An 83895-nucleotide genomic window follows, 5' to 3' on the forward strand; every position below is an offset into this window, starting at 1 on the left:
CCAGCGTTCAATCTGAGCCAGGATCAAACTCTTCAGTTCAATTCCTGTCGTCAGTTTTCACTAACGTCTCTTTACTTTTTTTATCTAGTCACAAGCACTCAAGTTATTTCAAAGTGCCCACACAGTTTGTCTTCTATCTTATTAATGAACGTTTGCCCCGAGGCGTGCTGCGTATTCTACTGATTTTGACATCCATGTCAAACACTTTTTGCAATTTTTTTAAAAAAATTGCAAAAAGCTTATTGTAAATGTAACTTGGCGATTCGGCGTTTACCTACTTGTATTACATAACTTTGTCCAGAAACCAGTACCAGTGCGGGGTCTTCTGCTTTTTCACCATTTATTTTAACCGCCCCCTGCTTCACCATACGCATGGATTCGGAAGTGCTTTGGGTTAAATTCATTTGCTTTAATAATTGCGCTAAGGAAAGTGAATCATCATTTATTATGGTGAACTCTTCTAAATCGTCAGGAATAACTCCTTTTTGGAATCGTTCAATAAATTCTTTATGCGCTTGTTCGGCTTGCGCCTGGTCATGGAAACGAATAATGATTTCCTTAGCAAAGTCTATTTTAATGTCGCGAGGATTTGCTCCCTGAGTAACCGAATCTTTTAATCCCTGAATTTCTTTTCCGGTTTTAAAACTTAATAGATCAATATAGCGCCACATTAATTCATCAGATATAGACATAATTTTGCCAAACATATCTGAAGCCGGTTCATTAATGCCTATATAATTATCTAAAGACTTGGACATTTTCTTCACGCCGTCCAATCCTTCTATTAATGGCATCATCATAACAACCTGTGGTTCAAGGCCGTAATGCTTCTGTAATTCACGTCCCATTAATAGATTGAATTTTTGATCCGTCCCACCAAATTCAACATCTGCTTTAAGAGCAACTGAATCATAACCTTGTAACAAAGGATATAAGAATTCATGAATGGCTATAGGCTGACCTGAATTATACCTCTTATTGAAGTCATCACGCTCTAACATACGAGCTACAGTGTGCGTCGCCGCTAAGCGAATTAAATCCACGGCAGTAAATTGCCCTAACCACTGTGAGTTAAATGCAACCGTTGTTTTTTGTGGGTCGAGAATTTTGAACACTTGCTCTTGATAGGTCTTTGCATTTTCAATAACGGCTTCCTGACTCAAAGGAATACGCGTTACATTCTTTCCTGTTGGGTCACCAATCATCGCGGTAAAATCACCTATCAAAAAAATGACCTCGTGCCCATACTGTTGGAACTGTCTTAATTTATTAAGTAATACAGTATGTCCCAAATGCAAATCGGGTGCCGTAGGATCAAACCCCGCCTTTATTTTTAAAGGGGTTCCCTTTTGAAGCTTTTTTTCGAGTTCTTGCTGTGGAAGTACCTCTTCACAACCTCGCATTAATTCGGAACAAACTGAATCTTCAACTATCATGACATCAAAACCTTTATAAATGATTGACCTATCTTCTCACACCGAGTATCTTAGCCCGGTTGGCAATTTCCTGCCATACCCAAGAGGTGATTTAAAATAATTTGTCACCCGTTTTTGAACAAAATGCACACAATGCATTCTTGCGGATGACAACATGTAGGCAAACAATGGATAAAAAACCTTATATTCGAACACGACATTCTGGTATTCAATCCAAATTATTAATGGGTTCTGCATTAATTGTTGCCCTTTCTCTTCCTTATTTGCTTGTGAAAAGCTGTTCCCAGCATGAACACAATAGCCAAGCACATCAATCTATTTCATTACCGAAGCAAGAAAAGAAACAAGTAACAGAACAAAAAAAATCTGTACCACTTGTAGATCTCGCTAAAGTAACAGAGCAGGCAATTAAAAAAGAAGTTGAACAAATTAAGAAAGTAGAACCAGAGGTTAAAACTAGTCAAGCTAGTGTTCCCCATAAACCTGAAAAAACGGATAAAACAGAAAAGTCGGTAAAAAAAACAGTCGTAGCCAAAGCAGTAAAAACAATCAAAGTAACTAAAGACAATGAATGGCAAACCGTTAGACCCCGCTCCGGTGACTCAATGGCCACCATATTCCATCGTCTTGGATTAACTGCGCAAAATTTACATTTGGTTGTTCATAAAAACCCCCATGCGAAAGTATTGACGGCAATTAAACCAAGTCAAGAATTACAATTTTTGATTAATAAGAAGAAATTGGAAAAATTGGTAATTCCTATAAATGATGTCCAGACTCTAACGATCTATAGAGATGGAGCCGTTTATAAGACCAAGATCGACTCTAAAAAAGTAACGAACCAAGATCGCTATGTTACTGGAGTAGTGAAAGGATCATTATATACAACGGCACAACACTTAGGCATCCCCAGCAAATTAATTAACCAAATGACTTCGATTTTAAGTAAACAAGTTGATTTTGCACATTCTGTACGTTCAGGAGATCGCTTTTCAATTGTTTATGAAGCGCAGTATGTGAAAGATAAAATGGTAGGAATAGGTGATATTGTTGCGGCTAGCTATACCAGTAATGGTAAAACAGCCCAAGCAGTACGTCATATCAGTGCGAGTGGCTCACGTGATTATTATACGCCTCAAGGTGAAAGTTTTAAAAAGGCATTCTCACGTTACCCGCTGCGATTCAGCCATATTAGCTCAACATTTAGTAACTCAAGATATCACCCTATCTTGCGTTATCGTCGTGCTCATAAGGGTATTGATTTAGCTGCACCGATTGGCACTCCGATTATGGCAACGGGAGATGGGGTTATTAAAACTATTGGCCGTCATAATGGTTATGGGAACATGATTGAAATTACCCATGACAAGAAGTTCAGCACAATCTATGGTCATATGCTTAAATTCCAAAAAGGCTTGTCTAAAGGAAGTAGGATTAAGCGAGGCCAGATAATTGGCTATGTAGGACAAACAGGTCTTGCTACAGGTCCTCATTGCCATTTCGAGCTGCATGTACATGGGCAGGCAAGAAATCCTTCATCGACTTATTTGCCCACTTCGTCTCCAGTTCCTCCACGTGAAATGGCAGCGTTTAAAGCAAGAACTCGTTCTTTGTTTAGCCGCCTTCAGGCCTTAGAGAAGACTGGGCTTGCTAATAACAAGAGCGATAAAAAGAAAAAGAAGATTGGGTAGTGCCTCAGTGTGTAGCCCGTATTGCGACCAAGTCTAATACAAGCTACACACTAACGTCTTATTTTACAACTAATACTTTCGAATTATGTAGGCTTGACCACAGTAATTTGGCCCTCTCTATATCAAGCAGTATTTAGGCTAATTGGGTGGGTGGTAAGGAAATTTGGCAATGACTTGTGGGTCAGGCCCGGAACCTAATGGCGCAGCCTTAAGCAGCGCCATTAGGCCAGGAACCCAACCTACAAAACAGATTATCCAAATAAGTAACGACAAATCACTACTGAAGCAATAATACCAGCTAAGTCGGCCAATAAGCCTGCGGGGATTGCATGCCGTGTTCTGCGAATGCCTACGGAACCAAAGTACACAGCAATCACATAAAAGGTTGTTTCTGTGCTTCCCATCATGGTAGCTGCTGTTTTGGCGATCAATGAATTTCCGCCGTATTGATGAATCAATTCCGCCATAATTCCGGTGGATGCGCTACCAGAAAAAGGACGAATAAGTGCTAAAGGCAAAACCTCTGACGGCATGCCAATCAATTCCATAAGCGGAGCAAGCAGCCTTCCCAATAAGGTAAAAAAACCAGATGCCCGCAACATGCCAATCGCAACGATCATCGCAATCAAATAGGGCAAGATATTTAAAACCGTATCGAATCCCTGCTTGGCACCAACAATAAAGGCATCAAACACATTAACCTTCTTTATCGCCGCATAAAGAGGAATACCCACCACAAACAGCAAAAGCATCCAGTTGGACAGTTGATTGGCTATTCCACTCATAAGCTATCCGCCTTCTCAACACTAAAAACCGCTAATTTAGCAAGTTGTCTTACCGCGATAATTGCTACTACAGTGGAAATAATCGTTGCGACTAAGGAACTGAAAACTACACTGGTTGGATTCGTACTGCCATTAGCGGCGAGATACGCAATGGCGGTTGCCGGAATTAACTGCACGCTGGATGTATTAATCGCGAGAAAAGTACACATGGAATTACTGGCAACACGGGCATGTTGATTCAAGGTTTGCAATTCTTTCATTGCTTGCAATCCAAATGGCGTTGCCGCATTGGCAAGACCCAACATATTTGCCGAAATGTTCAAAGCAATGGCACCCATTGCCGGATGATCAATAGGCACATCCGGAAATAATCGTCGTAAAACAGGTCGCAAGACCTTACCCAATATTTTGATCAAACCAGACTCAGTGGCTATAGACATAATACCTAGCCACAAACACATAATTCCAGCCAAGCCTAGAGCAATTTCAAAACCCAGTTTGGCAGAATCAGTGACAGCACGAACAACCTCATCAATACGCCCTTCAATGACACCAACTACAATTGAAATCAGTATCATTCCTAACCAAATTATATTTAGCATTCTTGCCTCCAGGCTCTGGAACAAGTTAACATGTACTCCACATCCAGCTCAAAATATAAGACACTTCTGATGAAATACACTTCTGCTCCCTTACGCAAACTCGCTTTGCTCATTGGTTTTCTTGCTTGCACAAACAGTCATGCTTTTGATTCCAACGCTACTGAAAAACAAGCAAATTCGTCAATAGAAGCACTATACCATAAGCTAAACCTCATGCCGAACATTTCTATGACCGCGCGCATTGATTGGATAAGCAAGTACTTTCTTGGAGTGCCTTATGTGCTTGGCTCATTAGGAGAAGGTCCCAAGGCTCGTTACGATCAATTTCCTCAATATCGTGTTGATGCTTTTGATTGTGATACTTATGTAAATACAATAGTTGCTTTGGCATTAGCAAATTCGCTGCCTTCATTCAAACAATGCATGCAAAAAATGCGCTATAGCAATGGCAAAGTATCTTATATTCAACGAACTCACTTTACAGGTTTGGATTGGAATCAATATCATCAGCAGGAAGGGATCTTCAAAGACATTACTCAATCGTTCAAAAACAAAGACAATGAGTCCGTAGCCCAGATGGCTAATACAACCATTGAAAAACCCAATTGGTATGCCTACAAAACGATTGAAACCATTCGCTTACAAAATGCCAATAAAGCAGAACAAGAAAAACGCTTAGAAGAATTAAAAGCGAAAGGAGCCAAACTGGAAGTAACTTCGGAAAATGTACCTTACCTGCCTTTGACTGCATTATTTCCTGAACAAAATAAGCCTGATTTACAGTTATTCGGGCAAATTCCTAACGGTGCGATTATTGAAATTGTGCGGCCTAATTGGAATGTAAAGGATAAAATTGGCACCTCACTGAATATCTCACACCTCGGCTTTGCTATTTGGAAAGACAAGGTAGTATATTTTAGAGAGGCTTCATCAGAATATGGCAAAGTAGTCGATGTACCCTTAATTAATTATCTGAGAGATGCACTTAAGAGTCCAACGATTAAGGGAATTAATATCCAGGTAATAGTACCAACGCAGCCTCACTGCCATAATTAATTATGTAGCCGTATTAGCGCAGCGTAACACGAGGATTTGTAGCATAGCCATCCGTATTACGACTTCGTCTAATACAGACTACATATTGTAAAATGCAGGTTTCAAAGCGTCCCTAGTTTAGGTAGACTATATCCCAATTACTGAACATGCTATTTAGGAATCTGCAATGAATTATGGATTAATAGAAAAACCAATGCTATCTGCCAGTGACTGTCTTGTACTTAGCATCTTTTCTGATGAAAAACCATCAGGATTTGCTCAGGATTTGGACAAGGAACATGATGGCTTAATTAGTAAACTTTCTCAAAGAGCTTCTGAAGCAGGCGACCTTATTTGGCACACAAGTGCTCATGGCCATTCATTGTTACTGGTTCAGTGTGGAAAGAAAGAGAAATTTACGTCTAAACTGCTGAAAAAAAGACTAACGGAAATTACTGATGCAGTAATTAAACACCGTTTCAAATCAGTTACCCTTTACCTGCCGCAATTACCAAAACACTCTGCTGATTGGCAGCTGGAACAAATGATTATGCAAATAGATAATCATCGTTTTCAACAGCTCGAATTTAAAAAGAAACATGCCAAGCCTCATCATTTAGCACAGGTTAATTTTTATTTGCCGGAAGCGAACCCCAAAGCACTAGAAACAGGGCAGGCCATCGCTAAAGGAATTGAGTTTACGCGTCATCTCGCTAATCTACCCGCAAATATTTGTACCCCAACTTATTTGGGAGAGCAGGCTATTCAATTAGCTAAAGAGTTCCCTACCCACCTAAGCTGCACCGTGCTAGGACCTGACGAAATGCGTCAGCTAGGAATGGAAACTTTATTAGCAGTATCCCAAGGCTCATCTCAACCACCACGTTTAATCGATCTTCAATATAAAGGTGCTGCTGACGATGCCGCGCCGATTGTGCTGGTTGGTAAAGGCATTACCTTTGATTCAGGTGGCCTATCTATTAAACCTGCCAATGCTATGGATGAAATGAAGTATGATATGTGTGGTGCCGCGAGCGTATTAGGTACGATCAAAGCCTGCGCCCTACTCCAATTGCCAATCAATGTCGTGGGTTTAATTGCAAGCTCTGAAAATATGCTGAGTGGTTCTGCAGTAAAACCAGGTGACATTGTTACCAGTATGTCTGGCCAAACTGTGGAAATTCTTAATACGGATGCTGAAGGTCGTTTAGTATTGGCAGATGCTTTAACTTATGCAGAACGCTTTAATCCTGAATTTGTGCTTGATATTGCGACCTTGACCGGTGGCATTATTGTTGCTTTAGGTACAGTTGCTACTGGCTTAATGACCCAAGATGATAAGCTAGCTCAACTTATTGAAGATGCAGCTCTAGAAAGTAATGACCGTGTCTGGCGCATGCCTTTGGATGAAGATTATCAAGATGCGCTGGATAGTGCGTTGGCAGACATGATTAATGCTGGCTTTGACCGTACGGCCAGTAGTATTACCGCAGCCTGTTTCTTATCGCGATTTACGGAAAAATATCGATGGGCTCATTTAGACATTGCAGGGACTGCATGGACTTCCGGAAAAAAACGTAATGCAACTGGAAGACCCGTTCCTTTATTAACTCAATTAATTCGCCATGCCGCCAATTCGCGTTGATTTTTATTTATTGGAAAGCGATCAAGACCACGCTCGGTGGCTGATCGCTTGTCGTCTTTTAGAAAAGGCTTACCATCGAGGTCATAGGGTTTATGTTTTTTGTAACAATCAACATGATGCCGAATTGATTGATGAGTTGTTGTGGACCTTTAAAGAGGACAGTTTTATTCCTCATAACCTCCAAGGTGAAGGGCCAGAGCCACCACCACCAATACACATTGGTTATGGCCCGGAACCACGAGGGTTTAATGATATTTTATTAAATTTGAGTGATCAAATTCCGGCTTTTTATCCTAAATTCAAACGCGTTATGGAGTTGGTTAGTAACCGGGAAGTAGAAAAAGAACAGAGTCGAGTTCATTATCGTGAGTATCGGGCTAAGGGTTGTGAGTTGCATACGCATCCGATCAAGTAATCCGAGTAGGCTGGGCTTTTCAGTCCAGCCTACATTAAACGAGCCTGTCGAGGGAGCAACCAGTATCTACGCCTAATAATTTTATACTACGCATCCCATAAAACATTACACTCACCTCGGATAGATGCCTGAAGTAAATTGATTAAGGGAATTGCGCGTTTCTCCAAGCCAATTAACATCTCGTCATCGTCATCTTCTTTATCTGAGGATTGAGAGCCACTCTTCGTCAAACCATGCTGCAAATGCTCCAAAGCTTGGGGCAGATCTTCAAATTTAATTGCTCCGGGCACGGTGCCACTGTGTCCCATTAATGACAATAATTGCTTCGCTACATCACCAAAATAAGTAATGTCTTCATATGCATCTGAATGAAAGATCACTAACATAGCAAAACTCCTTTTTAACGGCAGTTATTAATTGCCATAAGCCCGTAACAAATATTCAGCCACAGCGCGTAATCCCATCGCCTCTCCGCCTTCAGGCTTACCTGGTTTAGAGCCTAAATTCCACGCCATAATATCAAAATGAACCCAGGGCGTGTTATTAGAGATAAAACGCTGTAAAAATAACCCTGCTGTAATCGCCCCCGCATAAGGGCTATCACTCGCATTAGCGATGTCTGCAATGCTCGAACGCAAAATGTCTTCATACGCGGCAAATAGAGGTAAACGCCAAACTGGATCAGCTGTTTTTTGTGCAGTCTCCTGAAGGGCTGCCGCCAACTGCTCATTATTAGTAAACATGGCTGAAATTTCTGTACCTACAGAAACACGAGCAGCTCCAGTCAAAGTAGCGAAATCAATGATTAAATCAGGTTGCTCTTCACAGGCTTTAACTAAAGCATCGGCGAGAATTAAACGCCCCTCTGCATCCGTATTATGGATCTCTACGGTTAAACCATTGCGCATCGTCAATACATCGCCCGGTCTAAATGCATCAGGACCAATCGCATTTTCGACCGCAGGAACTAATAAATGCAGGCGAATAGGTAAGTCGCGCTCCATAATCCATTGAGCTAAGCCAATAGCATGAGCAGCGCCCCCCATATCCTTTTTCATCAACCGCATGCCAGAAGCTGATTTGATGTCTAAACCACCACTGTCAAAGCAAACGCCCTTGCCGACTAAAGTTATTTTAGGATGCTTTTCATTACCCCAAACTAAAGACAATAGCCTTGGCGCAGACGCAGATGCTGCAGCGCGGCCTACTGCGTGAATAGCAGGAAAATTCTCTTGTAATAAATCATCGCCAATCCATTGCGTAAATCGTGCCCCATAAGTATCAGCTAAGCCTTGTACCACCGTTGCTAATTCTTGAGGCCCTAAATCGCTGGTTGGTTTATTAATTAAATCACGTACTAAAAAATGAGCCTGCGCTAAGGCATTTATATTAGTGAGATCTTCAGCTGGAACCATTAAACGTCGTGGCGATACAGAGCTTTTTTTATATCCTTCATAGCGATACTGTGCAAGCGCCCAATAAAGCATGGCTTCTTGAGTTACGTCACCTTGAACCTGATAGGTATTCGCAGGCAATTGCAGCGCTGCATTTGCCAAAGCCAACTCTGGGCTACCAAGCCCCGTGCCTATGAAAACTCGATCGACTAAACCATCAGCATTATTGATTAAACAATAGTCCCCTATCTTTCCTTTAAATTCTCTTAACGCAAATGAATTACGCTCCACTGGTGCAAAGGAATCAATGTCTTCTTCCCATTGAGCTTGGGATATTAAATAAAGGGGTATTGCTCGCTCAGAACGAGTCTCATAAAATAACTCTGCATGCATTTTTTATTCCTTCATTTGGCCACGAAAATGATTAGGTCTAAGTCCAGTCAAACCTAAAACGAACAAATAAATCACCACCACAGCCAGGACATGGGCTCCTAATAAGCCTAGACGAGCTACTGGCTCGAGATTTAACCAATAATCAAGGGTTCCACCCATTAGAATTAAATAAATGCTAATCGCCGCATTAGCACATATTAATTGTATACTATATTTCAACCAACCTGGTGATGGTAGATATACTTTGCGCTTAATTAATAAAAAGAGAAGGGCACCACAGTTCACATAGCCAGCCAAGGCTGAAGCTAAAGTTAATCCGGCATGAGCAAAATGCCAAACGAATAAAGCACATAATATGGTGTTAACAACCATTGCCAAGGCCCCTACTTTCACCGGGGTACTAATATCCTGACGTGCGTAAAAACCTGAAGCCAATACTTTAATCATCATAAATGCCGGCACCCCTGATGCTAATGTAATTAGACTTTTTTGCGTTTGGAGCACATCATTCGCGATAAACTTTCCATAAGCAAAACAACTCACAATCAAAGGCATTGAAAATAAGCACAGGCCTAATCCGGCAGGTATACCAATAAGCAAAATGGAACGTAACCCCCAGTCTAATGCCTGTGAATAATGAGTAATACTTTGTTCTGCATGGCGTCTGGAAAGATGTGGCAAAATTACAGTCGCGATAGCCACGCCAAATACGCCCAAGGGAAAGTCAGTTAAGCGATCGGTATAATAAAGCCAGGATACGCTACCCACTTTTAGGAATGAGGCAAAAACACTATCTACCATTAAATTCAACTGGGCGATTGAAACACCAAATAATGCAGGGACCATTAATTTAAGTACGCGATTAACTCCTGGATCATTACGAACTAAACGCGGTCGAACCAAGAGGTTTCGTCGATATAAAAAAGGCAATTGAAATAATAATTGGAGAATACCCGCAATCAATACTCCCCAAGCTAAGCCAACTACGGGTTGGGGTAAGTAGGGGCACAAATAAAACGCCGCTAAAATCATGCTAATGTTGAGTAGCACCGGGGTAATTGCGGGTATCGCAAAATACCCATAGGTATTAAGTACCGCTCCAGACATTGCCGTAAGGGAAATTAACATTAAGAAAGGAAAGGTAATGCGTAACATTTCCGTAGTTAATTGCGCACGACCACCATCATGACTAAAACCAGGGGCAAATAAGAAGACAATAATTGGCGCGGCAATCATACCTATAATAGTAACTGCCGTAAGGATTGAACTCAGGTAGCCCGCAATCCGCGCAATAAAAACTCGCACATCATCAGGTGAGCGTGTTTTTTGATATTCGGCCAGCACGGGAACAAAGGCTTGCGCAAAAGCCCCTTCCGCAAAAAGGCGGCGCATAAAATTAGGAATACGAAAGGCTACAAAGAAAGCATCCATTCCCGCCTGGGCGCCAAAAAAATTAGCCAAGACCATATCACGAGCAAATCCCATCATGCGTGAAATGAAGGTCATTAATGAGACTAATGTAGTTGAACGCAACAAACTTTGGCGTTTAGGAATCATAATATCAGTTTTCGTAGCAGACATATTTCTATCAAGATATAAAATGAATCCCTTATGATATACCTAAATGACGAAACATCCATAATTTTAATGCTAAGCGTTGACATATATATACAGAATTCTATTGACAAAGTCTAGTCCATTGGGCAAGATCAGCATCTTTTGTACCATCTGAATGAGTGGAGATTTTTAAGTGGCAAATATTAAATCAGCGATCAAACGTGCTCGCCAAAACGTGAAACTGCGTAAACACAATGCCAGTGCACGTTCTATGTTTCGTACTTACATCAAAAATGTGCTAAAAGCGGTTGAAGCAGGTAACAGTGAAGAAGCTACTGCAGCTTATGCGAAAGCGCAACCAATTATTGATAAAGCTGCATGCAAAGGCTTGATTCATAAGAATAAAGCTGCTCGTATTAAAAGCCGCTTGGTTGCCCGCGTTAAGGCAATGGCTGCTTAATTCGCTGCTTGTTATAGCAACGCCCCCAAACGTAGTCTGTGTTTAAGTTAAGACTTAATACGGGCTATGTTTTTCTTTTTCTATTTTCCCTATTCATCCCAGTGTACTCTGTTCGTCAATTATAAGCACGACAAAATGGTCTCAATTTATAGCTCAGATATTCAATAAATCAAAATTGAGAGCAGAATCCCAAGCATCACCTTTTTTGTCGTTTTGTGTCCGACCGTTATGCAGGATATATAACTATTTGTTCAAAATTTTAAAGTAATGTGCTAATTTGGCCCTGCAACATAATCTGAGAAGGAATGAATCGGCTGGAGTATTCTGAACCAACGGGAAAGGTGAGACTCCTGCAATATAATTGAAACTTCAAGACGTAGCGAAACTGATAAAGCCCCGTAATAAACTTCTTTGCCGTTTATTACGGGGTTCAGTTCTATATTCGAACCAAGACCACCGGCAAAAGATCAGACAAGATTGATAATCTACACTCATGCTTACGCTCTAATGCACAAGAACTTTTTATAAGATTATCGAGCACGGTCATCCCGGCCCCTAAGCAATTTACCTGAATAAGGCACACAAGCACCTGGCATGCATAATGCGCATTTCTTTTGGAGCTACCTCGTTGTAAATTCCTTAGGATGACGTGTTCCAATTCGAATCAATGTAATGCTGGAGAAGCTTGCTCTTCAGAAACCTCCTCCTCATCATCAAGCAGATTCTCATCCTCAAAATCAGGATCGCAATAATTACGGCCAATAATTTTGCAGAGTGTTTTCTGATCATCTAAAGATAAATAGGAAACTAAGGCTTCAAGCAGGTTTTCATCAGAAAATGTCTCGTCTGTTTCATTTTCGTTCGCAGGAAAAAATGCGGGTTCAGGAGGTAATCTATCGTTGATTTTCATGCCATGCACTAAAGCCATATACAATGAATTAAACAGATTTTCTGCCTGTTCTATTTGTTTTAACAAATGGTACTGCTCTTTATTTTTAGGTAAATTAGCCAATGAATAAAAGAACCCTGCCATACCCGTGATTTTTGGTGTTTTTATTTCGGGATTGATAAAAGAAAACTCCTGATAAAAAGCGACAATTCGTTTCAACAACTCCGTTCGATAAACCTCAAGATCTTCAGGCATTGCTGCTTGGCGTATCATCCACTCTAACTTTTGTAAAGTTCCCGCAACCTGTTTGGCCTTATAACAATACGCTTCATCAACCGCCAAAAGCTTATCTATAGTGCTGCCAGGCAAAGGTTTAATTTTTTGTGGTGGTACCGTCCAAATTAATTTAACTCCTTCTTTCGTCCCATCACGATAAGATACTTTTTTTCCCGAAGATCGCGTATGAGTATCCAACTCGCCTTCGCTATGCAGGATAATATTTTCCATGCCCCTGCTCACCCATCGAGGAAAAGTTGATTTATGATAAGGTGCTAAAACCTCAGGAGAAAGTACCGTTTCTAATATCGATAATGCTTCGGTTTTACAGGTATGAGAACCTTTTAAAGTCGGGCCTGTCCATCCTATAGAAAGTTTAAAATCAAAAGGATGAAGCCTTGGGGCACGCTGTTCAATTTTAGCTTTTCGCAGTTCGATTTCATAAACATCTTTTGAGTGTTTCTCCCCTGGATAACATCTCATTTTTCCAGTTGGAGGAGCCGTCAAGCCGTTCTCACCTAATGAATCTCGCACGGCAGATTCCTGCTCTTTAACTTGGGCCTTGCATTTTTCTTGTAATTTTTTAAAGTCTTCTTCGGTAAGCTCATAGGAATCACCATGCAAACCATGTCCCATATCCATAAACCGAACTTCTTCATGCCTTAACCAACCATGGTTACCCCACAGATCAACATCTAACCCTATGTTTCTTTTTAGCTGAGTAAGCCAATCATCAGAGCCGCCAGTACCAGGAACTCCATAATATCCCCAAGTATCGACCACTTCTACTTGCTTCCTTGTCTCATTATATTTGGATAAAATAAAAGCCCCGTGCCAGGCCGGATTACCTTCCACGGTATGATCAAAAATACAAAAAGTCACCAAATATGTCATGTTGTTCTCCACGTCCTGTTAATAATAAGCATCCAATACTCGAAGATATTCTTAGTGCATTAACTGTGCATACCTTAAGCTATTCTGATTAAAACTTATCAAAGATTCAAGTGGCTGGTCGGTGGGTAAGATAAGAAAATTAGTAACTCTAGGGCTTTAAATTAGGCTGGGCTATTACGTTATGGATTATTGTAGGTTGAACCATGGCTCAACCTACACCGTGTTTTTTGATTAACTAAAAGAGTTAGCTGTTTTAGCCTGGTTTACCTGCTCGTACGCGCGGCGTGCAGGTTCAAAATCAGGATATTTGGTCACGATGTGCTGTAAAATCATACGTGATAAGAGCTCATCACCTCGATTCCACTCATTTAGTGCATCAAAATACATCCTGTTTGCAGCCTCTCCAGCAACAATTGGTGCACGATCCAAGGTTACCGGCTCAACGAAACTGACGCGGGCCTGGCTTTTCGCTTCCATGCGCTGTAACACTTTGCGCGCTTGTATGCTGCCATTGTCACTAGCTTGTTGCAACAAGAGTTTTCCTTTGGATGGAGATAACTCGCCTGCAGTGCCCTCTAGGTAATAAGTACCCAGTTGATATTGAGCATAGGCATTTTGTCGTGCTGCTAATTTTTGGTAGAAACCAGCGGCCACTTTTGGATCTTTTTCGACACCTAATCCATAATGGTACATTCTGGCTAAAGCCAACATAGCCTTTTCATTACCCTTAGTTGCTGCTGCCTGATAATACTTAAGCGCTTCAGCAAAATCTATTTTCGAGGTAATTCCAGTTTCTGAAAGCAGACCCAATTCATAAAGTGCATTCGCATTTCCTAAATCAGCCGCTTTCTTATACCAAGCTAGAGCTTGTTGTTCATCGCGAGACTGACCAAGCCCCTTGAAGTATATGCTACCTAATTGATTCATTGCGTCATGCACTTTGTCATTTGCCGCTTTAACAAATAAGTCTTTAGCTTTTGCATAATCCACTGGAGTACCTTTACCATACAGGTACATCAGGCCTAAGTTATAAATACCTAGGGCATTACCTTTAGCTGCTGCCTTTTCATATGCTTTGAGCGCTTGTGGGTAATTATCGTCCACAGTCTCATTAATAAAACCTAAGGCAACATAAGCTTCCGGTAAACTAGCAGCAGCTTTTTGGAACCAATCTTTTGCCGCACTGTAATCTGGCTCACCACTGTTACCCAATTGATAGAATTGGCCTAATAAGTATTCAGCCAGTGGCTCACCCTGCTCTGCGGCAGCGGTATACCAGCGTTGCGCACCAGCCATATCAGGAGCGACACTCAAACCATTTTCATCCATATAGGCTAGTTTTAACTGTGCGTCTTTATCTCCTTTCTGAGCCAAACCTTCATAAATCGCTCTGGCTTCTTTCATTTTGTCTGCATCGGTATTTGCCGCCAGATAATAGTCAGCCAGAACAATACCTGCATGACTATTGCCTAATTCATAGGAGTGAATCAGATCTGGTAAGAAATCCCGTTTTGCTTGTTGCAACAGTACTGCCATATTAAAGTCAGCATAAGAGAACTTATATTTTACTGCCTGCTGCAATTGCACCATGCCTTGTTCATTATTCGGCTCAACACCTTTACCTTCAGCAGTATAGGTACCCAAAATAAACTGGCTTACCGCATTTTGCCCTGCTTGTTGGTACCAGTGCATTGCTTGTGCAGGATCTGCACTAACCCCTATGCCACGATCATAAAGCAGTCCCAAGAGTAATGCTGCTTTTTCATTTCCAGCTTCAGCCTGTTCTTTGGCAACCGCAAAGGCTTTAGCCTGTCTTTTAGCGTTACTATCCATGGCATTATAAAATGCGAGCGGCAATAAGGCATTGGAAATACCGCGATCCGCAGCACCTTGATATAATTGACGAATTAACGCAATTTTTTCCTTTTTCGCATCCACACTTAAATCACTATCATGCTGACGTGCCAAGCGGTCAGCTAAATCGTATTCAGCCAGCCCATAATTATTTGCTGCGGCCAAATACAACATCGAATTAGCTTGCTCAGGATCCGCTTTGATGTACTCGGTTCCCTCAGGTCCAGTTATCCCTTTTTCCAGAATTCTAGACAGTACGTATTGAGAGTTTTTATTTCCTTTAAATGCTGCGTCAGTTAAATCGTCTAAAGCAAGCTGATAATCTTCTTTACTCTTCGCACGCTGTAAATACAGCATACCGAGATTATACTCAGCCCCTAAATGTTGTTGCTGTACCGCATTTTGGTAGAACGCGACTGCTGCAGAATCATTTTGCGCCACCCCTATTCCATATTGGAACATTTGTCCTATTTCAAATTGCGTTTGTGCATCACCTAATATTGCTCGGTTATATAATTGATAAAATTCCGACATCATATTAACTTGCTTTTGCCAGCCCTCCGTCCACATATCCATAATGCTTGGCTCTTGTGCAAGCTCCGCATACTGCGCATCAAGATAAGGCGCAGGCAAATCAGGATGAGCAACAATAAGGCTGTTTGCGCGCTCTACCTCAGCTACTTGATTATTTAACGGATAAACTGGATACATCCATTGGTTGGATTGGGCGCTAGCCTCACGGCTTAAAAGCGCATCATAATAACTAGTAATAGGCACATCATTAGGTTGCACCAACTCAAACTGTGGTTTAAAGATCAGATTTCGAGATATGGTCTTTAATTTAGGTGATTGATTATATGCATAATCTCCTAGAACCGCAGGATTACTCCAAGCACTTAAAATACCATTCATTTGATAAGCCGTTTTTGCCAATTGATCGGTGCTACCATTACTTAACCACAGTGCCGCAGCAGCTAGAGCCTTCCCTTGATTATTTGCTTTGTCATCTTGGTTTGCCTGATCTTGCCATTGCTTTGCCATATCCAAATCAGCATCAATCCCCGTGCCTTTTTTATAAAACTCGGCAAGTTGCCGTTTTGCTTCAGTCGAATTATTTTGTGCAGCCTTCAATGTCCATAGAAATGCTGTTTTAGGATCATGTACTGGGCTCTTTTCATCAAAATAAACTTCGGCCAACTCAAGATAAGCTTCATTATTTTGGTATTTTCCTACATTTTCAAACCATTTTAGTGCTTGCTCTTTTTGATTTTGAGCCAATGCAGCTTCGCCTAATTTAACCATCGCAGGAGCAAAACCTTGGGCGGCGGCCTTGTTTAATAATTCGGTTCCCTTTTCAACATCTTTATCAACCAACTTGCCAGAAAGATACAGACTGCCTAATTTAGTAAGTGCCTGAGAATTGCCATTGGCTACCGCTTTATTTAACCAAATAAGACCTAGCTTATTGTTAGATGAGTTGCGGCTGTTAATAAAATTTTCAGCCAAGGTATATTGAGCAACAGAATTACCATTTTTTGCCGCATCGATATAAAAACGAGTTGCCGTATCGTAATTTTTCTTCACACCAACGCCATAGAGATAAGCTGCAGCCACAAACATTTGCGCATCCACATTCCCTGCCGCAGCAGCTTGCTTAAACCAGGTTACCGCCTGCTCTGGATCCTTATCGTGCAATAAAGTATATTTCGCAACGAGCATGATTGCAGGTAAATAACCTTTACGTGCAGATTGTGTAAAATAACGCATTGCTAACGGGGTATTTTTTAATTGACCATATCCATACAGATAAATGCGTCCTAAATAATAATCAGCAACCGCATTTTTTCCGGTTTGACTTAATAAGGGCTCGATCGCCTTATTATAATTTCCTAAGCGATAAGCGCTGAAATCATTGGCAACAACCTGTTGGCTGGCGGTTGCTGCGAGCAAACATACCCAAGGCACTAGCGATTTCATGAAGATTCTCCCTCTATACATGGCAATTCAATCGTAACTCACTGGCAAATCCCGTTGCTGAATTGATATTTATACCCCTGGTATAATGCCATAATGTACTACATCATTAACGGCCCCATTTCTTGAGTTACCATCGGAAACCCAGAAGTTGCCTTTATTATTTAAACCAAATTTTACGTGTACATATTCACAAATTTTAACCGTATCTGCACAATCAACTATTTTCCCATAGGATTTTTTGCCATCCCCTAAGGTACAGACAAATCGAACTAAAGGCTCGCCTGTAGCCAATGCAGCCCACTGATTAGGACCAATCGTATGATTGAAACGAGTAGAATATTCACTGTCTTCATCACGCATTTGATACAAACTTACGGTCTGAGGCAATTTGTTATAAAAGAAGTATAAGGATTGCAACGCCCCTTCTTTTCCAGGGAAAAGAGACAACACTTTAAGACGTTGTTCATGACCTACTGGAGTACATCCTATAGGAAATCGAGCCTCGTCTTTTGCTGCCTTTTGTTGGGCTGCTAGTGGATCAGTTTTTTTAGCTTTCGCGGCCTCAAGTTCAGTCGATAAGAGTCCAACAAAAAGCATTAAAGAAATTGAAGTGAATTTTTTTAGAGTATTCATCATATTTTCTCACTGTCATTTATTGGACGCACAATCACAACCGTACCCATGAAATTATTACGTTCACTGGATAACTCGACGAAATCATGATTCAACCATTTAGCATCTTCAACAAACATGCGCACGCAACCATGACTCGCTCTCACGCCGGGAAGATCATCGGAACCATGCAGTGCAAAACCTTTATGGAAGTACATGCAATAAGGCATTTTGGCTCCCCCTTTACCAATGGGGAATACATCTGAGCTACATTTTTCATTTTCTTTACTGAAGACTCGGAAAATCCCGGTTAAAGTACGGCAAGAACGATTAGAATCAGAGCATTTATCTCTTCCAGAAGAGATAGGTCCCCATTTCACCAGATTTCCCTGAGCATCATAAGCACCCCATGCGAGTTTATCTTGATCAACGATAATCTCTTTTTGGTTTTCGCCAGGTATTTTCAGAGGAAATGGTGCAACATCAAACATATTCAGGTGGGCCAAATTTTTAGGTACCGCAATAACCTTACCTGCCCATAGCGGGTTATAAGTTCGATTGATGCGCTGTACGACATCACGCTGTTGTGGATCTGGAAAGAGATTTTCCCAATTTTGCCCTGAGACTATGGTGATGCAATTATATTGTGGGTAGCCACATAATCCTGTACCGTAAAACCCTGCGTTTGCTACGGCACCCATAAGCATCATCAATGCAGTTAACATTATTTTTTTCATATGCCGCCCCCTTCTCACTAACTTTTTATTATTCTATGCAAGATTTATGCTTAAATTCTAAGTTACTTTAATTATTCTTATCCTAGAAAAAATGCTTTAGCGATCCCCGGCTAAAAGCTTAACTGCATTTTTTAGGATTACGAGCATACAAAATAAGTTTAGTACCAATATTGTTATTTTTACCAGTAATTTAGCGTGAGTTTTATAGAAAAAAAATGTTGGTTCTGGTGTGGTGCGTTGTTGGGGATGGGAGTAACGAATTGACTGGTTTTTTAACAACCTAAATGCTCAAATAACAATCTTGATTCGGGGGGAGGATACTTAATTAATCGTATCGCCGGGTTGTATACCGAATTGCCGCAGTCAAGCCGCTGTAATTCGGTATCGTTGTAACTTGGGTGTCCCTCCATTATCGCAAATACATCTTTTGTTGCAGGAATTCCTCGTAATAAACATGAATATCGTCATAGAGCTCATTTAAATTTTCAACCTCATAACGCTCCGAACGTGCTTTTCTACGTAAGCGGTCGTATCTGCTAATAAAGTCATCAAAGTCCAATTTATCATACCCATCTTCGTCAAACTCATGAGCCATTTTCACTTGAGCAATTAACTCTTCCAATTTCACCAGAGCGTCCTCAAACTCATCTTTACTTCCATAAACGGTGGACTCTGGGGATTGGCGTGATTTAAAGAGCAGATAAAGAAGAATTAGCCCAATAGGAAGTAAGGTGACTAAACCGATCAGATAAATGGAATCCTGCGAACTCGTCTGTGAACCATTAACTGCAGAACATTCAGGCTGATCTGGAGGACAAATAGCCGAAGTCATATTCGAAGCAGCCATACGCTCCTGATAGAAAGGGACGTTAGTATTGGTAGTCGATAGAATCTCATCTACGATCGGCGAAGCACAGTCCACCAAAGGGGATACTGGCACCTCCGGTAAAATACGCAACTGCTCAGGCTTTTGCGGTGGAATTAATCCTTTAGCTTCATACTGCACCGTAATCCACTCATGCATTGAACCCATCAGGCGATTTAATTCTTGTGCCTGATCTGCAATCGCAACAAAATTGGTTTCTTGAATTGGGGGTTTATTTAAATGCTCCAGAATCTGAGCCACATTTTTTTTCAAACCCTGTCTGGTATTTGCAAGCTCAGATGCGGTAGACGGATATTGAGCCAATATATCCTGATTCTTAATAAAAGTATCCAATTTCTCTTGATCTGAAGTAAACCATCGCTGAAAAAAAGATAACTTTTGTTCATCCTGAATTGCCTTATGATAAGCATGCGTATTTTCAAACAATAAATCGTCCATTGTTTGTGCGGAGAAATCGACAAAATGAGCAAGCTGTTTCAGCAATAGTGTTAACTGCTCTTTAAATTGATAAACCGTATAAACCTCTCCAGCCTGTCCCAAAAGTCCTACGGTTTGTTCAATGATTTTTTGAAATCGAGCCAGCTCATTTAAATCAATCACCGCTTGAGCATAAAGCTGCAACACCTCATCATCCATATTGATTAGGTTAAAATTGGCACAGTTACGCAATTCGTCAGCTGACAAATGCAACGCCGATGTTGGTACTGCTAGCTCTTGCGTTTCCTTTTGAGCGCACTCTTTAGCTGCTAAGGTTGGATAAGCTTTTAAATCATCCAGCTGCCCACTAATCAAATCTCGTGGGTGTGGATTAATTGCATTAGGATTAAACGCAAAATGCGCTCCTCGATTACGTTCAGTATAAAGTTGCTGCGTTGCTTTAGCTAACTCAACTAAGCGATCTTTTAATAATTGAGTTTCCGCGAGATGCGTTAAATGAGGTTTGACTTCATTATTAATTGCCGTACGTAAATTTGCTAAAAATAGCCTATCGGAGCCAACTAAGGGTGATGTATTTGTTTCAATCGCAAGAATATAATGATGCAGATGCTCTAATTGCTCCTTGGTTTGCCCAATATTGGGATTCAAGCTAACACCCTTCAGAATATTATTTATATCCAGCATGATAAAATTCATGGGCTGATTTAAATGTTCTGCCCGCAAGTTTTTATTGCGTAACCTTAAATAATCCCCTGTTCGTTGCATCAATTCATATAATTGGGGCCATTGCAAACGCTGAGCGTCTACAGGCTTAACTAAAAAATCCCCCATTTTCAGCACCTGACGTGTTTTGTATGCCCTTGAGAAAAACCAGGAATTATCATAAACATTGATCAGCGCGTGTTCCTCATCATTGGAAAACCAAGATCCTGAATTGATAAGATAATCTGCATGAATTCCCGAATTGGCGCGGACATTTAATACCCATGTCCTTAAGCCGAGTTCTTCATCAGTATAACAAGCCTCGGAATACAACCAAAACCGAGAGCTCTTTGGCATTGCTTGGTATGATGTGTACTGTTTTTTCTCTCTACCCATGATGCTCACTCCTTGAGACATGTCCTTGAAAAATACACACAAAACAAATAGATTAATTTTAAACCAATCTAATTTGATAACATTCTTTTCCTGAAGATGCAACACACAATCGTCAGCCCATTTTTGACATTCACTAAAACAGCTACAATTTAGGCTATACTGATGGTAAAATGACGCACATGGACCCCTACCCAAGGACGAACTTCTTATTATTAATTGGAATTTATAATGCGGAGAAATTCTTTAATCTTGGCTCTTTTTTTAATCATCATATCAATCATTACCTATGCAACAGCACCCAAGACAGCCTGTACACCTGACGAACGCAGGATTGCCATTACCTTGGATGATTTACCCCTTGAGCATGCTCAATTTGAAAAAATCACGCACGCATTAACAAAACATAAAGCCCCAGCCATTGGCTTTGTGATTACTAAAAATCTCAATGAGGACAACCGAAAGGACCTCCATGCATTTTTAGATATGGGCTTTGATTTGGGGAGCCATAGTCATTCCCACTTTAACTTACGAAAAGTATCCGCTGCATCATATATTGCCGATGTGGATCAGGCTGATAAAATTCTTAACCCTCTCATGACAGGAACCAAATATTATCGTTACCCTTATCTTTCCGAAAGCAGTTTCGCTAAGAAGCAAATGGTCCTCCATTATTTAAAGAAAAACCATTATCGTGTGGCCCCGATAACTATTGATAGCCGCGATTTTATATTCAATGTGAAATTTACTAACAAGGTTCGCTCAAATCCAGAATTATTCAATAAGCTACGCCAACAGTATTTAGACTTTGTCTGGCAACGAACGGTTTTGGCGGAATACAATCAACGATGCAATTCAACGAAGCAAATTTTACTGCTGCATGCGAACCGTTTGAATAGTTATTTTTTGGATGATTTATTACAAATGTATGAACAACATGGGTATCGGTTTATTAGTTTAGACGAGGCCTTAAAAGACACATCGTCCTGATAAGTAAGCATTTACCTATGCGTATTACAAGAACTATAGATGTCGCGGACAAGCCGCGACACGTTGAAGTTTATTTCACCGCATAACGTAATCAAGGCTGCAGTTTTTTTATTGGTTAAGCCCTTACTTAAGTTGCAGCTCCCCTCCATGAGTTAATGTGCGTGTGTTTCGGGGATTATGAAAGAATGAGCGTATCGATCCCCACCAAGATGGAGACTGTCTTTGCGGCTCCGCTGTTTGCTCCTCCTCATCAAGCTCAACAATATTGGGAGATTCCGGATAAATCCTATCCTGTACTGCCTGAAAACTGGAAAATACACTCTTTAAGATAATCGGTAAGAGCATTAACATCGTAAACATGGTGATCTGATTCGTTGACTCACCAAATGCTAAATAATTGCTTAATGATTCAACTATGGCCACCATCATGGCCAGTCCCATAAAATTACTAATCAGCCCAGAGGCACTAATATTTTGGTTATCCATAGGCAGACCGACGCTTTGCATGATTTCATAATAAGCAATCCATAACCAGCTTAAATCAAAACCCACACTAAACCAATGTTGCTGATACATTTCTTTTACTGACCCAGGCCCCAAGACATTACGCATCAATTCAAAATTAATCTTCCAGCTTTTAAGCGTCAACGCCAACATCCCCTTCTCCTGGGAATTAGCGGTTTCTGCAAAAAGCTGGATAAAAATGCTGCGCGGATCAGCGATATCAAATAATTCATAAAACGATTTATCGGAACTTAAAAGCCGACGTAATTGCACATCAGTGAGATCGGCGAAGGAGCCAACTCCTGAAGCCAATGAATTATCTTCTGCACAATGAGCAATTACCGTATGCGCCTCTTTCATCATTAAGACATCATTACTACCATCCCCATTAGCCACGATAAAAAATTGATAACCCTTCAGAAAACGGGCCAAAATACCTTTTCCTTCCGTACTCATTTCCGCAAAAATAATTACTGGACGTGCTGATTTATCACGGCCCAATAATTTCTGGAACGCTGCCAACACGGCGGAATTAATACCAGAAAAAATGACGGTACTCTCTGCGGGGATATGCTCTTCATCCAATAGAATGTTATCGCGCTCCAAATACTCTGCACGTAGGATACTAATTTTTTTTGCATACTCAGGGCATAAGACGTTAGCAATATTTTCTGCAGCTTTGATCGTGTCTCCCGTAGCAACAAATACTGGCACCTGAATACTGCGGCAGGAGCTAATAAATTGTTCCGCACCTTTTTTAATAGGATTATCAATAATAAATGTTCCATGATGTTGCATGCTTTTCAGCAACTGTGGATTATCCATAAGAAAGAATTCAATGTCTTTTTTATTATCCTGATCAAAATACTCTTGCAGCTGTTTAAATTGTTTTTCATTAAGTTCAGCCCGCGCAATACACCAATCACGTGATAAAACACCGGTACGTGTGTTCATGTTGTAATAATCACGAAACAACGGGGTATTATTAAAAGCAGTAGCCTTTGGAATGCCACAAAAAACTAAATGGTAACATGACCCCTCACGTACCAAAGTTAAGCGTCCGCCAAAATTTCGATATAAACCTAAGTGGAAGGTTTCGATTTCTTTTTCGTACTCATTTAGGGAAATATGTTTTCTAAAATGATTATTTCCGAGCACAGCAACCTGTAAATTGGACTTTTGATTACACAATGAATGAAGTAATTGCAATATGGCATCTTCCTCAGGCTCCATCTCTTTCGGATTATTGGTATAAGCCTGACAAAACAGCTCGAACACCTCTGATAATTCCGTACCACCAGGTAACAGGCCGGGATCGTTCTCTTTTACTAAATGCTGTATTTGAGCAGACATTAAAGTAGTCCACAGCCCCAACACATTCATACCATTGGTAGTTAAGGTCCCAGTTTTATCAGAAATAATAGCCACGCCTTTTGGAAAGCGATCGAGGGTATAACCACTGAGTGCATGGCATAAGTCGACTATGCGTAGCGCATCAATGGCTTCTAAAGGTCTATCCCCTAGATTTTTATTTAGCCGTTTCAGTAATTGCCCATTAACCATTTCCCGTAGAAATTGCTCGGAAAAAGGAATCATGGCCTGAAAAACATTGAACGTGTATTTTGACATTTCTGCAGGCAACAAGCGTAGATCATGTTGCGTACAAACCGCCAATGCGGCCGATGCCATAAGGGAATGGTACACACTCTTGCGTTTACGATCGCCGATAATCTGATTAATTACCGCTACTTTATGGATGTCATTATTGGACAAAAATTCATCTGCAGGCTTAATTTCAATAAAAAAATTCTTTGCCCCACACAAATTTAATTTATCCCCAACCATAACCCCTGGTTGTTTGCCATCACGCACCAAACGCAAGCTCACTGTTTTATGAGGACTATGCCAGGCTGTTTTGGAACGATGCTCTATCCAGATATCCTCACCATTTTGCGCTTTCAAGTTCACACTAAACTTTTGTTGCTCAAGCTCCTCAAGAAATTGTCCTTTCTCACCTTGCTTTAAGGCAACCAGCTCTCCTGAAATTTTAACCGATGCTAAATCAACCGCCTCATTACAAAAAACCAAATCCCCTGTGCGTAATAAGTATCCTAGCACCGTAACCAAATGCCCCCCCTGGGGAGTAAATTTTAAAACCTGATATTCCTTATGATTGTATTCATAATCATCTTGAATCATCGCCTGTTGGGCTAAAGACTCTCTAATTGTTGCCGGCGTTAAATCAGCAATCAACGCAGGAACATTGCGAAATTGTCGCAATGTTCCCTCTCCCTGACGGATGTTTTCCGCAATAAGACCAAGTTGAAATAAACGTGGTATTGGCATCAATTCCCTAGCCATAATATGACCAAGTTGGAAATAAAAATTACCTACTGGAGTTAAACCACTTGGAATAGTCGCCGTATCAGAACGTTGCGCTCCGCGATTATGTTGCCACTTGAGTAATTGCTTCTGCGCTTTTTGGGTAAGAAAAGAAGCGCCTGCAGGCACGAATAAAGTACTGGCAGCAATACTAGCAATTAAGGAATAATCCTCAGTAAATTGTTCGCCAGTCAATCGTTGGGTGCCAGTGAATACGGAATAATACATGTAAACAATGCCAACAACTTCACTGGCCACTGCGGCAGAAAATGCAGCTGTTGATTCAAAGTGTTTGTCCGTAATGCGGTTTAAGCCACTGCCGCTTAAAATAGCTGCGCCCAGAATAAATTTATACACAAAATCATAGTCTTCACTGTCCGTTTGATATTGGCTCATGCCTCGGGTCAGTAATTCACCAAGAACTAAAGCAATCCCTGAACTGACAACGGGCCATGCGTAGCGCTTGAAATTGCGCCAATCTAAAGAATCCGCCGAAAAAGCAAGGCTAATTGCTTTATAAAGCTCTTGTGTTTGAGAAAAAAGAAAATGACCAATATTTTCAATCGTGCTGGTAATATAATAGGTGCGGTCAGGCTCTTCATTTTGTATAAGCCCCACAGATAATGCTCTACTGGGTTGCTTTATCTGTTTTTGCTTGCGCTGTTTATTATTGTGTTTTTCGAACATTTTATACATCCATTTATATCAGTTTCTATAACGTAATAGTTCTCAAAAACACGTCGTCCTGAGGCGTTTAGGGGAAGGTTCTCCTGAATCGGACAGAGTACTAATCCAGAAGATCAATACTTTATTCAAGAGTTCCTTCACTTCGTTCAGGATGACGCCCCTCACGTAAGCTATTACTCCAACACAATCGACAATCCGAGTGCCTCATCATCATGATGAAAATAAATTATGATTTTTGGCTATTATTGTGTCAATAGCTATTTGCTAAAATTCCGTTGTATGGAAGCACCTATACTAGGCAAATTGATGTTCGATAAAGTGAAACCGGTGACTACTTAACCGCTTCGATAAAAATAGGTCTGGTCTCGTAATAGAGCTTACCTCCATATTTACGCTGACAAATATGTTCAAATGCATCCAACATATCAGCAATCAGCTCTCCCTGCTGTGCTTCAGGTATTTTTTTTATGGCTGGCAAAATCAATATCAAATTCTTCATGTAATTAATATTAGGAAAAGCAATTCGATAAGTTTTTAAATCCATTTTGACTTGGCGAAAAGGGGTACGGTTCAATGCATTCAACACACGATAGAAATAATTAGCATACGGCAGCAACCTTTGAATATTGTCATTTGCCACATCAATGTGTTGGCCCCTATTAGCCAGCTCATACCAAATTTGTAAGATACTACTTTCAGAAAATGAGGAAAAGGTCGCATAAAATCGCCCTTCTATTTTTAAGGCTTGATAAATATTGGCAAAGGCAACTTCGATTTTAGTCCACTGCAAACACCAAAAAGACAAGACAAAATCAAACATATACGATTGTTGATAGGTCTCAATACGTTGAACTGCAAAGGAAAGATTTTGGCTTGCCCAATAGTCTTTGGCATGAGCAATCATTTCTGCAGAATTATCAATAGCCAGAATTTGACTATTCTTATAGGTTTTAGCTAAAAAATTAGAGTATTGGCCATCGCCACAGCCAACATCTAAAATATCTCCAAATGGATGCACGCTAAAGGTACTGCGAAATTTTTCATTAATTTGCGTCTGAAAATAATTTCCGAGGACGTATTGCTCAGGATCCCATATCACTCCGTTATTCCAAATCCAGTAAAACTTCACTTACTATACCGTAAACTATTAATAATTCGAATCTTTTTAGAAAATTAACTTTAATGACAGCCTTGATGTAAGTCATCCCCTAGACAGAATGAGTGAGTTATTTTGTTCTTCGCTACTCATCAAAATAAAGCCCTCATCTTCATCTGGCTCACATACCAACGATTTGGACAAATCAACATTCTGCGCTGATATTAGCGGAGCAGGTTCTATCGAGTTTTCGGTACCCAACTCTAATTCAGATTCTGCCCCAGACCCAGTATTTTTAGAAACAGCCAACCCTCGTAACGCACTATGTACCGTAGTAAAATTCATACCCACAATCGTTGATGCCGTTTCTTGGAATGCACTTAAACTCTTATAAGCAGTTGAATTCGTTACCATGGGAACAAAAATACCATAGGATTTAAAACCATCTAAAGTGTGCACTACTAATCGATGAATTTCTTTACTTAGATCCTCATCATTTAGGTGATTGTCCTCTAATTCACGCAAAGCATCTCTTAAATTAATCAACTTTTGAGTAATAATCGCACGATGACAGACATTTCCATTGCCAGCTTTATGCTGATTACGCTCAATGGCTAAATTAAGCCACTGAATCACGTTGACTTGAAAATCATCAGGACTCCCTATATTGTTATTAATCTCCGCTGCCAATGCAGCGCCCTCTCTTTTAAGAGCATAATTTTTAGGTAAAATAAAACGCCGCACTCTTTGTAAAAATCCAGGCCCTTTATTACTCTGTGTTGGTTCTTGCTCTAATTTTGGTGTTAAATCAACTTCTTGGTTTTGCAAAGTAGTCAATTGGCCTTTTATGTTATGTAAGTCACCTAATTGAACAGCAATCTTGTCCAAATTATCTTGATCTGTAGGTGTTTCCGCTTGCAGGGCTTTTTCTTTTCTTTTTAATTTATTTATAGTCACATTAATAACTGTCTCAACGTTCTGCGCCTGCTGTTTAACGACTTCAAAGGGAGCAGGAATGTCTCTTAATGCCTGTAACTCATTTAACAGTATTACTGAGGCCTTAATTTCATATAACCCTTTTATATCCTTTAAGCCATTCTCTTCAATAGTTTTTTCCCAAGTAGACACTTTAAGTAGGTTCGGTTGGGAACTGAAACGTATTTCATAAAGAGGAATAATTTGCTTTCCTGAAGGCACACAGAATTCAGTGGAGCGAAACTGAGAAATTGGATCAATATCTTTAGATAAAGCCATGTACGAATCAAAGGGGGCTTGTGGTCGCGTGTGATCTTGCAAACCTCCTTTTTTCAGCACAATTTCAGGATTACCAACAAAAACTTTGCAAACTAAAACAACTCGGTCTGCAGGCAGGCTAGTCCCTTTTTTTACACAAGAGCACATACCACTTTGCTTACATTCGCTACAGGTAGAAAAAGTCGCCGCTTTAGATAATTCCGAAGTGAAATAAACACCTTTGCCCAATGGTCCATAACCATTACCCTGCACATATTTGCAACGTCCTTCATCAAAACCATTTTGCATAATCAGCGGGGAAACATCCGCATTAGTGCCATGATAAAGTAACATTTCTCCTGGTTCTAATTGAATATCACCAGTCTGTATGGTCTTCAGTTCTTTGGCAAGAACTGAAGAAATCGGGTCAACCGTTTTTTTTAATTCATTATAATGTTCTTCTAGCGCCGGATTAGATAATTTCTTAACCTCGGTGACTTGCGTATAATGAGTATCACCGCCAAAGGTAGGAACATCGCCCTTAATTTCTTTCCATAGTTGGGCAAAGAAGGCTCCCCATCCTTTTGCATAAGCAGCTCCAAGGCGAGAAGGTTCAAAACGCATAGATACTTTTTGTCTGTCAATGGCCTGCTGACGAAATTGGCTATCAAAATCCTTCACGAACTCGTGTTCAAGAAACTCAGTATGATTCATTTCAATAGGTAAGCCTTGCTTGATGCTTTTTTCTTTTAATACCTCAATCAACTCTCTTTGTGCATCCATAGGTTTTACACCTAATAAGCATGCTTTTTTAATTGAATTTTCTACAATGCATTTCTTTATTTGCTCCAATTGCACGATGTTGATTGGCTTATTTGTTAAATCCAATACGCCAGTCAATGACACCTGTCTTAACAACTCCGCAAAATCGCCCTGTGGGCCTTCATAAATAATTCGATGAGGATCGAGCTTTACCCCACGCAATTGCTCCATTGACATACTAACATCACGCGCGTGTTGCACTTTTAACTGGGGGTTGTTTTCTTTATCCTGTTGTGAAAATGTTTCAAATTTAACGCGCGTACCGGTCATTTGACACAGCTGCGTCGCATGAACCAAAAAATTCGTGGTCGCACGCTTCACGTCAATTTTTTTAGGATCTAAAAAATCTCCTAACTCGTCGTCGATTTGCTCACGAACAGGTTCTGTAGGAGGGCCAACCTTGCAGCGCACCAAATCGGTATGGTGACTTAAATCAATTACCCCTTTTAATAAATGAGCCAAGGTTAATTGATGTTCTCCGGGTAACTTATCAACTAAATCTGGGTGGTTTTCTAATTTAGGAGCATGAGTTCCTATAGCAAACTTCAAGAAATTAACTAAATCTGGATCAAACCCCATTTCTATAGCCACAACCGTAAATAATTCGGCTGAGCGTTTGGCATTGGACGGATCATCTTTGCCTGATTTTTCATTGGTTCGACCACTACGACATAAGTAAATGGCGAGTTCCAGACAAGCTTTTAATTCATCATTATTATTAATTTCTGTAGCAAGGGGAGCATATTCTTCATTGCCATAGTTTTGAATCAAATCCAGATAATTTTGTGCATAAAGACGTTGTCTTACGGCGTGAGTAGTATCGTGATTACGATGGTGTACGGTGAAATTATCATGGGTAATATCAACATAGCCACGAAATAATACGGGCACATCAAGATAGGGTTTGTTGATGTAATTATCAGCTAAAATTTGCCATATTTTGCTTTTATCCCCTTCCCCAGCTAGCCAAAAGTGCTTAAAGTCATGTAACGGCTCAAGATCAACCTCCATCAATCTCCCTAAAGTAGCGGATTTTATTGGCAAAACAACAGGTGGATTCTTTTTAGCTACCATAACAGCACGTCACTAAGTAAACTTCCATGTATTAATCATAACAAACTAAGATTAAGTAAAGATTAATACTCAAAGAAGTCCCTCATTTCTTTCGGGATGACACCAGATTCGATATAACTTATGGATTTGCATCACTCAGGATGAAAATGCTGAAAAATACGCAGAGCCAAATGCTCACTGATCCCTGGAACTTTGGCAATTTCCTCTAAGGGAGCCTTAACCAATTCACGAAGCCCACCAAAACGGTGTAATAAGGCTTGCCGACGCTTAGCTCCCACTCCATCAATATCTTCTAAGGAAGATTCCAAACCTAGTTTTTGTCTTTTTTTACGATGCGCGGTAATAGCAAACCGATGTGCTTCATCACGAATATGTTGCAACAAATGCAAGGCCTTCGATTCATCGGGTAAAATTAGTTCGCGCTCCTCATGAACCAAAATCAATTTTTCCCAGCCCGCCTTGCGTGAAGGACCTTTGGCTACGCCTAATAACAGCACGTCCGAAATATTTAATGACTCAAGCACTCGCCGTGCCACCTCAACTTGTCCCTTACCCCCATCAATAATCAGCAAATCCGGCAAGGATTGCGCCTCCAGCAAACGTTTAAAACGACGAGTGATGGCTTGCTCCATCGCTGCATAATCATCTCCAGGTGTAATGCCTTCAATATTAAAACGTCGGTATTCACGTGTATTAGGACCTTCATAATCAAAAACGACACATGAGGCAACTGTCGATTCCCCTTGAGTATGGCTAATATCAAAACATTCCATTCGAGCAATAGGTTTTTTAAGTTTTAAGAACGCCTCTAGTTCATTAAATCGCGACCTCATCGTTGAATGCTTGGTCAGGTATTCAGCAAGAGAAACACGCAAATTATTCACCGCAAAATCCATCCAACGCGATTTAGAACCGCGAGGGTTTATTTGTATCTTACAGGCTTTACCGCGTTTTTGAGTCAATGCCTCTTGTAAGGGCTGATGATCCGATAAAGGATGATTGGTAATAATTAATGGCGGGATGCGCTCCGGTGTATCAAGATAATAAAAGCCAATAAAGGCATCAAAGGTCTGCTGCCATAACTCATCCATATTCAACTCTTCTTCTAAACCTTTAGTAGGCATAGAGGGGAAGAAACTTTGACTGGCTAATACCTGCCCTTCCCTAATGGTAACGCATTGAATGCAAGAAAACCCTGGATTGACCTCAATCGCAATAGCATCGGCATCGCCACTAAGTTGCATCACGCCCTGCTGCTCTTGTACCAAGCGCAAGTTTTTAATCTGATCGCGAAGCACCGCAGCTTCCTCAAAGCGTAACTTCTCTACTGCCATTTCCATACGGGCCGCCAATTCATCAAGAATTATTTGGCTTTTTCCTTGTAAAAAGCGGATCGCATCTTGAATCAAACGCTGATAATCTTCTGGGCTAATATAATCAACACAAGGCGCGGTACAGCGCTTGATTTGATATTGTAAACAAGGACGAGAGCGGGCATTAAAAAAACTGTCCCGGCAATTACGAATTTTAAATACCTTCTGGATGGTTAGGATTGTTTCTTTAACGGCGTTAACACTTGGATAAGGGCCGAAAAAATTCCCCGTTAACGGTTTTTTTTTCGAGCGATAAATTTCGATGCGTGGAAAATCAGGATGATCAGAAATATGAATATAAGGATAGGTTTTATCATCACGCAACAGCACATTGTATTTTGGCCGCAGCGCTTTAATCAGGTTACTTTCCAACAATAAAGCTTCAGTCTCACTGCGCGTAACCGATATCTCAATGGATGCAATTTGGCTGACTAAAGAGCGAGTTTTAGCTCCAGTATTTTGTTTATTAAAATAACTGCTAACTCTTTTTTTAAGATTCGATGCTTTTCCAACATACAATATCGTTCCTGCCTCATCCAGCATTCGATAAATACCTGGATCGCTGGGCAATTTCGTAAGAAACTGCGCCAGCTCTTGAGCGCGATGGTGCATGTTAATCTTCTGATGCTATATCAGTTGGGTTTTCGATAATTCCGTGTTTTAACGCCAGGTAGGTCAACTCAACATCATTTTTAATGCCCAGCTTTTCAAAAGTACGATAACGATAACCATTAATTGTTTTGGTGCTCAGGAATAGTCGATCACTAATTTCCTGCACCGTCATCCCGCTGGTGATCATCAACATCACCTGCATTTCTCGTTCTGACAACATATTAAAAGGCGAACCTTGTACTTCTTCTAAGCTGTTAATCGCCACTTTCTGGGCAATCTCAGCACTCAAATACTTTTCACCTTTAGCTACTTTACGTATTGCTGCAGCCATTTCTTCGGCTCCAGACTCTTTAGTGAGGTAGCCCATGGCTCCTAACTGTAAAACACGAGTGGGCAATACATCAGAACACATCGCAGTAACGGCAATTACTTTCACATGAGGATTCGATTTTTTTAAACGGCGAGTTACTTCCCAGCCATCAATGCCAGGCATTTTCATATCGAGAAGCACGACATCAGGAGCATGTTGTTTAACCAATGCTAAAGCCTGCTCACCGCTTTCAGCGTCAGCAACAACATCTACATCCGACAAATCTTCAAGTAATCGTCGAATTCCCATTCTAACCAATGCATGGTCATCAACAATTAGTACTTTAATCAAATAATGCTCCTTGACGTACGCAGCCAACGGACAACGCATGTCTGCCGATGTTATCAAGACTATACCGGCATTACAATACGCTTAACCCATAGATAAGTAAAATCGTTTGGCGGCGAAAGAAAAAAAAAACATCTACTTAAGGATTGTTCAACCTAACACGCCCTAATATGAATGTTTGGATTACCTGGATCCACCTCAAATAATGGAGGAAATTCACCTAATTCACGTGTACGCTCTAGCAGCTTGCCAATATCTGATAAAACAAAATCATACAAAACCTGATAGTTATCAATAACAAAATAGATTGGCTGCAGTCTATCGATGCGATAAGGCGTACGAAACGCAACTATAGGGTCAAAATAAACACGCAATGGAATATCACTTTCAACACTGTATACGGTTTCGCTAATAGAAGAAAGAATTCCACCACCATAAGCTCTTAAACCTTTAGAATTTTTTATTAAGCCAAACTCTACAGTATACCAAAACATGCGTTGTAATAATGGCCAATCTTCTTCTGGAAAACTTAAGACCTTACACGCATAGTCATGTACAAAATCAGCATAGATGCTGTCCGTTAGCATGGGACAATGCCCAAAAATCTCATGGAAAATATCCGGCTCTTGTACATAATTTAACTCTTCTTCGGTGCGAATAAATGTTGCAGCAGGAAAATGTTTATTTGCCAAGAGTTCAAAAAACTCTCGTGCTGAAATCAACGCAGCAACAGGCGCAACTTGCCATCCCGTTTTTGCTTTAAGTTTCGCGCTCAAATCAGGCAATTGAGGGATGCTTTGTGAAGTAATACCTAAGGTTTGCAACCCGGTAATAAACGCCTCACATGCCCTGTTGGGAATTAATTTTATTTGACGCTCAAATAGAATATTCCAAACTTTATTTTCCTCAGCCGAATAATTAACATATCCCTGAGCATCGGGAACATGTGCAACATAACGGCTTGTAAACTCCATACTTTCTCCTTACTCATATAGGCAACGCCATCCAGTGATGACGTAATTCATCTAACTATTATTATGTACTACGAAACTACTTTGTGCTGCTCGCTATTAGCAATCGAGTTCTAGCTTAAACTTGCAGATTCATAACCATCTCATTTATTAGGCAATCTGCGCACAAAAGTCAACAACTATTACAGATTTTTCAAATTATACGCTACACTCGGGAAATGAATTAGCATTCAAGGAGCACTTACATGACCATAGCCATCTTGGCAACGGGCGATGAAATCGTTCATGGGGATACATTAAATACGAACGGCCATCATTTAGCCCATGCCCTGAGCACCGAAGGTTTATCCTTAGGTTTTCAACTTTCTTGCAGTGATAAAGAAAAAGATATTATTACCTGTTTACAGTTTTTAGCCGCAAATCACGACATTATCATTATTATTGGTGGACTTGGGCCAACTACTGATGATCTCACCCGTTTTGCTTTAGCAAAGTTTACCGGGGTAGAGTTGATAGAACATAGCGAAGCGCTAGAGCATATTAAAGAGCGCCTGAAACATATCAAAATACCTTTAAATCAAGGAAATCTTCAACAATGTCTCTTTCCTGCTGATGCCAAACTCCTACCCAACCCTAATGGTAGTGCCGTAGGTTGTTATTATCGCTGGAACGATAAAATATTTATTCTGCTCCCGGGTCCTCCTCGTGAGTGTTTACCAATGTTTAATGACTATGCATTCCCTCTGTTGCAAGAAACATCGCACAGTCAAAAACAAATCCTGAAATGGAAAGTTTTTGGCTTAGCTGAAAGTGAAATTTCCCAAACATTAGAAGACGCATTAGCCGAAATTGATTGCCAAACCGGCTATCGCTGGGAGTCGCCGTATATTGAACTCAAAGTGCGTTGCCGGCCAAACCTGGTTGAACAGATTAAATCCATTGTCGATCCAATTGTGGCGCCCCATATAATCAGTGCCGTGGATAAAAAAGCATCTGATGCTTTACGAGAACTCATTAGCTCACGCAATGAGCCAGTCACTATTATTGATGAAGCCACTGGTGGTTTATTGCAAAATATTTTAAGTAGGCCTGGTTTGCACCATTTAGTAAATTTTAATGGATTACAAAAAACAAAACCATATTTCCACATTACCGGCTTGGAAGATTATTGGCACAAGAAGCCGATAACCGGTACGACGCAGTTAACGATTCACTATCATGATGGGAAAAATGAAGGGACAGAAACGTATACTATTCCCTACCGCACCCCCTCAGTCCGAGAGCATGCGGCAGAATGGTCAAGCTTCAGGATTGTTCAGCTCGTCAATCAATTGCATCAATGAGTAACATAATTGCTGGGTTCCTTGACCGCTGATCGCGGAAATAGTGAATACCTTATCCTTCCAGTCCAGGCCATCAATAATGGCCTGGATGCGCTCATTACGACTCTCGTCATCAGGTAACATATCAATTTTGTTGAGAACGAGCCAACGTGGTTTTTGCACTAAATCAGGATTGTATTCAGCCAATTCATTGATAATTGCTTTCGCAGAAACAACTGGATCACTCTCATCTAAAGGAGCTACATCGATTACATGCAACAGCACACAAGTACGAGACAAATGTTTCAAGAAACGATGCCCTAAGCCTGCTCCAGTAGAAGCACCTTCAATAAGTCCCGGAATATCAGCCATAACAAAGCTTTTATGCGAAGAAACGCTGACCACCCCTAAACCTGGGTGCAATGTGGTAAAAGGATAATCCGCAACTTTCGCCTTAGAACTGGAAACAGCACGAATCAAGGTTGATTTTCCTGCATTAGGTAAACCAAGCAAGCCAACATCTGCTAAAACCCGTAATTCGAGACGTAAATGCCTGGACTCCCCAGGACTTCCCGGACTAGTTTGACGTGGAGCACGATTCACACTGCTTTTATAGCGAGTATTTCCCAAACCATGGAATCCACCTTGAGCAATAAGTACGGGCACCCCTACTTTGTTAATATCACCAAGTAATTCACCACTATCAACATCATAAATCAGCGTACCCACGGGAACTTTAAGAATTAAATCGTCCCCCTTTTTCCCCGAACAGTTTCCGCCCATACCTGGTTGACCGTTTCCAGCCTTATAGTGACGCATATAACGAAAATCAATAAGCGTATTGAGATCGCTACAGGCTTCAAAATAAACGCTACCACCATCGCCGCCATCACCACCATCTGGGCCACCGCGAGGAATGAATTTTTCGCGTCTGAAGCTTAAGCAGCCATTTCCACCATTACCGGCATCAACCTTAACAAGTGCTTCATCAACGAATTTCATGACATACCTCAAAAATAAAAGAAAACTCTAGTTGTCAGGGACAGGGAACATAGTGTGAGCAAGTGGAGGAGGACAGACATAAAACCTGTTCCTAAACTTGTAGCCCGTATTAGACGAAGTCAGAATACGGGATGTTTGGCACATATTCCCGTATTAGATTGTACAAATACGGGCTACGTTTTCTGAATCTTAATACGCAGTAGCCCGGTTGCAAGCAACCAGGCCACGAGTAAAGACAATCGGTGGAACTTAAACGTTCCTAGTTTGCAGCTTCTTGTTCAGCAACAATAGTTACATACTTACGATTTTTTTCGCCTTTAATTACGAATTTAACCAAGCCTTCAACTAAGGCAAATAAAGTATGATCACGACCAACGCCAACACCTGGACCTGCATGGAAACGAGTACCACGTTGTCTTACAAGAATTTCACCTGCATTAACAAACTGGCCACCATAACGCTTCACACCAAGGAACTTAGGATTCGAGTCGCGGCCGTTACGAGTACTACCACCTGCTTTTTTATGAGCCATTGCTATCCCCTCTTACTTGCTAATCGCAGTAATTTTAACTTGCGAATAATATTGTCTGTGCCCCATTTGTTTCATATGGTGCTTACGACGACGGAACTTGATGATTTTGATTTTCTTGTGACGGCCATGATCAAGCACTTCTGCTTTTACAGTTGCTTTAGCAACAAATGGCGTACCGCAAATAATTTTGTCACCATCAGCTAACATTAAAACTTCTTCGAATTTAATTTCGTTGCCAACATCTTCAGGCAGCAATTCGATCTTAAGTACATCGCCTTCCTTCACGGTGTATTGCTTACCGCCAGTTTTGATTACCGCATACATAATTTTTCTCCAATTCGCCTGATTGGCTATCACAAATTCAATAAAGTCGCATATTCTATGAAATTATGCCAACGACTTCAAGTGCAATTTCTATTTATGTTCATTTTAAAATATTGTATACTTTGCCACCCTTTCCAGATTTTTAGCAAAGTCTTTAAGGTCCGCAATTATTTTGCAACCTTCAATATTTTGGCCGAGAGTTGAAAAATGTCAATATATTCTTGGATCTGGTATTTAATCTGGTCGCGGATTAAATAAGGGCCATTTAATTTTTGGAGCATATAATAATGTCAAATATTCTATTACAAGCAGAAACAAGAACGGATATGGGGAAAGGTGCGAGCCGCCGCCTACGTCGTCTTGAAAATAAAGTACCCGCAGTAATTTACGGCGGAGACAAAAAACCAATGTCTATTCTTTTCCCACACAACAAAGTAATCAAAGTATTAGAAGCAGAAAGTACTTATTCTAGTGTTTTCGATATTACTGTTGATGGAACAGTTGAACACGTGATTTTAAAAGCATTACAACGCCATCCATACAAGCCTGTAATCATGCATATGGACTTACAACGTGTATCTAAGAAAGACATTCTGGTTAAATTAGTACCTCTCCATTTTATCAACGAGCAAAAAGCTCCTGGTATCAAGGCTGGCGGTATGATTAACCACACAATGACTCAAGTTGAAATTCGTTGCCAAGCTAAAGATCTTCCAGAGTTCATCGAAGTTGATATGTCTAAAGTAGCCCTTGATGATGTTGTTCATTTATCGCATCTGAAATTACCAAAAGGCGTTAACTTGACTGTTGATGTTACCGATGGTAGCCATGACGCTCCTGTTGTGAGCATTCATATGGCTCGTGCAAGCTCAACTGAAGAAGAAACAGAGGTTCCAGCATCTGCTGTACCTACTGTTGATTCAGAAGAGAAAGGTGAAGAGTAATTTTTCTCCGCAATCAGAGTCAGGCATGCCTGACTCTGATTTACCTAAACCCCAAACATCCTAATCCTACCTACTCATCATGGCGATAAAACTTATCATTGGTTTACGTAATCCAGGTTCAGCTTATGAGCATACGCGTCATAATGCCGGTGGATGGCTTACAACAGCCCTAGCGCAACGACATAGCGCTACATTCAAAATAGAGAAAAAAATGCAGGCAGAACTGGCTGAGCTCGAAGTGGATAATCATTCAAGCAAATTGGTTTTACCTCTAACATTCATGAATCATAGTGGTCAACCAACACGATTAATCAGCCAATTTTACCGCATTCAACCTGAAGAAATACTGGTAGTTCATGATGAATTGGACTTACCTGCAGGACGAATTAAATTAAAAACCGGTGGTGGACATGGTGGACACAACGGCTTAAGAGATATTATTGCCCAAATCGGCAGCCCAAATTTCCATCGTTTACGTATTGGTATAGGCCACCCAGGGCATAAAGACTTAGTGCACCAATATGTGCTCAATAAACCGTCCGTACAGGACAGACAACATATTTATGATGCAATCGATAGAGGGGTCGCTACGATACCCTTACTTTTATCTGGTGATATTTCCAGAGCAATGAATCAATTAAACGCTTAACAGAGGTACTATTCATGGGATTTAAATGTGGAATCGTAGGCTTGCCTAACGTTGGTAAATCAACTCTTTTTAATGCCCTGACCAAGGCAGGTATTGAAGCAGCGAATTACCCCTTTTGTACCATTGAACCGAATGTGGGTATTGTGACCGTTCCCGATCCCCGACTTGATGCCTTAAGTGAGATTGTTAAGCCACAGCAAATACAGCCAACAACCATGCAATTCGTTGACATTGCGGGCATTGTAAAAGGAGCCTCCAAAGGCGAAGGCTTAGGCAATCAGTTTTTAGCCAATATTCGTGAAACCGATGCAATTGCTCATGTGGTACGTTGCTTTGAAAATACCGATGTAATTCACGTGGAAGGTCGTGTTGATCCTTTAAGCGATATTGACGTAATTAACACCGAATTAGCATTAGCCGATATGGAAGCTGTTGAAAAAGCCATGCTTAAGGCAGGTAAAAACAGTCGTAGCGGTAATAAAGAAGCGATTGCGGAGGTAAAGGCTTTAGAGAAAATTAAAGCCCATTTAGATGAAGGTCATCCCGTACGCACTCTGGAATTAACTGCTGATGAAGAGTTAATTGCTCGTCGTTTATTCTTACTGACTGCCAAACCCGTTCTTTATATTGCCAATGTGAATGATGATGGTTATGAAAATAATCCTCTATTGGAGAAGGTTCAAGAGCTTGCCGCACGCGAAAAAGCCTGTGTTGTTGCCTTATGTGCTGCTACTGAATCCGAGTTAGTTGAGCTCGATGACGAAGATCGTAAAGAATTTATGGAAAGTCTGGGCTTAAGTGAACCAGGTCTGCATAAAGTGATTCGTGCAGGTTATGATCTTTTAGGATTACAAACTTATTTTACTGCAGGAGTTAAAGAAGTAAGAGCATGGACAATTCATAAAGGTGCAACAGCCCCACAAGCAGCCGGTGTAATTCATACCGATTTTGAGAAAGGATTTATTCGCGCGGAAGTAATTGCTTATAATGATTTTATTAGCTTTCGCGGTGAACAAGGGGCTAAAGAAGCAGGCAAACTACGCCTGGAAGGTAAAGGATATATTGTCAATGATGGCGATGTAATGCATTTCCTGTTTAATGTGTAGCCCTGCTCACATTTTTGATGAATATAGGCTGGGCTACTGCAAGGCCCAGCATTAGGATTAACACGGACTATATTTGCTGGTCTTTACAGCCCAGCCTATGTTTTCCCTACAATTTTCCCTTAAGTTATCATCATTACATGAACGGATACCTTGACAATTACCCGGTACAACTTTAGCATTTGCTGATTGAATGGTTGAGGAAAAACAATGACGATTGAGAGTATACGCGAAACAGTAATTGATGATTTTAACGCGGTCAATGCTTTAATTGTTAATAAAATTGAATCTCAGATAGGTTTAATTGATGATATGTCCCACCATGTTATTGAAAGTGGTGGTAAGCGGCTGCGTCCTCTCTTAGTGCTATTAGCCAGCAATGCGTGTGGTTATCAAGGCCAGAATCATATTGCTTTAGCAGCTATGGTTGAATTCTTTCATACAGCCACCTTATTGCATGATGATGTTGTCGATGAATCTACGCTAAGAAGAGGGCGTGAAACCGCAAATAATATTTGGGGAAGTAAGGCAAGCATCTTAGTGGGTGATTATTTGTTTACCCAATCAATCCAATTAATGGTGGACTCAGGCAACCCTGCCATTCTGAAACTTTTTGCCAACACGGCCTTGGATATTAGCTGTGGTGAAGTGAAACAATTATCAAATCGTCATAACCCAGCCCTGACTTTTGATGAATATTTCGATGTTATTCGCGCAAAAACAGCCTTATTATTTGCAGCTTCATCTTGTATTGGCCCGATGCTAAGTGGTGCATCCCAAGAAGTCCAAGATAGTATTTATGCTTATGGATTACATTTGGGCAATGCGTTCCAACTGATTGATGACGCACTGGACTATTGCTCCGATGCCAAAACCATTGGTAAAAACATTGGTGATGATTTGGCGGATGGTAAAGCGACCCTGCCTTTAATTCATGCCCTACAACATGGTTCAGAGTTGCAAAAACAACAAATTATCGACAGTTTAAAAAAGGGAAGTCTGGAGTTTTTACCCGAAATTCTGGTTGCGTTAGAAGAAACCAAAGCCATTGAATATACCAAAAAGATTGCAGCACAAGAAATTGACACGGCCCTATCTCATTTAATGGTTTTACCCGAATCAAAATATAGAGATGCACTAGCTAAGCTAGCTAATTTCGCCCTACAAAGAAGTTATTAAAAAACCCGGTTGCTTGGCAACCAGGCACCACAGATTTTTGTGCCCTTAACCACACGATGCCGCATCACGTGAGATTGAGGGCATCGATCATGATGAAGTACTTCCTGCGTATAGCAGTCTTTTGCGTTTTCTAATGAGGCAATCAATACAATCGGAGGCATCTGCACTAATACGATGATATTTACCCACCCCTATTTTAGTAAAACTAAAGTGGCCAAAACTATCTCTTGGCTCAATAATATTTCGCGTAATATTATTAAATGAAGCATGCTGCGATGTGGTGAAATACAATTGATCCATATTAGTCAGCATATCTTTATGAGTGACAATCTCCTTATTACTTAATAAGGATTCAATCAGAAGGTTTCTTAAAAGTGCTCCATTGCTAAAATGCTGTTGTTTTATCTCCTCTAGCGAACTCCCACAGATACTGCTAATGAAAGCCCCTATGCGCATATCAACATGCCGATTAAAGTCATCTTGAGAATTTTTCTGCATCTTAGGCTCACACATTAATGTTATTGTGCATTAATTTTGAATGAAACTACTTTAACAAGGATGTAGAAAAGAAGGAATATCATTTAATAATTAAAAATACGTGGGCCTAATTCATCCTCATAGCCAAAGTCATGTAAATCTTTTAGGCGATAAGTAAATAGAATCCCATCAAGATGATCACACTCATGTTGAATAATCCGCGCGTGAAAGCCGTCAGCAATCCCAGTAATAAAATTACCTGCAGAATCATACCCACTGTATTCAATTTTCTTATAGCGTGACACCAAACCTCGCAAACAAGGAAGACTTAAACACCCCTCCCAACCATCAACCATTTCATCAGAAATAGCCTTATAAGAAGGATTAATCAAAACAGTGAAAGGAACAGGTTTTGCATTCGGATAACGTTTACTCTTCTCAAAGCCCAGCATGATGATTCTTTTATTACAACCAAGTTGTGGCGCAGTAATTCCTACCCCCCCCTTCTCCTCCATGGTATCGCGCATATTTTGCAGCAAACTTGCAATTTCCGGATGAGTATTGATTGGATCAAAATCAACAAGAGGTGTAGAGCGAACTCCTAATTGTTTGCTACCCATTTTTACAATCGCTTGCGTTGACATGACTGGTTCCTGGGTTGGTTGATGAATTAACCATTCTGAGCTTACATAAAAAGAAAAGCTTTTTTTAATTATAGAATTGAATTGTAGAAAAAAAGAAAAGTTTATTAATAATAGAGCAATAATTTGGATTTTTTAAAGCATGGTATTTGGGTTCAGTAACGTAAATACTGACCTTAAAAGCAAGCAAAATTTTCATTAAAAGGTTGCTTGCTTTTAAGGTCAGTATCTAAGTGCTGCATCACAATCACATAGAAAATTCTATGTCAGGCGAATACATTCCATACCACCTAAATAAGGCCGTAAAGCCATTGGGATATGAATGTTACCCTCTTTGTCCTGATAGTTTTCCATCACGGCAACTAAGGTTCGGCCTACGGCAAGACCAGAACCATTTAAAGTATGGACCGGTTCTATATCTCGCTCTTCGTTGCGTCTGTATCGAGCTTTCATCCGACGCGCCTGGAATGCTTCCATATTCGAACAAGAAGAGATTTCACGGTAGGTATTCTGACTTGGCAACCATACTTCTATGTCATAGGTTTTTGCAGCACTAGGACCCATATCACCGGAACACAAAGTAATTACCCGATAAGGTAATTCCAGACGTTGTAAAATTGTTTCTGCGTGACTAACCAGTTTTTCCAACGCAAGATAAGACTCTTCCGGTTTTGTCACCCAAACTAATTCTACTTTTTCGAATTGATGCTGACGAATCATCCCTTTGGTGTCTTTACCATATGAACCCGCTTCGCTACGAAAACAAGGGGTATGACATGCGTACTGCATCGGCAACATATCTTCGGTAAGTAAGGTATCACGAACTGTATTGGTTACAGGAATTTCTGCTGTTGGGATTAAGTAATAACCTTGATCACCGGCTAACTTAAATAAATCCTCTTCAAACTTTGGTAATTGTCCTGTACCTAATAAACTGTCTGCATTGACAATATAAGGAACATAAATTTCCTGATAGCCATGATACTGTGTATGCACATCCAACATAAATTGAATCAACGCACGGTGTAATCGGGCTAATTGATTGCGCATGACCACAAAACGACTGCCGGTTAATTTAGCAGCCATTGCAAAATCCATTTGTCCTAACGCCTCACCAAGCTCATCGTGCGATTTCACAGAGAAATCAAAGCTAGGAGCGGTTCCCCAGCGTCTCACTTCCACATTATCGTTCTCATCGGCACCGACAGGTACTGATTCGTGAGGGATATTCGGTAAATGCAAAGCAATTGCTTCGATTTGTTGTAATAACTCATCGAGTTCTTGCTTTTTCCGCTCTAACTCCGCGCCAATGCGGTTAACCTCTTCGCGCATGGGTTCAATATCTTCACCACGAGATTTGGCGATACCAATCGCTTTGGAGCGAGTATTTCGCTCATTTTGCAGGGCTTGAGTTGCGACTTGAAGTTCTTTACGTTTTTCATCCAAAGTCGTAAAGGAATTGATATCAAATTGAAAACCACGCTTTAACAACTGGGAAGCAACGAATTGGGGGTCATCTCGTAATAATTGAATGTCTAACATAGGCTATCACTCTAACTTATCGGTTTGTTAAAAGTCAGCCGCTACCCTAACGCGCCGCAAACAAGCCGCGGCACGTAAGTAATTATGAAGGCTGAGCTTTTACATGTGTTTGTATCAAATCCGGCTTGATATATCCGCCCACTCATCAACGAGCAGGTAATCTTTAGCTTATCGTACAACACCACGTGTTGATCGATTTAATAAATCGATCATAGGAATCACTTCTGGGCATTCGCTCTGCATTAACTCCAGCTCTGCAATCGATTGTTGTACTGTGAGTCCTTTACGGAAAATTACTTTATAAGCACGGCGTAGTGAGTTAATTGCCAGAGAAGAAAATCCACGTCGACGTAAACCTACCGTGTTAATACCATATACCGATGAGGTGTATCCAGCAACCATAATATAAGGAAGTACATCTTTAGTCACATAAGTAGCTCGGGCAATAAAAGCATAAGCACCTACGTGGCAGAACTGATGTACCGCGGCATAACCACCAATAATGGCATAATCATCAACCGTTACGTGCCCTGATAATGCACCATAACTAATAAGAATAATGTTATTGCCTAACATGCAATCATGGCCAACATGGGTATAAGCCATTAAGAAATTATCATTACCAATACGAGTCACCCCGCCACCTTTGATGGTACCTCGGTTGATCATACAATATTCGCGAATGATATTATTATCACCTATTTCCAGGCGTGTCGATTCACCTTTGTAAGTGACATCTTGTGGTTCATCGCCTAGAGAGGCGAATTGGAAAATTTTATTATTTTTACCAATGGTCGTTGGACCTTTAAGCACTGCATAAGGACCTATCCAGGTATTCTCACCGATTTCGACATCTGCACCAATTACTGCGCCAGCGCCTACTGTTACACCTTTCGCTAGTTTAGCAGATGGGTGAATTATTGCTCTTTCATCTATCACTTTTGAATTTCCTTTGCTGCACTTAATAAATCCGCAGAACAGGCCAGTTTATCGCCTACATAAGCTTCGCCATGCATGCGCCAAAACGCTTTTTTCCTTCCTAAGAATTTTACTTCCAAGCGCAATTGATCTCCCGGAGTCACTACATGTTTAAATTTTGCATTATCAATGCCTGCAAAAAAATGTAATACATTATCCGCATGATCATGGGATACTGCGGCCAAAATTCCGCTCGCTTGCGCTAACGCCTCGAGCATTAACACGCCAGGCATTACTGGATTTTCTGGAAAATGTCCCGTAAAAAAGTTCTCATTAATCGTAACATTTTTTATCGCGGTCAAATAATCAAAAACTTTGTAATCTAATACCCTATCAACCAACATCATTGGGTAACGGTGAGGCAACAAATTAAAAATTTGTTTGATATCCAATATAGATTCGCTCATTCTTATTTTCCTGTTTTAGTATCAGGTTTGAGTATGACTGAACGGTACGTTCAATTACACCTTTTGGACTTCTTAAAAAGAGCAGTCATTATCCTGATTTAATCTGTCCAAAGCAATTATTAATATTAGAGTTGGTTTATATTTCTACTATTCTGAGCCAAATGACAGGCAATTATGTGCTCAATTTCTTTTCAAGAACACCCAATCTATTTATATAATCATCCAAGCGTCGAAATCGCGCCGCATTACGGCGCCAACGCTTATGTTCATGGACTAGAGTCCCTGAAGAATAAATACCCGGCTTAGCAATGGATTTGCTTACTGTAGACATACCGGTAATCACCACATCTGCCGCCAAATGCACATAAGCAGCAATACTGCAGGCTCCACCAATAATACAATCAGCTTCGATTTGTGCATAAGCCCCTATGGCAGCGCATCCAGCAATCACGGTATTTTTACCAATCAGCACATCATGAGCAATCTGTACTAAGTTATCAACACAAACTCCCTCGGCTAAATACGTATCCCCTAAGGTGCCGCGATCAATTACCGTATTCGCCCCCAGATGAACTTTATCCGCAAGAATAACGCCCCCGACAACAGGGTCTTGCAACCAGGAGCCATGTTGTTTTACATAATTAAAGGGCGATGCACCCACTATTGTTCCAGAGTTAATAACTACATGCGCACCAATTTGAGTCCCTGTATGCAGCACCGTATTATTGGCAATCTGGCTGTTTTTACCAATACACACATCCGCGTCAATCACGCTATGGGCACCGATAACAACACCCTCAGCAAGTTGTGCACCTGCCCCAATAACGCTGTAGGCACCTACGGTAACATCATATCCCAATTGAGCGCTTGGATGTATTTGTGCACTTGTCACAATTTCTGCAGTTCGCGATGATTGTTGAGACAAATACTGCGTAGCTTTGATCATCGCTTGTAAGGGGTTAGGTACAATAATTACATTCCCGGAATACGCTTGACGATGCTCGGCCTTAAGTAATACGGCACCTGCTGCCGTATTACTTAAGGCTTGAGCAAAGATAGGATTATCATAATAGGCCAGATCCTGAGTGCTTGCTCGGGTCAGTGAAGCCAACGAAAAAATGGCGTGATTGGCATCACCATGCCACACGCCATCTAAACGCTCAGCTAATTGTGCTAAAGTTAGCAACTTTATCGCGCCATTAATTAATTGCTTTAACAACTTTCTCAGTTACATCAAGAGTGTCAGCACTGAAAGGTGCTGCATCTTTTTGCACGATTAGGTCATATTTTCCGTCTTTAGCAACTTTAGAAATTGCTGCACGAACTTTGGCATATAGACCTTCCATTGCTTCGTTGTTTGCAGTGCTTAATTCTTGTTGATATTGTTGACCATCACGCTCAAATTGTTGTTGCGCTGTAATAATTTTCTTTTCCAGATCTTTCTTCTGAGTAGCGCTCATTACTGTGTTATCACGCTTAAATTTTTCCATATCAGCTTTCAAGGTAGCTTCCATAGCAACTAACTTGTCACGACGTGGTTTAAATTCTTTTTCCAATTTTTGTTGGACATCTTTCATTTGACTGGAAGTTTGCATGATTTTCTGTAAATCAACAACACCAATCTTTGCTGCGTCAGCGAATGCACTAGCACAGAATACGCTCAAAACAAAGGCTAAAACGCCACCAAACCGCTTCATAAGCTCTCTCCTAAATTAAAGACCAAGATGCTAGCACAATTCGAAATGGGTTGCGATATGTACCCAAGATGAGATTGAAAATATTTTTATATGATACATAGGCTGGGATGTTAAGCCCAGCCTATGTCTGTATGGGATTAGAATCCAGAAGACAACGCAAACTGGAACAACTGTTGTTGGTCGAAACGTTGAGGATTCAATGCTTTCGCCACGCTAAATGCTAATGGACCAAATGGAGAACGCCATTCTACAGACACACCCGCTGAATAACGTATTGGACCTGCGTCATAACCACTAAATATAGATGCAGTATTGTATGCAAATACGTTACCCGCATCGGCAAAGATAGTGGTTCTGACGTTATCACGGCTTAAAGGATAAGGTAAAATAAGACCGGCACTCGCGCTTGCTAAGAAGTTACCCCCCATGGAATTATGTATGTTATCCAATGGGCCTAAGGAGAAACTGTCATAACCACGAACCTGTCCTGGTTGTGCTGTACCCCCTGCATAATAGTTTTCGAAGAAGGGTAAGCCTCTGTTATTAAACATGTTTCCATAACCTGCAAACCCTTGCAGGGAGAAAATCCATCCACGCAGGATTGGCTGGTAAAGGTGTGCTTGATAAGAACCCTTATAATAAGACAACGAATTCGAACTAGCCGGTAGCGCCACTACAGCAGTAAGCTGTTGGTTCATACCACGAGTTGGGTATGGGAACTGATCATAGCTGTTTCTCGCCCAACCGGAAGATAAACGAATCTCTTGGAAATGGCGACCATAGGCGGTTACGAAGTTTTGAATAGGAATAACATAACCTACGCTTTTAATATCCACATCCTGATAACCATAACCTAATTGGAAACTACTTGCTTCACCTAATGGGAAGTTATAGTTCACATCACCACCAAAGCGGTTAGAGCTGTAGGTACTAACGTTTAAGTTTCTCGGATCGATTCGTGCAAAATAAAGATTTACGCCTCGCCCAATTCCTGTATCAGTGAAAAACGGGTTGTAGTAGCTAACATTGTAATCTTGCCCCCATTTACTGGAAGTGAATGCCGCTCCCATTGAACGACCGGTACCCATAAAATTATGCTGATTAATTGACGCATTAACTTGGTAACCGTTCGTGCCATAACCAATCGAAGCACTTGCTTCTGCCGATGGCGCTTCTTCCACCTGTACGTCCATGTCGACTTGGTTATTCGCTCCAGGAACTGGTGTTGTTTTCACATCCACATTTTTCAAATAGCCTAATAAACGTAATTGTCGTTCAGATTCTTTAATATTATGTAAAGACAGCAGTCCACCCTCATCTTGGCGAATCACGCTACGTAATACGTAATCACTGGTTTTTGTATTGCCATGGAACTTAATTCGGCGCACATAAACGTGACGCCCTGGCTCAACTACGAAAGTAATAAATACTGTTTTATCTTTTTCATCTAATTGCGGTTCCGCATTAATCGCAGGGAAACCATAGCCCACATCTCCCAGTGCCAAACCAATTGCAGAAATCGATTCAGTTACCTTCTTACGTGAAAATACAGTACCCTTACGGACTTGAACCAATGAATCGATTTTTTCTTTGGGCACTACAGTCTTTCCAACTACCTTATAGCCAGAGAAACGGTATTGAGGGCCTTCATCAACATGAATGTTAATGAATACATCTTTTCTATCTGGAGATAATAAAACTTGAGAGGAAACAATATTAAATTTCAAATACCCTCGATCCAAATAATAGGAGCGTAATGCCTCTAATGAAGCATCCATATTTGCCTTCGAATATTGATCTTTTTTCGTAAAATACGTAAATAAATTCGATGTAGATAATGACAACTCAGGTAATAATTCACTGTCTTTAAAATCATGGTTGCCGATAATTTTAATTTTCTTAATTCGCGATACACGCCCTTCTGAAACAGAAATATTAATCCCTACACGATTATCCGTCAGTGGCGTTACACGGGTTTCAATACGGGAATTATATTTTCCTCTGGAGGTATAGGCTTTCTTTAATTCTTTTTCTAAGCGCTCTAAAGTCGAGGATTGAAACACACGGCCTTTCACTAATCCCATTTCCTTAAGGAATTCTTTCATCTTTTCGGCAGGGATTTCTTTATTTCCAGTAATATTGATAGCCCCGATCGTTGCGCGTTCAACCACATTAACAACGAGGATATTTCCTTGACGTTCCAGGGATACAGATTGAAAAAAACCAGTGTCGTAAAGAGCGCGAATAATTTCACCGGTTGAACTGGAGTTAACTTCTTCACCCACTTGCACGGGAATATAGTTTAATACTGTTCCAGTAGAAACCCGTTGCAAACCAGTAACCGTAATACTGCGAACAACAAAACCTTCATCTGCCATTGTTTGTGTAGACCAAGCCAAAAGCGCTGAACAACAAACCCCTACTAAAAACTTACTACTGATCTTTTTCATTATTATTTTACGTCCAGTTTTACCTCGCTCGCTTCTAAATGCTCTTTTAGCAAATACTAAAATGGCAATTTATGGCGACACGAAGTACGCATGTGATTCTGGATATAAAAAATATCCAGATACATTAAATTTTGAAGCACTTTTTATAGGAAGTAGAAACTACTGTCAAGCTTCTATTTGCCACTAACCTGTCAATCTTGATAAATCATTCGTTAAGGCGATAAACATCAATGCAGCCAACAATAACAAGCCTACATAAGCCCCCGCTGATTTTAAACCATCGGATACGGGCTTACCTCGGATAACCTCGAGGACATAATACAGCAAATGCCCGCCATCAAGCATAGGAATAGGTAATAAATTTAAAGCGCCTAAACTAATACTGACTAAAGCTAGAAAAAATAGATAGGCAGCTAAACCACCTCGTCCTGAATCTCCAGCCCCTTGAGCAATACCAACCGGGCCACTGATGCTATTTAAGCCTAATTTACCCGTAACTAAACGTCCCATTAAAATAAACGTGGTGCCAGTTAATTGAACTGTTTGTTTTAAGGCCTTATTTACTGCTGCAAGCGGTTGTTCTCGTTCCATACGTAACCAACGCTCTGGCCATTTAACCTTTTGAGAGCGTACTCCTAAAAAGCCTTCAAGCGTTCCTTTATTATCATGACTACCAACCTGTACGCTAAGGTTTTGTATCACGCCTTTTCGATTAATTTTTAAAGCTATTTGTTCATCAGGGCGAGCCTGTACGTACTCAACCAAAAATAACCAATCACTAAACGCCTTACCATCCACAGTCAAAACCTTATCTCCTGTTTTCAATCCAGATTTATCTGCAGGAGAGTCTGGAACCACTTCACCAACAATCGGAGGAATCGATGGAATAAATGGCTCTATTCCTAAACTTTTTAGCGGATCAGGCTTTTTATCATCCAGTACCCAATTGGCTAAGGGTAAGGAGATTTGGCTCTGTTGCCCGTTATCTAAAGATTTGACGACCAGATGCACCGTTTCATTAGAGCCTACCATAGGCATCATGGCATATTGAAAATCCCGCCAACTGTTTATCTTTGTATTATTTAAGGAAATGATTTCCTCTTTTGCCTTAAGCCCTGCCTCTGCAGCAATACTGCCAGGACGAACCCCATCAATCATTGGCGCCAGAGAGGGCATGCCAATAACTAAAACCAACCACAAGGCAAAAAAAGCAAAAATGAAGTTAAACATCGGTCCGGCCAGCACAATAGCAATACGTTTCCAAACCGATTGGTTATTAAAGGCGAGATGGCGCTCGCTTTCTGGCACCTCGCCTTCAGATTCATCAAGCATTTTGACATAGCCACCAAAAGGAAAAAGAGACCAGGCATACTCAGTCCCCTTTTTGTCAGTCCAGCTTGCTAAAATCTTGCCAAAACCAAAAGAAAAGCGCAGTACCTTTACTCCACACCACCGCGCGACTTGAAAATGACCATATTCATGGATAGTAACCAATAATAATAGAGCCAATAAAAAATACAGCAACGTTAAAAGCATAGCGCTACCCCACAGTTAATCCAAAGTAAAAGACAGGTAGAGCAGCAATTAAGCTATCCAGGCGATCTAAAATACCACCGTGACCAGGAATCAGCGTTCCTGTATCCTTTAAATGACAGCGCCGCTTCAAAATACTGATAAACAAATCGCCAAAAATTGAAATAATTACCGTGCAAAAAGCTAAAAACAACCAGTATCCCATAGCAACGGGATGAAAATACATACTGCCAACCCCTGCTATAATCATAGACAAAATTAAGCCACCTAGCACACCCTCCCAGGATTTTCCTGGACTGACTTGAGGAATCAGCTTATTTTTACCCATCAATTTACCACTCAAGTAAGCGCCAATATCAGAAGCCCAAATCAGGAACAGCAAATAAACAAGCAACGCCTTTCCGTTTGGCAAATGATATAAATGAACCAAGCTTTGAATAAACAAGGGTAAAAGCACGAGACAGGCGCCAGCAACCACTGCAGGATATCCCCAGTATTCTTGTGACTTTGGAAAAGTAACAATCGCAGCAATATTAAAAGCCCAGAGAATTAACCCCAAGCCAAGCCAATAAGAAAATAAATAGCCACATGCCCATAATGCTAATAACATTAAAGCAAGAAAGCCCATTTGCATGCCTAAATTCTGTAAGGGAATTAACTGAAAAGCTTCTCTTCCTGAAGCTAAAAAAATCAAGATGGCAATACTTGCCAATAGCCAAGGCGGACCATAAAAAATAATAAATAAAACCAAGGGCACTAAAATTAAGGAGGTAATTAATCGTTGTAGAAACATAAGACTGCCCTCTATAAGTAGTTTAATGCACGCTCTAAGTTCATAGCCATTAACTTAACGACCGTGAGCTGCAAGCCGCGTGCATTAGTTCAATTAGAAATTTGCCCGAAACGCCTTTTTCTTTTGCTAAAAGAAGCTAAGGCTTTTTCGAACTCTTCCTCACCAAAATCTGGCCAATGTACGTCTGTAAAATAAAGCTCTGTATACGCAAGCTGCCAAAGAAAGAAATTGCTGATGCGTAATTCACCACTAGTACGAATAAACAAGTCCGGATCCGGCAAATTAGCCGTATCCAAATAACTGGAAAAACGTGCTTCATCAAGCTCCTCAAGCGTTATTTGCCCTTGGGCAACTGCTTGTACCGCTTTTTTCGCAGCAGTAACTAAATCCCATTTACCGCCGTAATTAACGACAAGATTCAGCGTCAATTGCGCATTATCCGCAGTAACGGACTCCGCCTCGCGCATTTGTTGTTGCAGTGCAGGAGACAATAAACTGCGATCTCCGGTAAAACACATCCGCACGCCATTCTGATTTAATTCGCTAAGTTCTCGGCGTAAAGATTCGATGAATAACTCCATTAAAAAAGAAACTTCTTCCGTTGGGCGCGCCCAATTTTCAGAACTAAATGCAAATAAACTTAAACAAGCAACTTTTTTTTCCATGCATGTGCGAATCATTTTTCGTACGGATTCAACTCCCGCCTGATGACCTTCAATGCGTGGCAAACCTTGATTTTCAGCCCAACGTCCATTCCCATCCATCACGATGGCAATGTGTTGAGGAATTTTTTGTTCCAAAACGACTCTTCCAACCTTAAAAAATGTGCATAGTCTAACCTTTTTAACGTCAAACTTTAAGAGTTATTCAACAATGTGTTGCGATAAATCAAGCAAATTTAACCAAAACCAGTACCCCAACTTCAGATTGTGACCGTACAAAAGATAATAGTATAATCGGCTTCTATTTAACGTATGGAGCGTTGCATGCAAAAGAAAGCTCCCCTACTGCTGATGATTTTGGATGGCTGGGGTTACAATAAGAATAATAAATACAATGCTATTGCTCAAGCCAATACCCCACAATGGGATGAATGGTGGCAAACACGCCCTCATATACTTTTAAATGCTTCGGGCTTGCCTGTAGGCTTGCCTGATGAACAAATGGGCAACTCAGAAGTCGGACATATGCACATTGGCGCAGGCCGTGTGATTCAACAAGATTTTACCCGTATTAATCAAAGCATTGCACTGGGTGAATTTGCTAAAAATACAGTATTTCTTAATATGCTCCATGAATTAAAACAAACTGGTAAGTCGCTCCATATTATGGGTTTATTCTCTCCGGGCGGTGTTCACAGTCATGAACAGCATTTATTTGCTTTACTTGCACTCTGCGCCGAGCACAATTTTCATTCTGTTTGTCTGCATCTGTTTCTGGATGGACGGGACACCCCCCCCCCAAAGCGCACTGCAAAGTATTGAACGCTTAAATACCGAACTAAAAAAATACCCGGTTGCCCGCATTTGCTCCATTAGTGGCCGCTATTACGCTATGGACCGCGATAATCGTTGGGAACGTATTGCCCCTGTCTATGACTTATTAACCCTGGGTCAAAGCCAGCATCAATTCGCAGATACAGAAACGGCCATTAACGCTTATTATCAACAAAAGCTCTCAGATGAATTTATCCCTCCAACCCAAATTGGTACAGGAACAATTATTAAGGATGGGGATGCTATTTTATTTTTTAATTTCCGTGCAGACCGAGCAAGGCAATTAACGACTGCATTTATCGATAGCACATTTACGCAATTTAACCGCCAGCGCTGTCCTCGTTTATCTCATTTTGTCAGCATGACACAATATGATAAGAATTTAGCAACTACATCCGCATTTCCGCCAATCCCTTTAAATAATACCTTAGGGGAAGTGATTGCTGCCCATGGTCTCCGGCAATTACGTATTGCGGAAACGGAAAAATATGCTCATGTCACCTTTTTCTTTAATGGAGGCAAAGAACAAGTCTTTAACAATGAAGAACGCATCTTAATTCCTTCGCCTAAAGTGGCTACCTATAACTTACAACCGGAAATGAGCGCGCCACAATTAACTGACCGCTTGGTAGAGACAATTAATAACCAAGCCTATGATGTTATTATTTGTAACTATGCGAATGCCGATATGGTGGGACATTCTGGTGATTTCGCGGCAACAATTCGTGCGATTGAATGTTTGGATCAGTGCATGCACCGAGTCTGGAAGGCACTGGAACCACAAGGCGGGCAACTACTCATTACCGCTGATCATGGTAATGCGGAAGAAATGTTTGACGAGTCCACACACCAAGCCCATACTGCTCATACCAGTGACCCAGTCCCCTTGGTTTATGTTGGCGATCATTGGCACTTTACCCATACTGAAGGAAGTTTAACAGATATAGCTCCAACAATTCTGGCGCTATTGGGAATTACGCCCCCTGCAGAAATATCCGGCCATCAATTGTTAGAAAAAGACTCATGATTAAATGTACAAAAAAATTAAGGAATAACGGGATATGCATGTCTTTAGGCATGCTACTTTGTTTGGGCTTGCATGCAGCCCCCCCAAGCCTCCAACAAACCCAGAACCAACTCAAACAAATCGATGTGCAAATTAATAATTTGCAGCAAACATTAACTAGCGCCCATGATAAACGTGGTGTGTTGAACCGTGAGTTATCCATCACGGCAAAACAAATCAGCCAAAGCGTGCAAGAGTTAAGAACTATACAAAAAACTTTAGATAATAGAGCAGCCAAAATAACCGCCTTACAAAAACAGGTTAATCAACTGGGTCAACAGCTAAGTGCACAGCAGCAATTGTTAGCAAATCATATCCGTGCTCGCTATCAAATGGGAGAATATCAACCTTTAAAATGGCTACTTAACCAAGATGATCCCTACAAGGTAAGCCGCATTTTAACCTATTATCAATACATCATTAAGTCACGACAACAGCTTATTGTACAAGTCGATGCAACGCTAAATAAATTAACTCAAAGCAAAGAAGTACTTAATAATGAATTGGCAGCTACACAAAAGCTTAAACATGAACTGACAATAAACCAGCAGCAACTGGAAAAAAATAAAAATTATCATGCCTCTTTAATCAACTCATTGAGTAATGAAATTCAAAGTAAACAAAATAAATTGCAAGAAGCACAAAAGAATAAAAATAATTTAGCAAATTTATTAAAAACACTTGCTGTACAAAGCGTTCCGCAACCCAGCATGCCATTCAACCAAATGCGCAAAAAATTGCCGTATCCAGTACAGTCTAAGAAACAGGCCTTACGCAAGATGAATCAAGGAGTGACATTTTTTGCCGAGGAAGGTGCGGTGGTTACTGCCGTTTATCCAGGAAAAGTCGTTTTTAGTAATTGGTTAAAGGGCTATGGTTTACTCATTATTATTGATCATGGTCAAGGATTTATGACCTTATATGCTCATAATGAATCGCTATTTAAGAAGAAAGGAGAATCGGTCAAACAAAATGAACAAATTGCTACTGTAGGTCATAGCGGTGGAATTAAAGAAAACGGTCTATACTTCGAAATAAGACTAAGGGGAAAAGCAATCCCTCCTCTAGCTTGGTTGTCGTAGGTTAAAAGGCGGTCTGTTGATTACTTTAACAAATAAGAATAAAGAGGGTTAAAGTAATTGCCTACACCTCTGGCATTTAAATTGCATTTAAAATATTAAGAATAAAAAAAGAAGACGGCTTATTTTGTTGGCCTGCATCCGAGGAGATCGCTATGTTGATAAGAAAACTATATCCTTGCACGCTTGCTGTAGTATATGCGTTCACATTGATGTTACCTCTGACGGCCTTTACAGCTGATGAACCTGAAGATAGTACTAGTGCTAGTTCTGAATCTAAAGGTGTGCCATTGGAAGATGTACAACGCTTTTCCAATGCAATAGGTGAGATTAAAAAATATTATGTGAAACAAACAGAGGACAAGGTATTATTTGATAATGCCATCCGCGGGATGCTCAGTGGTTTAGACCCTCATTCAAGTTACCTGGATGAAGAAGAGTTTAAAGAGTTACAAACATCAACTAGTGGTGAATTTGGTGGATTAGGACTTGAAGTTACCATGGAAGATGGTGTGGTCAAAGTCGTAACTCCTTTAGTTGATACCCCTGCCTTTAAAGCAGGAATCAAATCTGGGGACTACATCATTAAATTAGGTAAAGAATCTGTTCAAGGCCTATCGCTTAAAGATGCGGTTAACCTAATGCGTGGTAAAGCCGGCAGCACAATTCAGCTTACTGTGCTACGTAAGGGAGTAAATAAAGCCTTAACCTTTGATTTGGTTCGTGAAGTCATTCAAATCAAAAGCGTGCAAAGCAAACTATTAACTCCAGGCTATGGCTACATCCGCTTGACCCAATTCCAAGCGTTAACAGGAAGAGATATGTTACAAGCGATTGAACGTTTAAAACAACAATCAGGCGGTAACTTAAAAGGCCTTATCCTGGATTTAAGAAACAACCCAGGGGGCTTACTTGATGCAGCAATTCAAGTTTCTGATGCCTTCCTTGGTAAAGATAAATCGGGTAAACCAGAAACGATTGTGTCCACTAAAGGTCGTTTACCTGGTACAGATTTTACAGCTCTATCTAAGGGAATTGATGTCTTAAATCATGCGCCAATGGTTGTGTTAATTAACAATGGCTCAGCATCTGCTGCAGAAATTGTTGCCGGTGCACTAAAAGACAACAAACGTGCGGTGGTGCTTGGGACTACCAGCTTTGGTAAAGGTTCCGTACAAACGGTCTTGCCACTTGATAGTAAAACAGGGATTAAGTTAACTACTGCCCTTTACTACACGCCATCGGGAGTTTCAATTCAAGCGAAAGGAATTGTGCCTGACATCGTGGTTAATGAGTTGGAAATTCCTAAAAATTCTGGAACAAAAAGTAAGGATGTGACTGGATTTAGCGAAGCAGATCTAAATGGTCACTTGCTCAATAAAACAAATGCAGAAAAAGCTGCAAAAAATCATCAAACTCAACTTGAGGAGCTATTGCATAATGACTATCAACTTTATACTGCATTCACTGTATTAGAAGGCATGGCCTTAGCTACTAATAATTAAATAGTAACGCGTAAGCTGGGCTGAAGAGTCCAGCTTACCCTACCCGCACTACCCCAAATCTCAGGCCTTACCCTACAAAGCATATTAACGGTTAACGATGTTTTTTAGTACTTTAAACAATAATAGCCACCAACTTGATAAAAATAGTACAAAATGTTACATTGATGAAATATAAGTTTTATTTAAAGGCAGTCATGAGCAGATTGAAGTCAATTTTTTTATTCCTAGCGAGTATCACCACTAGCATCGCGGCCGTAGCTGCTCCTATCAGTTTGCACGATAAAATTGGCCAAATGCTACTTATTGGATTTGACGGCAAGCATATTAATGCGCAGTCAGAAATAGTAAAAATAATTGCCAAAGATAATATTGGTGGGGTAATTTTATTTGACTACAATGCGCAAACACAAATCTTTGATAAAAACATAGAGTCTCCTGCGCAAGTAAAGCAATTAAATCATGATTTACAGTATTTTGCCCAACAAGCTAACTTAAAATACCACCGCCCCACATTACCGCTGCTAATTTCGGTAGATTATGAAGGCGGCAAGGTTACTCGTCTCAGTGAGCAATATGGATTTCCTGCAACCCTAACACCCGGCGAGGTAGGTAAACAAGACCCACAAGCTGCTGAAGCAAACGCCGAGCTCATGGCTAAAACATTAGTCGATTCAGGCTTTAATTTAGATTTTTCGCCTTTACTTGACGTAAATATAAATCCCAATAATCCCGTAATCGCCAAAAAAGACCGCAGCTTTTCTAGTGATCCCAATACGGTTATTCAAGATGCAGAAATTTACTCACAAAATTTTTTAAGTAAAAAGCTCCAATGCGTTTATAAGCATTTCCCAGGACATGGCAGCTCCACAACTGATTCACATGTAGGCTTTGTAGATGTCACTGATACCTGGAGAATGTCCGAATTGGAACCCTATCGACACTTATTAGGGCAAAAGTATTCCTGTGGCGTAGTCATGAGCGCTCATATCGTAAACCGTCAGCTTGATAGTTCAGGGCTTCCTGCCACCTTATCCCATAAAATGTTGACAGACCTTTTACGCCACCGCCTGCATTTTGATGGTGTTATTATTAGCGATGACATGCAAATGAAGGCGATTAGCAATCATTATAGGTTAGCGCAAGCACTGGTATTGGCTATTAATGCGGGTACAGATATGCTTATTTTTGGTAATACTTTGGCTGCAAAACAAGATCCAGAGCAATTGATTCAGATCATTGAAGCTAAAGTGCGTTCTGGTGAAATTAAACAAAAACGGATTGATGAGGCATATCAGCGTATTGTTACTCTGAAGAAGTCGTTAGTACACTAGACACCACTATCGGCCCGGCCCATGGCCCAACACTAAGTTATGATGTAGCTCAATACCTTGTTGGGCTTCCAATTAGCCAGACGCTCGAATTACTGCGGCAAGCCGCGGTAATTCGATATTATATAAAGCGAGTCGATTGCTAAGGATAATCGAAGGATAAACAGACTAAGCTGTTAAGGTTTTCTTATTATAAACGATGCCATTTTTATTTAAACTAAAGGAACCCATAACGCCAGTGCCTGCCTCAAGAGCTAATAACTGGGTTGCAATCGCCTTACTGGAAAACTCTGTATTCGTTTTCATCGCGATCACCGCACTGCTATTTAATAAATGGAAAATATCATAAGCATACCCTGCTTCGGTAACTGGTTGGCTATAATATTCCTGTTTGAATTGGGCTACAAATTCAGGTTTCATTGTACTTGCTAAAGGCACTCCACGTTGGTGGTTTGGGCTTTGTGCCTGAAAATTATTTTTGCCATCAGCAACCGCCTCACACCCTAAACAAAAATGAATGACGTTATTTTTTGCTGCTAAGGGAGCAACTACCGTGCCAGATGCAGCGCCTTCCGTTAAAAGCACATTAATATGGCGCGCATCAATGAATTTTTGTAAGGTATCTGCTACATGCTCATTCTTGGGTTGTGCATCCAATGTATGAAACGCATAATTAATTTCAGCAGATTTTATTTGATCGCGAGCAATTTCCATCGCAGCCAACATGTTTCTACCGATATAAGCTGATTTCGTAGAAAATGGCGCATAAATACCAATATTAATAGTTTGCTTCATCGTTTTTGCTGAAGCGCTCCCCCCAGCGGTCAGGAGGCCGAAGTAAAACATAACGCCAATAAAAACACTCAAAATAGCGCTAGATCTTGATAGTAATTTGGTCATATTTATTTGATTTAGTTAGATATTGGTAAAATCATTTTGCAATGAATAAAATCGAAATACAATGGTTACGATGAAACCCTCAGTAAATCTTATAATACTTAGCCTTATCAAGGTTCGCGTTTTAATCCTCGCTTTTTTTATGAGATAATCCAACTTTAATTGTGACCCCAAAGGACATTATGAACATAGTTAAATCACTCCCCTCTCTGCTTAGCCTTTTTATCATTTCTCAAGCACAGGCGAACGTTCAAACCTATTTTGAGCAGGTGAAAAATGATCCCAACGCCCTATACGCCTTCTTCAAAAAGATGCCTAAAGGAGGAGAATTACATTATCATTTGGCCGGAGGTGCATACCCAGAAGCGATGCTTGAAGTAGCCGCCAAAGGTGACTATTGTCTGGATACGAAAACATTCGCTGTCAATGGCAATACCGAACTCTGTAAAGACAAAATGAGCATGCGTGAACTGACAAATACACCAGCACTCTATACTAAAACGATTAGAGCGTGGTCATTACAAGACTTTGTTCCTGGCGATGAATCAGGACATGATCACTTTTTTAATAGCTTCTTTAAATTTTTACCTATCGTCATGAATCACAGTCCTGAACTCATCGTTGATGTGGTTAAAAGGGCCGCCAATCAGCACGAACAATACTTGGAATTGATGGTTTTACCTGATAATGCAAACTCACTTAGTTTTGGTGTACTACTTAAAGGGGCCACTTCGTTTGCGGAAATGCGAGAACTTTTATTAGCGAATCAAGACTTTCAAAAAAATATTGAAAATACCATTACAGAGACCGAAAAGACGCTAAAGCTAGCGCGACAGGAACTAAGTTGCGATACCAATCCCGAGTCTGAACACTGTAAGCTTACCCTTAAATTTTTATATTACTCCTTAAGAGAACAACCTTTAGATGCCGTTTTTGCACAAACACTGAATGCCTTTGAAGCAGTTACCCGTTCGCAAAATAAAGGTGGAAGTTTAGTAGGGGTAAACCTCGTACAGCCAGAGGATGGTATTATTTCGTTGCGTGATTATCGACAACAAATGGAAATCTTTCAGTACCTGCATCAACTCTATCCTCAAGTTAATATTTCCCTGCATGCAGGTGAAATTACTTCAGAAATAGCTACCCCAGCTGACTTAAATTACCATATACACGATGCGCTTTTAATCGGTCAAGCACAAAGAATTGGACATGGTGTGGATATCGCTCATGAAGATGAGGTAGAGAAAACCTTAGACTATATGGCCAAACAGCATAAAGCGGTGGAAATTAATTTGATTAGTAATAAACGAATCTTAAATGTTTCCGGTAAAGAGCATCCCTTAAACTATTATTTAAAACATCATGTTCCCGTGGTTTTATCTACAGATGATGAAGGGATTTTGCGTACAGACTTAACCAGTCAATATGTAGAGGCCGTGATTGGACATGGTTTAGATTATCAAACCATAAAACAGATAAACCGTAATGCCTTAACCTACTCCTTCGCCCCGGGGAAAAGCATTTGGGCTGATGCAGTGAAGCCGCAATTGGTGTCAGAATGTCAAGATTTAAATAGCACTAGCTGCAAGGAATTTATTAAGAATAATGAAAAAGGGCAGCTGCAGTGGAATCTGGAACAGAAGTTAAAGGTCTTTGAGAGTCGGTATTAAGAAGTTTTAAATTAATGTTGTAGGTTGGACCATGGGCTCAACCTACAACATATAACTCGGATTAGACTAAATCATAATACGCGGTTATATCCCTGTCCTTAAACAGTGAAGGGATCCTGAAGAATAATTGTTGAATCGCGCTCAGGACCAGTTGATAACATATGGATAGGAACATTTAACAGGGATTCAATGCGCTTCAAATAAGCAATTGCATTCGCTGGTAAATCAGCCATATTAGTCACATCTGCAGTAGACTCTTTCCAACCTGGCATCTCTTCATAAATAGGCTCTAAACCTTCAAAATCAGCCGCTGCTTGAGGTGGGCGTGAAATTAAATTGCCATTGCTGTCTTTATACGCTACCGCAATACGCAATACGTCCAAGTTGTCTAAAACGTCTAACTTAGTGATACACAAACCAGTAATACTATTCAACTCAATAGAACGCTTTAATAAAACCGCATCAAACCAACCACAACGTCGAGGTCTGCCAGTCACCGCGCCAAACTCTTGACCACGTTCAGCAATTCGCTTGCCCACATCGTCAAAAAGCTCCGTTGGGAAAGGGCCACCACCAACACGAGTCGTGTAGGCCTTGGTAATACCTAAAACATAATCAATGAACTTAGGGCCAAAACCAGCACCATTGACTACCGAACCCACACACGTGTTTGAAGACGTAACAAAAGGATAGGTACCATGGTCAATATCTAAATAAACCCCTTGGGCTCCTTCAAATAGGATGTTATCACCCTTTTCACGGTGTTCATGTAGCGCCGTAGGAACATCACAAACCATAGAGCGCAGCTCATCCGCCCACATTACCGCAGCATCCAAAATAGGTTGCAGCTCAACCGCAGGTTGTTTGAAATATTGAGTCAGTACAAAATTATAATAATCTAATACATCATGTAATTTTTGCGTAAAACGCTCAGGATGGAATAAATCGCCCACTTTCAATGCGCGTCGAGCGACTTTATCTTCATAAGCTGGGCCAATTCCACGACCAGTAGTACCAATAGCGGATTTCCCCATATGAGCTTCACGCGCCTTATCCAAAGCAACATGGAATGGGAGAATTAATGGGCAAGCCAAACTAATTCGCAAACGAGAACGAACATCAAGTCCAGTCGCCTCAAGCTCTTTAATTTCACCCAGTAAAGCTTCTGGCGACAAAACCACACCATTCGCGATATAACAGGTAACATGCGGTCTAAGCATACCTGATGGGATTAAACGCAAAACCGTTTTTACCCCTTTAATTTTTAAAGTATGCCCTGCATTATGTCCGCCTTGATAGCGAACAACAACCTGCGCGTCTTGCGTTAATAAATCGACGATTTTGCCTTTGCCTTCATCGCCCCACTGCGTACCTAAAACAACAACGTTCTTACCCATGATCCACTCTTAATCTGAAAACACTGCCAGGAATTGAACCTGATTTCAGCAAAATCGGACATTATAGTTACTTTTTAGCAGTGATACCATCATTTTTTGGTATTGGTTGCCTAAAATAATTAAAAAATGCGCTGCTTTGATCCAAAACCAGGATATCTCTTTTACTGTTAAAACTACCTTCATACGCTAATAAGCTACGATATAAAGTAAAAAAGTCCTTATTCTTACTGTATGCTTCCGCATAAATTGATGCTGCCTTTGCCTGTCCTATAGCTCGTACTTTTTGTGCTTGGCTTTCTGTTTGTGCAATTAATACCATCACATTCGCATCGGCCTTCGCTTGAATTTCTTCTGCAGCAGCCTGTCCATCAGCACGATGTCTATTTGCAATTTTTTGCATATCAGCACGCATACGCTGATAAATTGCATTACTGGTATTTGCAGGCAATTCAATGCCTTTAATACGCACATCAACTACATTAATACCCAACTCACCGGCTTGCTTTTCCGCAGCGATACGTAGTAAATCCATCACATCATCACGGCCACCAGAGACTACTTCAGAAATAGTACGCTTACCAAATTGGGCACGTAGTAATGTATTTAACTGCTGCTCCAATAATGTTTCCGCTTTAAATTCATTACCGCCTGTAGATTTAAAATAGCGGGCCAAATCAGTAATATGCCATTTCACATAGTAATCCACCATCACGTCTTTCTTTTCTTTGGTAACAATACGTGTTGATTTAATATCCATCGTTTGAATACGTGTATCAAAAATACGCACGTTTTCAATGAAGGGCACTTTAAAATGCAAACCAGGGACAAATACCTTAACCTTATTCGTATCACCTTCATTCACTAAACGACCCAAGCGTAAAATAATACCTTGCTGTCCTTCAGTTATAGTAAATACGCAGGCAAAAAACAGCAAAAGCGCAACGAATAATAAAATACCAAGGGCTCTAGTAGAATTCTTCATTATTGCTGTCCCCCTTGATTGTAAACTGGTCTGGTAAGCATACGCCCATCAATCAAATTGCCTGACTCAGCCGTAGTTCCACTCTCTACATTCGCACTGCGTTTGCTAACAACCGGAGAATGCTCTGGTTGACTTTTAGCCAACTTATCTAAGGGTAAATACAACAAATTACCTGCTTTACTATCAACAATAATCTTGCTGCTCTTAGTTAAGACCATTTGCATTGTCTCCAGGTACATACGTTGCGCGGTAATATCCGGTGCAAGTGTGTATTGTGGCAGTAATGCTAAAAACTCAGCGACCTCACCTTGTGCCAGCAAAACAACCTGCTTAGAAAAAGCTTCCGCCTCTTGCTTGATACGGCTGGCATTACCTTCGGCAATCGGCACGACCTTCGCGGCATAGGCAAGAGCCTGCTCTTTAAAGCGTTTTTCATCTTCTTGCGCTTTAATGGCATCATCAAAAGCATCTTGTACACTCTCAGGAGCACGAGCTGGTTGAGGTGACACATTGACAATCACTATACCCGTCTTATAGATATCCAGGGTTTTGGCTAAGGTTTCTTGTACTTGATTACCCCAAACTTCTCGCCCCTCGGTGATAATTTGGTCTAAAGTAGTTGTGCCAACAACCTGTCTTAATGCGCTGGAGGTAGCCTGCTGTAAGCTTTCTTCAGGATTCGCCACATTAAACAAATATTGTTGTAAATCGCCAATACGATATTGTACCGCCAAAGATACAGAAACTAAGTTTTCGTCGCTAGTCAGCATTTGGGCTGAATAGGAATAGTCTAAAAGTCTATCGACATTCATTACGACTTTAGACGAAATTAGTCTTGGTATCCAATGAGGTCCTGGTCCTACAGTTTCTACGTATTTGCCAAAACGAAGAATAACCGCCTGCTCAGCAGGATCAACAATAAATATCCCCGCCAATGCCCACAAAATAAATGCAGACACCGCAACCATAATGGCTGCTAAGCTAGTATTCGAACTGGATGTCTTAGGTGGCTCAGCTCCTGCTGCTAGCTTACCAGTGCCCCCAAAAAACATCTTTTTCAACTTGTCCTGAAGACGTTTCAGAGCTTCATCCAAATCTGGAGGTTGATTTTTACCTTTCCAGGGATCTTTGCCTTTATCTGGCTCGTTCCACCCCATGCACTACTCTCCTGACCAATTTTAAGAAAGCTAGGATTTTAGGAGGTATATGAAGTTTAAGCAAGTCCTGAGCATCGTGAGAGATCTCCTTAATTCAGGCTCAGTGCTTGTATTGGAGGTCCCTCACTGCGTCCAAGATGACGTTTTGTTTTATTTAAAGCGTAACACTAACTGGAGCGCAGGCATTGGATGGTATCTCTTCATGCAGGCTTTTTGGCTCTGATTTAATCATATCTTTAATAATAAGACGCGTTCTACTGGCAGGATGCTCCTTTGAATATTTAAGCACCGTCGCCCAATCGCCTAGTCCCTCAGCAATCATCCAATTCATCGTGCTCCAAGGATTAGTAATTCGCTGGCTGTTATAAGCTAATTTATAACGCTCTACGAATACAGCATATAATTTAAGTGGGTCTTCCTTCCCTGTATAAGTTGAACCTGCCTTAGAAGGCAGCTCTACATTGCCCAAATCATTTTCGGCCTTATCCCCATATTTTCGCGTAACCCAGCTTTCCACCATGGAACCTGCAGCACTAGGACGGCCAAAAAGTTGACGCAATGCATTGCCCCAAGAATGATCTACGTAGATAATTGAATGCAACGGAGTACCAATCAAATGGCATCGACTCACAAAGGGATCAACCAATTCATTGTGTTTTTCAAGATACGAATCAATCGATTGTAGCAGCTCCATTCGTTTGCTTGCCAATAATTGTCGCATTTCATCTCGGCGAGGAGGTTCTGCACCATGACAAAGTAACATGGCAACGCCATCAATTAGTGATGCTTTTTGTGGTTCCTGAGCTAAACGTTGGCACAATGCTTCAACCGGATTATGGCCATGCTCATAAGATTCAGCGCGATCACTATTTTCAACCTCAAGATCCAGCTCACCCTCAGGGGAGGCCAACAAGGCAGCAAGTGCTTTAATCTTCCCTAGCCGTGCCGCAAACAAAAGTGGTGTTTCCATCAAGGGACCTACAGGGTTATTTAATTGTGCCCCTGCCTGCACTAATGCCCTTACCCCAAAACCAAAATTAGACAGAATTGCCTGATGTAGAGGCTGATATTCGATAGGGTCCTCTGATAATTGATTGCTTTCATAAACATTAGGATTCCGTGCTAAAACTGCTTTTAATAATTGCTTATGTTGCGTGTCTAATACCAAGGATAATAAAGTGTGTCCCTCTTTATTTCGCCGATTTACATCAAAAAATCCTTGTTCTAAAAGGTAGATCGCTAACCGAGGCTGACCTAAAGAAATTGCGTAATGTACTGGTTCTCCCACGTTTTTATCCTGCGCTCTTGCTAAAACAAAAGAAATAGAGGAAGTCAAATTAGATGATGCATTACCCCTCTCCGCATCATTATCAGGTTCTTGATGTTGTTGAATTAAATAATTTACTACCGTCAACTGCGTAGAGTCAGGCATCCAAAAGGATTGTTCTAGATAATGTTCATTCTCCTCTAGTTTTTGGGTAATAAACTCCTGAAATCGCTCGTTCCCTGCTTCAATGGCTTTGTTTAGCGCTATGACAAATCCCATGATATGACATCCTTTTCTGGTTGCTATCGGACTAATACTACACAGGGGCTAATCGAATATCAATGCAGTGATACGTCATCCCAAACACGGCGAGGGAGCTTCTGAATGAGACATAAATGCCCTGATTAAGAGTAATGCCACATTCAGGAGAGTCTTCGTCATAGACGTCTCAGAATGACGTGTCTACAAAGAACATCCTACGACTTTAGAAACATAAGATCCCAAACCCCATGCCCCAAACGCTCGCCGCGCAACTCAAACTTAGTCAAAGGCCGTGATTCAGGCTTAGGAGCGTAACCTCCTTCGGCTTGTGAATTATGTAAGCCAGGAACGGCAGACAAAACTTCGAGTATATGTTCTGCATATTCCTGCCAATCGGTAGCACAATGAATAAATCCACCTGTTTTAATTTTTTTAGTCAATAATCGAATAAACTCAGGTTGAATCAAACGACGTTTATGATGGCGTTTCTTATGCCAAGGATCAGGGAAAAAGATTTGTATTCCCGCGAGAGAATTATCAGCAATCTGAGTTTGAAAGGCTTCTACCGCATCATGAGCCACAATACGCACATTGGTTACCTGATGATCATGCAAGTCAGCAGCTAGGCTCCCTACACCTGCTTGATGCACTTCAATGCCAATGTAATTCAGCTCTGGACTATTTTGTGCCATCTGTAGCAAAGAGGTCCCCATACCAAAACCAATTTCCACAATCGTATCCGCTTCTCGTCCAAATTCTTCGGCTAAATTCCACGGAGAATCCGCCATAGATAAGGCATAATCCTTAATCCAAAGATCTAATCCTTGCTGCTGGCGATTACTTACACGCCCTGCTCGCAATACATAACTTTTTATTTTACGATGCATACTGATAACTCAATTTATAAAAAAAACGATTATATGTTTCTAGAAAAATCTTGCAACTGTTGCGTTTTTTTGATATAAAACCGCTCTTGTATTTCACATCCGGCTATTTGCCCAGAATATTACAAAGACAACCATAAAATTTCTAAATTTGGAGTAACACAATGTCTAGAGTATGTCAGGTAACTGGCAAGCGACCCATGACTGGTAACAAAGTGTCGCACGCTAACAACAAAACTAAAAGACGCTTTCTTCCCAACATTCAAAATCATAGTTTCTGGGTTGAAGAAGAGAACCGATTTATCACTTTACGCGTTAGTACCAAAGGTATGCGTATAATTGATAAGTTAGGCATCAAGAAGGTTCTGGATCAAATCAGAGCCAATGGCGAAAAAGTATAACTAAGGGGATAAACCATGGCAGCTGTCACCATCAAAGTGAAAATGGAATCCACAGCAGGAACTGGATACTATAAAACTACAACTAAGAACCCACGTAACCATCCTGAAAAGATGGAATTGATGATGTACGATCCAAAAGTTCGTAAGCACGTTCTTTTTAAAGAAAAGAAAGTAAAATAATTATTGAGCCCCGCATAGGGGCTTTTTATTTTATATTCCCAGATTACCGCTATGTTTTCTTAGCTAGGATTTGCTACGCTAAAAACCAGCCCCCCTCCTATCACATACCACTAGATTTTACTCAACTTCAGGAAGTTAGGTTAATTTAACCATCGCAAATACTGGATAATCCTCACGAATCGTTTAAACTGATAGTTAATGGCAGTAGAAAGAAACAAAGAGGATTTGCATGAAACCGTCACTGCAGCTTAGTATAGGCCAACATTTGGCACTTACCCCACAGCTACAGCAAGCAATTAGGCTCTTGCAATTGTCCACTATTGATCTACAACAAGAAATTCAACTCATTGTTGAATCCAATCCTATGTTAGAAGCGACGCCCAACGAGGGTAAAGAAGATTTACCTCATGAAGCTCAATCCAGAGACAACGATGAACCCACGGATTTTCAATGGTCTGAGCTTTACCAAATTTCCAATAAGCGCCATCAATTTGACGATAGCGATTATAATTTTGATAATTTGCACTGCACCACCACGAATTTGCAAGACCATTTACGTTGGCAATTAGCGCTGTCACCAATGAGTGAAATAGACAGAGCCATAGCGACAACATTAATTGATGCGATTAATAATGACGGATTTCTAAGTACCTCTATTGGCGATTTGCATACTAGCCTAAACAGTGAAGAACTTCCCATTGACCAAGAGGAAATAGAAGCGGTACGCCATCGCTTACAATTGTTTGACCCTGTAGGCTGCGCTTCATTGAATCTAGCGGAAACCTTACTCATACAACTAGAACAGTTATCTCCAGAAACAAAACATTTGGAACTTACTAAAAAAATTATTCTCGAAGACTTAGATTTGCTTGGCCAACATAATTACAAGCAATTAATGAAAAATCATAAAGTTAGCGAAAAAGCCATTAATGACGTGTTACGTATCATTCAAGGCTTAAATCCCAAACCAGGGCATTTGATTCACCATGACATTACTGAATATATTATTCCCGACTTAACGGTTAAAAAGATAAATAATGAGTGGAAAGTCGTTTTAAATCAAAACATTTTACCGAACTTAAGCATTAACAATCAATATGCATCATTGATTCAACGTGCGAACAATAGTGCCGACAATCTATTCTTAAAAAGTAATCTTCAAGAAGCCCGATGGTTTTTAAAAAGTATTCAAAGCCGCCAGGAAACGTTACTTAAGGTAGGGCGATGCATTATGGAGTATCAACAAGGTTTTCTCGAACTCGGTGAAGAAGCGATGAAACCATTGATTCTTAATGATATTGCATCTGCCTTGGAAATGCATGAGTCAACCATTTCTCGCGTTACTACGCAAAAATTTATTCATACTCCTCGAGGCGTTTTTGAGCTAAAATACTTTTTCTCCAGCCATGTGAATACCGATGCTGGCGCTGAATGTTCCTCTACTGCTATTCGAGCATTAATTAGAAAATTAATTGCGGCAGAAAATGGAAAAAAGCCATTAAGCGATAGCAAAATTATGCTCTTACTAGCAGACCAAGGTATTCAGGTAGCAAGAAGAACCGTAGCAAAATATCGTGAAGCGATGGGGATAGCTCCATCGAATGAAAGAAAAAAATTCGTATCTAAAAAATAACCGAAGGAGGTTCGTTATGCAAATTCACATTACTGGGCATCGCATGGAGGTAACTCCCGCTATCAGAACCTATGCTGAAGAAAAATTTACTAAACTTGAGCACCATTTTGATCATATCACTAAAATTAATGTAATTTTTGATATTGAAAAATTAAGACAAATTGCAGAAGCGACTATTTTTGTTGCGGGCGGAGAATTACATGCTAGTTCAGAATCAGAGAACTTGTATGCAGCAATAGATGCTTTAATTGATAAACTCGATCGTCAGTTGCTGAAGCATAAAGAAAAAATTCGTAGTCATTAATCACTACAATTCGCCTCCTCTTCAACCGAGGAGGCGCTTTCTTAGCTGAAATGCAAATACAATAAAAATCTGTGAAAAATATCTATTCAAAACCCCACTTAACTTTTTTTGTACAAGAATCCCTGTACCCTAAGCATTCTTCGTGATACATTAGCTAAAACGCAGTCGCTCTACCCCAGAGTCTGTTCACGTTGCGTTTTTGGGACTTAAATACGCTTATGATAAAAACAACGATTACAATCATCAATAAACTTGGCCTGCATGCTCGTGCATCAGCAAAATTTGTTTCAACTGCTGCGCGATACCAGAGCCAGATCAATGTCACGAAAGATTCCCAAACGGTTAATGGAAAAAGTATCATGGGTGTCATGATGCTTGCGGCAAATAAAGGAAGTTCAATTACCCTGGAAATTGAAGGTCCAGATGAAGAGCAACTGAACGAGGCATTAGTCCAATTGATTAATAATTTCTTTGGTGAGGGCGAATAGCTTCTTCACGATTTTAGTCAATTAATATTTGAGCACTATCCCTCACTTCCGGCATTAAAAACAAAGCGAAACACCCCAGAATTTCGTGCAACAACTCCTGGTTGTATCGTCACTATGCTCTTGGCAATGATGGAATTTAAGCAATAGATTAAGCTCAAATAAGACGGTGTATGCACAGAGGAACATAAAGAGCCGAAGCACAGGAACAACCAAACAGGAAGAGATGCTTAAACTCAGCAAAGACATCAGGAACCATCCTCTGCCCCACTCCGGGTGGTATAGACTAGCAGAGCATAACCTGGTTGCTTACAACCAGGTTATGCTTTTATATCTTAGTGTTGTTTTTCAATATACTTCCTTTGCTTTCTCACCTTATGCACAGCCCATAAAGTAACTATTAAGCCGGAAAAAGCATAAAGCCCAAAAGTAATGAAGAGAACCCAGGATGGGTTCGCCGCAATCGCGACAAACAAAACAATCATTACCAAGACATATAAAAAGGGAACCTTTCCTTTAAAATCTACTTCTTTAAAGCTGTAATAGCGGAAATTAGACACCATCAATGCCGATGCAACTAAAGACATAATCGCGGTTACAACTGCGACAAACATATTATGCCAGCCATTTTGATAACATAACCAAGCAAACGATGCCATGACAGCTGCCGAAGGGGGGCAAGGTAATCCCTGGAAATAACACTTATCTGCGATTTCCAACTGAGTATTAAAACGCGCCAATCGTAAAGCAACCGCTGCCGTATAAACAAAGGCAACCAACCACCCTACTTTCCCTAAATGGCTCAGCGACAAATTGTACATTAATAAAGACGGTGCAACCCCAAAGGTTACCATATCCGATAAGCTGTCGTATTGGGCGCCAAACTCCGACTGAGTATTGGTTAAACGGGCAATACGTCCATCCAGACCATCAGCAATCATACCAATAAATATAGCAATAACAGCAGCCTCATACTGCCCTTTCATCGAAGCCACCAATGAATAAAATGCTGCAAATAAACTAGCCGTAGTAAATAAATTTGGTAGCAAATAAATACCTGAACGATTTTCTTTTTCCATTCTTGCGATCAACCTTCAATAAACGCTTTGTTAACAACCTCACATGATAGGGATAAAATTCGCTTTTGAAAACACAAATATATTGCAGTAAAGCGAATAAATTTCAGTACAGAAATCAGTGTTTGATGCTATACTTAGCACAGTGTACTTTAATTGAATAGAATTATGGCAGATTCACAAAAGAAAACAATCATTATTGAAGGAATAACCGCTCAAGGGAAGACTTTTCGTCCCAGCGACTGGGCGGAGCGCATGAGTGGCTCACTCGCAAGCTTTAAAAACAAACGCATCCATTACTCACCATTATTACGTCCGAGTGTTAATAGCGATGGATATCAGTGTGTTCTTCTCGATCCCAAACTGAAAGAATCGAGTCCTTTACTTTACCAATCCATTATGGATTTTGCCACAGCAAATAATCTACGGATTTGTGGAGCGGAAAATTAATTTACACCGAGGCGGCTAACCACGTCCTAAATCTAGTAACCCTGGCTTTGCTTAATAGCCAGAGTCCAGCTCGCAATAGAACCCATCATATTATTCATTATCGACACGGTATTATCAAAATTCATCGATAATATTCCCGCTAAAATAAATATTAATCCTTTCGGCCCATCTTGAGCCCCCGGCTCACTGGATTGTGCCACGAGAACACAGCCACGCACGAACCATAACACCCCAGCTGTACGAATCAATAAGCCCATGGAACTATAAATATTAGTGGGGTCATAATTGGTGTAGGTTAAAATATTTCCCACACCAAAGGCGGTATTCGCAGCGAGATTAAGTGCTGAAGGCAAGTACAATAAAAGTGCGCCAAAAAGCAAGTACATCATCGGCACAAACATCCTCTCCTGAGATTGAGATTGGGCTCGATGATCTCCTATTTTCATCAGCTTCATAATCGCTGTAATGAAAAATAATACACCCAATAAATACGCTCCCGCTGTAATTAACCGTTGCAGAGGGTATAAAGATTTGCTTAGATTGCCTAAAATGGCGATTAAGTCGATGGTAGTCATAAGTTAATTATATGCCTCGAACCCTTGCAATGCATAATTTTTTCCTTATATTAAGCACTTTATATTAAACGTTGATACATTTATGCAAATAAATACCTTTCCAGTCACCTTAGTACAATCCGTTATGATTACCCCTAAGGTAAAGCATTTTATTTTTAAATGCGAACTCAGCCCTTGCTTTAATTATATACCAGGACAATTTATTACCATTCATTTTGAACATGAGGGAAAAATAATAAAGCGTAGTTATAGCATTGCAAATGAACCGAAAAAAGACAATGCAATTGAATTTGCGGCTGGTTATTTTGAAAACGGACCAGGAACACAATTTTTATATAATTTAAAGCCAGGGGATATTATCAACATAAACGGCCCCTTTGGTCGTTTAGTGATGAAAGATGAATCGCCAGGACGCTACATTCTGGTGGCAACCAGCACAGGGATTACCCCTTATAGAGCGATGCTGGCAGAGCTTGGTAAGCGTATGGAGCAAAATCCGGACTTACAGGTAATTATTCTCCAAGGAGTGCAACGACGTAATGAAATCCTCTATCCTGAGGAATTCCATAACTTTAACCAAAAATACCCAAAAGCAACATTTATGCCCTATTTAAGCCGCCAACCTGTTGAAGAACTACAAGAACATGAGCATCACGGCTACGTACAACATGCCTTTCCTAAACTGAACTTAAATCCGCAACAGGATGTGGTTTATTTATGTGGAAATCCAGGTATGATCGACGAGTCATTTAATTATTTAAAAGAGCAAGGCTTTGCCATGCAACAAATTATTCGTGAAAAATATATTTCTAGATAACGACCAGGAGCAAATAGATTATGAGCTATGAAGAATTATCAGCCACTATGGAAGACATATTACAACCAGGTAAAGGTATTTTAGCCGCAGATGAAAGCAATGGAACCATTGGCAAACGTTTTGCCTCCATTAATATTGAAAACACTGAGCAAAATCGTAGAGATTACCGCTTAATGCTCGCAACTACTCCTGATTTAGGAAAATACATTAATGGGGTAATCTTATTTGAAGAAACCTTTGAACAAACTGATGATCATGGTACGCCCATTGCAAAATTATTTGCTGACCAAGGTATTGTTCCAGGAATCAAAGTAGATAAAGGTCTTGTTGATTTAGCCAATACCGAAAATGAGAAAGTTACTCAAGGTTTAGATGGATTAGCAGAACGTTTACTGCACTTCAAAAAATTAGGTGCACGCTTTGCAAAATGGCGTAACGTCTATTCTATTTCAGATACTACTCCAAGCTTATCGGCAATAAAAACTGGCGCAGAAAACCTGGCTCGCTATGCGGCTACCTGCCAATCAGTAGGAATTGTGCCCATTGTAGAACCTGAAATATTAATGGATGGTGATCACAGCATTGAACATTGTGCTGAAGTTTCTGAAATTGTGTTACACGAAGTATTCCATGCATTATTCATTCACCAAGTTGAATTAGAACACATTATTTTAAAACCAAGCATGGTTACTTGTGGAAAAGCAAATGCTAAATTCAGCGAGCCTGATGAAGTTGCAGATTATACTATTGGCGTATTCCGCAATAATGTTCCTGCAGCAGTACCAACCATCAATTTCTTATCTGGTGGCCAAACGCCACAACAAGCTACAGCAAACTTAAACGCAATTAATAACATTATCCACCAACCATGGTTACTCAGCTTCTCTTACGGAAGAGCATTACAAGAAGATTGCTTAGCTGCTTGGGGCGGGAAAAAAGAAAATATCAATAAAGCTCAGGATGCACTGTTAAAACGCGCTCGTTTAAACAGCTTGGCGTGCCTTGGAGATTATCAAAACGATATGGAATTACACCAATCGTAAACTGTGTGAAGCCTCACGGGTGGGTAGGCTAGGCTTAACAGCCTACCCTTTACCAACCTCTATTGTGACTTCCCTCTTAAGTCAATCTCCCATAAATCAACCACCTTATCATCACAAACTGATCATAAAGATTAATCGTTAAATCACCGTGAGGGGCCACCATTTCAATCAAGCCCCCATTGCTTGGCAAAGCCCCAGTAGCTAAGATTTTTGGTTAAGTTGCTGCTGTTGTGTACCCTCGATCAACTCAAAACGCGCATAAAGCGGTAAATGATCCGAGAGCATTCGCCAAGGTTTCCCCTGCAAACAAGCAACCTCTTGTACTTGCATACCCCGGAAATAAACACGGTCAACACAAAGTGCGGGGCGAATCGCGGGAAAAGAGCGAGCATGTTGACCTTCTAAGGAAATAAAGGCCTCCTCCACATTTAAGTCCTCAGCCAGAGGCTGAGACAGTACGTTACGCCAATCATTAAAATCTCCGGCCATGAGCAACGGTTCATGAGCAGGAACTACTTCTTTAATCCTCTGCATTAAGGCCGTTGATTGCTCCATACGTTCTCGTTTAAAAAGGCCTAAATGCACGCATAATAAATGAACCACTACGCCGTTGATGTCTAGTTGGACATGCAAAACACCTCGAGAAGCACGTCTCATGTTTGCTAAATTAATATTCTCAACGTTCTTAAATGCATATTTACTTAAAATTGCATTTCCATGATGCCCGGATTGATATACTGCATTTTTAGCATAAGCATAATGAGGCCAGATATTTTCAGCGATGTATTCACACTGCGTGGAATCAGGCCACGCATCAATTCGTTTTTTACGTTTTCGATGTTCACCCTGGACTTCTTGTAAAAAAACAAAATCAGGATTCAAACTGCTAATTGCATCACGCATTTTTGGAAGCAAGAAACGAATGGCTCCAACTCCAAAGCCTTTATGGATGTTATATGTTATCAAGGACACACTATGTGCTTCGTGTGGCATCACTTCACTCTTCCCTAACGCGAAACGTTCTTAGTTAAGCATATCATTAAATTGGAGAAAAAAAATACTAACAACATCATTACTTGTACAAATAATCACTTATTTTTTAGCTTAAAGCAACATATTAACCCATCATTCGCTTTTAGTTTATACTTGAATAATAACGTGTTACTGGCGCAATAAATATAAAATGCAAGAAATTACACTCACCATCCCAGGATTCTCAATTGCAGGGAAAACATGGGGGAATCCCAAAAATCCCCCTATTCTAGCCTTACATGGCTGGCTGGATAATGCCAACAGCTTTGCCCCACTGGCTTCGTACTTGCAAAACGACTTTTACTTGATTGCCGTTGATTTTCCAGGGCATGGGCTTTCCTCCCATCTCCCACCAGGATGTAATTATCATTTTTTTGATGGTATTTTTATTATTATCGAAATAATTAAGGCCCTAAAACTAGACAAAGTACATTTGCTAGGTCATTCAATGGGCGCGTGCATGGGCAGCTTAGTAGCGGGTGTCGCCCCAGAGCGATTGCGTTCCCTTTATCTAATCGAAGCCTTAGGACCTTTTTCATCTCCTGCAAAAACAGCATGCAGCCAATTAACGGAATACGCCAAATTTATTAGCCACACACATCGCTCCCCCAAAGGCTATGAGCAATTTGAAAGTGCTGCCTACACTCGTTCGCAGAAAGGTTATGTCTCGATAGAGATTGCCCGACTTCTTTGTGAGCGTGGTTTAGTGGAAAAAGAAGGTCGCTTTTATTGGCGCCATGATCGGCGCTTAATTGCCCCAACTCCACTACGTATGACTGAAGAGCAAGTACTCTCCTGTTTGCAAAACATCAGCACTAAAACTCATTTATTGCTAAGCGATGAAGGTTTTGCCTTTGATGCAAAAATAATGGAAAACCGTATTAAGGCGGTGAAAAACATGGTGGTGGGACAATTAAACGGAGGACATCATATTCATATGGAAAAGCCGGAGCTGGTTGGGCGGATGTTGGTTGAATTTTATAAGTAAATGTTTTATGCGCTCTGATGGGGGTGCCATTTAAGAAATGGCCCGGTTGCAAGCAACCAAGCCATTTAAAAAAATTAATGGTTAGAAGTACAACGAGAGTAATTAATTGCAACTGTTTTTAGTGCAACTTTAACATCATCAACAGAATAACCTAAATCAGATGCTGCATTAATCACCCCACAAGCACCCTCATCAAAAGTTGAATAAGGTATCCAGTAATCCATATTGGCTTTAACCATTACGTCAAAGGCTAAACGAGCATTCCAACCTTGCGTAGTAGACAGCAGATAGAACAAACGGTTGTACACCCCACTAGAATAGTGCACATCTAAACCACCATAATATTCATCAGCAGAGTCAATAGAAGAACCATCACGGCTTGGTACATCCATATAGCGCAGTGCATCATAACCACTGTCTTCTTTCATGATCTCGCCACCAATGCTCCAAGTATTTTTTCCTACAGAATAATACTCAGCTGCTTGTGCTGCCATATCAGAGAATGCTTCATTCATACCACCAGACTGACCATAGTATTCAAGGTTAGAATGCTGTTCAGTGAAACCATGGCTGATTTCATGACCGCCAACCCCAAGTGATACTAATGGATACATCATGGTATCGCCATCACCAAAAGTCATTTGACGACCATCCCAGTATGCATTTTCATAACCTTGGCCATAATGTACGCGCATTACTAATTGCATTGGTGAACCATCAGACTTAGTTAATGCTTCAACACCATACCAATCATGATACATGTGCTTGATTACATAGCCCGCATAAAGAGCATCATTTGTTGGTGATGCAGCACCATTATCACGATCATAACCATCTGCTTTATAACCAGTCATGTAAATGCCTGAATCATTTGCTGGACAATCAAACTTCATTGCTTTGGTTTTTGAACTGTACTTATGGAGCATATCGATAACTTTAACCTCGGTATTTTCCATGAAGCAGGCCGCAGCGCTGTCATCACGAGTTAATTCTAAGTAAGGGAATGCACCGCCATCATATTTATATTCACCAGCTTTGTGGTTTCCACCAAAACCAAAGCCTTTAGCCACTGATTTGGCAGTCTTCACATCATCCCATTGTACAAATGGCTTGTGTGTTTTCGCATCAATAATTGCTGTTGGACGTGCAGGAATTTTATCTTTATAAGTTACAAAAACACTCACTTTATATGCCCAATGCGCTTGATGTTGGTCATCAATATAAACCATTGGCGCAACGTGCTCATCACTTAATTCATTACCTGCGTATTGAGCTTTAAACTGCTCTAAAGCGACAGGAGCATTTTTAACAAAAGAAGCTTCTGGTTTGCCTAACTCTGATTGTAAACCTTGGTAAACAACACCATTCATCGCTACATTAGCTTGGGGTTGTCCTAGTGATTTTGCTGGATAAGCACTATGAAGAATTGCATAACCACCATGTACAGGAAATCCTGCATATTGTTGTTGCATACGCACGTGGGTCATTTTGTTGCGATCAGTATGTTCTCTTACAAAACTGAGGCTATCGGTAGCAACTAAAGCCCCTTGAGTAGCCAGCGAAAACTTTTGTTTTAATTGAGTAATTGATGCCTGATTTAAAGGCATTGGCTCTGCAGCGCGCACTGGTGAAGCGATTCCTAAAGCCAAAGCTACGGCTAATGGCGACAAATAGTAATTATGATGCATAAATTAACTCCTTGAATTGCAACTCTACTACATATAAAAGTAACTCTCCTTCAAAACCAATAATCGTCCTGAAAACCCAAGCCATGGAATAACTTGTCAGCTTCGAGGGCGAGTCACACCGAAAAAGTTATAAATCCTAAAAACATCCCCCGACTTATGGCGAACAAATATGTTTTTTTAGGCATAAAACCGCTACAGCTCAACAAACTCATCCAAGCTAGCATAATTTTATTGTTTTTGAAAATACTAAATACCATTTGCGTTTGATTAAGGAAACCTACATCCCTACTCCTTTATGATTTGTGCGGGAAAAATTAAACTAACGTGCGGAGAACATGCCGATATCCTCTTGGATATAGACAATTACCTAAAGATAAGGCAAAATTTGCCAAAAATTATTCTATAATTACGGAATGATGAAAAAAATTCTGGTTTTGCATGGCCCTAATCTAAATCTTCTGGGAACAAGAGAACCCCATATCTACGGTACTCTCTCGTTAGCTCAGATCAATTCTCGTTTAACTCAAGAAGCAACTCGCGCAGGGGTGGCGCTATCTTGCTATCAAAGCAATTCTGAAGGAGAGTTAATCAATGTGATTCAACAAACAGTTGCTGACAAGATTGATTACATCATATTCAATCCCGCAGGTTATACCCATACAAGTGTAGCCTTGCGAGATACACTAAGTGCAGTTGCCATACCGTTTATTGAAGTACACCTTAGCAACATTTATTCCCGCGAAGCTTTTCGTCATCACTCCTACTTCTCTGATATTGCCAAAGGCACCATCAGTGGTTTGGGTGCACAAGGGTATTCGCTTGCATTAACCTCAATTATCGAAGAATTAGAGAGAACCAAATGATGGATATTCGTAAAATAAAAAAGTTAATTGAATTATTAGAAGAAACCGGTATTTCTGAAATTGAAATCAAAGAAGGTGAAGAATCTTTAAGATTAAGCCGTTACAGCAATGCTCCTGTTGAAGCACCTGCTGTTCATTATGTTTCTGCTCCAGCCCCTCATGTTGAAGCGGCCCCTGTTGCAAGCGCTCCTGCCGCCACTCATGAAAGCAAACCTGCAGCTGCGATTAGTTCAGGACATAAAGTACGTTCCCCTATGGTAGGAACCCTGTACTCTTCACCATCACCTGAAAGCCCTCCTTTTGTTACTGTTGGCCAGTCAGTAAAAGTTGGTGATGTACTATGTATTGTTGAAGCAATGAAGATGTTCAACGAAATTGAAGCCGACCGCGCAGGTAAGCTTGTTGAGATATTGGTAGCAAATGGCGAACCGGTTGAATATGACCAAGTCTTGTTTGTTATTGAATAAGAGGTGCACTAATGCTCAGTAAAATTGTTATCGCCAACCGCGGCGAAATTGCGCTTCGTATTTTGCGCGCCTGTAAAGAGCTTGGCATTCAAACAGTAGCCGTGCATTCCGACGTAGATAAAGATCTACTGCACGTGCGACTTGCGGATGAAACCGTATGTATCGGCCCTGCTCCAGCACAAAAAAGTTATCTTAATATTCCAGCGATTATCTCTGCTGCAGAAATCACCGATGCCGTAGCCATCCATCCTGGTTATGGATTTTTATCGGAAAATGCCGATTTTGCAGATATCGTCGAACAAAGTGGGTTCAAATTTATTGGCCCTCGTGGCGATACGATTCGTATGATGGGCGATAAAGTATCTGCGATCCACACAATGAAAGCAGCAGGTGTACCCTGTGTTCCAGGCTCTGATGGTCCTTTAGGCGATGATGAACAACATAATCTGGAAGTTGGCCGTAAAATTGGTTACCCAGTGATTATTAAAGCTGCCGGTGGTGGTGGTGGACGAGGAATGCGTGTTGTTCATAGCGAATCTAATTTGCTAACCGCCATTGCCTTAACACGCAGTGAGGCGAAAGCAGCATTCAACAATGCCACCGTTTACATGGAAAAATTTCTGGAAAACCCTCGCCACGTTGAGTTTCAAGTACTTGGTGATGGTAAAGGAAAAGCGATTCATTTAGGTGAGCGCGACTGTTCCATGCAACGTCGCCACCAAAAAGTAGTCGAAGAAGCTCCAGCTCCTGGCATCAGCCCTGAATTACGCAAAGAAGTTGGTGCTGCTGTAATTAAGGCCTGTGAAGAATTGCAATATCGTGGTGCGGGAACCTTTGAGTTTTTATATCAGGATGGTTGTTTTTACTTCATTGAAATGAATACACGTATTCAGGTCGAACATCCAGTCACCGAAATGATTACTGGCATTGATTTAATTAAAGAACAAATCAAAATTGCTAGCGACATCCCAATGACATTAACCCAGGATGACATTACCCTTCGCGGCCATGCAATTGAATGCCGAATCAACGCTGAGGACGCTAAAACCTTTATGCCATCTCCAGGGATGATCAAATTACTGCATCAACCAGGTGGGCCAGGTATTCGTTTTGACTCGCATATTTACAGTAGCTATACCGTGCCACCTAATTATGATTCCATGATAGGCAAACTCATAAGCTACGGTGCAACACGAGCGGAAGCTATTGCTCGCATGCGCAATGCCTTGGATGAAATTATTATTGATGGCATCAAAACGAATATTGAATTGCATCAACGTATTCTCCACGACCAATCATTTGTTGCTGGTGGTACGAATATTCATTATCTGGAAAAAATGTTGAAAGGTTAATATTGTGTGGTTTCAATTAAAAATAGAACATTGCCCTGTTGAGCAAATAGAGCAATTAAGTGAAGAACTGGAAGAGTTTGGTGCGCTGTCAGTCATGCTCACCGACAAAAATGATAATCCGGTTCTTGAGCCTGAACCAGGAACAACTCCTTTATGGCCTGAGGTAATCATGCAGGCCTTATTTCCTGAAGCCATTCAGGCGCAGTATACGCGTGATCAATTAACGCAAATGCATCCTGAGTTAGCCCTAACTCTAGAAATCCTCGAGGATAGAGATTGGGAACGCGCGTGGATGGATGATTTTAAACCACAGCGTTTTGGCCAACGATTATGGATTTGCCCAACGTGGTCCGCGCCACCAGAACCTGAAGCGGTGAATTTAATGCTGGATCCGGGATTAGCCTTTGGTACAGGAACTCATCCTACGACCTCTTTATGTTTAACTTGGTTAGAACAAGCAGCCTTACTGCAAAAATCGATTATTGATTATGGCTGTGGCTCAGGCATTTTGTCTTTAGCTTCGTTAAAATTAGGGGCGGGGGAGGTTTATGCGGTAGATATTGATCAACAAGCCTTGCAAGCAACGCAGAATAATGCACTGACTAATGGCCTTGATACGAATAAACTCCTCATTAGCTTTCCTGATGAACTGAGTAATCCGGTAGATTTAATTATTGCCAACATCCTGTTAGCACCATTAATGATGCTCAAAGATCGTTTCCAACAATTACTGCAACCCGAAGGGCTGCTGGTAGTTTCTGGAATACTACAAGAGCAAGCACCTCTACTTATCGAAGCCTACACGCAGCTATTTATGTTGGTAAGCCAAGAAAATCTTAATGGCTGGTCATTGTTAGTTTTTGTGCGCAAGTAATATACCTTCGAAATGACGGGAGCGATGCATAATTCACGCATAGCTCCCATATTACACTGTACGTTTCTAAATATTATTTAAGACTCTTCAGCTATGAAACCTCTGAAACGGCAAGAACCAGCATCACTTTTTCTTCAGGCTATCCCGCATAAGAAAAATTCTCACAAAATTAAGCCTTCTTAAGAAAACCATCATTTTTCAAATCAAATCAAACCCAGATAACCCCGAAGAAATTGATCTAACCAAGTATATTAATACATTAGCGTCCTCTTTCCGTTACATTTATCATCCATTTAGTACTTATTGCAGACAAGTAATGCCTGAAATTTTTTAAGTGCTTATTCATTTCCAGAACATCCCCATTTATGTAAAAAATCACCCAGCAGCTTGATAATCCTCAATAAACACTCCAAAATAAAGAATTCATGTTATTTGTCTCAGGAGTTAAGGAATGACCCACGACCGAGAGTTTAGTGATTTAATGCATGCTGTAGCAGAAAAAAGCCTACAGATTATTAATGACATCCAGCAGAAGCCGCTTGATGTGCCATCCTTAATTGATCAATACATTGACTTAACCGAACACTTTCAAAATGTGATGTCGGTTATGCTAAAAAACCCAGAGAAAATATGGGAAATGCAATTAACCTATTGGAAAGATGCCATGGATCTGGCACAAACCCAATTCGCTCATTGGCTTGAAGGGAAATCAATGCCAATCACAGACTCTCGCTTCAGTGGAGAAGATTGGCTGCATAACCCATTTTTTAACTTGTTAAGCCAGCACTACCTTTTAGCAACGCAGCATATGAATGATTTATTTGAAAAAATGGAGTACTCAGATAAAAATACAGCTAAACGCATCAAATTTTTTACGAAACAATATTTAGATGCACTTTCTCCAGCAAACTTTGTACATACGAACCCACAATTAATGGATGAAACACTAAAAAGTCACGGAAAAAATTTACTGCATGGATTACATAATCTACTTTCTGACGTCGAGGTTGGCTCCTCACGCCTAATGATTAAAATGACCGATGTCGATGCATTCAAAATTGGTACAAATCTGGCGGTTACTCCGGGAAAAGTAATCTTTAGAAATGAAATGATGGAGCTTATCCAGTATTCGCCTACAACCGCTAAGGTTAAATCAATACCTCTATTAATTATCCCCCCCTGGATTAACAAATACTATATCATGGACTTAAGTCCCCATAATTCATTTATTCGCTGGGCTGTAGAACAAGGCATTACTGTATTTATTATTTCCTGGGTGAATCCTGATGCGAGTTTTGCGCATAAAAGCTTATATGACTATTTAAAAGAAGGTCCTCAGGAGGCGATTAAGGTTATCAAGGAGCAAATACAGGTACCTCAAGTCAATACCTTAGGATTCTGTATTGGCGGAACTCTTTTATCACTGCTTCTCGCTTATAATAAAGCCCATCAAGATGATTCAATTCACAGTGCAACCTTTTTGGCAGCCATGATTGATTTCAGCGACCCCGGTGATATTTCTGTGTTTATTGATGAACAGCAAATTGCCAAGCTGGAAAATAAAATGAAGTCTAAAGGCTATTTGGCCGGAAAATTTATGGCCTCCAGCTTTAACTCCTTAAGAGCTAATGACTTAGTGTGGTCATTCTTTATTAAAAATTACTTACGCGGGCAAAACCCGGTTCCCTTTGATATTTTATACTGGAACTCCGATTCTACGAACATGCCTGCCACCATGCATTCTCAATATTTAAGATGGATGTATTTGCATAATAATCTGTCGCAACCCAACAAAATTCATCTGAATCATACGCCCATCGATGTGAGCACCATTGATGTACCTACATTTTTCCTATCGACAGAAAAAGATCATATTGCTCCCTGGCAAACAACCTATACTGGCTATCAGCTGATGAGTGGTCCAAAACGCTTTGTTTTAGGAGGATCAGGACATATCGCAGGAATTATTAATCCACCTACAGCCACCAAATATGGCTATAAGGTAAATCATCATGCACCACCCACCCCTGAAGAGTGGCTAGCGCACGCAAGCGAGCATGGGGGGTCCTGGTGGCCTGAATGGATGGACTGGTTAAAAGCGCATTCAGGAAAACTAATTCCTGCTCCTGTCTTTGACAATTTGAAACATCTACCAATCATGGATGCTCCAGGAAGTTATGTATTAAAGAAATAATGACTAACATAGCCTGGTTGCAAGCAATCAGGCTACAATAATTATAAGGAGGAAGTTTCTTCTAACTGTTTTTCTAAAGTAACGTAATCAATTTTTCCTGAAGCCAATACAGGTATCTTTGCCGCAGGATAAATTTGAAAGGGGATCAACAGTTCAGAATAGCTCAGCTCTTGAACCTTCTTAATGAAGCTGGCCTTGTTTGCATCAGTTGCTTCACTAAATAACAGGATCTGCTCACCTTTTTTAGCACATTTTCTAGAAACAGCAGCATGTAATAACTCAGGCCAAATAGATGCAGCAATTCCCTCAACCGCAGGTAAAGAAACCATTTCACCCGCAAGTTTTGCAAAACGTTTTGCGCGTCCGGCAATCGTAATAAAATCTTCTTCATCCATGGTGACAATATCCCCAGTATCATGCCAACCATCTTGAGGGCCATTAACCATTCCTTGCTTTTCCGCAGACAAATAACCTTGCATGATATTCGGGCCACGTAAAAACAAACGCCCTCCTTCGAGAATTCCATCCACAGGTTCAATACGACGCTCCATGAACGGTAACATCATACCTACACTCCCTGGAACATAAGCCAAAGGACAATTCATTGAAATCACTGGCGATGCTTCCGTAGCACCATAACCTTCATAAACTTTTACGCCAAAATTATCGCTCCAGTAACGCATGGTTTCTGGTTTTACCTTTTCTGCACCGGCAAAAATATAACGAATACTACTAAAATCATGCCGTTCTGCAGCACGAGCATAACCGGTTAAAAAGGTATCTGTACCAAACATAATGGTTGCACCAGACTGGTACACTAAACCTGGAATAATTTTGTAATGCAAAGGAGAAGGATAAAAGAAACAATTTAACCCAGTCACTAAAGGAAGAACCCCCCCTGCAGTTAAACCAAAACAATGGAAAATGGGCAATGCATTAAAAAATATGTCACGCGAAGAAAAATCGACACGTGAAGTCAATTGCCAACAATTCGCGAGCATATTGGAATGACTTAAAACGACGCCTTTGGGAACTCCCTCAGATCCAGACGTAAACAAAATCACCCCAGTCTGCTCTGAAGTCACCGGCTCGCCAATCAATTGATAAGCCCATACCGGAAACATTCCTTTGACTAAACCAGAAAGTTTATGGCCCAAATTAATTTTGGATTTAAAATCTTCTAGGAAATGTATTTTTAACCCAGCATTGTGGAGCTCCTCAATTAAAGTCTCTAATTTAGCAGTAGCCACAAATTGTCTTGAGGTATATATATTTTTTATTCCCGCAGAATGGCAGGCAGAAAATAAATTATAAAAACCCATACTGAAATTCAACATCGCAGGAAGGCGGCGATATGCATGCAATGCGAAAAAGGTAACCATCCCAGCAATGGTAGTCGGCATCATAACCCCTACGTACTCACCAGCCTGAGTTTGCT

General features: G+C 40.6%; 71 protein-coding genes and 1 pseudogene. 30 read left to right on the forward strand and 42 right to left on the reverse strand.

Annotation, left to right across the window (positions count from 1 at the left end):
* Positions 1-239: 239 nt before the first annotated feature.
* Positions 240-1436: a tyrosine--tRNA ligase gene (gene tyrS, locus ACQY7T_RS03325; RefSeq protein WP_428411295.1), complete on the reverse strand. Its 1197-nt coding sequence runs from the start codon at positions 1434-1436 to the stop codon at positions 240-242.
* A 167-nt stretch (positions 1437-1603) separates the two neighbouring features.
* On the opposite strand from tyrS, the gene ACQY7T_RS03330 reads away from it, so the two are divergent.
* The gene (locus tag ACQY7T_RS03330) at positions 1604-3127 is read left to right on the forward strand and encodes a peptidoglycan DD-metalloendopeptidase family protein (RefSeq protein ID WP_428411296.1); all 1524 of its coding nucleotides are present in this window, start codon (positions 1604-1606) and stop codon (positions 3125-3127) included.
* A 251-nt stretch (positions 3128-3378) separates the two neighbouring features.
* On the opposite strand, the gene ACQY7T_RS03335 is transcribed toward ACQY7T_RS03330, so the two are convergent.
* Together ACQY7T_RS03335 and ACQY7T_RS03340 are read right to left on the reverse strand one after the other, a co-directional pair.
* Positions 3379-3912: a spore maturation protein gene (locus ACQY7T_RS03335; protein ID WP_252580827.1), complete on the reverse strand. Its 534-nt coding sequence runs from the start codon at positions 3910-3912 to the stop codon at positions 3379-3381.
* A complete protein-coding gene (locus tag ACQY7T_RS03340; RefSeq protein ID WP_428411297.1) occupies positions 3909-4514 on the reverse strand; it encodes a nucleoside recognition domain-containing protein in 606 nt (201 codons plus the stop codon). The genes ACQY7T_RS03335 and ACQY7T_RS03340 overlap by 4 nt, the downstream gene beginning before the upstream one ends.
* Positions 4515-4583: 69 nt before the next feature.
* On the opposite strand from ACQY7T_RS03340, the gene ACQY7T_RS03345 reads away from it, so the two are divergent.
* The 3 genes from ACQY7T_RS03345 (at position 4584) to ACQY7T_RS03355 (ending at position 7609) form a co-directional block, all read left to right on the forward strand.
* On the forward strand, positions 4584-5570 hold the full coding sequence (locus tag ACQY7T_RS03345) for an N-acetylmuramoyl-L-alanine amidase-like domain-containing protein (protein ID WP_428411298.1): 987 nt from the start codon (positions 4584-4586) through the stop codon (positions 5568-5570).
* Positions 5571-5736: 166 nt separating this feature from the next.
* Positions 5737-7194, forward strand: a complete 1458-nt coding sequence (locus tag ACQY7T_RS03350) for a leucyl aminopeptidase (RefSeq protein WP_428411299.1) — start codon at positions 5737-5739, stop codon at positions 7192-7194.
* The gene (locus ACQY7T_RS03355) at positions 7175-7609 is read left to right on the forward strand and encodes a DNA polymerase III subunit chi (RefSeq protein WP_428411300.1); all 435 of its coding nucleotides are present in this window, start codon (positions 7175-7177) and stop codon (positions 7607-7609) included. Before ACQY7T_RS03350 ends, ACQY7T_RS03355 begins: the two co-directional genes overlap by 20 nt.
* An 86-nt stretch (positions 7610-7695) precedes the next feature.
* Here ACQY7T_RS03355 and ACQY7T_RS03360 read toward each other — a convergent pair whose 3' ends face one another.
* The 3 genes from ACQY7T_RS03360 to murJ are packed head-to-tail and all read right to left on the reverse strand — an operon-like array spanning position 7696 to position 10977.
* Positions 7696-7995 (reverse strand): DUF1840 domain-containing protein, encoded by a 300-nt coding sequence (locus tag ACQY7T_RS03360; protein ID WP_428411301.1) that lies wholly within the window; start codon positions 7993-7995, stop codon positions 7696-7698.
* 27 nt (positions 7996-8022) lie between these two features.
* The gene (locus tag ACQY7T_RS03365) at positions 8023-9396 is read right to left on the reverse strand and encodes a leucyl aminopeptidase family protein (RefSeq protein WP_428411302.1); all 1374 of its coding nucleotides are present in this window, start codon (positions 9394-9396) and stop codon (positions 8023-8025) included.
* 3 nt (positions 9397-9399) lie between these two features.
* A complete protein-coding gene (murJ, locus tag ACQY7T_RS03370; protein WP_428411303.1) occupies positions 9400-10977 on the reverse strand; it encodes a murein biosynthesis integral membrane protein MurJ in 1578 nt (525 codons plus the stop codon).
* A 169-nt stretch (positions 10978-11146) separates the two neighbouring features.
* On the opposite strand from murJ, the gene rpsT reads away from it, so the two are divergent.
* Positions 11147-11413: a 30S ribosomal protein S20 gene (rpsT, locus tag ACQY7T_RS03375; protein WP_428411304.1), complete on the forward strand. Its 267-nt coding sequence runs from the start codon at positions 11147-11149 to the stop codon at positions 11411-11413.
* Between the two features lie 664 nt (positions 11414-12077).
* Here rpsT and ACQY7T_RS03380 read toward each other — a convergent pair.
* From ACQY7T_RS03380 to ACQY7T_RS03400, 5 genes are all read right to left on the reverse strand, one after another.
* Positions 12078-13472, reverse strand: coding sequence for a hypothetical protein (locus ACQY7T_RS03380; protein WP_428411305.1), 1395 nt, complete (start codon positions 13470-13472; stop codon positions 12078-12080).
* A 231-nt stretch (positions 13473-13703) separates the two neighbouring features.
* Entirely contained in the window at positions 13704-17303 is a 3600-nt protein-coding gene (locus ACQY7T_RS03385; RefSeq protein ID WP_428411306.1) for an endopeptidase IV, read from the reverse strand.
* Between the two features lie 69 nt (positions 17304-17372).
* Positions 17373-17936, reverse strand: a complete 564-nt coding sequence (locus ACQY7T_RS03390) for an endopeptidase IV (protein WP_428411358.1) — start codon at positions 17934-17936, stop codon at positions 17373-17375.
* Positions 17936-18652: a L,D-transpeptidase gene (locus ACQY7T_RS03395; RefSeq protein WP_428411307.1), complete on the reverse strand. Its 717-nt coding sequence runs from the start codon at positions 18650-18652 to the stop codon at positions 17936-17938. The genes ACQY7T_RS03390 and ACQY7T_RS03395 overlap by 1 nt, the downstream gene beginning before the upstream one ends.
* Before the next feature lie 409 nt (positions 18653-19061).
* The gene (locus tag ACQY7T_RS03400; RefSeq protein WP_428411308.1) at positions 19062-21074 is read right to left on the reverse strand and encodes a hypothetical protein; all 2013 of its coding nucleotides are present in this window, start codon (positions 21072-21074) and stop codon (positions 19062-19064) included.
* Between the two features lie 228 nt (positions 21075-21302).
* Between ACQY7T_RS03400 and ACQY7T_RS03405 the strand changes: the two genes are divergently transcribed.
* On the forward strand, positions 21303-22061 hold the full coding sequence (locus ACQY7T_RS03405) for a polysaccharide deacetylase family protein (RefSeq protein ID WP_428411309.1): 759 nt from the start codon (positions 21303-21305) through the stop codon (positions 22059-22061).
* 123 nt (positions 22062-22184) lie between these two features.
* On the opposite strand, the gene ACQY7T_RS03410 is transcribed toward ACQY7T_RS03405, so the two are convergent.
* From ACQY7T_RS03410 to phhA, 6 genes are all read right to left on the reverse strand, one after another.
* On the reverse strand, positions 22185-25634 hold the full coding sequence (locus ACQY7T_RS03410; protein WP_428411310.1) for a cation-transporting P-type ATPase: 3450 nt from the start codon (positions 25632-25634) through the stop codon (positions 22185-22187).
* 331 nt (positions 25635-25965) lie between these two features.
* On the reverse strand, positions 25966-26733 hold the full coding sequence (locus ACQY7T_RS03415; protein WP_428411311.1) for a class I SAM-dependent methyltransferase: 768 nt from the start codon (positions 26731-26733) through the stop codon (positions 25966-25968).
* Between the two features lie 102 nt (positions 26734-26835).
* Positions 26836-29796, reverse strand: coding sequence for a SidE phosphodiesterase domain-containing protein (locus tag ACQY7T_RS03420; protein ID WP_428411312.1), 2961 nt, complete (start codon positions 29794-29796; stop codon positions 26836-26838).
* A 194-nt stretch (positions 29797-29990) separates the two neighbouring features.
* On the reverse strand, positions 29991-31844 hold the full coding sequence (gene uvrC, locus ACQY7T_RS03425) for an excinuclease ABC subunit UvrC (RefSeq protein ID WP_428411313.1): 1854 nt from the start codon (positions 31842-31844) through the stop codon (positions 29991-29993).
* A gap of 1 nt (position 31845) precedes the next feature.
* Positions 31846-32505, reverse strand: coding sequence for a two-component system response regulator LetA (letA, locus tag ACQY7T_RS03430; protein ID WP_428411314.1), 660 nt, complete (start codon positions 32503-32505; stop codon positions 31846-31848).
* Between the two features lie 152 nt (positions 32506-32657).
* On the reverse strand, positions 32658-33476 hold the full coding sequence (gene phhA / locus ACQY7T_RS03435; protein WP_428411315.1) for a phenylalanine 4-monooxygenase: 819 nt from the start codon (positions 33474-33476) through the stop codon (positions 32658-32660).
* A 242-nt stretch (positions 33477-33718) separates the two neighbouring features.
* Between phhA and ACQY7T_RS03440 the strand changes: the two genes are divergently transcribed.
* Positions 33719-34816 (forward strand): competence/damage-inducible protein A, encoded by a 1098-nt coding sequence (locus ACQY7T_RS03440; RefSeq protein ID WP_428411316.1) that lies wholly within the window; start codon positions 33719-33721, stop codon positions 34814-34816.
* Here ACQY7T_RS03440 and cgtA read toward each other — a convergent pair.
* The 3 genes from cgtA to rplU form a co-directional block, all read right to left on the reverse strand.
* A complete protein-coding gene (cgtA, locus tag ACQY7T_RS03445) occupies positions 34772-35797 on the reverse strand; it encodes an Obg family GTPase CgtA (protein WP_428411317.1) in 1026 nt (341 codons plus the stop codon). The two genes, ACQY7T_RS03440 and cgtA, sit on opposite strands and share 45 nt — an antisense overlap.
* A gap of 259 nt (positions 35798-36056) precedes the next feature.
* Positions 36057-36329 (reverse strand): 50S ribosomal protein L27, encoded by a 273-nt coding sequence (gene rpmA / locus ACQY7T_RS03450; protein ID WP_428411318.1) that lies wholly within the window; start codon positions 36327-36329, stop codon positions 36057-36059.
* 12 nt (positions 36330-36341) lie between these two features.
* On the reverse strand, positions 36342-36653 hold the full coding sequence (rplU, locus tag ACQY7T_RS03455; protein ID WP_428411319.1) for a 50S ribosomal protein L21: 312 nt from the start codon (positions 36651-36653) through the stop codon (positions 36342-36344).
* A 287-nt stretch (positions 36654-36940) separates the two neighbouring features.
* Here rplU and ACQY7T_RS03460 point away from each other — a divergent pair, with 287 nt between their 5' ends.
* The 4 genes from ACQY7T_RS03460 to ACQY7T_RS03475 all read left to right on the forward strand — a co-directional run bounded on the left by ACQY7T_RS03460 (position 36941) and on the right by ACQY7T_RS03475 (position 40528).
* Entirely contained in the window at positions 36941-37597 is a 657-nt protein-coding gene (locus ACQY7T_RS03460; protein WP_428411320.1) for a 50S ribosomal protein L25/general stress protein Ctc, read from the forward strand.
* Between the two features lie 79 nt (positions 37598-37676).
* Complete coding sequence (gene pth, locus ACQY7T_RS03465) at positions 37677-38246, forward strand: aminoacyl-tRNA hydrolase (protein ID WP_428411321.1); 570 nt, start codon at positions 37677-37679, stop codon at positions 38244-38246.
* 14 nt (positions 38247-38260) lie between these two features.
* On the forward strand, positions 38261-39352 hold the full coding sequence (gene ychF / locus ACQY7T_RS03470; protein ID WP_428411322.1) for a redox-regulated ATPase YchF: 1092 nt from the start codon (positions 38261-38263) through the stop codon (positions 39350-39352).
* Positions 39353-39559: 207 nt separating this feature from the next.
* Positions 39560-40528 (forward strand): polyprenyl synthetase family protein, encoded by a 969-nt coding sequence (locus ACQY7T_RS03475; RefSeq protein WP_428411323.1) that lies wholly within the window; start codon positions 39560-39562, stop codon positions 40526-40528.
* A gap of 87 nt (positions 40529-40615) precedes the next feature.
* Here ACQY7T_RS03475 and ACQY7T_RS03480 read toward each other — a convergent pair whose 3' ends face one another.
* From ACQY7T_RS03480 to ACQY7T_RS03530, 11 genes are all read right to left on the reverse strand, one after another.
* The gene (locus tag ACQY7T_RS03480) at positions 40616-41026 is read right to left on the reverse strand and encodes a hypothetical protein (protein ID WP_428411324.1); all 411 of its coding nucleotides are present in this window, start codon (positions 41024-41026) and stop codon (positions 40616-40618) included.
* Positions 41027-41109: 83 nt separating this feature from the next.
* Positions 41110-41649, reverse strand: a complete 540-nt coding sequence (gene def, locus ACQY7T_RS03485; RefSeq protein WP_428411325.1) for a peptide deformylase — start codon at positions 41647-41649, stop codon at positions 41110-41112.
* Between the two features lie 258 nt (positions 41650-41907).
* The gene (gene serS / locus ACQY7T_RS03490; protein ID WP_428411326.1) at positions 41908-43188 is read right to left on the reverse strand and encodes a serine--tRNA ligase; all 1281 of its coding nucleotides are present in this window, start codon (positions 43186-43188) and stop codon (positions 41908-41910) included.
* Positions 43189-43356: 168 nt separating this feature from the next.
* The gene (gene lpxA, locus ACQY7T_RS03495; protein ID WP_428411327.1) at positions 43357-44127 is read right to left on the reverse strand and encodes an acyl-ACP--UDP-N-acetylglucosamine O-acyltransferase; all 771 of its coding nucleotides are present in this window, start codon (positions 44125-44127) and stop codon (positions 43357-43359) included.
* Complete coding sequence (fabZ, locus tag ACQY7T_RS03500) at positions 44124-44573, reverse strand: 3-hydroxyacyl-ACP dehydratase FabZ (protein WP_428411328.1); 450 nt, start codon at positions 44571-44573, stop codon at positions 44124-44126. Before fabZ ends, lpxA begins: the two co-directional genes overlap by 4 nt.
* 172 nt (positions 44574-44745) lie before the next feature.
* Positions 44746-45759: a UDP-3-O-(3-hydroxymyristoyl)glucosamine N-acyltransferase gene (gene lpxD, locus ACQY7T_RS03505; RefSeq protein WP_428411359.1), complete on the reverse strand. Its 1014-nt coding sequence runs from the start codon at positions 45757-45759 to the stop codon at positions 44746-44748.
* A gap of 13 nt (positions 45760-45772) precedes the next feature.
* Positions 45773-46270: an OmpH family outer membrane protein gene (locus ACQY7T_RS03510; protein ID WP_428411329.1), complete on the reverse strand. Its 498-nt coding sequence runs from the start codon at positions 46268-46270 to the stop codon at positions 45773-45775.
* 137 nt (positions 46271-46407) lie between these two features.
* Positions 46408-48720: an outer membrane protein assembly factor BamA gene (gene bamA, locus ACQY7T_RS03515; protein WP_428411330.1), complete on the reverse strand. Its 2313-nt coding sequence runs from the start codon at positions 48718-48720 to the stop codon at positions 46408-46410.
* Positions 48721-48903: 183 nt separating this feature from the next.
* Positions 48904-50256 (reverse strand): RIP metalloprotease RseP, encoded by a 1353-nt coding sequence (gene rseP, locus ACQY7T_RS03520; protein ID WP_428411331.1) that lies wholly within the window; start codon positions 50254-50256, stop codon positions 48904-48906.
* Positions 50257-50260: 4 nt separating this feature from the next.
* Positions 50261-51046 (reverse strand): phosphatidate cytidylyltransferase, encoded by a 786-nt coding sequence (locus tag ACQY7T_RS03525; RefSeq protein ID WP_428411332.1) that lies wholly within the window; start codon positions 51044-51046, stop codon positions 50261-50263.
* 89 nt (positions 51047-51135) lie between these two features.
* Positions 51136-51846 (reverse strand): isoprenyl transferase, encoded by a 711-nt coding sequence (locus ACQY7T_RS03530; RefSeq protein WP_428411333.1) that lies wholly within the window; start codon positions 51844-51846, stop codon positions 51136-51138.
* Between the two features lie 186 nt (positions 51847-52032).
* Here ACQY7T_RS03530 and gpmI point away from each other — a divergent pair.
* The 4 genes and pseudogenes from gpmI to ACQY7T_RS03550 all read left to right on the forward strand — a co-directional run bounded on the left by gpmI (position 52033) and on the right by ACQY7T_RS03550 (position 57523).
* A pseudogene (gpmI, locus tag ACQY7T_RS03535) lies at positions 52033-53569 on the forward strand (2,3-bisphosphoglycerate-independent phosphoglycerate mutase).
* A 38-nt stretch (positions 53570-53607) separates the two neighbouring features.
* On the forward strand, positions 53608-54690 hold the full coding sequence (locus tag ACQY7T_RS03540; protein ID WP_428411334.1) for a murein hydrolase activator EnvC family protein: 1083 nt from the start codon (positions 53608-53610) through the stop codon (positions 54688-54690).
* Between the two features lie 152 nt (positions 54691-54842).
* The gene (locus tag ACQY7T_RS03545) at positions 54843-56192 is read left to right on the forward strand and encodes a S41 family peptidase (protein WP_428411335.1); all 1350 of its coding nucleotides are present in this window, start codon (positions 54843-54845) and stop codon (positions 56190-56192) included.
* Positions 56193-56386: 194 nt separating this feature from the next.
* On the forward strand, positions 56387-57523 hold the full coding sequence (locus ACQY7T_RS03550) for a glycoside hydrolase family 3 protein (protein WP_428411336.1): 1137 nt from the start codon (positions 56387-56389) through the stop codon (positions 57521-57523).
* Positions 57524-57688: 165 nt separating this feature from the next.
* On the opposite strand, the gene ACQY7T_RS03555 is transcribed toward ACQY7T_RS03550, so the two are convergent.
* Positions 57689-58315, reverse strand: a complete 627-nt coding sequence (locus ACQY7T_RS03555; RefSeq protein ID WP_428411337.1) for a branched-chain amino acid ABC transporter substrate-binding protein — start codon at positions 58313-58315, stop codon at positions 57689-57691.
* Between the two features lie 284 nt (positions 58316-58599).
* On the opposite strand from ACQY7T_RS03555, the gene ACQY7T_RS03560 reads away from it, so the two are divergent.
* Positions 58600-60087, forward strand: a complete 1488-nt coding sequence (locus ACQY7T_RS03560) for an adenosine deaminase family protein (RefSeq protein WP_428411338.1) — start codon at positions 58600-58602, stop codon at positions 60085-60087.
* A gap of 98 nt (positions 60088-60185) precedes the next feature.
* On the opposite strand, the gene ACQY7T_RS03565 is transcribed toward ACQY7T_RS03560, so the two are convergent.
* The 5 genes from ACQY7T_RS03565 to trmB form a co-directional block, all read right to left on the reverse strand.
* Complete coding sequence (locus tag ACQY7T_RS03565; protein ID WP_428411339.1) at positions 60186-61484, reverse strand: adenylosuccinate synthase; 1299 nt, start codon at positions 61482-61484, stop codon at positions 60186-60188.
* A gap of 67 nt (positions 61485-61551) precedes the next feature.
* Positions 61552-62466 carry a protease modulator HflC gene (gene hflC / locus ACQY7T_RS03570; protein WP_428411340.1) on the reverse strand — a complete coding sequence of 305 codons (915 nt, stop codon included), beginning with the start codon at positions 62464-62466 and terminating at the stop codon, positions 61552-61554.
* The gene (hflK, locus tag ACQY7T_RS03575) at positions 62466-63623 is read right to left on the reverse strand and encodes an FtsH protease activity modulator HflK (protein WP_428411341.1); all 1158 of its coding nucleotides are present in this window, start codon (positions 63621-63623) and stop codon (positions 62466-62468) included. Before hflK ends, hflC begins: the two co-directional genes overlap by 1 nt.
* A 154-nt stretch (positions 63624-63777) precedes the next feature.
* Positions 63778-65169 (reverse strand): Dot/Icm T4SS effector AnkC/LegA12, encoded by a 1392-nt coding sequence (gene ankC, locus ACQY7T_RS03580; protein WP_428411342.1) that lies wholly within the window; start codon positions 65167-65169, stop codon positions 63778-63780.
* Positions 65170-65366: 197 nt separating this feature from the next.
* Positions 65367-66038 carry a tRNA (guanosine(46)-N7)-methyltransferase TrmB gene (gene trmB, locus ACQY7T_RS03585; RefSeq protein ID WP_428411343.1) on the reverse strand — a complete coding sequence of 224 codons (672 nt, stop codon included), beginning with the start codon at positions 66036-66038 and terminating at the stop codon, positions 65367-65369.
* 161 nt (positions 66039-66199) lie between these two features.
* On the opposite strand from trmB, the gene rpmB reads away from it, so the two are divergent.
* The 5 genes from rpmB to ACQY7T_RS03610 all read left to right on the forward strand — a co-directional run bounded on the left by rpmB (position 66200) and on the right by ACQY7T_RS03610 (position 69041).
* Complete coding sequence (gene rpmB, locus ACQY7T_RS03590) at positions 66200-66436, forward strand: 50S ribosomal protein L28 (protein WP_428411344.1); 237 nt, start codon at positions 66200-66202, stop codon at positions 66434-66436.
* Positions 66437-66451: 15 nt separating this feature from the next.
* Entirely contained in the window at positions 66452-66616 is a 165-nt protein-coding gene (rpmG, locus tag ACQY7T_RS03595) for a 50S ribosomal protein L33 (protein WP_003635328.1), read from the forward strand.
* Between the two features lie 229 nt (positions 66617-66845).
* Positions 66846-68249 carry an RNA polymerase factor sigma-54 gene (locus tag ACQY7T_RS03600; protein WP_428411345.1) on the forward strand — a complete coding sequence of 468 codons (1404 nt, stop codon included), beginning with the start codon at positions 66846-66848 and terminating at the stop codon, positions 68247-68249.
* A gap of 16 nt (positions 68250-68265) precedes the next feature.
* Entirely contained in the window at positions 68266-68553 is a 288-nt protein-coding gene (hpf, locus tag ACQY7T_RS03605; RefSeq protein WP_347571295.1) for a ribosome hibernation-promoting factor, HPF/YfiA family, read from the forward strand.
* Between the two features lie 218 nt (positions 68554-68771).
* On the forward strand, positions 68772-69041 hold the full coding sequence (locus ACQY7T_RS03610; protein ID WP_428411346.1) for an HPr family phosphocarrier protein: 270 nt from the start codon (positions 68772-68774) through the stop codon (positions 69039-69041).
* Between the two features lie 332 nt (positions 69042-69373).
* On the opposite strand, the gene pssA is transcribed toward ACQY7T_RS03610, so the two are convergent.
* Entirely contained in the window at positions 69374-70117 is a 744-nt protein-coding gene (pssA, locus tag ACQY7T_RS03615) for a CDP-diacylglycerol--serine O-phosphatidyltransferase (protein ID WP_428411347.1), read from the reverse strand.
* Positions 70118-70282: 165 nt separating this feature from the next.
* On the opposite strand from pssA, the gene ACQY7T_RS03620 reads away from it, so the two are divergent.
* Positions 70283-70564, forward strand: coding sequence for a DUF3579 domain-containing protein (locus ACQY7T_RS03620; protein WP_428411348.1), 282 nt, complete (start codon positions 70283-70285; stop codon positions 70562-70564).
* 32 nt (positions 70565-70596) lie between these two features.
* Here the strand turns inward: ACQY7T_RS03620 and ACQY7T_RS03625 are convergent, their stop codons facing one another.
* Complete coding sequence (locus tag ACQY7T_RS03625; RefSeq protein WP_428411349.1) at positions 70597-71139, reverse strand: type IV secretion protein IcmC; 543 nt, start codon at positions 71137-71139, stop codon at positions 70597-70599.
* A gap of 82 nt (positions 71140-71221) precedes the next feature.
* Between ACQY7T_RS03625 and ACQY7T_RS03630 the strand changes: the two genes are divergently transcribed.
* The gene (locus tag ACQY7T_RS03630; protein ID WP_428411350.1) at positions 71222-71956 is read left to right on the forward strand and encodes a ferredoxin--NADP reductase; all 735 of its coding nucleotides are present in this window, start codon (positions 71222-71224) and stop codon (positions 71954-71956) included.
* A 20-nt stretch (positions 71957-71976) separates the two neighbouring features.
* Positions 71977-72999: a class I fructose-bisphosphate aldolase gene (locus tag ACQY7T_RS03635; RefSeq protein ID WP_428411351.1), complete on the forward strand. Its 1023-nt coding sequence runs from the start codon at positions 71977-71979 to the stop codon at positions 72997-72999.
* A gap of 201 nt (positions 73000-73200) precedes the next feature.
* Here the strand turns inward: ACQY7T_RS03635 and ACQY7T_RS03640 are convergent, their stop codons facing one another.
* Positions 73201-73992: an endonuclease/exonuclease/phosphatase family protein gene (locus ACQY7T_RS03640; protein ID WP_428411360.1), complete on the reverse strand. Its 792-nt coding sequence runs from the start codon at positions 73990-73992 to the stop codon at positions 73201-73203.
* Positions 73993-74182: 190 nt separating this feature from the next.
* Between ACQY7T_RS03640 and ACQY7T_RS03645 the strand changes: the two genes are divergently transcribed.
* Positions 74183-75019, forward strand: coding sequence for an alpha/beta fold hydrolase (locus ACQY7T_RS03645; RefSeq protein WP_428411352.1), 837 nt, complete (start codon positions 74183-74185; stop codon positions 75017-75019).
* 74 nt (positions 75020-75093) lie between these two features.
* Here the strand turns inward: ACQY7T_RS03645 and proA are convergent, their stop codons facing one another.
* Complete coding sequence (gene proA, locus ACQY7T_RS03650; protein WP_428411353.1) at positions 75094-76707, reverse strand: zinc metalloprotease ProA; 1614 nt, start codon at positions 76705-76707, stop codon at positions 75094-75096.
* Positions 76708-77123: 416 nt separating this feature from the next.
* Here proA and aroQ point away from each other — a divergent pair, with 416 nt between their 5' ends.
* The 5 genes from aroQ (at position 77124) to ACQY7T_RS03675 (ending at position 82457) form a co-directional block, all read left to right on the forward strand.
* A complete protein-coding gene (gene aroQ, locus ACQY7T_RS03655) occupies positions 77124-77570 on the forward strand; it encodes a type II 3-dehydroquinate dehydratase (RefSeq protein WP_428411361.1) in 447 nt (148 codons plus the stop codon).
* On the forward strand, positions 77570-78037 hold the full coding sequence (gene accB, locus ACQY7T_RS03660) for an acetyl-CoA carboxylase biotin carboxyl carrier protein (RefSeq protein ID WP_428411362.1): 468 nt from the start codon (positions 77570-77572) through the stop codon (positions 78035-78037). Before aroQ ends, accB begins: the two co-directional genes overlap by 1 nt.
* An 11-nt stretch (positions 78038-78048) precedes the next feature.
* Positions 78049-79389, forward strand: coding sequence for an acetyl-CoA carboxylase biotin carboxylase subunit (gene accC, locus ACQY7T_RS03665; protein WP_428411354.1), 1341 nt, complete (start codon positions 78049-78051; stop codon positions 79387-79389).
* A 4-nt stretch (positions 79390-79393) separates the two neighbouring features.
* On the forward strand, positions 79394-80263 hold the full coding sequence (prmA, locus tag ACQY7T_RS03670) for a 50S ribosomal protein L11 methyltransferase (RefSeq protein ID WP_428411355.1): 870 nt from the start codon (positions 79394-79396) through the stop codon (positions 80261-80263).
* Between the two features lie 451 nt (positions 80264-80714).
* Positions 80715-82457, forward strand: coding sequence for a PHA/PHB synthase family protein (locus ACQY7T_RS03675; RefSeq protein ID WP_428411356.1), 1743 nt, complete (start codon positions 80715-80717; stop codon positions 82455-82457).
* A 41-nt stretch (positions 82458-82498) separates the two neighbouring features.
* Here ACQY7T_RS03675 and ACQY7T_RS03680 read toward each other — a convergent pair.
* A partial coding sequence (locus tag ACQY7T_RS03680; protein ID WP_428411357.1) for an AMP-binding protein occupies positions 82499-83895 on the reverse strand: 1397 nt, incomplete at its 5' end.

Origin of the sequence: Legionella sp. (assembly GCF_965140895.1) — a bacterium.
Classification (GTDB): domain Bacteria; phylum Pseudomonadota; class Gammaproteobacteria; order Legionellales; family Legionellaceae; genus Legionella.

What these genes read in the sequence shown, in the direction of transcription:
- ACQY7T_RS03630 (WP_428411350.1), top strand. Translation starts at nt 71,222, where the DNA reads ATGCAAATAAATACCTTTCCAGTCACCTTAGTACAATCCGTTATGATT.
- ACQY7T_RS03420 (WP_428411312.1), bottom strand. Translation starts at nt 29,796, where the DNA reads ATGGAGGTTGATCTTGAGCCGTTACATGACTTTAAGCACTTTTGGCTA.
- ACQY7T_RS03625 (WP_428411349.1), bottom strand. Translation starts at nt 71,139, where the DNA reads ATGACTACCATCGACTTAATCGCCATTTTAGGCAATCTAAGCAAATCT.
- ankC (WP_428411342.1), bottom strand. Translation starts at nt 65,169, where the DNA reads ATGGGATTTGTCATAGCGCTAAACAAAGCCATTGAAGCAGGGAACGAG.
- ACQY7T_RS03600 (WP_428411345.1), top strand. Translation starts at nt 66,846, where the DNA reads ATGAAACCGTCACTGCAGCTTAGTATAGGCCAACATTTGGCACTTACC.
- ACQY7T_RS03545 (WP_428411335.1), top strand. Translation starts at nt 54,843, where the DNA reads ATGTTGATAAGAAAACTATATCCTTGCACGCTTGCTGTAGTATATGCG.
- ACQY7T_RS03555 (WP_428411337.1), bottom strand. Translation starts at nt 58,315, where the DNA reads ATGAAGCAAACTATTAATATTGGTATTTATGCGCCATTTTCTACGAAA.
- ACQY7T_RS03510 (WP_428411329.1), bottom strand. Translation starts at nt 46,270, where the DNA reads ATGAAGCGGTTTGGTGGCGTTTTAGCCTTTGTTTTGAGCGTATTCTGT.
- ACQY7T_RS03365 (WP_428411302.1), bottom strand. Translation starts at nt 9,396, where the DNA reads ATGCATGCAGAGTTATTTTATGAGACTCGTTCTGAGCGAGCAATACCC.
- ACQY7T_RS03610 (WP_428411346.1), top strand. Translation starts at nt 68,772, where the DNA reads ATGATAAAAACAACGATTACAATCATCAATAAACTTGGCCTGCATGCT.
- ACQY7T_RS03645 (WP_428411352.1), top strand. Translation starts at nt 74,183, where the DNA reads ATGCAAGAAATTACACTCACCATCCCAGGATTCTCAATTGCAGGGAAA.
- hflC (WP_428411340.1), bottom strand. Translation starts at nt 62,466, where the DNA reads ATGAAGAATTCTACTAGAGCCCTTGGTATTTTATTATTCGTTGCGCTT.
- ACQY7T_RS03560 (WP_428411338.1), top strand. Translation starts at nt 58,600, where the DNA reads ATGAACATAGTTAAATCACTCCCCTCTCTGCTTAGCCTTTTTATCATT.
- ACQY7T_RS03675 (WP_428411356.1), top strand. Translation starts at nt 80,715, where the DNA reads ATGACCCACGACCGAGAGTTTAGTGATTTAATGCATGCTGTAGCAGAA.
- cgtA (WP_428411317.1), bottom strand. Translation starts at nt 35,797, where the DNA reads ATGAAATTCGTTGATGAAGCACTTGTTAAGGTTGATGCCGGTAATGGT.
- tyrS (WP_428411295.1), bottom strand. Translation starts at nt 1,436, where the DNA reads ATGATAGTTGAAGATTCAGTTTGTTCCGAATTAATGCGAGGTTGTGAA.
- ACQY7T_RS03335 (WP_252580827.1), bottom strand. Translation starts at nt 3,912, where the DNA reads ATGAGTGGAATAGCCAATCAACTGTCCAACTGGATGCTTTTGCTGTTT.
- ACQY7T_RS03620 (WP_428411348.1), top strand. Translation starts at nt 70,283, where the DNA reads ATGGCAGATTCACAAAAGAAAACAATCATTATTGAAGGAATAACCGCT.
- fabZ (WP_428411328.1), bottom strand. Translation starts at nt 44,573, where the DNA reads ATGAGCGAATCTATATTGGATATCAAACAAATTTTTAATTTGTTGCCT.
- murJ (WP_428411303.1), bottom strand. Translation starts at nt 10,977, where the DNA reads ATGTCTGCTACGAAAACTGATATTATGATTCCTAAACGCCAAAGTTTG.
- phhA (WP_428411315.1), bottom strand. Translation starts at nt 33,476, where the DNA reads ATGGAGTTTACAAGCCGTTATGTTGCACATGTTCCCGATGCTCAGGGA.
- rpmG (WP_003635328.1), top strand. Translation starts at nt 66,452, where the DNA reads ATGGCAGCTGTCACCATCAAAGTGAAAATGGAATCCACAGCAGGAACT.
- serS (WP_428411326.1), bottom strand. Translation starts at nt 43,188, where the DNA reads ATGTTAGACATTCAATTATTACGAGATGACCCCCAATTCGTTGCTTCC.
- pssA (WP_428411347.1), bottom strand. Translation starts at nt 70,117, where the DNA reads ATGGAAAAAGAAAATCGTTCAGGTATTTATTTGCTACCAAATTTATTT.
- ACQY7T_RS03475 (WP_428411323.1), top strand. Translation starts at nt 39,560, where the DNA reads ATGACGATTGAGAGTATACGCGAAACAGTAATTGATGATTTTAACGCG.
- ACQY7T_RS03380 (WP_428411305.1), bottom strand. Translation starts at nt 13,472, where the DNA reads ATGACATATTTGGTGACTTTTTGTATTTTTGATCATACCGTGGAAGGT.
- ACQY7T_RS03330 (WP_428411296.1), top strand. Translation starts at nt 1,604, where the DNA reads ATGGATAAAAAACCTTATATTCGAACACGACATTCTGGTATTCAATCC.
- ACQY7T_RS03385 (WP_428411306.1), bottom strand. Translation starts at nt 17,303, where the DNA reads ATGAAATCGCTAGTGCCTTGGGTATGTTTGCTCGCAGCAACCGCCAGC.
- ACQY7T_RS03550 (WP_428411336.1), top strand. Translation starts at nt 56,387, where the DNA reads ATGAGCAGATTGAAGTCAATTTTTTTATTCCTAGCGAGTATCACCACT.
- ACQY7T_RS03405 (WP_428411309.1), top strand. Translation starts at nt 21,303, where the DNA reads ATGCGGAGAAATTCTTTAATCTTGGCTCTTTTTTTAATCATCATATCA.
- ACQY7T_RS03395 (WP_428411307.1), bottom strand. Translation starts at nt 18,652, where the DNA reads ATGAAAAAAATAATGTTAACTGCATTGATGATGCTTATGGGTGCCGTA.
- uvrC (WP_428411313.1), bottom strand. Translation starts at nt 31,844, where the DNA reads ATGCACCATCGCGCTCAAGAGCTGGCGCAGTTTCTTACGAAATTGCCC.
- ACQY7T_RS03640 (WP_428411360.1), bottom strand. Translation starts at nt 73,992, where the DNA reads ATGCCACACGAAGCACATAGTGTGTCCTTGATAACATATAACATCCAT.
- ACQY7T_RS03460 (WP_428411320.1), top strand. Translation starts at nt 36,941, where the DNA reads ATGTCAAATATTCTATTACAAGCAGAAACAAGAACGGATATGGGGAAA.
- accC (WP_428411354.1), top strand. Translation starts at nt 78,049, where the DNA reads ATGCTCAGTAAAATTGTTATCGCCAACCGCGGCGAAATTGCGCTTCGT.
- ACQY7T_RS03400 (WP_428411308.1), bottom strand. Translation starts at nt 21,074, where the DNA reads ATGGGTAGAGAGAAAAAACAGTACACATCATACCAAGCAATGCCAAAG.
- rseP (WP_428411331.1), bottom strand. Translation starts at nt 50,256, where the DNA reads ATGCTTTTAACGTTGCTGTATTTTTTATTGGCTCTATTATTATTGGTT.
- rplU (WP_428411319.1), bottom strand. Translation starts at nt 36,653, where the DNA reads ATGTATGCGGTAATCAAAACTGGCGGTAAGCAATACACCGTGAAGGAA.
- ACQY7T_RS03390 (WP_428411358.1), bottom strand. Translation starts at nt 17,936, where the DNA reads ATGAATACTCTAAAAAAATTCACTTCAATTTCTTTAATGCTTTTTGTT.
- ACQY7T_RS03340 (WP_428411297.1), bottom strand. Translation starts at nt 4,514, where the DNA reads ATGCTAAATATAATTTGGTTAGGAATGATACTGATTTCAATTGTAGTT.
- ACQY7T_RS03410 (WP_428411310.1), bottom strand. Translation starts at nt 25,634, where the DNA reads ATGTTCGAAAAACACAATAATAAACAGCGCAAGCAAAAACAGATAAAG.
- ACQY7T_RS03350 (WP_428411299.1), top strand. Translation starts at nt 5,737, where the DNA reads ATGAATTATGGATTAATAGAAAAACCAATGCTATCTGCCAGTGACTGT.
- rpmB (WP_428411344.1), top strand. Translation starts at nt 66,200, where the DNA reads ATGTCTAGAGTATGTCAGGTAACTGGCAAGCGACCCATGACTGGTAAC.
- bamA (WP_428411330.1), bottom strand. Translation starts at nt 48,720, where the DNA reads ATGAAAAAGATCAGTAGTAAGTTTTTAGTAGGGGTTTGTTGTTCAGCG.
- def (WP_428411325.1), bottom strand. Translation starts at nt 41,649, where the DNA reads ATGTCAACGCAAGCGATTGTAAAAATGGGTAGCAAACAATTAGGAGTT.
- ychF (WP_428411322.1), top strand. Translation starts at nt 38,261, where the DNA reads ATGGGATTTAAATGTGGAATCGTAGGCTTGCCTAACGTTGGTAAATCA.
- hpf (WP_347571295.1), top strand. Translation starts at nt 68,266, where the DNA reads ATGCAAATTCACATTACTGGGCATCGCATGGAGGTAACTCCCGCTATC.
- ACQY7T_RS03480 (WP_428411324.1), bottom strand. Translation starts at nt 41,026, where the DNA reads ATGCAGAAAAATTCTCAAGATGACTTTAATCGGCATGTTGATATGCGC.
- ACQY7T_RS03345 (WP_428411298.1), top strand. Translation starts at nt 4,584, where the DNA reads ATGAAATACACTTCTGCTCCCTTACGCAAACTCGCTTTGCTCATTGGT.
- ACQY7T_RS03525 (WP_428411332.1), bottom strand. Translation starts at nt 51,046, where the DNA reads ATGTTTCTACAACGATTAATTACCTCCTTAATTTTAGTGCCCTTGGTT.
- pth (WP_428411321.1), top strand. Translation starts at nt 37,677, where the DNA reads ATGGCGATAAAACTTATCATTGGTTTACGTAATCCAGGTTCAGCTTAT.
- ACQY7T_RS03355 (WP_428411300.1), top strand. Translation starts at nt 7,175, where the DNA reads ATGCCGCCAATTCGCGTTGATTTTTATTTATTGGAAAGCGATCAAGAC.
- ACQY7T_RS03440 (WP_428411316.1), top strand. Translation starts at nt 33,719, where the DNA reads ATGACCATAGCCATCTTGGCAACGGGCGATGAAATCGTTCATGGGGAT.
- ACQY7T_RS03635 (WP_428411351.1), top strand. Translation starts at nt 71,977, where the DNA reads ATGAGCTATGAAGAATTATCAGCCACTATGGAAGACATATTACAACCA.
- ACQY7T_RS03360 (WP_428411301.1), bottom strand. Translation starts at nt 7,995, where the DNA reads ATGTTAGTGATCTTTCATTCAGATGCATATGAAGACATTACTTATTTT.
- hflK (WP_428411341.1), bottom strand. Translation starts at nt 63,623, where the DNA reads ATGGGGTGGAACGAGCCAGATAAAGGCAAAGATCCCTGGAAAGGTAAA.
- aroQ (WP_428411361.1), top strand. Translation starts at nt 77,124, where the DNA reads ATGAAAAAAATTCTGGTTTTGCATGGCCCTAATCTAAATCTTCTGGGA.
- ACQY7T_RS03565 (WP_428411339.1), bottom strand. Translation starts at nt 61,484, where the DNA reads ATGGGTAAGAACGTTGTTGTTTTAGGTACGCAGTGGGGCGATGAAGGC.
- ACQY7T_RS03540 (WP_428411334.1), top strand. Translation starts at nt 53,608, where the DNA reads ATGTCTTTAGGCATGCTACTTTGTTTGGGCTTGCATGCAGCCCCCCCA.
- rpmA (WP_428411318.1), bottom strand. Translation starts at nt 36,329, where the DNA reads ATGGCTCATAAAAAAGCAGGTGGTAGTACTCGTAACGGCCGCGACTCG.
- trmB (WP_428411343.1), bottom strand. Translation starts at nt 66,038, where the DNA reads ATGCATCGTAAAATAAAAAGTTATGTATTGCGAGCAGGGCGTGTAAGT.
- accB (WP_428411362.1), top strand. Translation starts at nt 77,570, where the DNA reads ATGGATATTCGTAAAATAAAAAAGTTAATTGAATTATTAGAAGAAACC.
- proA (WP_428411353.1), bottom strand. Translation starts at nt 76,707, where the DNA reads ATGCATCATAATTACTATTTGTCGCCATTAGCCGTAGCTTTGGCTTTA.